We start from the raw sequence: 110,436 nt of genomic DNA on the forward strand, positions 1-110,436 counted from the left end.
AATATTTCCTCAGGCTCGCCATCAAAAGGTTCGCCGTCGATGAGCAGGCCCATCGGCTCGCCTGCCGGGCAGACAAGACGGATACGCTGGTGGACGCCAAGATCGTCGTGCGGCCCATTGCGGAAGTTGCGGTTGAGGAGCGCAATCCCCTGCCCCGCGTAGTCGGTCAGCGATTCCGCGTAATAGCCGCGTGCGGACAGCCCCTCCTCACCCGGGTTGACCGTGATCGCGGCATAGCCGTCCTCGCGTCCGCAATCGGACTCCTCGCACACGACCTTGGGCCCGCTAGTGGAATAGCTGATGGCCTGGCGCGCGGTGGCAACCACTTCGACCAGGTTCGCCGCGCGCAGGGCCTCGCGCACCTCGTTCCATATCGTGCCCGGCCCCGCAAGCACGCCGGTCAGCGCGGTTCCGTGCCGGGTGTCGATAACAGGCGTGCGCACGCGGCGCCCTTCCCTACTCTCAAGGCGCGCAGCGATCTCGGCCGCGCTGGCCGGGCCGTGCAGCGACCTGGCAAGCAGATTCATCGTGCCGCCGGGCAAAACCAGCACCGCACCGCCCCAGCCGAACAGGCCCGTGACGACGGCATGGACCGTGCCATCGCCTCCGAAAGTGGCGACGATCTCGACCCCCTCCGCGTCCAGATCCACAGCCTTGGGCGCGGGATCGTCAGGGAAGTACAAGGTGCGCGCGACATCGAAACCGGCGCTTTCCAGGGCCTGCTTTGCCTCACGCTGGGTCTGCGCATCGTTGCTGCCGCTTGCCGGATTGCACACCAGCCAGAGACGCCGCGCCTTCGCGCTGGCGGGGGCGGGATCATCGGGTTGCGCCACGTCGGCGGGTGTCTGCGATGCCTGTTCCATGCTTGGCGAAAAGCCCCGTGCGCGCACCGGTTCCCGGATACCTTCCCGGAACTACAGGCGCTCGGTGACAATGAGCCAGGCGGCAACGCCGTTGACCAGCGAATAGACAAGGTAGAGCAGCGCCCACCCTTGCGATCCGGCCGAGACCATCAGCAACGCGCCCAGCAGCATCACGAACTCGACAAGGAGACTGGCTCGCCCGCCCAGCGGCTTCAGCAACCAGGGCACCTGGGCCAACATCGGATGCCCGCTTTCGAGGACGGCCTTGTGGGCGGCGAAGTTAATCACGCCCAGACAGAAGACGACGAGAACGGCAATGGTCACATCACGTAGCCTAACGCGGCTTGTGCCCCGATGCCAATCCCCCTCCATGCGAGGCTGCCCCGAAGCCCTGCCCGGCCCCTTGCGAATCACGCGGCGCGAGTCGCCGCCGTGCGCGGGCATCCCCGCATTTGGGTGCGGTCCGGCCGATGCCGTTCGTCGACTACAAACGTCGTTTGTCCGCTGCCTGTGCCTTTTGTCGACCTTGGACGACCCACCATAGATGCTGACGTGAAACAGGGCCGGGTTGGGTGCAGAAGAAACTCATCGAGCCGGCCGACACACACATCGCGGACCTGCTCACCATAGGAGGAAACACGATGTTCAAGAAGACTGCCCTTTTCGCCGCCGCCCTTGTTGGTCCCGCTGCCATGGTCGGCCTCGCCGCTACCGCCACCCCCGCCGCCGCCGCCGCCGCCGCCGCCGCGCAGGAAAACATCCCCACCGCAACCGTCTACTACACCGACCTCGACCTCAGCACGGTCGAAGGCCAGGAGACCCTGGAACGCCGCCTTGTGAAGACGGCCCGCAAGGTCTGCCGGATGGACGAACGCGCGGTCGACTCCTTCCTGCCCAGCTCCTCGTCGCAGGCCTGCTTCCGCGAAGCCACGCAGAAGGTCGAGGGCCAGATCGCAGCCGCCATGCGCGATCAGGAGACGGCCCAGCGCTACGGCGGCTGATCCCCCCATCCCCGAGGTCCCATAAGAAGAAATGACCCGGATACCGACTTGGTGGGCTGCCTCTGGCGGCCCGCCTCTTTTTGTGTTGAAGCAGGAAAAGAGAGATTTCCGAGGGCATTTGCCCTCGGGCTCTCCAAACTGTCGACCTCACCTTCCACGCGCCGCCCTGGCCGAAAAAGGTGAGGTCGCCGGTTTTGGGGTCAAGGGGCGATGGCCCCTTGAATCAATACCTTCTTCCTGAGCTCAGGATCATCGCCCCGCCATCTTTTTCACCTCGGGCAGATACGTACGCCCGATGCGCAGGCTGTCGCCGCTCGTCGTTTCCACCGACCACACCCCCAGGCCCTCGTGCTTGAGGCCGGTCACGTGATCGCGGCGCAGGATGTGGCTGCGGTGGATGCGGATGAAGCGCGCCGGGTCGAGCCGTTCCTGCAGGCTGGTGATGGTCTGGAGCAGAAGATAGCTCTGATCGCCCACGTGGAGGCGCACGTAGTCGCGCTCCGCATCGATGCGCTGCACGTCGTCGGCGGGCACGCGCACCAGTTCGGAGCGGTGCGGTACCCAGAATTCCTCCAGCCAATCACTCTTTGGCTCGGTGCGTTCACCACGCCGGGCAATGACGCGCCCGATCGCGCGTTCCAGCCGCTCGGGCGTCACAGGCTTAAGAACATAGTCCACCGCATCGAGATCGAAGGCCTCGACCGCAAATTCGTCGTGCGCGGTGACAAAGATCACCGCGGGCGCGTTGTCCTGACGCGCCAGCCGCCGCGCAACGGTAAGTCCGTCGGTTTCGGGCATAGTGAGGTCAAGGAGCAGAAGATCGGGATGAAGCGCTTCGCACAGGCGCAGCGCAGCCTCGCCGTCGCTCGCCGTGCCGACAACCGAGACTGAACCCAGCCGCGAGCAGATCACCTGCATGCGCTCCACCGCCAGCGGCTCGTCATCCACGATCAGGGTGCGTAGCGGCGCACTGGTCATGGTGTCGTTGGCCCCGTTCTGCATGGCGTTGCTATCCATCAAATCTCGTCTCCCTCGCCCCGGCGGCCCCCTGTTCGGTCTCCAGCGGCAGGTCGAGGACAGTCGCAAAGCCCCCCTCCTTCTGCGGACCGTAGGCCAGCCTGGCCGTATTCGCGTAGCGCGCGCGCAAGCGATCACGCACATTGTTCAATCCGATGCCGCACCCTTCGGCCTTGTTCAGGGGCGCGCCGGGTCCATCATCACGCACGGTAAGCACGAGACGATCGCCCGCACCATCCTCCCCTTCGCCGCGCCGGGCCGAGATCGTGATCGTGACCGGACGCTGCGTAGCCGCGACCGCGTACTTCACCGAGTTCTCGATCAGCGGTTGCAGGATCATGCCCGGTACCATCGCATCGGCGACGTCCTCGTCAATCGTGAATTGCGTCTGCAAACGATTAGGGAAACGTACCCCCTCGATCGAGAGGTAGAGCTTCTGCATCTCGATCTCGTCCAGCAGGCGCATGTCGTTGGTGGGGTCGCCATTCAAGGTCCGGCGGTAGAAGGTCGAGAGCGTCTGGATCATCGTCTCGGCCGCATCCTGGCGCCCGGTCATGACTAGCGCGGAAAGCGAGTTCAGCGTATTGAACAGGAAGTGCGGATTGACCTGGTAGCGCAGCGAGCGCAGTTCGGCCGCTTCGGCCGCGCGGCGGTATTCGCCCTCGCGCCGTTCGGCCGCCCGCGCTTCTTCCGCCTTGGCGAGCGCAAAGTAGAGCGCGGCCCAGGCGAGAACGAGGAAATAGCGCCCGAAGGTCGTGTCGGCCATTCCCGCCCAGCGCCCGAACAGCGTGTCACGTGCCGCGCCGTTGGTGCGGATGGTGATCCCGCCTTCGGCGCCCGGCATGATTCCCGCCGAAGCAGGGCCGCGACCGGTGTCGTCGAGCAGAGGGCCTGCATCGTCGGTCATGCCCGGCACGATCTCGGGCACTGCGGAACTTGTGACGGGAGGGGCGGACGGCGCAGGCGGCGCCTCCTGCCGGGCTGAATCGCGCGAGGATGACTTGGGCAGATCGACGAGGATGTTGCCCGCCTCATCCTGCATCACGCGGACCTTGCCCGGGTCGATCTGGGTCAGGCCTTCCTTGTCGGCGGCCTTCATCGCCATTTCCAGGTCCGCAAAGACCATCGCGTTGATAAGGCTGAGCAGCAGGGCAAGTGGCAAGGCGCCCACCAGCACGATCACGAGGCGCACCAGGTTCGACTTGCGGTCGAGCATCTGGAGCAGCGGCCAGACCGCCGCCATGACCATCATCGAGAGCAGACAGATCGTCAGCCTGCGCGAGATGATCGGCCAGGCAAAATCGAAGCCCATAAAGGCCCCCCGCACGGTCGCGACGATGAAATAACACGCCCAGAGCGCCGCCAGCGACAGCAGCACCATGCGCGCAGGAACGCGTGGATTTTCAGATACGATGGCCATTGTTCCCCCGCCTTAGCCCCGACGAGGGGGATCAGGCCAGTTCCCCGGTCGGTTCGCAATGGCTTTTTGTCGAGGGGTGCGCCAATCGCACGGCAGTAGTGGGAAATCTATGGGGTCACCAAACTGACAACCTGACCTTCCCCGCGCTGCCATGGCTGAGAAAGGAGAGGCCGCCTATTTTGAGGTCAAGCGGCGATGGCCCCTTGAATATAGTACTTTCATCTTCTGCCCCTCACACCAAAACGGGCGGGTCAGCTTGCGCCGCCCGCCCATCTTCAGGTTCGCGAAGGTGCTCTCGCTCAATCGGCGAGCAGGTGCTCTTTGGCGATCTTTTCCTGCCACACCAGCGGGGCGAGTTGGTGGACGTTCTTGCCTTCGGAATCGACGGCCACGGTCACCGGCATGTCCTCGACGGTGAACTCATAGATCGCTTCCATGCCCAGGTCCTCGAAGCCCACGACTTTGGCTTCCTTGATCGCGCGGGAGACGAGGTAGGCCGCGCCGCCGACTGCCATGAGGTACGAGGATTCGTGCTTGGCGATGGACTCGGTCGCGGCCGGACCGCGCTCGGCCTTGCCGACGCACGCCAGGAGACCCTGCTCGAGCATGGTGTCCATGAACTTGTCCATGCGCGTCGCGGTGGTCGGACCTGCCGGGCCGACGACTTCGTCACGCACCGGATCGACGGGGCCCACGTAGTAGATCACACGGCCCTTGAAATCGACGGGCAGTTCCTCGCCCTTGGCGAGCATGTCCTGGATGCGCTTGTGCGCGGCGTCGCGGCCGGTCAGCATCTTGCCGTTCAGCAGCAGGCGGTCGCCCTGCTTCCAGCTCTTCACATCTTCGGGGGTGAGGGAGTCGAGGTCGACACGGATGGCTTCCTTGCTCGGCTTCCATTCCACCTGTGGCCAGTCGGCAAGGTTGGGCTTTTCGAGGTAGCTCGGACCCGAACCGTCAAGCGTGAAGTGCGCGTGGCGGGTCGCCGCGCAGTTGGGGATCATCGCGACCGGCTTGTTTGCCGCGTGGCAGGGCCAGTCAAGGATCTTGACGTCGAGGATGGTGGCAAGGCCGCCAAGCCCCTGCGCGCCGATGCCCATCGCGTTGACCTTGTCGAAGATCTCGATGCGCAGCGCCTCGATGTCGTTCTGGGGACCACGCGCCTTGAGCTGGCCCATGTCGATCGGGTCCATCAGGCTCTGCTTGGCAAGCTTGACGCAGTGCTCGGCGGTGCCGCCGATGCCGATGCCCAGCATGCCCGGCGGGCACCAGCCAGCGCCCATCTGGGGCAGCATTTCCAGTACCCAGTCGACGATATTGTCGCTGGGGTTCATCATCTTGAACTTGGACTTGGCTTCCGAACCGCCACCCTTGGCGGCCACATCAACCGTGATCTTGTTGCCCGGAACCATCGAGACCGAAAGCACCGAGGGCGTGTTGTCCCTGGTGTTGCGGCGAGTGAAGGCGGGATCGGCCAGCACCGAGGCGCGCAGCTTGTTCTCCTTGTTGCCGTAGGCGCGGCGCACGCCCTCATCGACCACTTCCTGCAAGGAGCGCTCGCTCTCGAGGCGGCAGTTCTGGCCCCACTCGATGAAGACGTTGACGATGCCGGTGTCCTGGCAGATGGGGCGGTGGCCCTCGGCGCACATGCGCGAATTGGTGAGAATCTGCGCGATCGCGTCCTTCGCCGCGGGGCCCTGTTCGGCCTCGTAGGCCTCGCCCAGCGCGCGGATGTAGTCCATCGGGTGGTAGTAGCTGATGTACTGCAGGGCGTCGGCGACACTTTCAATCAGGTCGTCTTCGCGGATAGTCACCATTTCGGCCATGGGATCAAACGCTCCTGTTGCGCGGTCCCGGACTTGGGACCTGTTCTGCTTTTGCGAGTTCCCATAGGCCGCGTGCCCCCCATCGTCAAAGCGTCAAGATGGATCGACCAGTGCCATTCAAAGCACTTGAGCCCGAAGGCCTCCTTGGCCTAGAAGGCGCATTGCAAAAGCCGACTTATCCGCGCGCACCTTCTGCCTGGGACCATCAGGCCCGACAGCCGCGCTTGCTTGAGGGATAGTGAACAGATGACCCTGACCGAGGACCGGTCCGCCACCGCGCCGAACGAGGCCCGACGCGCGATGATCTCCAGCCAGCTGCGCACCAGCGGCGTCAACGAGCCCTGGGTGCTGACCGCGATGGCCAGCGTCGCGCGTGAGGACTTCGTGCCTGCAGACTGGAAGGAAGCCGCCTACATCGACCGCGCCGTGCCGCTGGGCGAAGGCCGTTTCCTCGCCGCCCCGCTGTTCTACGGCGCCGCGCTGACCGAAGCTGACCCGACCCAGGCAAAGAAGATCCTGCTGGTGGGCGATGCCAACAGCTATTACGCCGCGCTGCTGCGCACGCTCGTCGCCGAGTTCGACACGATTACCCCGGCACAGGCTCTCGAGGCCGGCCAGGGCGGCTACGACCTGATCCTGGTCGACGGCGCCGCCGAGGAACTGCCCGAAGCGCTCGTCGCCCGTCTGGAGGACGAGGGCCGCGTGGTCACCGGGGAAATTCTGCGCGGCGTCTCGCGTCTCGCCGTAGGCGTCAAGACAGCCGGCCACCTGGCACTCCTGCCCGTGCACGAGCAGGGCATTCCCGCCGTTCCCGAATTCGCAGCGCCCAAGCGCTGGAGCTTCTGACCGTGTCCCGGCTCGCGCGGCGTGCCGGGATGATGACAGGCGCTGCACTGATCAGCCTCGCCGGGGTGCTTCCGGCGCGGGCTGATACCTTGCGCGAAGCTCTCGTCCAGGCCTACCAGACCAACCCGACGCTGGAAGCGGCCCGTTCCGGTCAGCGCGGCGTGGACGAGAACGTGGCAATCGCCCGTGCCGCGGGCCTTCCCAGCGCCAGCGTCTCGGGCACGTACACCGAGTTCGTGGTGACCAGCCGCACCTCGTTCACCGCGCCCGAACGCCTGCTTACGGGACAAGGCGACGTCTCGATCCCGATCTACTCGGGCGGTTCAGTCAAGAACCGCGTCAAGGCGGCTAAGATCCGCGTCGGCGCGGGCCAGGCAGACCTGCGCGCCAGCGAGAGCCAGCTCTTTGCCAACGTGGTCGCGGCCTACATGGACGTGATCCGGGGCGAAGCGCTTGTCGGGCTCAACCGCAAGAACGTCGCGGTGCTGGAGGTCAACCTGCAGGCCACACGCGACCGTTTCGAGATCGGCGATGTCACCCGCACCGACGTCGCGCAGTCGCAGTCGCGCCTGGCGCTGGCGCAGAGCAACGTGCTGAGCGCCGAGGCGACGCTCGCCGCCGCGCGTGAAACCTACATCCAGCTGGTTGGTAAGGCACCGGAATCTCTGGCCCCGCCGCCGCCTCTGCCGGGCCTGCCCGACGACGCGCGCGAGGCGGTCATGGTTGCTCTCGACAACAACCCCGCGCTGATCTCCGCGCGTGAATCGAGCCGGGCTGCGGAAAAGGATATCGACGTAGCCGGGGCCGGGCGCCTGCCCACCCTCGCGCTGTTCGGGCGGGGCAGCTACAGCAACTATCTCGATACGCTCGGCGGCGTGGGCAGCAGCGCCGTGCCGCAGACCGACCGCCAGGCGCAAATCGGTGCACAGGTCTCTATCCCTCTCTTCCAGGGCGGCCTTCCCGCCGCCCAGCGCCGTCAGGCCCAGGCCCAGGCCTCGGCCGCACTCGAACAGGAAATCGCCGCCGAACGCGATGTGATCGCGCAGGTCCGTTCAGCCTTCACCGCCTACAGGGCCGCGCTCGACCTCATCGAATCCTCGCAGGTCGCGGTCGATGCCAGCGAACTCAGCCTCGAGGGCGTGCGCGCCGAGAACTCGGTAGGCAACCGTACCATCCTCGACATCCTCGATGCCGAGCAGGAATACCTCAACGCGCAAACCGATCTCGTCACTGCGCAGCGCAATTCCTACGTCGCCGGCTTCACCCTGCTTGCCGCGATGGGCCGCGCCGAAGCTCGCGACCTCAACCTCGAAGGCGGCATTCTCTACGACCCCCAGGTCAATTACAAGCGTGTTCACGACAAGATCTTCGACTGGGAAAGCGACCCCGCACCTGTGGCCCGTTCGACGCGTACCGTTGACACGCCGGTCCAGGACGGCGACATTCTGGAAAGATAGATCTACCGCGCGCCCGACTCGAGGGCCTGCTTTTTAAGGGTTTTTACGAGATGGGCCACAACGGCGAACCTTCGGTCGAGGAGATTCTCCAGTCGATCAAGAAGGTGATCGCGCGCGAGACTCTCTCAGGGATCGGCACCAATGCGCAAGCGTGCAGCGCGCAGGCAGCACCGGAACCCGCCCACAGCTACGAGGAATCGGTGCTCGAGCTCGACGAGGCCGAAGCGCTCGCCGACGATGCGCCGCAGCCTGCGCCCACCCGGGACGACACGTCGCTGCTCCAGCCGCAGAGCCGCAAGTCGATGCAGGATTCCCTCGCCGCACTGGCGATGATGTCCGAACCCGGCATGAAACCGCGCATCGTGCGCTCGGGCGAAACCTCGCTCGAGGACCTCACGCGCGAACTGCTGCGCCCCGCGCTCGCCGAGTGGCTCGACCGTAACCTGCCCCCGATGGTCGAGCGCCTCGTTGCCGACGAAATCGCGCGCATCGTCGGCAAGAAGGTCTGATCGGGCCAGTAGCGAAGGGAGAGAGCGCCTTCAGGGGCTGGACCTCAGCCCTGCCACTTCCTACCTGATCGCCCATGGCCAAACCTGATCCCGGGCTGCTCGACGCCAGCCGATACCCCTTTCACCACGACATCGTCCCGCGCTTTGCCGACCTTGATCTCAACCGGCACATCAACAACGTTACCATGGCGGCCTACGTCGAGGACGCGCGCGTGCGTTTCTACGAGGCCTCGGGCTACCGCAAGCACCTCACCGGGCTCAGCACGATGGTGGTCAGCCTCAGTCTCGAATACCTGAACCAGACGCACTATCCTGACCCGGTGACCATCGCCTGCGCGGTAGAGCGCGTCGGGCGAACCTCCATGACCATGATTCACGTCGTCATCCAGAACGAGATACCCGTGGTCTTCTCACGCTGCGTGACGGTAGCGGTCGACGCTTCGGGGCAAACAGTCGCCATTCCCGAACTTCTCAATGAATGGACGCTGCGCCCGTGAGCGCGAACGAGGCCGAACTCCGCATTGCGCGCGCCGCGCTCGCCAAGGCGGGGGGCGAGGATATTTCGCGCCACATATTCCTGTGCGCAGAGCCCCACAAGGCCAAGTGCTGCTCGCCCGAAAAGGGCGCCGCCGCCTGGAAATACCTCAAGAAGCGCCTGAAGCAGCTTGGGCTTGAAGGGCAGGGGGGCATTGCCCGCTCCAAGGCGGATTGCCTGCGCATCTGCACGGCGGGGCCGGTCGCGGTCGTCTGGCCCGAGGGGGTCTGGTACCATTCGTGCACCGAGAACGTCCTGGAAGAAATCATTCAGGAGCACCTCGTCGCCGGCCGCCCGGTCGAGCGCTACCGGCTGCGTCCTCCCGAAGAGTCCTGAAGCTCGCCCTCAAGGCGCGTTGCGCTCATCCTCCAGGGGATCTGTGATCGATTCGTCGTGGCCGGTTCCGCTCGACAGGAACGCCAGCCCCATCAGCGCCGAGGCCAGCAGCATCGTGAATCCCACGCCGAGCGCCGCAGCAATGTAGAAGTGGATCGAGACCGCTCCGTTGGAACGGTAGAGCAGATAGATCGCCGCAGCGACAAAACCGACCGTGACCAGCATCATCCAGCGCATGATGCGCAGGTACCGCGCCCAGGCGTGCGCGGCCTTCTCGGGATCGTCGAGGGGTGAAGGGGGGACCATGAGCCACCTCTGCGCCTTTGGTGAGCCCTCTGCAAGTGGGAGCAGGTCAGAAGGATCAATCCGAGGGCCATCGCCCTCGGGCTCCCCAAACTGTCTGACCCACCTTGCGCACGCCAAGTTGGCTGAGAAAAGTGAGCTCGCCAATTGTGGGGGGCACGAGGTAATAACCCCTTGAATCAATATTTCCTTTTTGCCCCTTATACTTGACTTAGCGGCAATGCTAAGGCGCCCCTTGGGAAAGCTCCGCAAGTAGTCGGCGGCCCAAGCCTGTGGTATTCTCTTTCGGTCCGGTCCAACGAGTCCGGCGCCGTCGCTCACGAACAGGGAGAGCAGGATGACGATTGAAAGGATAATCGAAGGCCGCCACGACATTGTAACCTGCCCCGCCTCGGCCACGGTTCGCGAGGCTGCCGGACTTCTTGCCGAGCGCCGCATCGGCGCAATGCCGGTGATGGACGGCAATGCCATCGCTGGCATCTTTTCCGAACGCGACGTGCTCTACCGCCTGCGCGAATTCGGCGCAGAGCTCCTCGACAAGCCCGTGCGCGAGGTGATGACTGCGCCCGCCGTCACGGTGGCCCCGACCACCTCGGCGATGACCGCGCTGGCGATGATGACCAAGCGCCGCATCCGCCATCTGCCGGTGGTCGAAGGGGGCTGCATGATCGGCTTCGTCTCGATCGGCGACATCGTGAAGTACCGCATCGACAAGGTCGAGGGCGAGGCTGCGGCCCTGCGCGACTACATCCAGATGGCCTGAGCCACTCCATGTGTGGCTCCTGGGGGCAGTGGCCACGACACGATCCGGGAATTGCACAAGATTCCCGGACCTTTTCTGCAACCTCGCGCGGCGAACTTGTCGGCGAGCCCGCACGGGCCTACATTGGGCGCATGGAAAACACCGCAATCGCTCTCAGCCCGTCCGCAGCCGCCCGTGTCGCCACGATCGCGCAGAAGCAGGACAAGCCCGCGATCCTGCGGCTTTCGGTCGAGGGTGGGGGCTGTTCGGGCTTTCAGTACAGGTTCGACCTGGCCGAGGTTCCCGACAGCGACGACTGCGTGGTCGAAACCGACGGGGTGCGTCTGGTAGTCGATCCGGTCAGCCTCGACCTCGTGAACGGCTGCGTGGTCGACTACGTCGAGTCGCTCGGCGGCGCCGCGTTCCGGGTCGAGAACCCGATGGCGGCCGCAGGTTGCGGCTGCGGCTCCAGCTTCAGCATCTGATCCCCAGGCTCCGGTTCAAAAGAGCGTGCGCGCCGTGCGCATGCGCATAGCGGCGGACAAGCGCATCTCGCAGGCCAAAAGGCACGGCGCGGGCCTTGACGTGTGCCCCTCCTCCTGCCGAGAAGGCGGGCCATGAAAATCGCCAGCTTCAACATCAACGGCGTCAAGGCACGCCTGCCCCGCCTGCTCGAATGGCTTGCCGAGACGCGGCCCGCTGTCGCCTGCCTGCAGGAGATCAAGTCGCAGGACGAGGGCTTCCCGATCGCCGAGTTCGAGAAGCTGGGCTACAAGGGCATCTGGCATGGCCAGAAGAGCTTCAATGGCGTTGCCATTCTGGCCGACGGAGAAATGCCGGTCGAGGTCCAGCGCGGTCTGGAGGGCGAGCCCGAGGACGACCACTCACGCTACATCGAAGCGGAGGTCTTTGGCATCCGCGTGGCTGGCATCTACCTGCCCAACGGCAACCCCGTTCCTGGCCCCAAGTTCGACTACAAGTTGCGCTGGATGAAGCGTCTTCGCGAACGCATGGCGCAGATCCGCGCCGAGGAAGTGCCCGCCATCGTCACCGGCGACTTCAACGTCATCCCCTTCGACCGCGACATCTGGTCACCGCCCGCAATGGCAAGCGACGCGCTGATGCAGCCGGAATCGCGCGATGCCTACTTCCGCCTGCTCGGCGATGGCTGGACCGACGCCATCGCAACGCACAACCCGCAAGGCGGCGTGTGGACCTACTGGGACTATCAGGCGGGCGCCTGGCCGCGCGACCACGGCTTTCGCATCGACCACGCGTTGCTTTCGCCCGAACTGGCCGACCGGCTGGTTGCCTGCGGCGTCGACAAGGCGCACCGCGGCCGCGAGAAGGCCAGCGACCATGCTCCTGTCTGGGTGGAGCTGCGCGACATTTAAAAGCGTCTGCGCCGGACACACGAAGGCCGGGGAGCGCCTATGAGCGCTCCCCGGCCTCTCTCAGCCCACTAGAAGGCTTAGCGGTAGAAGATGTGGTTATCGACGCGCGCAAGGCGCGCATGGCGCCAGCGGGGCGAGATACGGGCGGCGTGGAAGAACAGCGCGCCCTTGGCCGGATTGTCCCAGCCATCGGCCGCGGCAATGCGCGCAACCGCAACGGCACGCTTCCAGGCGGCCGAACGCTCGGGGATACGGGGCAGGCGGCCCCGGCGCACAAACGAGAACTGCGAACGCTGCAACACGACCGAGCAGTAGCTGTCGGGGAAACGGTCGGAGTTAGCGCGGTTGATGACCACGCGGCCAACAGCCAGCTGACCTTCCAGCGTTTCTCCGCGCGACTCGAAATAGATCGCACCGGCAAGGCAGCGCATGTTGCGACTGAGCTTGGCGGGCGCATCCTGCATGGCCACGAGCTGGGCCAGAGTCTCGGCGGTGTCATCACCCGAAACGTCGGAGTCGCCGCTCTCGGGGAGCGCCTGGACCACCGGCTCGGCAACGAATGCGACGTTGCTGGAATCGGAAGAGAGAAGGGCAGAGGCGCCCTCAGCCTCCACCACGGGGTTCTGATCGAGTGCCGGGACCGGCTCATGATCGGACGCGGCTGCACCCGAACCCTGGGTGCTTACGACAGCAGTGACAACTGATGCGGCTAGCGCCACCGCGCTCGCCCACTCAAGCTTCGTACCCATTAAGACAAAATCTAATGCGGTGAACGGTCCGACACAGGTTGGAACGAAGGGGCACTATGTGCCGTTACATCTTCGTTCGGACCTGCCGACGATTCCCCGTCTGCGTGCTAGCCGGGTGTGCCGAAATGCCACCAGACCGCGTTCGCCTTTGCGGGGCGCCCTTTAGCTTGCAAGGCTTGCAAGTCAACCCGAAAAGCTACCTGGCTTCGATGAAACGCACCCCATCGGCGATGTCCAGTTCCACGATCCAGAGATCCGGGTCCTGCTGTCCGCGGCGCTCCAAAAATTCGGCAAATTCCCAATGTTTTTCAGTATTTTGCTCACGCGACATAGTCCATTTTCGGGTTCCGTCAAGCTGAGGCATGCGCTCATAAGCCCTTGAATTACGGCCTCTTTCGACAAGCACGACCATGAGCGTTCCGGCGTCACGCTCGCCTTTGCTCAACACCATGCCGAAGCCCCCTTCCGACTCGACTCTGCGGATCAGGGCGGAAACTTCCATGTGGGCTGGGAGACGCGCCTCCATGCGACTCAGTCCTCGCAGGCGGTGTGGTAGCCGGGCAGGCCCGAAAGCGCGATGCGCGAGCGCATGAAGGTGCCGCTGCCCCGGCCAATCTCATCGCCCGCCTCGTCGATCAAGCGCGATTCCGCCACGAACACTCGGCGCCGGCCACTGATATAGGTGCCCTCGGCCACCAGGCGGCCGCCCGTGACCGGCCTGGTCAGGTGCAGGTTGAAGGCAGTCGTCAGCAGGAAGCGGTCCGAGACAAGCGTGTTGGCCGCGTAGAAGGCGGCATCGTCGAGCATCTTGAAATAGATCGTGCCATGCGCCGCGCCCCCTGCGTGGAAGACCTCGGGGCTGACATCGAAATGGATGCGTGCGCGGCCCTCGCCCGGGATCTCGAGACGCGAGGCGAACATCTGATTGATGGCTGCTGAGGAATAGAGGCTTTCCAGCCCGCGCCAGTGAAGATTGGCTCCCGGGGGATTGCCGCTAGCCCCGGCATCGGGGCCACGCTCAGGCGGCATCGCGGTCGAGGACGTTATTGAGAAGAGCGTAGATGGCCTCGGGACCGGTCGCCTCGACCAGCGTGGCGTGCATGCGTTCATCGCGCATCATGCGCGAGATCGCTGCCAGGGCGTGAAGGTGCGTGGCGCCTGCGCCCTGGGGCGAGAGAAGACCGAAGACGAGATCGACCGGGAGACCATCGGCCGATTGGAACTCAGCCGGGGATTCGAGCCGGATGAAGGCCGAAACAGGGCGCTTGAGGCCCTCGACGCGGGCGTGCGGAATCGCGATGCGGCGCCCGAACCCGGTGCTGCCCAGCTGCTCGCGTTCCAGCAGAGCGCCCAGGACATGCGCTCCGTCGAGCTCATAGACCTCGGCAAAGAGCCCCGCAAGATGCTTGAGAATGGCGTCCTTGCCCTCCACGTCGATCGACGTGACCGCAGCCGGAAGCAAAGTGAAAAGACTGGTCATTGCAGATAAGATCGAGGTCGTGTGACCACTCTTCCGTCCCATTTATGCACGATCAGCCCCCGAATGCTCGGGGGCTGCCGAATTTCCGCGAAGAGGAAATTGCGGGCTCGCGCTGTGCGTCAGGCCGGCTCAACCCACCCGATCGAGCCGTCGCCGCGGCGGTAAACCATATTATGACGGCCCGTGCCAGCGTTTTTGAAGAAGAGCGCCGTGGTGTTGCGCAAGTCCAGCATCATCACCGCATCCGACACCGTGGCCTCGGGAATATCGACCCGGGTCTCGGCAATCACGACGGGAGCATCGGTATCGATATCCTCGTCCTGCTCGGTCGCGGATTCCTCGAAGATGGTATAGGCCGCTTCCTCGACAATCGAACCGTCGGCCATGGCCATCGCGTGCGCGGCCTGCTCGGAGCGGTCCGTGAGGCGGCGCTTGTAGCGGCGCAGCTGCTTGTCGATCTTCTCGGCCGCCTGGTCGAGCGCGACATGCGCGTCGTGGGCGATTCCGGTGCCCTTGAGCACGAGATTCTGCATCGCGTGCATCACGATATCGCAGCGGAAGGCCCCGGCCGGAGCGCGCCCGAAGGTTACCTGTGACGATATGGCCCTGTTGAAGTACTTCTCGATGATCGCCGTCAGCCGTTCGTTGGCGTGGATCTGCAGGGCCTCGCCGGTTTCGACTTGATGACCGGAGACACGGATATCCATGGGCGAATACTCCTCTTTTCTATCGTTATCAGGCACCCCAAAGCGGGGTATCGACCGACTTCAGAAACTCTGCATGGGCAGAAAGTTCCTCATCGGTGGCCGCGTGGGGACGCGGCTGTCGGAAGGGACGATCCTTTCGCGTGAGGACCTTGGTTTCCGACACGATCTCAGTTGTTTGTGCGACCAGTTCGAGACCTATCTGGCGGCCGCCCCGCAGCTCCACATAGACCTGCGCCAACAATTCGGCGTCTAGGAGAGCGCCGTGTTTGGTGCGATGACTTCGATCAATTCCATACCGCGAGCACAGCGCATCGAGCGAAAGTTTCGCGCCCGGGTGCTTGGCCTTGGCCAGCACGATGGTGTCGACCATGCGATCAAGGTCAATCGCGGGGTGTCCGGCCATCGCCAGCTCGGCGTTGATGAAGTTGAAGTCGAAGGTCGCGTTGTGGGCGACCATCGGACTATCCTGAACGAAGTCGAGGAACTCCTGCGCGCACTCGGCAAAAAGCGGCTTGTCGGCAAGGAAGGCTTCGGACAGGCCGTGGACCGCTTCGGCCTCGGCGGGCATCGAGCGCTGGGGATTGAAATAGGCGTGGTAGGAATTGCCCGTCTCGACCCGGTTGATCATCTCGACGCAGCCGATTTCGACCATGCGGTCCCCGTTCCTGGGGTCAAAGCCGGTGGTCTCGGTATCGAAGATAATCTCGCGCATCTTATCTCATATCTGCCTCACAGGGCCCGGGCGCAAGGTCTGACCGGCGATTATTCCGCACTGCCGAGCGCCGTGACGAGGGCATGCACCTGCGCACGCGTTTCCTCCAGGCTGGTTCCGGTATCGATCACATGTTCGGCGCGCGCGCATTTCTCCGCGTCAGGCACCTGAAGTTTCAGAATCCTCTCGAACTTTTCTTCGCTCATCCCTGGCCGGGCCAGCACGCGTTCGCGCTGGACATCAGCCGGAGCGGACACGACCGCAACCGCATCCACATCCCGGTATCCGCCCTTTTCGTAAAGGAGCGGTATATCGAAGACCACGAATGGGCACCCTAGATTGGCCGCGACGAAAGCCTCGCGCCGAGTCGCAACAGCGGGATGGACAATGGCCTCGAGTCGCGCGAGCGCCTCGGTATCGCCGAACACCGCCGCGCCCAGCGCTGCGCGGTCAACGCCATCTGGCCCGGTCGTGCGCGGAAAAGCGGACTCGATGGCGTCCAGCAATTCCCCGCCCGGCCCCTGCAGGGCATGGACCTCGGCGTCCGCATCGAAGACTGGCACGCCTTCGTCTCGGAACATGCCCGCCACGGTCGATTTGCCCATGCCGATCGAGCCAGTCAGGCCCAGGAAGCGGGGTCGTGCCATGGCGATGTCCTCTCCTTCTGGCGGCGCCAAGGTTTCAGGCCAGAATCCGCGCGCGCAATTCCTCGTCATCCCCGCGCGGGGGCTTGGCGCCGAAGAAGCGCTCGAAGGCGACATCCGCCTGGCCGATTAGCATCGAGAGCCCGTCGACGGTCGCAAAGCCAGCTTCCTGCGCCGCCTTCAGGAAGTTGGTCTCAAGCGGGCTGGTGACGATATCGTAGACCACCGAGGCGGGCGGTGCATGGCTGAAATCGAAGGTGAGCGGGGGCTGTCCGGTCATGCCCAGCGGACTGGCGTTGACGATGAGATCAAAACAGCCCTGCCGGTCGTCGAACGCAAAGTCGGTAGGATCGGCGAAATGGTCGAGCGCGATGGCGTGGTGCTCACCCTCGGGGTCGAGCTCGTCGAGCATCGCGCGCGCTTTTGTCGGATTGCGTCCAGCCAGCACGATGGTGAAGTGCTCGCGCGCCAGTGCGGCCACGATGGCGCGGGCCGCGCCTCCGGTACCCAGCACGCGCGCCATGCGGAAGAGGTGCGTCTTGTCCAGTGTCGCGCGCAGCGGCTCAAGGAAGCCCGGCGCATCGGTGTTGGTGCCCGTCAGCGTGCCGTCGTCCTCGCGCACGATGGTATTCACGGCGCCAATCGCCTCGGCAATCGGTTCCAGGCGGTCGAGCAGCGGTAGGACGGCCAGCTTGTGCGGCATGGTGACGTTGCAGCCGCGCCAAAGCGGATCGGCCCGCCGACGCGCAAGATAATCCTCCAGATCCTCAAGGCGGACATGGCAATGGTCATAGCGCGCCGAAAGCCCCAGCTTCTCGATCCAGAAGCCGTGAATCACAGGAGACTTGGACTGGGCAATCGGATCGCCGATCACTTCGGCGTAGGGCAGCGCGTCCGCCTGGTTCGTTGTGCTCATGCTCGTGCTCATTGCCCCAGGACTCCCATGCTGCGCAGCGCCGCCTGCACCTTGAGCAGCGGCATGCCCAGGATCGTGAAATAGTCGCCCGCGATCTCCTCGAAGATCTGCACGCCGCGCCCCTCTATTCGAAAGACGCCGACACACCCCGCAACCTCGGGCCACTCGGCCGACAGGTATGCCTCGATAAAGGCATCGGAGAGGGGAGTGACATGAAGACGCGCCTCAGCGGCTTCGGACCAGAGCACCTCGCCCCCGCGGGCGAGCGCGGCCGCGCTGTGAAGGTGCATCACCTTGCCCGAGAAAAAGCGCAGATGGGCAGCCGCCGCCTCACGGTCGGCCGGCTTGTCGAAGCGCATGTCGCCGCACACCACGAGTGAGTCACTCCCCAGCACGAGTTCGCCCGGGTTCGCCTGCGAAACGGCGAGCGCCTTCTCGCGCGCCAGCGCCAGCGCGATCTCCGGGGCAGGGGCCTCACCGAGCGCGGCTTCAAGCGCCCGCTCGTCGATGTCGGCGGGCTGGGCAGTGAAGGCGATGTCGGCCGCCTCAAGCATGGCGCGCCGCGAGGCGCTCTTGGATGCAAGCAGGATCATGGGTGTTTTCGCAAAGAGTGAGTCAGGAATGGCAACGAGCAAATCAGATCGGTTTCGGGCCGACCTGGCCGGTACGACCGGCGGCCTTGCGTTCATTGTGCAGGTTGATGACTGCGGCCGCCGTCTCCTCGATCGAACGGCGGGTAACATCGATCACCGGCCAGGAATTGTCCGCGAACATACGCCGGGCATATTTCACTTCGCTTTCGACCTTCTCGGTCTGGACGTAATCGGTGTCGGGCGACTGGCTGAGCGAGAGAAGACGGTTGCGGCGCACCTGGATCAGGCGTTCGGGCGCGGTCGTCAAGCCCACCACCAGCGGACGTTTCAGGCCGTAGAGCGAAGGGGGAGGGGGGCTCTCCGGAACAATCGGAATGTTGGCCACCTTGAAGCCTCGGTTGGCAAGGTAGATCGAGGTCGGCGTCTTGCTCGTGCGCGAGACGCCCGCGAGAACGATGTCGGCTTCCTCCCAGTCCTCCCAGGCGATGCCGTCATCGTGCGCGATGGTAAACTGAATCGCGTCCACCCGCGCGAAGTAGGCGTCGTCCAGACGGTGCTGGCGGCCGGGACGGCCCTTGGCTTCCTGCCCGAGCAGGGCCTCAAGCGCGTCGGTCACCCCATCGAGAACGGCAATCGCGGGCAGGCCCAGCTTCTGGCAGGTCTCTTCCAGACGGCTGCGCGTGTTCTCGTTGACGAGGGTATAGAAGACGAGCCCGGGGTTTGTGGAAATCTCCCCCATGATCCGGTCAAGGTGTTGCTGTGAACGGACCATCGGCCAGAAGTGGCGAAGGACCTCGGTATCGTCGAACTGCGCGAGCGCCGCCTTGGCGATCATCTCGAGCGTCTCGCCCGTGGAATCGGAAAGAAGATGAAGGTGAAAACGCGCCATGACGGCCAGGCAAGGTCCTTTTCGGGGCCGCTCGGGAGCCGAGGCCCCATGGGACAGCCCTGTGGATAGAGGGCCCATAAACCACGGGATAGCTCCGGTGACAACTGAGAGGGCACTTATCCTCCCCAGTGCCCCGGATTCGCTCCTCCACTTCTGGACAGGCTCCGGGAATCTTCCACACCCTGTGGATAGGGCGGATAATGAATCTTTGACTCATGAGTCAGCAAGAGTCGTTCGGACTCATTCTCCCTGTTCATCCGGGGACAATTCAGGCATTGCGCGCCAATCCCCGATATCCACAGGGCCAACAGACTCCATCAACCTTTTATAAAAATTCTAAATTTTTTTGTTCGGAACGGAAAAGAACGCGATGCCTGGTCTCCTTCTCGACACTTTGCGCGGCTCGAACACCGAGGAACGCCCGATATGGCTGATGCGCCAGGCTGGCCGCTATCTCCCGGAATACCGCGAACTGCGGGCCGAAAAAGGAGGCTTCCTATCGCTTGTCTATGACACCGATGCCGCGGCCGAGATCACGATGCAGCCGATCCGCCGTTTCGGCTTCGATGGCGCGATCCTCTTTTCCGACATTCTCATCGTGCCGTTTGCAATGGGACAGGATCTCACCTTCGTTGCAGGCGAGGGTCCCAGGCTTTCTCCACGCCTTGTGGATAGTGCCCTCACGAGCCTTACGGCCGTCCCTGAGCGCCTGACCCCGATCTACGAGACGGTACGTAAGGTCCGAGCCCAGCTGGAGCCTTCCAAGACGATGCTCGGCTTCGCCGGGTCTCCCTGGACCGTGGCTACGTATATGGTGGCGGGAGAGGGCAGTCGGGACCAGGCAGAGACACGCGCGCTGGCCTATCGCGATCCCGAGGGCTTTCAGGCTATCGTGGAGGGTATAACCGAGGTCACCGTCGACTATCTCTCAGGTCAGATCGAGGCCGGAGCCGAAGCGATCCAGCTTTTTGACTCCTGGTCAGGGACGCTTTCGCCTTCGCAGTTCGAACGCTGGGTCATCGCCCCGAACGCCCGGATGGTGGAGGAACTGCGCGCCCGCCATCCCGAGACTCCCATTATCGGTTTTCCCAAGGGCGCGGGTGAGAAGCTGCCCGCTTACGCCCGCGAAAGCGGCGTTGACGCGGTCGGTTTGGACGAAACGATCGACCCGGTCTGGGCCGCACGCGAACTGCCTGCCGGAATGCCGGTGCAGGGCAATTTCGATCCCCTCCTCGTGCTGGCGGGCGGAGACGACCTGGAATCGGAGGCCAACCGCGTTCTGGATGCTTTCGCAGACCGTCCTCATGTCTTCAATCTCGGACATGGAATTGGTCAGCACACTCCGATCGCGCACGTCGAGCGCCTTTTTTCCACCGTCCGGGCCTGGCGCCGCACCTGACCTTTTCAGGCGCGCGTCAAACCCCTAGATAGCGGCCAACAGGGCATACGCTTTCAAGAGGGACGACTAAGGCTCATGGAGCAGATCTTGCAGACCACCTACCTCTGGCTGAAGGCCGGCCACATCATCTTCGTGATCTTCTGGATGGCCGGACTGTTCATGCTGCCGCGCTATTTCGTCTACCATCAGGAGGCCGAAGCCGGCTCGCCCGAAGAGGCGCGCTGGATCGATCGCGAAGCCAAGCTGCGCAAGATCATCCTGACCCCTTCGCTCATCGCCGTGTGGATCTTCGGGATCGCGCTAGCCACCGCCATGCACTACTGGTCCGCGCCCTGGCTGCACGCCAAGCTGCTCTTCGTGGTGGCGCTCTCGGCCTATCATGGCTGGCTGGTGAGCTACGGCAAGAAGCTGGCGAAGGGGCAGCGCGGGATGAGCGGCAAAGCGCTGCGCATGCTGAACGAGGTCCCCAGCCTTGTAGCGGTCGTCGTAGTGATCCTGGTAGTCGTCAAACCCTTCTGAGACTGCCCACACACCAAAAAAGGCCCGGCGCGAAAGCTCCGGGCCTTTTTTGGTGCCTGTTTTCGATTCACCGCAAGGGGATAGGGACTGGGCCCACACCGGAGCCTCCAGAATCCATGACTTATTGACCGCAGGCCTGCAAAAGCCTATTTGCAGCCCTGTCCCGGCACAGGGCGGCGCCTTAAGCTCGCCTGCCCGGATCCGCTTTCCCCAAGCCCAATGATCCGCCCGGCCGACACTTTTTCTCTTTCCATTCGGAAACCACCAAGATGCACCTGAAAGAACTCAAGAAGAAGACACCGGCCGAACTGGTCGCCATGGCCGAGGAAATGGGCGTGGAAGGCGCGTCCACGATGCGCCGCCAGGATCTCATGTTCGGGATTCTCAAGGAAGTCGCCGAGGACGGCGAAGAGATAATGGGCCTTGGCACCATCGAGGTGCTGACCGATGGCTTCGGCTTCCTGCGCAGCCCCGAGGCAAACTACCTCGCCGGTCCCGATGACATCTATGTCTCGCCCAACCAGGTCCGCAAGTGGGGCCTGCGCACGGGCGACACCGTCGAAGGCGAAATCCGCGCGCCACGTGACGGGGAACGCTACTTCGCGATCACCAAGCTGACCAAGGTCAACTTCGATGATCCCGACGTCGTGCGCCACCGCGTCAACTTCGACAACCTGACCCCGCTCTATCCCGAACAGCGCCTGCAACTTGATACTCTCGACCCCACGGTCAAGGACAAGTCGGCGCGCGTGATCGATCTCATCAGCCCGCAGGGCAAGGGCCAGCGCGCGCTCATCGTCGCGCCGCCGCGCACGGGTAAGACCGTGCTGCTCCAGAACATGGCCAAGGCCATCACCGACAACCACCCCGAGGTGTTTCTGCTCGTCCTCCTAGTCGACGAACGTCCCGAGGAAGTCACCGACATGCAGCGCTCGGTGAATGGCGAAGTGATCTCCTCGACCTTCGACGAGCCGGCCCAGCGGCACGTGCAAGTCGCTGAAATGGTTATCGAAAAGGCCAAGCGCTTGGTAGAGCACAAGCGCGACGTGGTCATCCTTCTGGACTCGATCACGCGTCTGGGCCGCGCCTACAACACCGTGGTTCCGAGCTCCGGCAAGGTGCTCACCGGCGGTGTCGATGCCAACGCCCTGCAGCGTCCCAAGCGCTTCTTCGGTGCTGCGCGCAACATCGAGGAGGGCGGCTCGCTCTCGATCATCGCGACCGCGCTCATCGACACCGGCAGCCGCATGGACGAGGTCATCTTTGAAGAATTCAAGGGCACCGGTAACTCGGAAATCGTGCTGGATCGCAAGGTCGCCGACAAGCGCATCTTCCCGGCGCTCGACGTGGGCAAGTCCGGCACCCGCAAGGAAGAGCTGCTGGTTCCCAAGGACCAGCTCTCCAAGATGTGGCTGCTGCGCCGTATCCTGATGCAGATGGGCACGGTCGATGCGATGGAATTCCTGCTCGACAAGATGAAGGATTCCAAGACCAACGAGGATTTCTTCGCCACGATGAACCAGTAAAACGGGTAACGGGGGCTTTCTTACGTGACTATTATGGATGTCCTGGTCGCGTCCGGCTCGATTGGCGGGCCGGCCGAGATCTGGCAGCATATCGTGGAGGACTTCGCCAACATCACCGAGCCAGCGGCCCTCGCGGCTTTCGGTCAGGTGCTGATGATCGATCTCCTGCTGGCCGGTGACAACGCGATCGTAGTTGGCGCGCTGGCCGCTGGGCTTCCGGCTGCGGATCGCAAGAAGGTCATCCTGATCGGTATCGGCGCGGCCCTTGTCCTGCGTATCGTCTTCGCGCTCGCGGTGACCTGGCTACTCGGTGTGGTTGGGCTGATCTTCGCTGGCGGTCTGCTGCTTCTCTGGGTGGCCTGGAAGTTCTGGCGTGAACTGCGCGAGGATGTCGGCCAGTCGACCGGTTCGCCGGAGATCGAGGGGGACCAGCACTCGGGGCTGAAGTCAGCCAAGAGCTTTGCAGGAGCCGCCTGGGCCGTTGCGGTGGCCGATGTGTCGATGAGCCTTGACAACGTACTCGCCGTGGCGGGCGCCGCGCGCGAGCATCCGGGAATCCTGATCGTTGGCCTGCTGCTCTCGGTTGTGCTGATGGGCGTCGCGGCGAACTTCATCGCCCGCTACATCGAGCGTTATCGCTGGATTGCCTACATCGGGCTTGCGGTCATTCTCTACGTGGCCTGCAAGATGATCTACGAGGGCTGGATCGATCCGCAGTTGGGGATCGTCTCGCTGGTCTAACAAAGAGGCCCGGAAGGCTTGAACCTTCCGGGCCTCTTTGTTTGCGGCAAAGAAGAAGGATTCGAAGAGCCGTCGCCCCTTGCCCCTAAACTGTCTAGCACACCTTCCGCACGCTGCGGCGGCTGACAGAGGTGCGCCAGACAGTATGGGAAGCCCGAGGACGATGGCCCTCGGAATCCCGTCTACTTCGTCTTCTCAAGGAATAAGCACTGTCGAACCGGTCGTTGCCCGGCTCTCGAGCGCCCGGTGCGCATCGGCCGCATCTTCAAGCGCGAACGTCTGGCCGATCTTCACGTCGAGAACACCGCTGGCGATACGGCCGAACAGCTTTGCTGCGCTTGCATCGCGCGCTTCGGGCGTTGCGAGGTAGTGGGCGAGAGTAGGGCGCGTGGCGTAGAGGGACCCGCCTCCGCCGTTCATCAGGTCGAGCATGGCGACGGGCGGAACGGCACCTGAGGCGTTGCCGAAGCTCACCATGAGACCGCGGCTGCGCAGGCAGGCGAGGGATGCCTCCCAGCTTGCCGCACCCACGCCGTCGTAGACCACGTCGCACATCTTGCCGTCTGTGATCTGGTGGACTTGCTTTGCGAGCGTGGCGAAATCGCCATGCAGGGAATGGGCATCGGGTACGAGGACCTGCGCGGCTTTCTCAGCGCTGCCGCAGTGCGCGATGACGGTGACGCCTTTGTCGGTCAGCCAGGGCACGAGCAGCGATCCCACACCGCCCGCCGCGGCATGGACAAGGGCGGTGTCGCCCGCCTTGGCTGGGAAGGTGTCCTCAGCCAGGTAGCAGGCGGTCAGACCCTTGAGGAGGACGGCGGCAGCGACCTTCGGATCGACCGAGGAGGGCACGCGGATGGCCTTGTCGGCGGGCACGATGCGGTGCGTGGCGTAGGCGCCCCCATTGCTTGTCAGGCCCACGCGTTCGCCCAGGTCAAAGCCTTCGATACCGTCCCCCAAGGCGATAATCGTGCCTACGCTTTCCGATCCGAGCACGATTGGCAGCGCATCGGGATAGAGGCCCTTGCGAAAGTAGGTGTCGATGAAATTGAGGCCGACAGCCTCGGTTTCGATCAGCAGCTCGCCTGGACCGGGGGAGGGAACCTCGAATGTTTCACGTGAAACCTTTTCGGGGCCGCCGTGCTCGGTGACGATCATGCGGTATCCGGTAGTCATGGAAATTCCTGTAATCAGGGGTGAATGGAGGCCGCAAGGCTGGAGACTCGGCGGAACGTGTGTGGGGCCGAAACCTTCCAGGCGTGAGCGTAGTGTGTGCTGCCGGGATCGTCGAGAAGCTGGCCGGGGGCGACGAAATTGTAGACCTCGTCGAGTGGCCCGGCTTTGGCGCTGTCAATGCGCTGGTACATGTCATGCTCGTTGAGCTGCCAAGGACTGCGGTACCCCATGGCAACGACGATCTCGCGTAGCGAACGCAGAGTCTCCTTCTGGAAACGGGCGACGCGCTCGGCCTTGTCGTCAACGACGAGGCCGCGCTGGCGCCAGTTGACCTGCGTCGCAACGCCTGTGGGGCATTCGCCTGTATGGCACTTCATCGATTGCACGCAGCCCAGCGCGAACATGAAGGGGCGGGCGGCGTTGCACCAATCGGCGCCCAGGGCAAAGGCTCGGGCCATGCCCGCACCCGAGTGAATCTTGCCAGACGCGGCCAGACGGACGCGATCCTTAAGGTTGGTGCCGACAAGGGCATTGCGCATCAGCATGAGGCCCTCGCGCAGGGGCATTCCAACATTGTCGGTCAACTCCTGCGGGGCCGCTCCCGTCCCGCCTTCGGCGCCGTCAACAACGATGAAGTCAGGCACGATTCCGGTCTCGAGCATGGCCTTGACCAGAGCCATCACTTCGTGGGGTTGGCCTACGCAGAGCTTGAATCCGGTGGGCTTCCCCCCAGACAGGCTGCGCAGCTGCGCGACGAATTCCAGGAGCTGGATAGGCGTCGAGAAGGCGGGATGCGCGGCCGGCGAAATGCAGTCCTCCCCGACGTCCACATGGCGTGCCTCGGCAATCTCGGGAGTGACCTTGGCACCGGGCAGGACACCGCCATGCCCGGGCTTGGCGCCCTGGCTCAGCTTGATTTCGACCATCTTTACCTGCTCGTCATTCGCCTGCTGGGCAAACAGTTCAGGATTGAACGATCCGTCCTTGTTGCGGCAGCCGAAGTAGCCGCTGCCCAATTCCCAGATCAGATCGCCGCCGTGTTTGCGGTGATAGCGGCTGATCGAGCCTTCGCCCGTGTCATGGGCGAAGCCCCCGATGGCCGCGCCCTTGTTAAGGGCTTCGATAGCGTTGGCCGACAGCGAGCCGAAGCTCATTGCCGAAATGTTGAGAAGCGCGCTCGAATAAGGCTTGGCGCATTCATCGCCGCCGACACGCACGTGCCAGCTTTCGGGCGCATCCTCATTGGGCGTGATCGAATGGCCAAGCCATTCGTATTCGTCCGAGTAGACGTCGAGTTCGGTACCCATGGGATGCGTCGATACGGCGCCCTTTGCACGCGCATAGACGAGCGCGCGCTGGTCGATGGTGAAAGGACGCCCCTCACGCTCGCCCTCCACGATGTAGGCGCGCAGGAACGGACGCAGGTCCTCGAAAAGCCACCGCATACGTGCCACGAGGGGGTAATTGCGGCGTAGCGCGTGCCGGTTCTGGAAGAAGTCTAGGAGCGTGACGCCTAGGATTGGAAGGAGTACAACAAGCAACCAGCGCAGCGAGGGGAGGGCCGTGCAGGCTAAGGTCGAGGCCAGGACGGCCAGGGGGACGAGGTAGCGCGGACCCGTCAGAGCCTTCACCCGATGTGCTCCATGATGAAAGCCTCGGTACGGCTATCGGCAAGCTGGGCACCCGCTTCGTCACGGCGCGAACCCATCTCGGCGGCAAATCCATGGTCGAGCCCTTCGTAGTCGTAGAGAGTCACCTTTGGGTGGTCGTCGAGACCATCGTGCATGTCCTTCTGGACTTCGGGCGGATTGAAACCATCGGCGGTCGGGATGTGGAGGAGGAGGGCATTCGATATGGCGTGCTTCTCGTTCAGCATCTCGTCGATCCCCACGCCATAGTAGCCGACCGAGGCGTCGATGTCGGTGCGAGCGGCGGCCTGATAGGCAATCTTGCCCCCCATGCAGAAGCCGATGAGCGCGACCTTGGGCACTCCCGCCTCGTTGCGGATCCAGTGAATTACGGCTTCGATGTCGCGGATGCCGGAGTCGAAATCGTGCCCTCCCATGAGGTCGAGCGCCTTCTTGAATTCAGGCTCCTTGTCGGCGTCGAGTTCAACGCCCGGCTCCTGACGCCAGAAGCTGTCCGGTGCCACGGCCAGATAGCCCTTGGCCGCCCATTGGTCCGCCTTCTGGACGATCCCCGGGTTCACGCCGAAGATTTCCTGCTGGACGATGATGGCGCCGCGCGGCGTACCCTCGGGGCGCGCGACGTAGGCCGGGATGCCCGCGGCTTTATCCAGAGTGGGGATCACGGTGTTGGTGGCCATGGGCAAGTCTCCTCTTCGTGCGGCGCTCTGTGGCGCTAGGCTACGGGCGCCGCGCACCGGCGTCCTCCTTGCAGGTAGGTACGAGCAATGGACTTTGCCATGCGTATGTGTCAGCCTTCATTCGACAAAAAACGAGATCAGGAGAGCCTCATGAAGGTCAATGTCGAGGTCGAATGTTCACCTGAGGAGGCGCGGCGCTTTCTTGGTCTCCCGGATGTGACCCGTGCAAACGAAGTTTACGTCGAGGCCTTGACCAATGCGATGAAAGGGGCTGGCAGTTTCGATCAGCTTCAGGAGCTGACGAAGCAAATGGCGCCGATGGGCCAGATGGGCCTCAAACTCTTCCAGCAATTCCTCGAAAGCGGCATGTCCATGGCCATGAGCGGGGCCGCGCAGGGGATGGGCGAGAAGCCCAAATCGGAGTAAGGGCGCCGCTCAGGTTCCTGTCCGGCGACGCTGTTCGCCTTCCGCTTGAGTGAATACGAGCCCATGTCCGAGACCATTTTTGCCCTTTCGAGCGGTGCACCTCCGGCCGCTCTTGCTGTCATCCGCATCAGTGGCAAGGAGGCCGGGACGGCCGTGAGCGCACTCGCAGGGAAGCTTCCGGAACCTCGCAGGGCCAGCCTTCGTACCTTGCGCGTTTCACGTGAAACAGTGCTCGATCAGGCCTTGGTCCTGTGGTTCCCAGGACCCTCGACGGCGACAGGTGAAGATCTTGCCGAATTGCATTTGCATGGAGGCCGGGCTGTCGTCCGGGCTGTAGAGGCCGCACTTGCGGGTTTGGCCCAGTCGGCAGAAGGCGCGCCTGGCCTGTCCATACGTCCGGCCGAACCCGGCGAGTTCACACGACGTGCCTTTGCCAATGGCCGGATCGATCTGGCAGAGGCCGAGGGCCTTGCTGATCTGCTTTCTTCCGAGACCGAGCTCCAGCGCCGGGCCGCCATTGCGATGGCGGGCGGGGCCTTGTCGCAGCAAGTCTACGCGTGGCGTGATCGGGTCCTGGGCGCTTCAGCCGGTGTGGAGGCGGTACTCGATTTCAGCGACGAAGACGATGTGGCCGTGCTACCCGCATCGTTCCACGCCGACCTGGCAAGTCTCTCTGAGGAGCTTGCGAACTGGCTGTCTCGGCCACGAGCCGAAGCACTGCGGGAAGGCCTGCGCATCGTTCTGGCCGGACCTCCCAACGCGGGCAAGAGCACACTCTTCAATGCGCTCGTGGAGGATGAGGCCGCGATCACGGCGCCGCTCGCGGGGACGACGCGTGACGTCCTGATCCGCGCCGTTGCGCTGGATGGCGTTCCCTTTGCCTTCATTGATACGGCCGGTCTGCGGGACGGTACAGACGATGCGATCGAGGCCATTGGTGTGGATCGTGCGCGTGGCGAACTGGAGCGGGCAGATCTCGTCCTATGGTTGGGACCGGAAGGGGAAGGCCCTGAGCTGGCTTGGGAGATCGACGCCCAGATCGATCGGGAGGGGCATGAACCGAAGGCCCAGGCCAGGCACCACATCTCTGCCATAACGGGGGAGGGGCTTGATGACTTGCGCCGGGATCTCGTTGCGCATGGGCGCTCCTGTCTTCCTCGACCGGGCGAGCTCGCGCTGAATCGACGACAGGGGGAAATGCTTTCGCAGGCCCTGAACGGCATCCGTAGAGCTGGCGTACAGTCCGATCTTCTCATCGTCGCGGAGGAACTGCGGACAGTGCGGGTCGCGTTCGATTCTCTGATCGGACGGGCGACCACCGAGGACATGCTTGATGCGCTTTTTGGGCGATTCTGCATCGGGAAGTAATCGGCGCAGGGTTTCAGGACTCCGTCTCTCCATTGCCTTCCCTTCGTATGTTTCACGTGAAACATACGAAGGGAAGGCAATGGGAGCTTTGACGGGGCGGAGGCGGTGGAGTAAGCGCGTTCTCATGCATTCCTTTGATGTCATCGTGATCGGTGGCGGCCATGCCGGTTGTGAGGCCGCAGCCGTAGCAGCGCGCATGGGCGCGCGCGTGGCGCTCGTCAGTTTCGATCTCAACGCGGTCGGCGCGATGAGTTGTAACCCGGCCATTGGTGGTCTGGGCAAAGGCCATCTCGTGCGCGAGGTTGATGCCTTCGATGGTTTGATTGGCCGCGCTGCCGATGCGGCTGCGATTCACTACCGCATGCTCAATCGTTCGAAGGGCAGTGCGGTGCAAGGGCCGCGTATCCAGGCCGATCGACATCTGTTCAAGGCTGCGATCCATCGCCTTCTCAAGGAACAGGGCGACCTCAGTCTGGTTGCGGGCGAGGCCGCAGAACTGGTCCTTGCGCAGGGAAGGGTGACCGGGATTCGCCTTGCCGACGGGACCCAGCTGAGCGCTCCCGCCACGATCTTGTGTACGGGGACGTTTCTTGGCGGGACTCTGTTCCGGGGCGAGGACCGACTGGTTGGTGGTCGTATCGGTGAAGCCTCGGCCCAGAAGCTGGCGCAGCAGATGCGTAGCGCCAGCCTGCCAATGGCCCGCCTCAAGACAGGCACCCCCCCGCGTCTCGATGGCCGTACCATCGACTGGGGGCGTCTGGAGGAACAGGCCTCCGATGCCGATGCGTGGACGATGTCCGCGCTGGGGCAGCGGACGGTTCCGCAGGTCTTCTGCGCCATCACGCGTACCAACCCGCAGACTCATGATATCATCCGCGCCAACCTGGATCGTTCGCCCTTGTTTTCGGGAGCCATCGGTGCCCAGGGGCCGCGCTATTGCCCATCCATCGAAGACAAGATCCACCGGTTCGCCGATCGCGACGGGCACCAGGTATTTCTCGAACCAGAAGGGCTCTCAACCCACCTGGTCTATCCTAACGGTGTCAGCACCTCGCTGCCGACGGACGTCCAATTGGCCATGATGCGCAGCATGCAAGGGCTTGAGACGGTCGAGATGGTCGTGCCGGGATACGCGGTTGAATACGATCACATCGATCCGCGAGCGTTACGCCCAAGCCTGGAGTTGCGCGAAATACCTGGGCTTTATTGTGCCGGTCAGATCAATGGGACGACGGGCTACGAAGAGGCTGCGGCCCAGGGACTCATGGCCGGCATGCATGCCGCCTCGGCTATCCTTGAGCGTGCGCCGGCACCGCTCGACCGGGCCAACAGCTACATGGCGGTGATGATTGATGATCTCACCCTGCATGGGGTTAGCGAGCCCTATCGTATGCTGACGGCGCGTGCGGAGTACCGGTTGCGTCTGCGTGCGAACAACGCCAGCACACGCCTCACCCCGTTGGCACTTGGCGTTGGGGCCGTCGGCGGGGAGCGGGCTGCCTGGTTTGCACAGCGTGAAGAGGCCCGCGCCGATCTGGAAAAGGGCCTCAATCAGTCTGTCTCGGCCAGTGAGCTTGCGCAGGCAGGAATGTCGGTGCGCATGGACCTAGGGCGTCTGCGCTTGCGCGAATGGTTGCGTTTTGACGGAATCGACCTGGAACGACTCTCGCCTTGGCTTGAAAGGGAAGGGGGGGGATTGCCGCTTGCGGATACCGCCCTGGCCGAGGAAGTTGCCGAGGACGCGGCCTACGCGCCCTATCTCGAACGTCAGGAACGAGAGCTTAAGGATCTGCGGGCGAGTGAGGCGCTGCCACTTGGCGATGATTTTCCCTACAATCAGATTCCCGGTCTTTCCCGGGAAATGGTCGAGCGTCTGACCAAGGCGCGTCCGGCGACACTGGCGGCTGCGGGCCGTATCCCGGGCATTACCCCGGCGGCGCTTGCCGCTGTTCTTGTTCGCGCGCGTCGGGAGGTATCGGCCGCATGATTACCACAGAAGTCGAGGCGCGTGCCTGGCTTGAAGCGCTGCCCGAATTCGATGCGCAGGCGGCGGAGCGGCTTGAGTGCCTCGTGTCCATGCTGGCCGAGGAAAACCAGCGCCAGAACCTGGTCTCAGCCGCGAGCCTGGAGCAGGTGTGGCTGCGGCATATTGTCGACTCGGCTCAGCTGCTGACCCATGTTCCACGTGAAACACGAGGGCCCTGGTTTGATCTCGGCACCGGGGCGGGCTTCCCGGGGCTCGCCATTGCAGCGCTGCGGCCGGACTGTGAAGTGGTCATGGTGGAATCGCGCGCCCGGCGAATCGAGTGGCTGGAACGGGCGCGCGAGGCGATGGGGCTGGATAAGGCGCGCGTGGCCGGACAACGTCTCGAACAGGTCGATTCGCGTGACGCAGCTGTGATTTCGGCCCGAGCCTTTGCGCCCTTGCAGAAGCTTTTGGAGTTATCAGCTCGATTTTCCACAAGTGACACCTTGTGGGTGTTGCCCAAGGGGCGTTCGGCACAGCAAGAATTGGACGACCTTCGCAAATGGCGGCACGTGTTCCACGTGGAACAGTCCCTGACGGACCCGCAGGCAGGCATTATTGTCGGAACGTTGTCCGGCAGGAAGGGAAAGACCACGTGATCCGTATTGCTATCGCCAACCAGAAGGGGGGCGTCGGGAAGACAACCACGGCCATCAACGTTGCGACCGCCCTTGCAGCGACCGGGTGGAAGACCCTGTTGGTTGATCTCGATCCTCAGGGAAATGCGTCCACGGGCATCGGCGTCTATCCTGCCGATCGCGAATTTTCGTCCTACGACGTCCTTGTCGACAAGCGCCCGCTTGCCGAGTGTGTAGTGCCCAGTTCGATTCCCGGTCTCGACCTCCTGGCCGCGACAGTGGACCTCTCGGGGGCAGAAGTGGAACTGGTCAACGCCGATGACCGCGCGCACCGTCTCCGTGCCGCGTTGCGAGATGATTCCGGATACGATGTCTGCCTGATCGATTGTCCACCTTCGCTTGGCCTTCTGACGCTCAACGCGCTGACCGCAGCTGACAAGCTGCTTGTGCCGCTGCAGTGCGAGTTCTTTGCTCTCGAAGGCCTCAGCCAGTTGCTCACGACCGTCGAGCGTGTTCAGCAACGCTTCAACCCCGATCTGGGTATTATCGGTATCGTCCTGACCATGTTCGATCGCCGGAACCGCCTCACGGACCAAGTATCGGACGACGTGCGATCATGCCTTGGCCCTCTGATCTTCGATACAAACATCCCACGCAACGTGCGCCTGTCCGAGGCGCCGAGTCATGGGGTTCCGGCGTTGATCTATGACCACTCCTGTGCGGGCAGTCGGGCCTACATGGCACTGGCCCGTGAACTGATTACGCGGCTCCCCGAAGCGAGGAAGGCAGCATGAGCGACGACACCGCCCCCCGGAATACTCCGGCAATGACACGCCAGAAGTCGCGCGGCCTCGGCCGTGGGCTTGGAGCTCTTCTGGGCGAGAGTCGCCGGGAGGAGCCGGTGGCGACGTCTGGGGCAGGGGAAGCCTCATCTTCGACATCCGGTGGGGCCACCGCGGATACGGTACGGGGATTTGGCCTTCGCTCGCTGACGATTGCCGAGATCAAGCCCGACCCGCTGCAGCCGCGCCGTCACTTCGACGAGGAAGCGCTCGACGAGCTCGCAGCCTCGATCGCGCAGCGCGGCGTGATCCAGCCCATCATCGTGCGCCCCACCGACACAGGGGCGTTCCAGCTGGTGGCGGGCGAGCGTCGTTGGCGTGCCGCGCAGAAAGCCCAACTGCACGAGATACCGGCGCTGATCCGTGATCTTTCCGATCGCGAGGTGATGGCGCTGGCGCTCATCGAGAATCTTCAACGTGAGGATCTCAACCCCATCGAAGAGGCCCGCGCTTACCAGCGCCTGTCCGAATCCGAGGGGATGACCCAGGCCGAAATCGCGCGCCTGGTCGACAAGAGCCGCAGCCATGTGGCCAACTTCCAGCGCCTGCTTTCGCTGCCTGATGATGTTGTCAAGCTCGTCGAGAAGGGCGATCTGTCAATGGGCCATGCGCGCGCGTTGATCGGGTGCGAGGATGCCGAGGACATTGCCGGGCAGGCGGTCTCCGCGCAGATGTCCGTGCGCGATGTCGAAAAGCTCGTGCGCAAGAAGATGCGGGGTGAGGCGGCTCCGGTTCCGCGCCGTGCGGCTCGTCCGGCGCGCGATCCAGCGCAGGATGCGGATATCGTCGCCGTGCAGGATCACCTTGAGGAATTCCTGGGCCTTCCGGTCAAGATTCAGTCCGACGAGGACCCGCGTTCGGGGACCGTGACGATCAAGTATGCGACACTCGATCAGCTTGATCTCGTGTGCCAGCGCCTGACCGGCGGAGCGATCTGAGAAACGTGATTCCGAGGGCCATCGCGCGCCTGCGTCTGTCCCGAAACGGCGCAGGCAATGGCGTCAGGCGATGGCCTTGGCCGCGATCTCGGCAAGGCGTGCGAAACCTTTGGCATCCTCTTCGTCGAAGCGGTCCGGGAGGGGGCTGTCGAGGTCAATGACCGCGATTACCTTGCCATTGACCACGACGGGCACAACAAGCTCGGAGCAGCTGTCGGCGTCGCAGGCGATGTGGCCGGGGAAGGCGTGAACGTCAGGCACGAGTTGGGTCTCGCCGGTTCGCGCAGCCGCGCCGCACACGCCCGAGCTGAGCGGAATGCGGATGCAGGCGGGCTTGCCGATGAAGGGGCCGAGCACGAGCTCATCCTCGACCATGCGGTAGAATCCCGACCAGTTGAGATCAGGTACGAACTGCCAGATCAGCGCGGCCAGGTTTGCCATGTTGGCAACGGCGTCGCGCTCGCCTTCGACCAGGGCCTGGGCGGCGCGGGCGAGTTCCTCGTAGAGTTCGGGCTTGGGGGCGTCGGAAAGGGGGGCAAAATCGTACATGGCCCTCAGGTAGCGCAACTCAAGGTTGCCGCATAGACCGGGGGCATCTATCTCGATGCCCATGCGCTCGATCCTGCTCAAGGCCCTCGCGGCCCTTATCGTTCTCGTCTTGGCGCTTGCCGCCTACTTTGCCTGGACGCAATATTCCAACAGCTCCGACCTGCCGAGCGATGCCACGGCGGGCAAGGACCCGACTCTGGTCGATCCTGACCCGCAGACGGTACCCAGCATGAAGCTGGTCGATCCGGTGGGGTGGGCCGAGGATGAGGCGCCGACGCCGGCCAAGGGCCTTGTCGTCACGCGGTTTGCGCAAGGACTCCAGCATCCGCGCACGATGCTCACGCTTCCCAACGGCGATGTGCTGGTGGCCGAGACCGGCGCGCCCAAGGCCAGCGAGAGTGGCGGTCTGACCGGAATGGTCATGGGCTGGGCGATGGGCAAGGTGGGCGCGGGCGCCCCGTCGGCTGACACCATCAAGCTGCTGCGCGATTCGAACGGTGATGGCAAAGCCGACCAGATCTTTGACGCGCGCAAGGCCGACCTCGTTTCGCCCTCGGGCATGGCCTACCGCGATGGCAAGCTCTACGTCGCCAACCACGACTCGATTCTCGAATTCGCCTTCACCCCGGGCGACACGAAGATCGAGGGCTCCCCGAAGAAGCTCATGGACCTGTGGCCGGGTGGCAATCACTGGATGCGCAACCTGCTCCTGAGCGAGGACGGCAAGGCGCTCTACGTCGCAGTTGGTTCGGCCACCAACATCGCCGACAACGGGATGGAGGAAGAGGCCGGACGCGCGGCAATCTGGGAAATCGACACCGAGACCGGTCGTCGTCGCCAGTTTGCGGCGGGCATGCGCAACCCCAACGGCCTCGACCGGAATCCCGCGACCGGCGAGATGTGGGCGACGGTGCAGGAGCGTGACATGCTCGGGCCCGATCTTGTGCCCGACTACTTCACCAACGTGCCGGTCGGCGCGCAGTATGGGTGGCCCTGGGTCTACTGGAAGAACATCTTCGATGAGCGCGTCCAGTACGACATGCAGACCTACATGATTGAGTACACGCGCAAGCCCGAGTACGCGATGGGCGCACACACCGGCACGCTCGGCATGGTCTTCGACAAAGGCGGTACGAAGCTAGGCAAGGCGTTCCAGAACGGCGCCTTCATCGCTCGCCATGGTTCGTGGAATCGCCGTCCGGCGGTGGGCTATGACGTCGTATTCATTCCCTTTGATGCCAACGGCAACCCCAAGGATGTGAAGCCCCAGCGCGTGCTGACCGGCTTTCTGGAAGAGGATGGCAGCACCACCCACGGCCGTCCGACCTGGGTGGCTTTCGATGGGAGTGGTGCGCTTCTCATAACTGACGATACGGCCGGCATCGTCTGGCGCGTGGTGGCACCGGCTGCGGACGCCTCGCCCGAGATCGTGCCCATTGTCACCGACCATCTGGAGCCCAAGCCGGGCCTCGTCGATCCCAACTCGCCCGAAGCCGCGCAGAAGCGTCTCCAGGCCGGTTTCCGTGGAACCGACCGGATCCTCAACCGCGAGAAGGAATGAGCTTCAGGCGCGGCGGGCAGGGCCTCAGATGATCTTGCCCGCGCGTCCTGCCAGTTCGTTGACGTACTGCCAGGCCACACGGCCTGAACGCGCGCCACGGCGGCGCGACCACTCCAGCGCATCGCCCTGGTCCCACTCCAGGGAGAATTCCTGTGCGTAGCCGCCGATGATGGCGAGATAGGCATCCTGGTCGCAGGCGTGGAAGCCGATGGAGAGACCGAAGCGGTCGGCCAGCGCGAGGCGATCATCGACCACGTCGCGCGGATTAATGGGGTCGTCCTGCTCCTGCATCGAGCGCGAGACAATGGCGCGGCGGTTGGAGGTGACGGCAAGGCGTACGTTGGCCGGGCGTGCCTCGACCCCGCCTTCAAGCCAGGAGCGCAGCAAACGCGGACCTGCGCCATCGTTCTCCTCAAAACCCAGATCGTCGACGAAGACGAGGAAGCGGCGCTCGATCTTCCCCAGCGTCGCAAAGAGGTCGGTCACGCCGGCAAGTGCATCCTGACCGACCTGGACGAGCGCGATGGCATTGTCGTGCTTGGCCTGGCCCTTGCGGATCGCGGCGCGCAAGAGGGCGGACTTGCCCATCCCGCGTGAGCCCCACAGCAGCATGTCGTGCGCGGCGTGACCTGCCGCCAGACGCAGCACGTTGGTGACAATGCTCGCCTTCTGGTCATCGATCCCGCGCAACATGTCGAGCGCGGGAGCCTCCAGCTGTGCCACGCCGCGCGCCGAGGTGCCGTTCCAGACATAAGCGGGGAAGGCCAGCCAGTCGGTCGTGGGTACGGGCGCTGGCGCGATGCGCTCCAGCGCCTCGGCAATGCGGGAGAGAAGGGCGGGCGTGTCCGTTTCGGGCAGCGGTGTGGTCATGGCTTCCTTGCGCTTTTCCTTGGCTTTCGCTGCGCTGCGCTATAGCGGCAGGGTATGAATCCCGCCAGTCATCCCCACCTCCTGACTTCATCCTCGCCCGATCTTGCCGTGGCCGGTGAGATTCTGCGCAAGGGCGGTCTGGTCGCGGTGCCCACCGAGACGGTCTATGGCCTGGCCGCCAGAGCTGACCGTGATGAATCCGTCGCGGCCATCTATGCGGCGAAAGGGCGGCCCAGCTTCAACCCGCTCATCGTCCATGTCGCGGACCTCGCCGCTGCGGAGGCCATCGCGTTCCTCGATACGCGGGCAAGAGCTCTTGCCGAGGGGTTCTGGCCGGGGCCGCTTACCCTTGTGCTCCCCCTACGTGAGGGCGCTCCCGTGGCGGCCGCTGTGACTGCGGGCCTGCCGACGGTGGCGCTGCGCTGTCCGGCGCACCCGGTCATGCGCGCGGTCATTGCCGAAACCGGCCTGCCGCTTGCAGCTCCTTCAGCCAACGCCAGCGGCGGGGTGAGCCCCACCAGCGCGGCACACGTTGTCGCCTCGCTCGGCGGACGCGTCGATGCCGTGATCGACGGCGGTCCCTGTGAGGCAGGTCTGGAATCGACCATCGTGGGCCTTCGCGAAGGGAATCGCTGGCAGATCCTGCGTCCCGGTCCCATCGCCGCCGGCACGCTGGCTCAGGTGCTGGGCTGTGCGGCCGATCCGGTTACCTCACAGGCGATCGAGGCTCCCGGTCAGCTCGCCAGCCACTACGCGCCTGGAAAGCCTGTGCGTCTCGATGTCGACGCGGCCGAGGCTGACGAATTCCATATTGGCTTCGGTCGTGTTGCTGGTGATGCCTCGCTTTCGCCCACAGGCGATCTCAATGAGGCGGCGAGCCGTCTCTACGCGCTCCTGCATCAGGGAGCGGCCGACAGCCGCCTGCGCATCGCCGTTGCGCCCGTGCCTGAAATCGGGATCGGTGCGGCGATCAACGACCGGTTGCGCCGCGCCGCAGCGTAGCTCGTTGAAAAGATTTTTCCGAGAGCCATCGCACTCGGGCTCCCCAAACTGTCGAGCGCACGCATGCCTGCCACGCAGATTCTGCAAGGAGAGCAATGTGTTCATCTGGATGATCGAAGGGCTTTGCCCGCTGTTCTTGCACATGCTCGTACGGGTGTGGAGCTTCTCCATCCTGCCCCAAATCCGCTCTCCGATTCTGGGACTCCGAGGGCGATGACCCTCGGAATGTTTTTCTTACCTCTTCCCAAGCCCCGTCAAAGCCGATCGAACACCGATCCCATGCGTGGGCTGAAAAGCCGCTCGTAGGTCTTCAGGAGGTGGGTGTCGGTCATGGCGGCCACGTGGTCGCAGATGATCCGGATATCCCCTGAGGAGGCTTCGTAGCGAACGAGAGCGGCCTTTGGGAGCAGGCGGGCCGGATCTGCGGCGAGAGCTTCAAACACGGCGACGACCATGGCCTGCCCTTTGAACTCCAGGTGCTGGACTTCGGGGCTGGCGATCACCTCCTTCACTATGAAAGCCTGGAGGGCATCGAGAAAGGCCCGGCGCGGCCCTTCGAGATGGACCCGCCAGCGCAGCAGCGGTTCAGCGAACGCGCTCTCCTCATGGTAGGTCGCGCCCGTCAGGAAGTGGTGAACGAGGCGGCTGATGTAGCGCTTGCGGGTGCCTTCGTCCTCGCCGAAAAGGCCTTCGAGCAAGCGCGCGAAGACGTCGTTCTCGCTTTCGCCAGGGTACTTTTCCTTGAGGGCATCAAGAAAGGGCGCGCTGGCGGTTTCCATGGCCTTTGCGAAACGGTCGCGTGCGACGAGCCCGAGTGCGATGGCGTCTTCCAGATCATGGACGCCGTAGGCGATGTCGTCGGCCAGATCCATGATGGAGCAGTCGAGGCTCCTGTGCAGGGTCTTCGCGTGTTTGTCGGGCCGCGGCTTGATCGTCGTGAAGGCCTCGCGCTCATGGTGGGGGAGGGGGGCCAGAACCCAGTCCACTACGTCCTCTTCACAGTCGAGATAGGCTTTGGGCGGCTTGCAGTGGCGGGAATCGAGAACACGCAGCGTGCTCGGCCCATCCAGCAGCCGCGGCTCGAGGTAGGGATTGGCGGCCTGCGAAAACGCCGTCGGGTACTTGAGCACACCCAGCATCGTGCGGCGGCTGAGATTGGCGCCGGCGTTCGCCGAGAAGCTTTCGAGCCGGGCGAGGATGCGCAGGGTCTGGCCGTTGCCCTCGAAGCCGCCGTGGCGGCGCATACAGTAGTTGAGCGCGACCTCGCCGCCGTGGCCGAAGGGAGGATGGCCGAAGTCGTGGGTGCAGCCAATGGCGTGGATGAGGCTGCGGTCGGGCAGGTGCGCGGTCGCCGGATGATCGGGGAAGCTCTTGGCCATCTGGCGGGCAAGGCCGCCCGCAATCTGCGCCACTTCGAGCGAGTGGGTGAGGCGGGTGCGGTAGAAGTCGCTGTCGCCCAGGTTGAGGATCTGGGTCTTGCCCTGGAGCCGTCGGAACGAGGCGGAATGGACGACGCGTGCATAGTCGATATCGCCGTCCTCGCGCGCGTCCTCGCTCTGCGCGGACCAGGATTCGCGCCTCTCGTACCAGCTCATCTCGTCACCATGGGAGGGGTATTCCACCCGCGTGCCGCAGCGTCAATATGGCCGGTTCTGGGGGGCCTGGAGTATCTGCATCTGCGCGTAATCGTCGCGCGCATCGAGGCAGGCGCTCTGGCTTCCCTCGTCGCACTTGCGCAGGTGCTTTTCGTAGCGGCGCTGGAGGTCGCGCAGCTTTTCCTCGTGCTCGCGCATCGCGCGCCCGCGCTTCTCGTCGGCCTCGGACTGGCTTGTCGTGGCCCAGTCCACCCCTTGGCTCGCCGCGCGTACGGGCAGCGTCGCCACGTCGACCGCGGTCTTGGCGATGCAGCCGCCCAGGACAGGAAGCAGGGCCAGGACCAGCAGGGGAGCAGGGTGCGAGACATTGCACCAAGAGGTCTCATGCCCTCAGGCTCTTCGCAAGTGGCAAAGGGAAAGGGCCGCTTCGCCTTGCGGCGAAGCGGCCCTTCATCCGGTCGGAGACGGCGAAACGCGCCTAGGCGGTCTCGGCCGTGTCGTAGTACTTGGGAGCATGCTCGTTGAGGATCGCGAGGATCTTCTTGAGCGCGGCCGGTTCGTCGGTCTTTTCCATCGCTGCCAGTTCGCGCGCGAGGCGCGAGGAAGCGGCCTCGAAGATTTGACGTTCGGAGTAGCTCTGTTCGGGCTGGTCGTCGGCGCGGAACAGGTCGCGCGTAACTTCCGCGATCGAGACGAGATCGCCCGAATTGATCTTGGCTTCGTACTCCTGGGCGCGGCGCGACCACATGGTGCGCTTTACCTTGGGCTTGCCCTTGAGCGTGTCGAGAGCTTCGCGCAGGGTCTTGTCAGACGACAGCTTGCGCATGCCGATCGATTCCACCTTGTTCACCGGAACGCGGAGCGTCATGCGCTCCTTTTCGAAACGCAGCACATAGAGTTCGAGCTGCATCCCGGCAATTTCCTGCTTCTGCAACTCGATCACACGGCCTACGCCGTGCTTGGGATAAACGACGTAATCTCCAACATCGAAGGCATCGGCCTTGGTTGCCATGTATCGTCCTTTCACCTGCAGGGTGGATGCGAGCAAACAGGCGGTGAGAGTCGGTGTCCCGGTAGGCTGCGACCTGTGGCACGAATGCCTTTCGCCGACCGGTCAGATCACGCTCTTACCGCTTGCTTTCGAACCCTGCCTCGTCATGAAAAATCTCTGCCGGACGAGTGGAAGACTCGGGCAGTTGCCGTATTATATAGCACCGATGTGACAAAATATCCAGTGGCAGCCGCAGGATTCCTGCGCTAGCCTCCCGTTCAGTCTCGATTCGAGACGCATACAGGCAAATTTGCCTGCGTTTCCGGTCGCCTGTGCCCGACTATTTATTTTAGCGCTATTTGCCTTAGGGCTCGTTCAGCCTGGTAATTCCAGTCCAGCGGGCCCCCCAGGCACTGGGCGCGATCAGTCGCCTTCGCCAGGTTCGGGCGAGAAGTGCGTCTCCAGCTTGTTCTGGACGTCCTTCATCTCGTCCGCGTTGTCGGGCGCGTCCTTCTTGGTGGTGAGGTTGGGCCACTCGGCCGAGTACTTGGCGTTGAGCTCGATCCACTGTTCCACACCGCTCTCGGTGTCGGGGATGATCGCTTCAGCCGGGCATTCCGGTTCGCACACGCCGCAGTCGATGCACTCGGAAGGATTGATGACGAGCATGTTCTCGCCCTCGTAGAAGCAGTCGACCGGGCAAACCTCGACGCAATCCGTATACTTGCAGGCAATGCAGGCGTCGGTGACGACGTAGGTCATGACGGCGAAATCCTTTTTGAGAGACTTACGGCTGAAAGTGGAGCCGCTACGGGATGAGTCGGGTTGACGTCAAGCACTCTGTAACACGCCTGGGCTTCGGGAGCGGGTCCACGGCGCTCGGGGAGGGCAAGAATTTCTATCACGCGCACGTTTCTGCCTATTGGCACGGTCAGGATGTCGCCCGGAGCGACTTTCTGATGGGCGCGTTCGATGCGCCGGCCGTTGAGCCGCATGTGCCCGTCGTGTGCGAGGCCCTGCGCCACCGCCCGTGTCTTGGCGAGGCGCAGGAACCAGAGCAGCTTGTCGACGCGCAACGGGATCGGTCCGGGTCAGCCGACGCGCATCGCGCTTAGCGCACCATGTCCGCAAGCGCGGCAAAGGCATTGCCTTCACGCGGACGGGCGGGACGCTTGGAGGGCGCCTGCTGGGGTGCCTGGCGGCGCGGAGGGCGCCAGGTCCAGCGCTGGGTGGGGGCGGGTCCCTGCGCGTCATCGGTCTTGGCCGTTACCGTTTCGGGAATAGTGGTATCGTCCTCGGCCGGAGCCTCGGAGGCCGTGTCGTCCCTGGTGGGCTTGCCGCGCGGTTCGACCGGCTGGAAGCCACCCAGACGCAGCAGGCGCTCGTAGCTCTCGGGCGTCAGGCCCATCGAGATCGCGCGGGCGGGATCGAGCGGGAAGCTGGGACGTGGGCCTCGACCACGGCCGCGATCTTTGCTTTTGGCCTTGCCCTTACCCTTGCTGCGCTTTGCGTCGGCGGTCTGGGGCGCATCCTGGGCCGATGCCTCGGCGCTGGACTTGACCGGACCGTCGGCAGCCGCATTGCCAACGGGGGCCGCAGTGTTGGCCGGGGTCTGTACGTCGGCGGTGTCGGGCTTGTCTTGCGCGGGCGTTACCGCAGTCTCGTTCTCTACAGGAGTCTCGTCTTTTACCGCCCCGGCTTCGGCCGGCGCCTTGGCGGCCTCCTCGCGCTGGGTGTGCGCTTCGCGCAGGAGCTTTTCGGCCATGTCGATACGGATCAGCTGCTTGCCGAGATTGCGGTAGCCGGGCAGGCGTTCGCGCTTGTCGGCGGCCAAGGCCGGAGGCATCGTCTCGTCGGGTGCGCTGCCGCGCGGGGCCTTGCCGGCGAGGCGGGCCAATTCACGCCACAGGCTGATCGGACGCGGACGCAGCATGGCGGGCACGAACAGGTCGAGCGCGCCGACACGCACGCCGAGGCGTGCGAGCATCGTGCGGCGTTCCTTGTCGAGCTTTTCAAGCCCCGACTGCTCACGCGCGAGAATACCCCCGCGCTCGATGAGAAGGATGAGAAGCGCGCGAAGGTCTGGCCCTGCTTCTTCCGAGCGGCTCGCCTCGTCCAACTTGCCCAGCGGGGCAAGTGGTTCGAGCTGCTTTTCAAGCCAGACCTCAAGCGCGGCGACGAGGTCCTTGCGCGCAGGAGCGGGAATCGCATCAAGCAGGCGATCGGGCACGAACACCGGGGCCAGCAGGCTGCGCCCGGCGCCGAGTGCGCCGAGCGGCTCACCGTCCCAGGTGATCGCCGTGCCTGCGAGTGCGAGCGTGGCCGTTCCTTCGTGGATCGCCTTGGTCAGCTCGGCTGCACGGGCTTCGAGAAGGCCGGGCAGGTGCTTTTCGGCGGCCGAAAGCAGGAGCTTGCGGTCGGTCAGACGGGTTTGCGGGTCGATCTGGAAGGCAAAGCCTCGCAGCGAGCCGATATGCTCGCCCTCGACCAGAACTTCTTCGTCTTCGAGCCGTACAGAGAGCAACCCTGTGTCCGGTCCCAGTTTTTTCATGAGCAGCGCAGTCCTGCGATTAATAAAACGTTCGGTAAGCTTGCCGTGCAGGGCATCGGAAAGCCGGGCTTCGACCGCGCGTGCCCGCGCGGCCATTTCATCGCGTGCGAGCACCCAGTCGGGTCGCTGCGCGATATAGGCCCAGGATCGGATTGCGGCAATCCGCCCCTGAAGCGTGTCGATTTCGCCGCCGGTGCGGTCGAGATGGGCGATCTGCTGGGCCACGAAATCCGCGCCCAATTCGCCATGGCGCAGGTCCTGCCAGAGCCGCGCGACGAAGCGCGAATGGGTCTCGGTGCCCTGCTGGCGAAAGTCGGGCAGGCGGCACACGTCCCAGAAACGTTCGACCCGGGAGCGGCCGCGCACCGAATCGACGATCTCCGGGTCCTCGGCGAGACGTTTGAGGACGGCCAGATCAATGGCCTCGGGTGCAAGGCGCAGTTCGGGGCGCTCGGGCGGCGTTTCCAGATCGGCAATCAGCGTGTCGAGGCTGTCGAAGCGCGGCTCCGGTTCGCGCCAGAACAGCTTGGTGAGCGGGGGAAAGCGGTGTTCCTCGATCGCGTAGACTTCTTCGGGCTCGAATTCGATCTCTTCGCCGCCGCGCCCGCCCCGGTGCATGCCCGCCAACGTGCCGAACGTGCCGTCGGTCTGGTGGCGTCCGGCGCGCCCGGCGATCTGCGCCATTTCGGCCGAAGTCAGCCGCCGGTGGCGCTGGCCATCGTACTTGGCGAGTCCGGCAAACGCGACATGCTGAACGTCGAGATTGAGGCCCATGCCCACCGCATCGGTGGCCACGAGGTAGTCGACCTCGCCCGACTGGTAGAGCTCGACCTGTGCGTTGCGGGTCTGCGGGCTGAGTGCGCCCATGACCACCGCCGCACCGCCGCGAAAGCGCCGCAGCATTTCGGCCAGCGCGTAGACCTGCTCGACCGAGAAGGCGACAATGGCGCTGCGGGGGGGCACCCGGCTGAGCTTCTTGGGAGCGACGTGGCTGAGCGTGGAGAAGCGCGGGCGGGTAATGACCTCGACACCCGGGATCAGGGCCTTCACCATCGGTTCGAGCGCCGAGGAGCCGAGGATCATGGTTTCCTCGCGTCCGCGGGCGTGGAGGAGCCGGTCGGTGAAGACGTGGCCGCGTTCGCGGTCTGCGCCCAGCTGCGCCTCGTCGATGGCAACGAAGGCGGTCTGGCGGTCGGTCACCGGCATCGCTTCGACAGTGCACAGCAGATAACGGGCGTGCTTCGGCTCGATCCTCTCTTCGCCGGTGATGAGGGCGACATTCGACTCGCCCTTGATCTTGCACACCCGGTCATAGACCTCGCGCGCCAGCAGGCGCAGCGGAAAGCCGATCATGCCGCTGGAATGCGCGCACAGCCGTTCGATCGCCAGGTGGGTCTTGCCGGTGTTGGTCGGTCCCAGGACCGCCTTCACCCCGTCTGAGGTGTCTTTGCGCACCATCGCAGGTGGGGGGGTAAGCATTATGCGGTCAAGTGTGGCACTGCCGCTTACCGCTCGCAAGAGGCGTCTCGCCCCCAATGCCGGTTATAATCCACAATGTAAGGCTGGAATTAACCTTGGGCAGGCACGACGCTTCGCGGATTTCGACGTAAAGCGCAGGCCAGGCGCCACATGGGGTGGTGCCTTTCAGGTAGATAGAGACGCAAGGCAACAAGGGACGGTGCGGGTGTTCAAGGGCCATGGCAGGGGATCGCAGAACGAAGCGCAGGATACGCGCACGCCTGCCAGTCTGTCGCATGACCAGATGATCGGTGAGGAGAGGGGCGGGGGCAGAAGTGTGCGCGGCGGCCTGCGCGCAGGCATTGAGGCCTGGTGCCAGCGGGTCGATCTTGCCCCGGATCTGGCCAGCGACATCGGCAGCCGCCGCTGGTTTCGTGGCCTTGCGACACTGGTGGGGCTCGGCGCGGTCGCCTTTGCCTTCTGGCCCGATTTTTCCGCGGTGGAAGCTGCGACGTTCACGCCGCTCGAAGAGCGCGTGCGCGACGAATTTCGTAGCCAGACCATGGCCCCCCTTGCGCTGGGCGCGGACAGCGGACGGCACATGGGCGCCAGTCCGCTGGTGCGCCCGCTGGCCAGTGTGCCCGAGCGTCCGCGCATCGAACTCGTCTCTACGCTGGGGCAGGGCGACAGTCTCTCGCGTATGCTTGGCCGGGCCGGTGTCGGCGCGCTCGACGTGGCCGAAGTCGAGAATCTGATCAAAGGCACTCTGCCAGCTTCCGAAATCGAATCCGGAACGCAGTTCGACATCACGCTGGGCCAGCGACCTGGGCCGCGCTCCCCGCGCGTTCTGGAGTCGCTCAGTTTCCGGGCGCGCTTCGATCTCGATCTTTCGGTCGAGCGCGGAGAGGGGGATACGCAAGGGCCGCTGCGGCTCATGCGCCATCCCATCCACGTCGATGCGACACCCTTGCGTATTCGCGGCAAGGTTGGTTCCAGCCTTTACCGCTCGGCGCGTGCCGCCGGCGCCCCTGTGGCCGCAATCCAGGCGTATCTGCGGGCCATCGACAAGTACATCAGCCTCGACAGCGATATCGGCTCGGAGGACGAGTTCGACATGATCCTCGCCTACAAGCGCTCGGCCAAAGGCGACCGCAAGCTGGGTGACCTGCTCTATGCGGGGATCGCGCATGAGGGGAAGATGCGCCTCCAGCTGTTGCACTGGGGTGAAGACGGCCAGATGCTGGCCGCCGACACGGCGGGCAAGGCGCGCGAGGTGCCCATCGGCGCGCCAGTCGCCGGGCGGGTCACCTCGAACTACGGCATGCGGCGCCACCCGATCCTGGGCTACAAGCGCATGCACGCCGGGATCGACTACGGCGCGCGGCATGGCACACCGATCCACGCGGTGGCCGCGGGCCGGGTCATCTTTTCCGGGCGGCACGGGGGGCACGGCAACTATGTGCGGCTGGAGCATTCGGGCGGTCTTGCCACGGGCTATGGCCACATGAGCCGGATCGCGGTGAAGCGTGGTGAGCGCGTGAAGGCGGGCGAGGTGATCGGCTATGTCGGCTCAACGGGTCTCTCGACCGGGCCCCACCTCCACCTCGAAGCCTACCGCGGTGGGCGTACGATTAACCCGGCGGGGCTCAAGATCCTTGCCAGTCCGCAGCTCGACAGGCGCGAACGCGCGGCCTTCGAGACGCGCCTCCAGAACCTGCTCAGGCTCGAACCGGGCGCGGCGCTTGCAGACATCGCTCCGCCCTCTGATGCCGAGGCGGAGACAACGCGCGAAATTGATCGGCTGGCGCCGCAGCAGGTCGGATAACGACCACAAGAAACAAGAATTTGATTCAGGGGGGCATCGCCCCTTGACCGCATAACGTGCGACCTCACCGTTCTTGGCCATTGCAGCGCGCGCAAGGTGAGCAGACAGTTTGGGAAGCCCGAGGGCGATGGCCCTCGGATTGTCTTTCTTGCCTTGCATTTGACTGGAAGCCCGTCCCGGTGAGGGCAATTGAATTGCCTTGGGAATTACGGCATCTCCTGCGCCCATGACCTATCCGCACACTCGTCTGCGCCGCGCGCGGGCCACGGCCTGGAGCCGGGCGCTCCATCGCGAGACCATTCTTACGCCCGCCGATCTCATCTGGCCGGTCTTCGTCACCGACGGCAAGGGTGTGGAGGAGCCGATTGCCTCGCTTCCCGGCGTGTCGCGCTGGTCGGTTGACCTGCTAGTCGAGCGGGCGAAGGAAGCGGTGGAACTGGGCATTCCGTGCCTTGCCCTCTTCCCCAACACCCAGCCCGAGCGCCGCAGCGCCAAGGGCGAGGAAGCGCTCAATCCCGACAACCTCATGTGCCGTGCGATCCGCGCGATCCGCGAGGCCTGCGGGGACTCGATCGGCCTTCTCACCGATGTCGCCCTCGATCCTTATACCGATCACGGTCAAGACGGCCTGATCGACGCCGAGGGCTATGTCCTCAACGACGATACGGTCGAGGCGCTGGTCGGCCAGGCGCTCAACCAGGCGCGTGCGGGCGCCGATATCATCGCCCCCTCGGACATGATGGACGGGCGCATCGAAGCAATCCGCGCCGCGCTCGAGGCCGAGGGGCACATCAATGTCCAGATCATGTCCTATGCGGCCAAGTACGCCTCGGCGTTCTACGGTCCGTTCCGCGATGCGGTCGGCTCGCGCGGGCTTCTGAAAGGCGACAAGAAAACCTACCAGATGGACCCGGCCAACACCGAGGAAGCGCTGCGCGAGGTCGAACTGGATCTGGCCGAAGGGGCTGACAGCGTGATGGTGAAGCCGGGCCTGCCCTATCTCGATATCGTGCGCCGCGTGAAGGAGGCCTTCGAGGTTCCCGTCTTCGCCTACCAGGTCTCGGGCGAGTACGCGATGATCGAGGCGGCGGTGGCAGCAGGTGCCGGGGACCGCGATGCGCTGGTGCTCGAGACGCTGCTAGCCTTCAAGCGCGCAGGCTGCTCGGGGATACTGAGCTATCATGCGGTGCACGCCGCGCGCCTGCTCAACGGCTGATCGCGGGCATATGGGGGACCTGCCGATCGGGACCGAGCGGCTGGTCCTGCCGGGCTGGGCTGGCGGCTCGCGGCCGATTGCTGGGGGCAGGGCTATGCCAGCGAACCCGCGCGCGCGCGCCGTGACTGGGCCTTTGCCAACCTTGGCGATGACGCGCTCTGCGCGATCACCAGCCTGGGCAACGTGCGCAGCCGCGCGGTGATGGAGCGTCTGGGTATGACGTATCAGCCCGATCTTGATTTCGCTCATCCCGATGTGCCGCATTACAGCCCGCTGTGCCCGCATGTGACCTATCGCCTTGCGGGGGAGGACCATTCGGCGCGGCCGGGCGTTGCCCCGGCATGAGTTCCACGCCGCACCGCACCCATAGTGACCGAATCCTCTTCCTCGTCACGATCCTTGTGGGAAGTTTCCTGTTGTTCCTGGTCCAGCCGATGGTGGCGCGCATGGCGCTGCCCTTGCTGGGAGGGGCACCCAATGTCTGGAACAGCGCCATGCTGGTCTACCAGGCACTGCTCCTGGGCGGGTATGCCTATGCGCATTGGCTGGGGCGTTTCGCGCTGCGCACACAGGGGTGGATTCACGGCGGCTTGCTGGTGCTGGCCGGACTGACTCTGCCCATCGGTCTTGTCGATCTTCCCCCGGTGCCCGAAGGCCACGAAGTGCTCTGGGTGCCGGTCCTCCTGGGGCTCAGTGTGGGGCCGGTGTTCTTTGCCGTTTCCGCGCAGGCGCCCCTGATCCAGCGCTGGTTTTCGGCCGATCCCGAGGCCGGGCAGCCCTGGGCCCTCTACGCCGCCTCGAATCTGGGAAGCTTCGGCGGCCTCCTTGCATATCCCTTGCTGGCTGAACCCCTTTTTTCGCTTCAGGCGCAGAGCCTTGGCTGGGCGCTGGGCTATGGTTTGCTCGTCCTGTGCGTGCTGGCCTGCGTCTATGTACGGCGCGCGCGCTCCGGGGGGGGTGAACGGGGTTTTGGTGAGGACGCGGCGAAGGCATCAGCCCCCTCTGCGCGGCGCATTGCCGTCTGGCTGGCGCTGGCCGCGGTGCCCTCCGGGCTCATGCTCTCGACAACGACGCATCTGACCACCGACATCTTCGCTGCGCCGCTGCTCTGGGTGATCCCGCTTGGCCTCTACCTGCTGAGCTTCACCGTCGCCTTTGCGGACCGGCGGGGGCCCGCGCGCCTGATAACGCGCTTCGCGCCAGTCATTCTCGTGGTGGCAGGCGGCTATGCCATGGTTGCGAATGGTCTTGGCGGGCTGGGGGCGGTGGCGCTTTCGTGCCTGCTCCTGTTCTGTGTCGCCGTGGCGCTTCATACACGGCTCTACGATCTGCGACCGGAACTTGAGCGATTGACTCAGTTCTACCTCGTCCAATCGGCGGGAGGGGCGCTGGGCGGTTTGTTCACGGCGCTGGTCGCCCCCATGATCTTTGATTGGAGCTGGGAGCATCCCCTGCTGGTGCTTGCCGCAGCTTTGCTTATGCCCTTGCGCCCGCTTCTCGGCTGGCGCGAGCGGGGCGATATCGAGCCGGGCATGGCGATTCTGGCGCAAAATGTCCTTCTGGCGCTGGCCGTATTCCTCGCCTGGCAGTTGAAGGACATGGTGATCGATCCCTCGGCCGTCATCTGGAGGGGGCTCCTGACCGTGTTCCTCGTGGGTATCGGCGTTCTGCTAATGGCCTCGCGCGCAGCCTTCACCGCGCTTGTGCTGATCGCGATGATCGGACAGGGCGGGTCCTGGACGGTCCTCTCGTCCTGGCGCGGGGAACGCACCCGCAGCTATTTCGGTATCTATACCCTGCGCGACTATCCTGAGCAGCGAATGCGGACCCTGGCCCATGGGACGACGCTTCACGGAAAGCAGTCGCTCGATCCCGCCCGGGCCCACGAGGCGCTGACCTACTATGGGCCGGGTTCGGGTGTCGGGCTCGGGCTGAGGGCATTGCCTCGGCTTTACGGACCGGGGGCCGATGTCGGGGTGGTCGGCCTGGGCACCGGCTCGCTTGCGTGCCTTGCGCGTCCGGGGCAGGACTGGACCTTTTACGAGATCGACCCGGTGATACAGCGCTATTCGACCGATGGGACCTTCACGTTTCTGAGGGACTGCACGCCCGGCGCGCAGGTAGTGATCGGCGATGCCCGCCTGGAGCTGGAGGACCTGGCGCAAGGGCGCTTCGACGCTCTGGTGATTGATGCGTTTTCGTCGGATTCGATCCCGCTCCACCTCCTCACCCGCGAGGCGCTGGCAGTCTACACCCGCGCGCTGTCGGAGGATGGCTTGCTGCTGGTCCATATCTCCAACCGCTACATCGACCTCGACCCGGTGCTCGCCGCGTTGGCGAAGGATGCAGGGCTGGCGGCGAAATCGCGGTTGGATCTCCCGCAGGACCGCGAACGCTACACCCCCTCGCGCTGGATCGCGCTCTCGCGCAGCGAACAGATCCTCGATGACCTTGCTGCGCAGCGCCCCGACATGGCCTGGACCGCACTGCCCGAGGCGCAAGGTCCGCCATGGACGGATGACCACGCCTCGATCCTGCCCTATATCCGTTGGTCCCAGCTGACAGGAACGCCATGACCCAGACTTCCCGCTCCGTCCTATCGCCCGATGTCACAATCGCCGCGATTCACGGCAAGGCACCCCGGATTCACAAGAGCGCCTTCATCGCGCCCGGCTGCCGCATCCTCGGCGATGTCGAGATCGGCCCCGAGGCTTCGATCTGGTACAACTGCGTGATCCGCGGGGATGTGAACCGGATCGTGATCGGCGCGCGCACCAACGTTCAGGATGGCACCGTCATCCACTGCGACAGCCCCAAGCCACAACGGCCCGAGGGCCACGCGACGATCATCGGGGCGGACTGCCTGATCGGCCACATGGCCATGCTCCACGGCTGTACGCTGAAGGATCGCGCTTTCGTAGGCCTTGGCGCGGTGGTCATGGACGGCAGCGTGATCGAGAGTGACGGTATGCTGGCGGGCGGCGCGATGCTGACCGGGAAGCGCATCGGGGCAGGGCAACTGTGGATGGGCCGTCCGGCCAAGTTCGCCCGCGATCTCGACGAGGCGACCAAGGCGGCCAACCAGGCCGGGGTGCGCGGCTATGTGCAGAACGCGAAGGATCATGCGGCCGCGCTGCGCGGCGTCTGACCCGCCATGGCGCGACCCAAGCTCGATCTGCCCGAGGCGGACGATGTCGAAGCCCTGCTCGATGCCGAGGGCCGTCTTGCCGTGCGCGTGACGCCCGGTGCCAAGGGGGAGGGACTGACCATCGAATCCGGGCGGCTTCTCGCCAAGGTCCGCGCCAAGCCCGAAGGCGGCAAGGCGAACGAGGCCGTGCGCGCGCTCCTGGCAAGCGCGCTACGGGTGGCGCCCTCGCGGCTGGAATTGGTGCGCGGCGCAAGTTCGCGCGAAAAGCAGTTCCGCCTCGAGCGCTAGATCGGGACTCGTGGCCTTACGACGTGACGGGGTTCTGCGGCGGGCGCACGGCCATGGCGGCACACAGGTCCGCCAGAATCTCGCCCATGGCATCGGCGACGCGCTTGGGTTCGGGCGCGACGTCGGCAATCGCGCGCTGCATCGCGCCCGCCCACTGGTCCGCGGCCGAAGCGGTGATGCGGAACGGCTTGTGAATGCTCATCATGCAACGGTCCGGGTGCGCTTCGAACCAGTCGCGCGGGCCGCCTGCCCATCCGGCGAGGAATTGGGGCAGGGACTCGCGCATGGGCGAGAGATCGGCGGCATGCATCGCGCGTAGTTCGGCGTAGGCCGGGTCCTCGTCCATGAGATCGTAGAAGCGCTGGGCGATGGCCTCGAACACCGGCATGCCGCCCAGCATGTAGAAGGGCGTGCGCGGGGTCTCGGGCGCGGAAGGTTCGGCAGTCGGAGCAGGGGCAGACACGGAGCGACATCCTTTGCAGACAGCGTGCGGGATGGTGTGAGAATACACGTGTGGGGCCAAGCCGAACTTGATGTTGGTCAATTGGAAAAGGCGAAAGAAGAAGAGGCAGGTCCAAGGGGCATTGCGCTCGGGCTGCCCATACCGTCTGCCTCACCTCCAGCGAGCGACCATGGCTGAGAGGAAGTGAGTTCACCGATGCCGGGGGCAAGGGGCGATGGCCCCTTGAAAGGCACTTTCTTCTTCAGTCCCGGATCAAGGCTCTCAAAGATGCGATCCGGTCTGCCTCGTGCGCGGGCTTATCCGAGCGGATTCGGTGGATGCGCGGAAAGCGCATGGCAAGGCCAGACTTGTGGCGCGCGCTGGCGTGAACCGAATCGAAGGCAATCTCGAAGACCAGCGACTTGTCGGTCTCGCGCACGGGGCCGAAGCGGTTGACCGTGTGCTGGCGCACGTGGCGGTCGAGCTCCTTCAGTTCGGCGTCGGTGAAGCCGAAGTAGGCTTTGCCGACGGGCAGCAGTTGACCCTCGCCGTCGGGATCGCCATCCCAGCAGCCGAAGGTGAAGTCGGAATAGAACGAGGAGCGTTTGCCCGATCCCCGCTGGGCGTACATCAGCACGCAGTCGATCAGCAGGGGATCGCGCTTCCACTTGTACCACAGGCCGACCTTGCGGCCTGCGACGTACGGGCTGTCGCGGCGTTTGAGCATGACGCCTTCGATCGCAGCGTCGCGGGCGCTTTCGCGCAGGGCAGCCAATTCGGCAAAGCCGGGCACGTCGATCAGCCGTGAGAGGTCGAAGCGTTCCGGGTCGAGCCGGAGCAGCAGTTTTTCCAGGGCTTCGCGGCGTCGCGCCCAGGGTAGGGGCCGCAGGTCTTCACCCTCGACCTGGAGGACATCGTAGAGCCGCACGAAGGCAGGGGCCTCCCGCAGCATCTTCTTCGAGACGGTCTTGCGGCCGAGCCGCTGTTGCAGCGCGTTGAAGCTGGCCGCGCCGCCTTCCTTGCCGCCCTGCGCCTCCCCGCGCACGAGCAGTTCGCCATCCAGGACACAGGGCACGTCGAGCGCGGCCGGGATTTCCGGGAAGCTTGCCGAAATATCGTCGCCCGAACGGGAGTAGAGCCGGCTCTCTCCCGTGCCGCTCTCGCCTGGGGCATGGACCGCCTGTACGCGGATACCGTCCCATTTCCATTCGGCCACGTAGGCGTCGAGGTCGAGGTCGTCAGCCTCGAAGGCATGGGCCAGCATGAAGGGGCGAAAGAGGGGCAGGTTCTCGGTGTCCGGCGGGGCTGCGCCGTGGGCCGCCCAGTCGAACAGGGCGGTGTAGGGGGGCGACTGCCCGTGCCAGTGCTCTTCGACGTCCTCGATCGCCACATCGAAGGCTTGCGCAAAGGCGGTCTTGGCAAGGCGGGCCGAGATGCCAATGCGCATGGCTCCGGTCGCGAGCTTGAGGAGTGCGTAGCGTCCCTCGGCATCGAGCCGGTCAAGCAGTGCGGGAAGTTCGGTTGCGACCGTGGAGCGCGTCATCGCGGCCAGTGCCTCGACAGCTTGCGCTACGCTTGGAGGCGGGCCGGGAAAGTGCTCCGGTTCGGGCCAGAGCAGGCTGGCCGTTTCGGCGCTGTCGCCTACGTAATCGCGGCTGAGAGTCCACAGTTCGGGATCGACCCGCTCGCGCATCAGCGCGCGGATCGTGCTGCCTTTCACGGCCACAAAGTCGAGGCCGTCGGACAAGGCGGCCAGCGCATAGCCCCGGTCGGGATCGGGCGTGTCGCGCAGGTAGCGCGCGAAGGCGGCGATCTTGGCGTTGCGGCTGCGGGTATAGACCAAAGTGTCGAGGAGCGCGGCAAAGGCTTCCATATCAGCCGTCGCCCCCTTCGTCCTCGTAGCCGACCAGTGCCAGGGCACGCGCCTTCTTCTGGTGCAGTTCGCACCAGCGCAGCATGGCTTCCTCGCGGCCGTGGGTGATCCATGTTTCACGTGGAGCAACTTCGGTAACGGTGCGGGTGAGCTCGTCCCAGTCGGCATGGTCGGAGATGATGAGGGGCAGCTCCACCCCACGCTGGCGGGCGCGCTGGCGCACGCGCATCCAGCCCGAAGCCATGGCGGTCAGCGGATCGGGGAGGCGACGGCTCCAGCGGTCGTTGAGAGCGGACGGTGGGGCCAGCACGACATGGCCCGCCATCGCGCCCTTCGAGGGCGCCTCGCTGACGAGGGACAAGGGCCCCAGATCGACGCCGAAATCCTCGTAGAGACGGCACATCTTCTCCAGCGCGCCGTGAAGCCAGATGGTTTGGGTATGGCCCGCCGCGCGCAATTCGGCGATCACCCGCTGCGCCTTGCCCAGCGCGTAGGCGCCGACCAGCACGCAGCGCTCGGGCTCTGCGGCAAGGGCATCGGTCAGCTTGGCAATCTCGTGCTGTGTGGGGGGATGGCGGAAGACCGGAAGGCCGAAGGTCGCCTCGGTGATGAAGACATCGCACGGGGTGATTTCAAAGGGCGGGCAGGTCGGATCGGCGCGCCGCTTGAAATCGCCGGTGACGAGAATCCGCTCGCCCGCGTGTTCCAGCAGAATCTGTGCCGAGCCAAGGACGTGTCCGGCCGGAATCCAGGTCGCCTTCACCCCGCCGGGAAGCGTGATCGTCTCGTGGTAGGCTACTGGCACCGCGCCATCCGAAGTTGCGTAGCGCAACTTCATGATCGCGAGAGTCTCGGGCGTGGCGTAGGTCTGCCCATGGCCGCCGCGGGCATGGTCGGCGTGGCCGTGAGTCACAAGGGCGCGGTCGACCGCGCGGGCCGGGTCGATCCAGCAGTCCGCCGGTACGACATGAATTCCCCAGGGTTCGGGGCGTATCCAGGAAAACGCGCGTGCCACCCGATCACAATGGAAGGAGCGCGCGCTTGTTCCCTTCAGGTCGGGATTGTCGGACATGGGAGAAAAGGAAGAGCGTATTCAAGGGGCCATCGACCCTTGACCCCGGAATCGGCGACCTCACCTTTCTCGGCCAAGTTGGCGTGAGAGAGGTGCCAAAGACAGTTTTGGGAGCGCGAGGGCGATGGCCCTCGGAAAACTCCTGCTGCTTCATTCTCAATCCACCGAACGCGCAACCCGGAAGCCGACGAAGGCCGAACGTGTGTCATTGGTCATCACGCGGCTGGCCGAGCGCATCGAGCCTGGGTGCGGGCTGTGCGAACCGCCACGGATCGGGTGGAGTTCGCAGGCTGAACCGTTAATGGCGCCATCGGTCCAGGCGCTGCCATCGCTGGGGGCGCCTTCGTAGGTGTCGTGCCAGCAGTCCTCGACCAACTGGTAGAGATTTCCGATCATGTCATAGAGGCCCCAGGCATTGGGCGCGAAGGTCGCAACAGGCGAGGGACCGTAGTAATCGTCATGGCACTGGGCCGTGATCCAGTCGCTGTCGCGTTGCTGCACGGTGATGTCTGCGCCGTTGGCGTAAGCGCACTGCAGGGTGATGTCATCGCCCCAGTAGCGCGAGGTGGTGGTGCCGGCGCGCGTGGCGTATTCGAATTCGGCTTCGGTCGGCAGACGGAATTGGGTACCGGTTTCCTGTGAGAGCCAGGAGACGTAGGCACTGGCATCGTCGTAGTTGACGCAGGTGACCGGGTGCTGGTCGGACTGAGGAAATCCGATCGACTGCCAGTCGGCGTCCTCGCGCATGCCGTACTTGGTGCCGAGGTAGGCGTAGCAGCCCTTGGCGGTGTAGCCGGTCGCCGCGACGAAGCGGGCGAACTGGCCGCGTGTGACCATGGTAGTGGCGATCTCGAAGGCGGGCACGTGGACTTCGTGCTGGGGCTTTTCGCGCGGCGCGAAATCATCGTCCACAGCAAGGCCGGTGTGGTGGGTGAGAGTCTGTTCGGCGTCGGTCTCAGCCTTGGTGGAACCCATCAGGAACGTCCCGGCGGGAATCGCCACCATGTCGCTGGAGCCGGATTTTCCGGCCACGGCCGGCTGGGACAGCCCCGCCCCCGCAAGTGCGGTGCCAGCGATCAGGATCTTGGAAATATGCATGGTTCCCCCGTTGGTCGTGTGGGGGCAGGCTATGGGCATTGGGCGAAGCACGGCCCGAACGGGTGCGAGTGACCGCATTGCGGATAGGTCTCCACACGCACAAGAGCCCGACCTCGCGGGAGGCCGGGCTCTTCGTATTGTGTTGGGGACCGGGCGAGCCGGGCCGGATCAGTCGTCCGAGCTGGCCTCGGGCTTGGGATCGGCCGAGGACTCCGGACCGGTCGTCTTGGGCGCGGCCTTCTTCGCGGCAGGCTTGCGCTTGCCCGTCTTGGAGACCTTGGGCGCGGACGGGGTCAGCTCGAAGTTCAGGCTGTTCGTGTCCTTCACCGTCACGTGGACCTCGCCGCCGTGGGCGAGCTTGCCGAAGAGCAGTTCCTCGGCCAGCGGCTGCTTGACCTTCTCCTGGATCACGCGGCCCATGGGACGTGCGCCATAGAGGCGGTCATAACCCTTGTCGCCCAGCCAAGCGCGGGCGTCCGCGTCGAACTGGATGTGGACGTTCTGGTCCGCCAGCTGGAGTTCGAGTTGGAGGATGAACTTGTCGACGACGCGGCTGATGGTGTCCTTGGCAAGGTAGGCGAAGGGCACGATGGCATCGAGACGGTTGCGGAATTCAGGGGTGAAGAGGTTCTTGACCGCTTCTTCGCCCGCGTCCGCCTTCGAGATATCGCCAAAGCCGATGCCGTTGCGCGCCATGTCCGAGGCGCCCGCGTTGGTGGTCATGATGAGGACCACGTTGCGGAAGTCGACGGTCTTGCCGTGGTGGTCGGTCAGCTTACCGTTGTCCATCACCTGCAGGAGGATGTTGAACAGGTCCGGGTGCGCCTTCTCGATTTCGTCGAGGAGGAGCACGCAATGCGGCTGCTGGTCGATGGCATCGGTAAGCAGGCCACCCTGGTCGAAGCCGACATAGCCCGGAGGCGCACCGATCAGGCGCGAGACCGAGTGGCGCTCCATGTACTCGGACATGTCGAAGCGCTGCATCGGAATACCCATGATCGAGGCTAGCTGCTTGGCAACTTCGGTCTTGCCGACGCCGGTGGGGCCCGAGAACAGGAACGAGCCGATCGGCTTGTCCGGATCGCGCAGGCCCGCCCGGCTGAGCTTCATCGCGGTGGAGAGGACGTCGATGGCCTTGTCTTGGCCGAAGACGACGCGCTTCAGGTCGCGTTCGAGATTCTCAAGCGCCTTCTTGTCGTCCTTCGACACCGACTTGGGCGGGATGCGCGCCATCGTTGCGATCACCTGCTCGATTTCGCGCGCGCCGATCGTCTTCTTTCGGCGGCTGGGCGGCACAAGCATCTGCATCGCGCCGACCTCGTCGATCACGTCGATGGCCTTGTCGGGCAGCTTGCGATCATTGATGTAGCGCGCCGAGAGTTCGACCGCGGTCTTGATTGCATCGGGAGTGTACTTGACCTTGTGGTGGTCTTCGAAGGCCGAGCGCAGACCCTTGAGGATCTTGATCGTGTCTTCCACCGTGGGCTCGTTCACGTCGATCTTCTGGAACCGGCGCAGCAGGGCACGGTCCTTCTCGAAGTGATTGCGGAATTCCTTGTAGGTGGTCGAGCCGATGCAGCGGATCGTGCCGCCCGACAGCGCGGGCTTCAACAGGTTGCTGGCATCCATCGCGCCGCCGCTGGTCGCGCCGGCACCGATCACGGTGTGGATCTCGTCGATGAAGAGGATCGCGTGGGGCATCTTCTCCAGCTCGGAAACGACCTGCTTCAGGCGTTCCTCGAAGTCGCCGCGGTAGCGCGTGCCCGCCAGCAGCGAGCCCATGTCGAGCGAGTAGATCACCGCTTCAGAGAGGACCTCGGGCACTTCGTCCTCGACGATCTTGCGCGCCAGACCTTCGGCGATGGCGGTCTTGCCCACGCCCGGATCGCCCACGTAAAGCGGGTTGTTCTTGGAGCGGCGGCACAGGATCTGGATCGTGCGGTCCACTTCGGGGCCGCGGCCGATCAGCGGGTCGACCTTGCCGTTCAGCGCCTTGTCGTTGAGGTTGACGCAGAACTGGTCGAGCGCTGAGTCCTTCTTGTTCGCGGACTTGGTCTCGGCCTTTTCCTCGGGCTGGGGCGCGGCCTCCTCGGTGCCCTTGGTGCTGCGGTCTTCGATGCGCTTGCCACCCTTGCCGATGCCGTGGCTGATGTAGCTCACCGCGTCGAGGCGACTCATGTCCTGCTGCTGCAGGAAGTAAACTGCATAGCTGTCACGCTCGGAGAACAGGGCGACCAACACGTTGGCACCGGTCACGGTGTCCTTGCCCGACGACTGGACGTGGAGAATCGCGCGCTGGATCACGCGCTGGAAGCCGGCCGTGGGCGAGGGGTCACCCTTGTCCTCGGTCTTGAGCGACTGGTATTCCTGGTCGAGGTACTGGCGTACCACATCGCCCAGGTCGCCGAGGTCCACGCCGCAAGCCTGCATGACCTGCGCCGCGTCGGTGTCGTCGATCAGCGCGAGCAGCAGGTGCTCGAGCGTCGCGTATTCGTGGCTGCGCTCCGACGCATGGGACAGGGCCGAATGCAGGGTCTTTTCAAGGCTTTGGGCGAAACTGGGCATTTAGGACTCTTTCCAGTTGGAGGATAGCTCCTCTTGCGGGTGAAGGGTGATGGATCGTCGTTGCAAATTCAATATAGGCAGTCTCAGGACGCTTACGAGGTCGCGTTGCGCAACCGATCTTGATCGTGAAGCGGCATTCATGATTGCGGCCTGAATGGATCGGGCGGTGTGCCGAAACCGTCGTCCGCCGTCACCGGGGGCGTTGCGGAGGCAGGGGATTTTCCAAAGAGCGCTTCGGCGGCGATACGATGCGAGGTCGCCTGTGCACGGTGCGCGTTGATGCGCGAAATCTCGTTTTCCAAGAGCGCTTTGCGGGCGTCGAGTTCATCAAGCGAGTAGCTGTCCAGAATCTCTTGGGAGAGGAGACTGGCCGCGCCGAACTTCTGTTCGGACGCCGGGGGGCGAGGTCGCTCGTCGTCGTCCATTGCGAGCAGCATCGGACCATGACGGGCCCGTGTCAATGCCTTCGAAAACTGTTCCCAAGGTCTATGGGAATGTGGCAACACGCAGCCCATGATTTCCCTTTTGCCCAAGACTATGACCGCAGTGGGCTTCGAATCGCCCGGCGGTCCGGAAGTTCTCGAGAGTATGACCGTGCCCGTTCCCGAGGCGGGACCCGGCGAGGTCCTCATCGAAGTCGCCTTCGCCGGGGTCAACCGGCCCGACGTGGTCCAGCGCCAGGGCAACTATCCCGCACCGCCGGGCGCTTCGCCGCTTCCCGGCCTTGAGGTTTCGGGCCGGATCGCGGCGCTCGGCGAAGGCGTGACCGACTGGGCCCCCGGCGATGCGGTCTGCGCGCTAGTGGGCGGGGGAGGCTATGCCACCTATTGTCTGGCCCGCGCCGACCATTGCCTGCCGGTGCCTGAAGGTCTGGCGATGGAAGAAGCCGCCGCGCTTCCTGAAACGCTCTTCACCGTGTGGCACAACGTCTTTGAACGCGGCCATGCCCGCGAGGGAGAGACGCTTCTCGTCCATGGCGGAACAAGCGGCATCGGCTCGATGGCGACGCGCCTGGGACGCCTGTTCGGCCTGACCGTGATCGTCACCTGCGGCACGCCCGAGAAGTGCGAGCGGGCGCGCGAAATCGGGGCGCACCATGCCATCGACTACAAGGCCAGCGACTTCGTCGAGGAGGTGAAGGCGATCACACAGGGGCGCGGCGTCGATGTCGTTCTTGACATGGTCGCGGGCGATTACGTGCCACGCAACCTCAAATGCCTCGCGATGGACGGGCGCCACGTCACCATTGCCATCCAGGGCGGGGCCAAGGCGCAGATCAACATGGGAATCGTGATGATGCGGCGCTACACTCTGACCGGCTCGACGCTGCGTGCACGCTCGGACGCGTTCAAGGCGCTGCTGACCCAGGAACTGCGCGCCCAGGTCTGGCCGCTGGTGGATTCGGGCGAACTGCGGCCCGTCATGGATCGCCGTTTCGCACTGGCTGAAGCCGCAGCCGCGCACCGCCACATGGAAGAGGGTGGACACGTCGGAAAGATCGTCTTGGAGATCTGAGGACCATCGGCCGGGATTTGCGGTCCAAGGACCCGAAGCGGGAAAGGATGTGCCATGCGCGAAGAACTGGTTCTCCACGAGGATCCCCGTAGCGGCAATTGCTACAAGATCCGGCTGACGGCCGCGCTGCGGGGCCTGCCGCTGCGGCGGATTGATTACGACATCCTGCGCGGAGAGACTCGAACGCCCGCTTTTCTGAGCAAGATCAATGCCCATGGGCGCATTCCCGTCCTGCAGGTGGGCACTCGCTTCCTGCCCGAGAGCAACGCGGCCTGCTGGTATCTGGCCGATGGGGCTGAAGGTGCGGAAGGGGGCGGGCTGATCCCCGAGGATCGTTTCGCGCGCGCGGAAATGCTGCGCTGGATGTTCTTCGAGCAGTACAGCCACGAGCCCAACATTGCGACGCTGCGCTTCTGGCTGCTCTACGTGGGGGAAGCCAACCTGGCGCCCCAGCAGCGTGAGCAGATCCTGATGAAGCGCGCGGGCGGCGAGGAGGCCCTGCGCCAGATGAACGAGCATCTGGCCGCGCGTGACTGGTTCGTGGGCGAGGCGGCCTCGCTCGCCGACATCGTCTTGTTCGCCTATACCCATGTTGCCGAGGCGGGCGGTTTTCGTCTTTCCGATTACCCGGCGATCTGCGCCTGGCTGCACCGTGTCGCAGGGCTGCCGGGTTTCGTTGCCATGGATGGGCCCTGATCCTAGATGCCTGCGCGCTGCCTGGCTTGGCGTGCGTAATGTGCAATCGGGTTTGAATACGGGGCTTTCCGTCCCTATCACGTGGGCGTGAAAACTGACCCCCCGATACACAATGGGCGTGCGTTCGCGGACCGGACGCAGGCTGGGCAGGCTGCCGATCCGGGCCTTGCCGAAACCCTGCGTCAGCGCGCGGGGCCCGGCACGCGCACCTTCGCGATTGCAAGCCGGGTGCTGACGGGAGCGTGGAACGACGGGTTCATCCACGCTGGAAACCTCGCCTACATGACACTGCTGGCGCTCTTTCCCTTCTTCATCTGCCTGGCCGCGATCTTTTCGGTGCTGGGCGAGGCCGGGCGGCTTGATGCTTCGATCGACACAGTGCTCCTGGCCATGCCGCCGCGTGTGTCCGAGGTTCTCGCGCCCGTCGCGCGCGACGTGGTGGCCGCCCGTCATGGCTGGCTCCTGTGGGTGGGGGGGCTCTTCGGCCTGTGGACCGCGACCAGCCTCATCGAGACGATCCGCGACATCCTCTACCGTGCCTATGGCAGCCCCAAGAGTAGGGCCTACTGGCACTATCGCCTCTATTCGACGGGACTTATCTTCGGCTCGGTGCTGCTTTTGCTCGTCTCGCTCTCCTCACAGGTGCTCATCAGCGCCATGCAGGAGATCGTCGCGATCCTGTTCCCCCGGCTCGACGGGGTGCTTGACCGCATTCTCGTGACCCGCAGTGTCAGCGCACTGACCCTTTTTGGCTCTATTTACGGGCTTATTTACCTTCTGACGCCGGGTCGCTATCAGGCGCGCGAATATCCCAAGTGGCCGGGTGCCGCGCTTGTCACCGGATGGTGGCTGCTCGTGGCCTGGGCGCTCCCGCGCGTTCTGCGCAATTTTTTCGTCTACGATCTCACCTATGGAAGCCTCGCCGGGGTGATGATCGCACTTTTCTTTTTCTGGCTGGTCGGCTTAGGGATGGTCGTCGGGGCGGAATTGAATGCAGCACTTGCGGAATCGCCCGAAGATCGAGACAGGGGCGATTCAGGCGCGCGCACCGATGGTGTACGCGACAACGAAACACGGGAAGACAACGAATGACCGGTCTGATGCAGGGTAAACGCGGCCTGATCATGGGCCTCGCCAATGACAAGTCGCTGGCCTGGGGTATTGCCAGGAAGCTGCACGAACAGGGCGCCGAGCTCGCCTTTTCCTACCAGGGCGATGCCCTGCTCAAGCGTGTGAAACCGCTCGCCGAAAGTCTGGGCAGCGACTTCCTGATCGATTGCGACGTGTCGAGCATGGATGCGCTCGACAGTGCCTTTGCCACGCTCGCCGAGCGCTGGGAGACCATCGACTTCGTGGTGCACGCCATCGGCTTCTCGGACAAGAGCGAGCTGCGTGGCCACTATTACGATACCAGCCTCGATAACTTCCTGATGACGATGAATATCTCGGCTTACAGCCTGGTCGCCGTCACCAAGCGCGCGATGCCGATGATGTCGGAAGGCGGCTCGATCCTGACGCTGACCTACTACGGCGCGGAAAAGGTCGTCCCGCACTACAACGTCATGGGTGTGGCCAAGGCCGCGCTCGAAACCTCGGTGCAGTATCTCGCCAACGATCTTGGCCCCAAGGGCATCCGCGTCAACGCGATCTCGGCCGGGCCGGTCAAGACGCTGGCTGCCAGCGGCATTGGCGACTTCCGCTACATTCTCAAGTGGAACGAGCTGAACTCGCCGCTGCGTCGCAACACAACGATCGATGACGTGGGCGGCGCGGGCCTGTATCTGCTTTCGGACCTGTCCTCGGGCGTGACTGGCGAAGTCCATCATGTTGACTCGGGCTACCACCTGGTCGGCATGAAGCAGGAAGACGCTCCCGATATCGCGCTCAGCTGAGGCCGGAATCGCGACACGAAAAAGGGGCCGGAACGGTGACGTTCCGGCCCCTTTTTCGTGGGTTGAGAAGTCGAAGAGATGATTCAGCGGGCCATCGCCCCTTGACCCCGGAATCGGCGGCCTTTCGGCTCTTAGCCAACGTGGCCGCCGGAAGGTGAGGCAGATCGTTTGGGGAGCCCGAGGGCGATGGCCCTCGGAAACGTTCCTTCTTCCTCAGGGCTGCGGCGTCTCGCCGTCTTCAGCCTCTTCCTGCGCGCGCTGGCGGGCGAAGTAGGCTTCTTCGGCTTCCTCGACGCGTTCCTGCTGGGCTTCGGCATCGGAATCGATGGTCGAGAGGCGCTTGGCGCGCTCTTCCGCGATCAGTTCCGAGAAGCGCACGTCGCTGCCGTTGTCGCGTTCCGAGGCGGCGCGGTTGATGAGCTGCTGGGTGCAGCCTTCCTGGCCGGCCGGGCCCACCGGCGAGCAACTCAGCGTGCCGAAGGCGCCGACCGTCTCGTAGGCCTCGACGCGGTTGGTCCAGGCCTGCGAGGTGGGGTTGTCGACGCCGCGCAGTGGGGCGGGGATACGATAACGCTCTTCCTCGGGCTTGCGCGCGCAGACGGTGATCTCGGCGTCGGAGGACTGCGGGCAGGGGTCTTCGCCATAGACGATGACCTGGTTCACGCGGTCGCCGCCTTCGTCCTGCGCGGCGGCGGGGGCGGCGCCGAGGGAGAGCCCCGCGCTCAGGGTGGCAAGCGCTGCAGCGGCGGTCAGAAGGCGGGTCATCGTCTCGAACTCCAGTTTGCGGCGGATGCGCTCCGCCATTCTCGTTCTATACCCGGCAGGGACGGGAAGCGACACCCTGGCGGGCGGCGCGGCTTCCATTCCTCTCCTACCCGGAAATGCAGGCGCGTTCAGATTCGTTCCGAGAGCTTGATTGCCGCGCGGCAACCCATGCGGATGGCGTTGAACAGGAGCGGATAGGCCGGTGCCTTTTCCGCGCCTGAGGCCAGCGCCGTATCGCGGTGCTCGCGCTCCTCGTCCCGGAACTGGCGGATCGCTGCGCCCAGCTCCGGGTCATCCTCGCCCAGTTCGTCGAGCTGCTCGGTATAGTGCTTGTCGATCTCGGTCTCGATCGCGGCGGTGCAGGCCATGGCCGCTTCCGGACCGATCAGCGCGGTGCCAGCGCCGAGCGCAAAGCCCGCGATCTTCCAGATCGGCTGCAGCAGCGTCGGGCGCACGCCGCGCTCGGCGATGAACGCATCGAAGCGCTCGCGGTGCACCTCCTCCTGCTCGGCCATGTGCACGACCTCCTGCGAGAGTGACGTGCGGTTGCCCATCACAGCCATCTGGCCAGCATAAATACGCACCGCGCCGTACTCGCCAGCCTGGTCCACGCGGATCATACGGTCGCTCAGCGCTTCGCGGGCCAGCGCCCGGCGGGAGGGGGAAGTCATGTCGTTCAGGCCTTTCTGCCAAAGCCGATCAGGAAAAGGATGGCGAGCGCCGAGGCGGTCGCGATCAGGAAGTTCCAGCCCGCCATCGAGGTGCCGAGGAAGCTGAACTGCACGATGTCGCAGCGGATCACGGGGGCGGCCATGATCGCATCGAGCGGGTTGCCACCGTCTGCCGCCGTCGTCGCGCAGGACGTCACGCCGTCCCACCAGCCCAATTCGACCCCTGCGTGGAACGCGCCGATCAGGCCGGAAGTGAGGATCGCAAGCGCGGCCACCGCGACAAGCGGGCGGACCGGAGCGCGCGCGAAGGCGAGAGCCGCGAGGGCCAGCGCGAAGAAGTGCGGGTACCGCTGCCACCAGCACATCTCGCACGGGTAAAGCCCGAATACGTACTGGCTGATGTAGGCGCCGCCTAGGAGCCCGGCGGGCACGAGGAAGGCAAGGGCGCGCGCAGCGCGCACCGGGGCAGGGACGGGGACGCTCATGGCGCGAAGGTCTCAGTTCTTCTTGGGCTTGGAGGCGGCGGGCTTGGCCGCGGCGCCCGGTGCGGGAGTCTTGGCAGGAACCGGCTTGGCGGCGACGGCGGCCAGAGCGGCGGGTTTGCCTGCGGTGCGCTGGAGCGTCGAGATCGCATAGTGCAGCTGGAAGTCCTCGATGCCCTGCTCTTCCAGCTCCTCAGGCGTGGCCGAGAAGCGCGGATCGGTGGTCTTGTCGCTCTCCAGATCCTTGTCCTCGAGTCCGGCCTCGTTGATGAGATGGCCGCGAAGGTCGGACTCGCGCACCGCGCGCTCGGCGCGGCGGCGCGCGTCGGGGTCGGAGAGCTGGGGTACCTCGATGTCGGGTTCGATCCCGCCTTCCTGCACCGAGTGGCCCGACGGCGTGTAGTAGCGCGCCGTCGTCAGTTTGATCGCGCTCTCGCGGTCGAGCGGCAGGAAGGACTGTACCGAGCCTTTGCCGAAGGTGCGTTCGCCCATGACAACCGCGCGGTGCTGGTCCTGCAGGGCCCCTGCGACGATTTCGGAGGCCGACGCGGAGCCCGCATCGACGAGGACGGCGATGGGCAGGCCCTTCACGGCATCGCCCTTGAACATCGATTCGGCGCGGTAGTACTGGTTTTCGCTCGCCCGGCGGCCGCGCTGCGAGACGATCACGCCCTTTTCAAGGAAGATGTCGGATAGCGCGATGGCCTCGTCGAGCGATCCGCCCGGATTGGAGCGCAGGTCGAGGACGAGGCCGACCATCGGCCCGGTGCCGGTGGTGGCGGCCTGCTTCTTGAGATCGGCGATGCCCTTGGCAACGTCGTTGCCGACATCGCGCGAGAATTCGTTGACCGAGATGTAGCCCACGTTCTCCTTGAGCTCCCAGGTCACCGGCTCCAGTTCGATCACGCCGCGCGTCACGGTCACGTCGAAGGGCTCGTCGCGGCCAGGGCGGTAGACCGTGAGCGTGATCGAGCTCCCCGCAGGACCGCGCATCTTGGAGACCGCCTCGTCGAGGTCGCGCTCGTAGTAGAGCACGCCGTCCAGGTGGGTGATGTAGTCGCCCGCCTTCAGGCCCGCCTTGTCAGCGGGGCTGCCCTTGAAGGGCGAGATGATCTTGACCGCCCCGTCCTCTTCCACGACCGAGAGGCCAAGGCCGGAATAGTTGCCATCGATCATGGTCTCGAGGCGTTGCAGCGAGGGCCCGTCGAGGTAGTTGGAGTGCGGGTCGAGGCTTGCCAGCATGCCGTCGATCGCGCCCTTCAGCAGCTTGTCGTCATCGACCTGATCGACGTAATTGTCCTTGATCAGCGCGTAGATGTGAAACAGCTTGTCGAACTCGGGGTTCACCTGGCTGTCGAGCGCGGCAAGGCCGGATGTCGCGACGGGCACGGCGGCAACGGCCGAAACCAGCAGGGCGGCGCGCATCAGGGGTGCGAACTTCATCGGGCGTCTGCCTCTTCTTCGTGGCGGGGCCATAGCCACCACCGGTTTGTGGATGCACCCTACCGGGGGCGCTCCTCTCACGCAATTGCGCGTCCCTCCCATATAAACGCGTTTGCAGGCATTTGGAGGGGCAAGGCCCCGGGGAACCAAAGCTGTGCGCTTCGCATTGAATGAGGGACAACCCGGCGTTCATGGCAGGGACAGGATGAACACATCCTTGCGCATGGCCAGTGGCAGGGAACGAGGACAATGGCCCTTCAGAAGTACACGATGGTCTTTCCCGACGCAGCGGGAGGTCCCGGGCGACGCAAGGCCTTCAAGGCGGTGAGCGTTTCGGATGCGTTTCTGCAGACTCGCAACGCCTCGCTCGAGCACGAGGTCGAGCTGTGGAAGGGGCACTCGCGTATCTGTCGTCTGGTGCCCGGGGGATGACCGGACAGGCGGCGGTGGCGCTCAGAGTTCGCGGATGAAGCGGAGCGGGTTCACCGGCTCCCCGTCGCGTCGCAATTCGACCATAACTTCAGAATCGCGCTGGGCTGCGATGCCCATCGGTGCGCCGGCAACGAGCGTGTCGCCCACGTCCACGTCGAGTCGGGCAAGGCCTGTCACCAGCGAAATCCAGTCGCCGTCATGCTCCAGGATGACGATGCGCCCGTGTCCGCGGTAGGGCCCGGCAAAGGCCACGCGTCCGGCGGCGGGGGCCACGATCTGCGCGTTGGGCCGTGTCGCAAGCGTGATGCCGCGCGCGCGAATTTCGCCTGGCGCATCTTCTCCAAACCCGGTGACGAGGCGGCCCATGACCGGCAGGCTCCAGCTCGACAGACCTTCGGGCGGCGGCACGAACTGCGAGGCGTCGATGACGCGCGGTGCGTTGGGATCGGCGGGGCGCATGAGCGGACCGGGCAGGGCTGCCAGTTCGTCGCGCAGCCGTCCGCGCGAATCCATCGCCGCGACCAGATCGCCGAGGTCATTCGCGCGTTCGGCAAGCGCCAGGGCGCGTCGGCTTTCGCGCGCGGCGTTGCCTCCGACTTCATGGCTTGCAAGGCGCTGGCGGGTTTCGAGAGTGGCCAGTTCCTTGCGCTTGGCCAGCATGTCCTTGTGGGCCTTGCGCAAGTTCGCTTCGGCGGCCTGGGCCTGCCGTTCAAGCTTGCGGCCCTCCTCGATCTCGCGCCGCAGCGCCGCGGTGCGTGTCTCGACTTCGGGCAGCATTGTGTCGAACAGGGCGCGCATGTAGACGGCATCGCGCACCGATCCCGGGCGCAGCAGCGCCAGCAGGGTGGGGCGGCGCGAAAGGCGCTGGAGTGCGCCGGTCAGCCGGGCGAGCGGGCCCTGCCGCGTGGCAAGGCGCTCACGCAGTTCCAGGCGCTGGGCGGTCACCAGCGCGACCTTGCCTTCCTGCAGCGCGATCTCGGCCTCGTTCTCCTGTATGCGAGCGGCGAGTGCTGCTGCCTCGCGGGCAGTCTTCTCGACCGCTTCGGAGGCGGCGCGGGCTCGCTTTTCCAACGCTTCTGCGCGCTTGCGCACCTCGGCCCCCTCGCGCTCGGCGGCGCGGATTTCCTCCCGGGTCTTCGCGGCATTGAGCCGCGGCGCGGCGTCGGAGAGGGGATCCGGCTGCGACAGCGCATGGCCAGCCAGCAGGCCTGCGGCGGCGATGCCGGAGATCAGGAACAGGCGCAGCGTGCGGGTCATTCCCGGTTTCCTAGGCCAGAGCGGGGCAGTGCGGAAGGGGGAGACGTGGCGCAAGGGCTGACATTCTCAGGAAAATACCTATCTGCGCGCGCAGAAGCGGATAGAAGTGATGACCAGACATGTTTGCCATTGGGTGCCTCATGCCCGCCGTCCTGTTCGTGGCCGGCGCCATCCTTGGAGCGATTCTCGGAGGGAACAGCGGGTCGATGTGGGGGGCAGGTATCGGATTTCTGGCGGGCTGTCTGATGCCCGTGGCGATGTTTCTGACGGCGAAGAGCCATGGGAACCGGAGAGGCAAATAGACCTAGGGGCGATGAGTCACGAGATCGTGGGATCGTGCCTGGATCATGGGGCCTGAAATTTCAGGATAGAATCTGACAGGCGGAAAAATGAATCCGAAGGCCATCGCCCTCGGGTTCCCCAAACTGCCTGACTCACCTTCCGTGCGCCACCTGAGCTGAGAATGGTGAGGTTGCCCCCTATGGGGCAAAGGGGGGATGGCCCCTTGAATCAACTCCTTGTCTTCCCTGCCTCAGCCCGAACGGTGATAGGGATGCCCGGACAGGATCGCGGTCGCGCGGAAGAGCTGTTCGGCCAGCATCGCGCGGGCCAGGAGGTGGGGCCAGGTCATCTTGCCAAAGCACAGCAGGTGGTCGGCTTTGGCGCGCGCTTCGTCGCCGTGGCCATCAGCGGCGCCGATCAGGAAGCGGCATTCGCGCACCCCGTCGTCGCGCCAGCGGCCAAGGAGGGCGGCGAAGTCTTCGGACGACATCGCCTTGCCGCGCTCATCAAGGAGAACCTCGCGCACCGGCGTCTGCACTGGTGCGGGGATCTTGCCCCCGACATCGGGCAGTTCGGTGTGCTTGAAGGGCCAGGTCAGGCGCTTGGCGTAGCGTTCGAGCAGTTCAGCCTCGGGTGACCGGGCGATCTTCCCGCGCGCAATGATGTGAAGGAGCATGGCGCACGTTCTAGAGCGCCGGTGCGCATGTGAACAGCCCTGCCCCCATGTGGGGAGTATCTGCCCGCAGTAGGCGTGCAAGCACACGGCACCGGAGGCGTGAAGGGCAGGTTTGCGCACGGGCGTGCGTCCACGCACCCTGCGGCAATCCCTTTGCGGTTGTCCGGCCCTGTCAGCGGGCCGGGTGATCGTTTTGAGCGTGAGGTCAGGCGGCCTCAGGCCGCGCCGGACGGTCCGTCAAAGCCCCACATGCGCTCCAGATTGTAGAAGGTACGCACTTCGGGACGGAACAGGTGGACAATCACGCCGCCAGCATCGACCAGCACCCAGTCGGCGGCCGGCAGGCCTTCGATACGGGGGTTGCCGAAGCCGTTTGCTTTCAGTTTTTCGCCGAGTTTCTGCGCCATGGCGGCGACCTGGCGGGTCGAACGGCCAGACGCGATGACCATGAAGTCGGCGATGCTCGACTTGCCTTCAAGGTCGATCGTCACGAGATCCTGCGCCTGATCGTCGTCAAGCGACTGCAGGACTACGGCCAGCAGCGGATCGTCGTTGTCCGTTGCGGCCGGGGGCGTTTCGCCGGTCGGCACCGGCTGTACATGTGCCTGTGGCATCTAGGGGTTTACTGCTCCTTTCAGGGGACCATGCAGGGCCGGCGCAGACACCCCGAAAGGGTGGCCAGGCTGGAAGCACGATCGGTTTTGCGGGTTTGGCCGGAAGATACGCGGGAAAGGCAGGGCGCCTTACTCACGCAGCATCTCCCCCAATGGGGCGGTGCGTGACGGCATCGCGCGAAAGCCTGTGGCCGGATCGGCCGTTCAGGGACTTCCGGGCCCAGTCCGGATCGGCCTTGCGGATATCCGTGGCCGACCGCGTATCGGGGTCGAATCGCAATGTCACCAGCGCGGGTGCGCTCCATCTCACCGGACGTCTGAGACTGGCAACGGGCGTCCGGTAGCGCCTGAACCAGGCCATCGCGGGGCTCGCGAAAGCAGGTCTATCATACCCCGGACGCGCGATAACCGCAATCGGCATGGTGCGCGCGATGCCGCGCCAGTCTTTCCACTTATGGAATTGCGCGAGGTTGTCCGCCCCCATGAGCCACACGAAGCGCCGCTTGGGGTAGCGTCGTACGAGCGCGCGCACGGTGTCGGCGGTGAACCGGGTGCCCAGTTCGCGCTCGATCGCGGTCGGGCGAATCCGTGCCCTGCGGCTCTGCGCACGGGCCGAGGCGTAGCGCGCGGCGAGCGGCGCCATGCCCCTTGCGGACTTGAGCGGATTGCCGGGTGAGACCAACCACCAGACCTCATCGAGGTCCAATGCCTCGCGCGCAAAGAGGCTGATGCACCGGTGCCCTCCATGCGCCGGATTGAAACTGCCGCCCAGAAGGCCGGTGACGGGGCCCTGTCTCGTCATCGCCATATCCGAATCACGAATGAGGTGCCTCGCCGGCCTTGGCGCCCTGACGGTAACCGCCCTGACGCTCGATCATCCAGCCAGGATAGAGGGGGTTGCGCGGCATCGCTGTATCGAGCGTGGTGATCTCGTCCGCAGTGAGTTCGAGATCGCTTGCACCCAGGTTGTCGGCAAGCTGCTCGGGCCGCTTGGCGCCCACGATCACGCTGGTGACGGCGGGCTTGGCGAGCAGCCAGGCGAGCGCGATCTGCGGCACGCTGCAGCCCTTGTCGGCGGCCATGGCCTGCATGGTATCGATCACGTCGAAGGCGCGCTCCTTGTCGACGGGCGGGAAGTCGAAGCTGGCGCGGCGCCCGCTTTCCGCCTCGCCCGAGCGGGTGTATTTGCCCGAGAGGAAGCCACCGGCAAGCGGGCTCCAGACCATCAGGCCCAGGCCCTCGCTTTCCAGCATCGGGGCAATCTCGTGCTCGAGATCACGACCGGCGATCGAGTAGTAGGCCTGGAGCGAGGCAAAGCGGTGCAGGCTGAGACGCTCGGATAGGCCCAGCGCCTTGGCGATCTGCCAAGCTGCCCAGTTCGACACACCGATGTAGCGCGCCCGGCCCGAGCGCACGATGTCGTCGAGCGCGCGCAGCGTCTCGTCGACCGGCGTCAGCGGGTCCCACCCGTGAATCTGGTAGAGGTCGACATGGTCGAGCCCCATGCGCGCCAGGCTCGCATCGATCTGGTCCATGAGGTGGTAGCGCGAGGCGCCGCGCTGGTTGACGCCCTCGCCCATCGGACCCAGTGCCTTGGTCGCGATCACCACCTCGCTGCGCGTGATGCCCAGGTCCCTCAGCGCCTTGCCGGTCACTTCCTCGGAGCGCCCCTCGGAGTAGACGTTGGCGGTGTCGATGAAGTTGATGCCCGCATCGAGGGCCTGGCGCACGAGGTCGTTTACCGCATCCTGCTGCAGCCCACCCATGACCGACCACATGCCCTGGCTCTCGCCAAAGGTCATCGTGCCCAGGCACAGTTCCGAAACGAGGAGGCCAGTGCGGCCGAGGCGGTTGTACTTCATGGGAGCGTGCTCCTTGAACTCGGGTCAGGGGAAGAAGGAATATAGGGACGATTCAGGGGGCATCACCCCTTGGCCCCCCCAAATTGGCGATCCCGCCTTTCTCGGCCACGGCAGCGGGAGAAGATGAGGTCGCGATTAGGGAGAGCCCGAGGGCAATGGTCCTCGGGGTCCCTGCTTCCAGATAGGAAAGCGGCCGCGAAGCTGCAAAGCTCGCGGCCGCTCGTGCAGTCCGTTTCAGCGCCGCAGGGCGCCCGGATCAGGGACGCGCCTGTCCGGTTCCGCGCACCTGCCATTTGTAGGTGGTGAGGCCTTCTAAGGCGACCGGGCCGCGCGCGTGGAGGCGGCCCGTGGCAATGCCGATCTCGGCGCCCAGGCCAAACTCGCCGCCATCGGCGAACTGGCTCGAGGCGTTGACCATGACGATGGCGCTGTCGACCTCGGCGAGGAAGCGTTCGGCGGCTTCGTCATCCTTCGTGATGATGACGTCGGTGTGGCCCGAGGAGTGCGCCGCGATGTGGTCGAGCGCGGCGTCGAGGCCGTCCACTACGGCGACCGAGGCGATGGCGTCTAGGTATTCGGTGTCCCAGTCAGCCTCGTCGGCCGCGAGGATGCGCGAGTCGAGCGAACGGGCGCGGGCATCGCCGCGCAGTTCACAGCCCGCCTCGATCAGCGCCGAGACGACTTCGGCCGAGCCGGGGAACTGCGCGTCGAGCAGCAGAGTCTCCATCGCGCCGCAGATGCCCGTGCGGCGCATCTTGGCATTGACGGCGACCTCCTTGGCGACCTTGGGGTCCGCGGCAGAATGGATATAGGTGTGGTTGATCCCGTCGAGGTGGGCGAGCACGGGCACGCGGGCATCCGATTGGACGCGCGAAACAAGGCTCTTGCCCCCGCGCGGGACAATCATGTCGATGAGGCCGGCCGCCGTCAGCATGGCGCCCACGACGGCGCGGTCCTGGGTCGGCACGAGCTGGATCGCGGCAGCGGGAATGCCCGCCTCTTCCAGGCCCTTGGCGAAGGCAGCGCGGATTGCGCGGTTGGAATGTACCGCCTCGCTGCCGCCGCGCAGAAGTGCGGCGTTGCCCGAGCGCAGGCACAGCGCGGCCGCGTCTGCGGTTACGTTGGGGCGGCTTTCGTAAATGATGCCGATGAGGCCGATCGGGATGCGCACGCGGCTCATCTTGAGGCCGTTGGGGCGGCTCGTTTCTTCGATCACCGAGCCCGCCGGATCGGGCAGCGAGGCGACCTGGTCGACCGCATCGGCGATCCCGGCGAGACGCTCGGCGTCGAGGCGCAGGCGGTCGAGCATGGCGCCCGAGAGGCCTTTTTCCTCGCCAGCAGCAATGTCCTTTGCGTTGGCTTCGAGAATTGCGGCTTCATCCGCGCGCAGCGCCTTCGCGGCGGCGCGCAGCGCCTCGGCCTTCTGCGCATCGCTCATGCGGGCGAGCACGCGCTGGGCGGCGCGGCCGTCGGCGGCAATGCGGGCGACGAGGGCTTCGGGGGTTTCGACAGCGTTGCTGTCGGCGGAAAGAGTTTCAACTGTCATAGGGTGCGGCCTACCATCTGTATTGCAGTGTGTCACGGTCGCGCCCGGCAAGAAGGGGGCCTGGCTGGCCCGCCTACGCCGGTTTTTCTGCGTTCACCTAGTGTTTGTACGAAGTGTACATTCATGAACGTGCAATCTTGAGCGCATTACTCAAATAAGGACTGGGAGCGGAAATGGTTCCTTCGGCTCATCGCTTTCGATGAACGGTTCACCCTGAAATGCGCATGGTGCGCGGCGGCTCGATTCGCCTTGTTAACCCTCCCCTGCTAGCCGGTCTGCCGGGGACTGGTCATAAGCCACAGCGTGGGGTCGTTTTGAAGCTTACATCTGTCAGGGCGCTATGGTCGCGCCTGCGGGCAGGCTTCCCGGATCGCGAATTTATCATGCGTTCTCAGGGGCATGTCCATTTTATCCGGATTTCGTCGCGGACCCAGATGGTTGCCGCGGGCTCCGCTGGTGCGCTTGCCACCGTGTGGCTCGGGTCGATGGGCGCCGTCGCGATCGAGCGCATGAGCGCGTCGTCGCAAGAGGCCGAACTGCTCAGCCGCGAGGCCAGGGTCGCGCGGGCTGAGGACCGCGTCGAGAACTACCGCGAAGGCATCGACGAGGTCGCATCCGACCTCGCCCGCCGCCAGAAGTTCATCGAACAGATGGTCGAGGCCCACATCGGTGACCTCCCGCGCGACACGAAGGCCGGGGAAACCGTTTCCAACAGCAATGCGGAAGCAAAGCTCACGATCGAGAAGGTCAGCGCGGCGGTTCCCGAGGCGAGCGAACTGGCCCGGCTGGAAGCGCGCCAGATCACCTTCGTCGAGAATCTCACCCGCTACGCTGACCGACGCGCCGAAAGCGCGAGCGCGGCGATCAGCAAGCTGGGTCTCAATCCCAAGACAATGGTGGCGAATGCCCCTGCAAGCCGTGCCTCGGCGCGCGGTGGTCCGCTGATCAAGCTTGCGACCCGCGCTGACGGTTCGGTTGATCCGCGTTTCCAGCGCCTGGGCGTCAGCCTTGCGCGCATGGATGCGCTGGAGAACGGCCTTGCTTCGATCCCCCAGGTGAAGCCAGCTTCAGTGGCCTACGTGTCGTCAAGCTACGGCTACCGCTCGGATCCGTTCACCGGCGGCGGCGCGTTCCACGCCGGGCTCGACTTTCCCGGTCCGATGGGCTCGCCGATCTACGCGGCGGCCAAGGGCAAGGTCACCTTCGTCGGGCGTCGCCATGGCTATGGCAACTGCATCGAGGTGCGTCACGGCAATGGCCTGATGACCCGCTATGCGCACCTTTCGCGCTTCAAGTCCAAGGTCGGCGACAAGGTGGAAGCCGGTTCAACCATCGCCCTGATGGGCAGCACCGGCCGCTCCACCGGTTCGCACCTCCATTTCGAAGTGCGCCTCAATGGCAAGCCGGTCAATCCACGTCCTTTTCTCGAGGCCTCCGCCCATGTTCAAAAGCAGTAAGGCCGATCCCATGTCCAAGCCCGCTGCCGCCCCGCGTTCGAGCGGTTCTTCGACCTTTTCCGTGCTAGGCAGCGACACGCTCATCACGGGCGACATCGAGGCCAGCGCCGATCTGCACATCGATGGGCGGGTGACCGGCGATATTACTTGCGCCGCGCTGGTGCAGGGCGTCGACAGCGAAATCACGGGCGCGATCAAGGCGGACAGCGTGCGCGGCACCGTGGCCGCGCGCGAGATCGTCATCCTGGTTTTGGGCAAGATCGAGGGCGATGTGGCCTACGACACGCTCACGGTCGAACAGGGCGCGCGCATTGAGGGACGTCTGGCGCCCAACGGCGGCGGCATGCCGCCGGCGATTGGTGTCGCAGTTGAGGATGTAAAGGACGCCGTTCCGGCTTGAGGTGATTTCCCGGGGTGATCGCCCTCGGGCTCCCCAAACTGCCTGGCTCACCTTCCGTGCGCGCCCTTGGCTGACAAAGGCGAGGTCGCCCATTTCGGGGGGCAAGGGGCGATGGCCCCTTGAATCAAAACCTTCTTTCTTCGTGCTACCAACGAAAAAGGCCCGCACTTTCGTACGGGCCTTTTTCGTATGCGCATCTGCGGAGGGGGCGGGCTTACTCGCCGCGTTCCTCGGCTTCGGCGGCGCGCTTGGCCTGGAGCCAGGCGGCGGCTTCGGCTTCCTGCGCGGCCTCGTTGGCGGCCTTGGCGGCCGCGTCACGTTCGGCGCGCAGTTCCTCGATGAGGGCCTGGCGGTCATCGACGAGGCGTTCGTCGGTCGCGCCTTCGTTTTCTATACCGGCCTTCTTGGCGGCCTTGAAGACCATCGCGTCCAGCTCGCGCTGCGAGCACAGGCCCAGCGTGACCGGGTCCTTGGGCGTGATGTTGGCGATGTTCCAGTGCGAACGGTCGCGGATCGCGGCGATGGTGTTGCGGGTCGTGCCAATCAGTTTGCCGACCTGCGCGTCCGAGACCTCGGGGTGGTTGCGCAGAATCCAGGCAATGCCGTCGGGCTTGTCCTGGCGCTTGGACACTGGCGTATAGCGCGGGCCCTTGGTGCGGCTCACGGTCACCGGTGCGCGGTGCATGCGCAGTCGGTATTCCGGATTCGCCTGACCCTTCTCGATCTCTTCCATCGTCAGCTCGCCCGCGCGCACGGGGTCGCGGCCGGTGTACTTGGCCGAGGCCAGATCGTCGGCCATTGCCTGGACTTCAAGCATGTGCAGACCGCAGAAATCCGCAATCTGTTCAAACGAGAGCGCCGTGTTGTCGACCAGCCAGGAGGCGGTCGCGTGCGGCATCAGCGGAGTGGGCTGGCTCATGTCTCTATCTCCGGCGGAAACAATAAGGGCCGCCCCTTCGCGGAGCGGCCGTACCGGCCCGACTTAGGTGAGTTTTGTGCGTTGGGCAAGGACTAGCGCCCGATTTGCGCGGAAAATTGGTGCTGGAGTGTCCGGATCGGAGCGTCAGGTGCCCGTCTCTCACGCCTGGGAGACGGGCAGGGGGGCGAGCAGGGGATTGCCCGCCCGCCATCAGCTGCCGCCCATTCAGCCACCCATGCGTTCACGCACGTTGCGGCTGTCCTTCCAGCCCTCGAGACGGCGGGCGAGGTCCTCATCGCCCTCGGGCAGGGTGATTTCGAGGCGGATGAGCTCGTCGCCGCGCGTGCCGTCCTTGCGGGTCATGCCCTTGCCTTTGAGGCGCAGGGTCTTGCCCGAAGTGGACCCGGCCGGCACCGTAAGCATGACCGCACCAGACGCGGTGGGCGCGCGCACCTTGGCGCCATTCAGCGCCTCATCAAGAGTGATCGGCAGGTCGAGGCGCAGGTCATCGCCGTCGCGCTCGAAGTAGGGGTGGTGCCCGATGGAGATGGTGATGATCGCATCGCCCGCGCCACCGGGACCCGGCTCACCCTTGCCCGAAAGGCGCATCTGGGTGCCGTCCTCGACCCCCTTGGGCAGTTTGAGGTCGATGGTCTTGCCGTCGGACAGGGTGATGCGCTGGTTGGCGAGTTCGGCCGCGTCGGTCAGCGAGACCGAGAGGCGGTAGTTGACGTTGGCGCCGCGCGGGGCCGAGCGCGAACGTCCGCCGGCAAAGCCGCCGCCCATGCCTCCAGGGCCGCCGCGCTGGCCGCCTCCACCGAAGATGCCGCCGAACAGATCTTCAAGGTCGATCCCGTCGTTTCCGCCGAAACCACCGAAACCGGCTGCGCCGCCGCCCATGCCGGACCGATGACCGCCGCCAGCGCCGAAACCACCGGCCCCGAACGGCATGGTAGGGTTTCCCTCCGCGTCGATCTCGCCGCGGTCGAACTGGGCGCGCTTTTCCTTGTCGGAAAGAAGGTCGTAGGCGCGGGTCACGTCCGAGAAGCGTTCGGCCGCCTTCGGGTTGTCCTTGTTCCGGTCGGGATGGAGCTCCTTGGCGAGCTTGCGGTAGGCGGACTTGATGTCCTTCTCGCTAGCGCCACGTGCGATGCCGAGAGTGGTGTAAGGATCTGTTGCCATAATGCCACTTAGCTAGGTTGTAGAGCGCGTTCCCACAAGTTCTTCGCGATGCTCGGGAGGTGGTTTTTCGTTCGCTGTGGCCGCAATACCCGCCCCGGACCTTCCCAGGCGCGGCGGGTCGGGCTATTCGGCGGCGCGAAGCGGCCAGGTGCCGCCGGTCAAGGTCTCTCCCCCGCACAGGTGGCACCTTGCTGGCGACGCGGAGCCTAGGGCCACAGCAACAGGACGAGATACGATGGAATCCGAACAGACCCGCGAAGTCATCCCCGATGGCGATCCCTTTGCCCTGTTCAGCGCCTGGTACGACGAAGCGCGTGGGACCGAGCCCAACGATTCCAACGCGATGGCCTTGGCAACGGCAACGCCTGAAGGTGTACCCTCGGTGCGCATGGTGCTCCTGAAGGGCCATGGCCCCGACGGTTTCGTGTTCTATACCAATGGCCACAGCCGCAAGGGCGGCGAGATCGCGGCCAACCCGCACGTCGCCTTGCTGTTTCACTGGAAGAGCCTGCGCCGCCAGATCCGCATTGAAGGGACCTTGAGTCCGGTGACGCCAGCCGAGGCCGACGCATACTTCCACTCGCGCCACCGAGATTCGCAGCTCGGCGCGGTCGCTTCCGACCAGTCTGCCCCGCTCGACAGCCGCGAGACCTTCCTTGCCCGCTATGAAAATGTGCGTGCGCGCTTCGAGGCCGGCGAGGTCGAACGCCCCGCGCACTGGGGCGGTTACCGCGTGGTGCCAGTCGCCATGGAGTTCTGGCAGGACCGTCCCTACCGTCTCCACGAACGCCGCCGCTTCGAGCGGGTGGGCGAGGGGCCCTGGTCGAGCACGCTGCTCTACCCGTGATTTTTCTGGTTTCGATGGGACTTGATTCATGAGCGATGGACGCAGCCAGGTCCGCGCAATGCTGACCCGCAGTGCGGCTTTCGCCAGTATCGCGGCGGCGCTGTTTCTGCTCGTGCTCAAGATATGGGCGGCGATCACCACCGATTCGACCGCGATGCTGGGCAGCCTTGCCGACACCACGCTCGATCTCGTCGCCAGCCTGGCAACGCTGCTGGGCGTGTGGATCGCGGCGCAGCCGGCCGATGACAAGCACCGCTTCGGGCACGGCAAGGCCGAGGCGATCACCGCGCTGTTCCAGATCGTGCTCATCGTCATCTCGGCGCTGGGCATTGCCGCGCGCGCGGTGGAGCGGCTGCTCGTGGGCAACGAAGTGCAGGCGGCCGAGCAGGGAATCGGCGTCTCGATCGCGGCGATCGCGGTCACGCTCGCGCTGCTGGCCTGGCAGCGCCACGTCATCCGTCGCACCGGCAGCCTCGCGATCACCACCGACAGCGTACACTACCAGTCGGACCTGTTTCTCAACCTCGCGGTGATCGTGGCGCTGGTCCTCGATACCTATGTGGGCATTGCGGGTGCGGACGCGTTCTTCGGCTTCGGTATTGCGGCCTGGCTCGCCTACGGAGCCTGGGGCGCTTCGGACGAGGTGCTCGACCAGCTCATGGACCACGAGTGGCCGGAGGAGAAAAAGCAGCGCTTCCTGCAGCTTCTGGCGACGTTTCCCGACATCAGCGGGGTCCACGACCTGCGTACGCGGACTTCGGGCGACAAGGACTTCGTGCAGTTCCATATCTGGGTCGACCCGCAGATGACGGTACGCGAGGCGCACCGGGTAATGGACGGTATCGAGCATCGCCTTGAGGCCGACTTCCCCGGTGTGGAAATCCTGATCCACACCGATCCTGATGGCCTGGTCGACGAAAAGGGCGAAGCCGGCCGGGACGTACTGCCGCCGATCCGTGTCGGGTTGGAACAGGACGTGAGGCTCTAGAAATTGATATTTTTCCAAGGGGGCATCGTCCCTTGACCCCAAAATCGTCTACCTGACGTTGCGCAGCCGACGTAGCGCACCGGAAGGTGAGATCGACTGTATGGGCAGCCTGAGGGCGATGACCCTCGGAATTGTCTTTTCTGTTCTTTGACCTGTCACTTCCCGCCCGGAAACAACGCCAGAAGAGCCCCGATGCGCTCGTGCACGGCGCGTTCCTGGTTGGGAGCGCTGCGGCCCAGGCGTACCACGGTCAGGAGCTGTTCGGGTGAGCTCACGACGTACTGTCCGTATTCGCCCAGGCATGCGAAGAGATCGGCCGGTGCGGTGGCGGGCCAAAGCCGTGCGGTTTCGCCAGGAGGTGCGGTGTTGAGCCAGATCCCGGCGCCGTAGGCCGGGTTGCGCGGGCTGGGCTCGCGCATGAACGATATCCAGCGGCGTGGCAGGATCTGGGCGCCGGCGACGGACCCTCGGTGGCGCAGGAATTCGGCGAGCTTGGCCCAGTCGCGCGCATTGGCGTGAATCATGCCTGATCCGATCAGCGTGCCCGCCCGGTCGAACCCGGCCTGAGTTGATTCCATGCCGATGGGAGTCAGGACGCGGCTTTGCAGGTAGCTCATGACTGCGGCGCGGCGCGCTTCGGGTGATCCGTCGGGGGCGAGGACCCGCGCGGCAAGATCGGCGAGGATGATCGCGTTTGCCCCCGAATCCGCGAAAGTCTGGCCCGCAGGCGATTCCAGCGGCTGTGCCTCGACGTAGGCGGCCATGTCGTCCCGCCCGTCGAGGTAGAGGAGCCGCATGGCATCGGACTGTTCCGTGATGCCGCCTTCGTGCCCCGGGAGGCCTTTGGCAAAGCGCAGGCCCGAGCGCATCTGAAGAAGCTGGCGCAGCGTCACTTCACCGCGCGGATCGCCCGGGCGGCGCCATTCGGGGACAGGCGCCGATTCGTTGAGGCGCAGGCGCCCGTCGCTGACCAGCTGGCCGATCATCAGGCTGGTAAGGCACTGGCCCGCGCTCCAGCCCGGCAGGCGAGTCTTGCCGGAGATACCGGGGCCATAGCGCTCGGCGATGACCGACCCGCGTTTCATGATGATGAGCGCGTGCGTCGGGCCGACCGCATCGGTGTTGAACAATCCGTCGATCGCGCGGCCGAGTTCGGCGTGGGGGGCCCCGCCGTCATCGGTGATGGCGGCTTCGGCCTCGGTGCTGGGCGGGGGCGGGGCCTCGCTGGCGGGTTCTCCACAGGCCCACAGGCTTGGCAGGGCCAGTAGCGGGAGGATAAGGCGGATCGGATGCACCGGCATGACGCGCGGTGTAGTGTGCGAGAAGATCGGGAATGGCAACACCGCCCAAATCGGCAGCCGGGGACAAGCTGCGGCAGGCCTGGCAGAAGCGGCAGGCATCGCATGTGCGTGCGCCGGACGGGCAGGCTGCTGCCGGGGCTGCGAGTCCGCGTCACGCCGCGCGCCAGCCTTCGCGCTGGCTTCGCAATCTGGTGCTGCTTGCGCTGCTAGTGGGAGCAGGGCTCCTGGCCTGGCAGTGGGCGGACCTGCAAGAGCGGACGCGCATCGGGGGCGCTTATGCCGCGCGGCTCGGCTGCGTGTGCCGCCATGTCTCGCAGCGCGATCTCAAAAGCTGCGAGGCCGACCTTGCGGTGGCCCCGCTCGGCGGCATCGCGGGGCGGGTCTGGCTGAGTGAGGATACGGAAACGCGCAGCGTCAGTGCCGGGTTGCCACTGCTCGGCTACCAAAGTGCGCACTACGACAGCCTTCATGGCTGCCGTCTTGAGCCCTGGGACGAGTGATCAGACGCTTCGCTCAGAGCGGGGTGGCGGGCGTGGTATCCTCGATCCAGCCCCCGCCGACCACGCGTTCGCCCGCATAGATCACCGCAGCCTGGCCCGGCGCGACGCCGTATTCGGGATTGGCGAAGCGCAAGGTCGTTTCCGCGCCTTCGCCGAGCGGGCCTTCAAGCGTGACAGGCACGGGTTTGGCCAGCGAACGGACCTTGGCGGTGAGCGGCGTGCCCTCAGGGAGGAGACCGATCCGGTTGGTCTCGATGATCCGCGCTGCGGCGACCGCCAGCAGATGGCGCGGGCCGACAAGGACCCGGCGCGAGGACGCATCGATCCCCACCACGTAAAGCGGTTCGGGCTGGCCCCCGATCTCGAGCCCGCGGCGCTGGCCCACAGTGTAATGGATCACACCCTGGTGCGCGCCCAGGACCGCGCCGGTCTCGACATGGACGATGTCGCCGGGCGCGGCCCCCTCGGGACGCACCGAGCGCACGATCTTGGCGTAGTCTCCGTCAGGCACGAAGCAGATGTCCTGGCTGTCGGGCTTGTCCGCGACGCGCAGGCCCGCCGCTTCGGCGAGGCGCCGTGTCTCGGTCTTGGGCAGGCCGCCAAGGGGAAAGCGCAGGAAGTCGAGCTGGGCCTCGGTCGTGCCGTAGAGAAAGTAGCTCTGGTCGCGCGCCGGGTCGGCCGCGCGGTGCAGTTCGGAGCCCGCCGGGCCTTCCACGCGGCGTACGTAGTGGCCGGTCGCGAGGCAATCGGCGCCCAGGTCCCGCGCCATCTGCAGGAGGTCGGTGAACTTGGGGCCCATGTTGCAGCGGATGCAGGGGATGGGCGTGCGTCCGGCGAGGTAGTCGTCGGCGAAACGGTCGACCACCTCTTCGCGAAAGGCGCTCTCGTGGTCGAAGACGTAGTGGGCGATGCCAAGGCGATCGGCGACCGCGCGTGCGTCGCGGATGTCGTCGCCTGCGCAGCATGCGCCCTTGCGGCCCGTGGCGGCGCCGTAGTCGTAGAGTTGCAGGGTAATGCCGATGGTCTCGGCGCCTGTGGCCGCGGCAAGCGCGGCGACGACCGAGGAATCGACGCCGCCCGACATGGCGACAACGATGCGGCGCGCCGAGAGCGGCGCGGGCAACTGGAACAGGTCGGCCGGATCGAGGCCGTTGAAGAGGTTTGCGTCAGGGGACATGGAGAGCGCTCATACAGCGCCTCGTCGCGAATTCCTACCCGATCGGCGCGAAGGTGCGGCCATTGGGATCGGCCTGGGCCTGTTATTAATCTTCCATTGACCATGTGCGCTCTATCCTGCCGCGATAAGCTGGCTCAATTGGTTGCGGTCCTGCCGGGACGCTTGCGAGTGCCGGAGGGCTCCTGACCGGCCATGTGCATCGGGCCGGAGGTGTTGGAGGCAGGATTTACGATGCAACCGAATAAAATAGAGCACTTTTTCTGCTTAATGAAAGGCCTCGAACGGACCGTGGAAAATCCTTAATGAGAGTCCCTAATGCCCATTAACCGTACTGCTTCAAGCAATGGCAAGTCCGAATGGACAAAGAGAGGCTCACCACCGGCTCCAGCAAAACCGGTGGGCGAGGGCTAAGATGATCGAGAACCAGAAAATCAGACCCGCGCAGGTAATCGGGCCGCTGGGTGAACCGCTCACTCTGGAGTCGCTTCCCCCCGCCAATACCACGCGCTGGGTCGTGCGCCGCAAGGCCGAGGTCGTGGCCGCCGTCAATGGCGGTCTGCTGACCATCGACGAAGTGTGTGAACGTTACCAGCTGACGCTCGAGGAATTCGCCTCCTGGCAGCGTGCCGTGGATCGTTCGGGAATGCAGGGGCTGCGCGTCACGCGCATCCAGCACTACCGCGATCTTTACGAGCGCCAGCAAAAGTACTGATCACCCCCCGATCAGTTCCGCGGGACCGACAAACGGCGGCGAACCTTTTGGGTTTGCCGCCGTTTTTCTATGCCTCTTGGTTCCATGCCGTTGAACGAGGCGACAAGTCGTTGGTCGATCCGGGGCGTATCTGGAGCGAGACCGCGTTGCCACCTTTAGAGCGCGCACGTATACCTCAGGATCAGGGATTAACGGCCATGATCCGGGCCGTGTGGGGCGATGCGTGACCTTGCACGGGAAACTGGGGGACCTGATGAGGGTGCCGGGACGATGCGGCCAGTGCGGTGACGGAATGAATTACACGAGCAAGTTGGACAAGGATCGCGCCGAAGTCGTGAGCAAGGGGGACCTTGGCGCAGAGGCGGGCGCGGACGGGACTTTCGAGGCGCAGACGCCGGCGCAGGGGCCGGAAAAAGGCTCCTCGCGGCTGATCTGGCTTGGCGTTGCCGGGGCCTTCGTGCTCATCGTGGGAATCTGGTTCTACCTCCACAGCGGCGCGGACACTGGCCCGGTCGAGCCGGCGCAGGTGCCCGTCGTGACCGTCGTCAAGCCAGGCCGCTCGACCGTTGTGGGCACGATCACCGCCACCGGATCGCTCGCCGCGCGCCGCGCCATGCCGATCGGCTCGGTGGGTGAGGGCGGCGAGGTCCGCCGTGTCCTCGTCGAACCGGGCGACTGGGTGAAGGCCGGCCAGGTGCTTGCTGTTGTCGACAGTTCGGTGCAGGTCCAGCAACAGGCCAGCCAGGCCGCGCAGATCAAGGCCGCCCAGGCCGACGCGCGCCTCGCCCAGTCGAACCTCGACCGCGCACTCCAGCTGGTCGATCGCGGTTTCATCTCCAAGGCCGACGTCGATCGCCTCACCGCCACGCGCGATGCCGCGCTGGCCCAGGTCGAACTGGCCCGCGCTTCGCTGCGCCAGCTTCAGGCCCAGGCCGCGCGCCTCAACATCGTCGCGCCCGCCGCCGGGCTCGTGCTCGAACGCAATGTCGAGCCGGGGCAGGTCGTAGGCGGCGGCTCGAGCGTGCTGTTCCGCCTTGCCAAGGGCGGCGAGATGGAACTGCTCGCCAATCTCAGCGAGGACGACCTGGCGCGCGTGCGCGTCGGCGCGCAGGCCGAGGTCACTCCGGTTGGCTCGGAGCGCTCCTTTACCGGGCAGGTCTGGCAGGTCTCACCCGTGATCGATCCCACTTCGCGCCAGGGCACGGCGCGCATCGCGCTGGCCTATGACCGTGCGCTGCGTCCGGGCGGCTTTGCCAGCGCCACGCTGACCAGCGGCACCGTGGTGGCGCCGATGCTTCCGGAATCGGCGATTCAAAGCGATGCCGAGGGCTCCTTCGTCTATGTCGTGGGCAAGGATAACAAGGTGGCGCGGCGCGGGGTCGAAACAGGGCTTGTCACCGCCGATGGCATCGTCATCTCGAAGGGCCTTGCCGGCACCGAAACGGTCGTCCTGCGCGCCGGTGGCTTCCTCAATCCCGAGGACACCGTCGAGCCGCGCATGGCCAAGGCCGCGGACTGACGCGTCGGGCAGGGACAGACATGAACTTTCGCAACATCTCGGCCTGGTCGATCCGCAACCCGATCATTCCGATCGTTTTCTTCATCGGTCTGATGATCGCGGGCATGGTCTCGTTCGGGCGCATGAACGTGAACAACATGCCCGACGTGGATTTCCCGGGGGTGGTCGTGCGCATCAGCCAGCCCGGGGCCGCCCCGACCGAGATCGAGACCCAGATCACCCAGATCGTCGAGGGCGCCGCGCGCTCGATCAGCGGGGTCGAGGAGATTGAATCCAACGCCTCGGAAGGCAGCTCGGTCACCTTTGTGCGCTTTGCCATCGGCACCGATGCGGACGTTGCGACCAATCAGGTGAAGAACGCGGTCGACCAGGTGCGCGGCGACCTGCCCGATGGCATTCTCGAACCGCAGATATCCAAGGTCGAGGCGGGCGGCGGCGGGACCCTTGCGGTCTTCGCGGTCAGCGCCGATGACATGACCATCGAGCAGCTGAGCTGGTTCATCGACGATACTGTTTCCAAGAATCTGCTTTCAGTGCAGGGGCTTGCCTCGGTCAGCCGCAACGGCGGCGTGGACCGCGAGATCCGCGTCGTCGTCGATCCCGACAAGATGATCGCCTTTGGCGTGACTGCGCGCGACATCAACACCGTGTTGCGCCAAGTGAATACCGATGCGGCGGGCGGCGAGGCGGAAATTGCCGGTTCGCGCCAGTCGGTGCGCGTGCTGGGGAATGCCGAGAGTGCCTACGACCTTTCGCAGACGCGCATCAACCTGGGCAATGGCCGCCAGGTCAAGCTCTCCGATGTCGCCAAGGTCTACGACGGCTATTCCGAGCGCTACCGCATGGCCAAGCTGCGCGGGCGCGAGGTCGTCACCTTCAGCTTCGACCGCGCCATCGGCGCCTCAGACGTTGCGGTCTACGACGGTGCGATGGAAAAGCTCGACGCGATCCGCAAGGCCAACCCGTCGGTCCACTTCACCCGCCTGTTCTCGCAGGTGGACTACACCCGCGAACAGTACACCAGTTCGATGGAAATGCTGGTGGAAGGCGCGGTGCTGGCCATCGTCATCGTCTACCTGTTCCTGCGCGACTGGCGCGCGACTTTCATCGCCGCCATCGCCATTCCGCTTTCCGCGATCCCGACCTTCTGGTTCATGGATCTCATGGGCTTCACGCTCAACTTCCTCTCGCTGCTCGCGCTGAGCCTGGTGGCCGGTGTCCTTGTCGATGATGCTATCGTCGAGATCGAGAACATCGTGCGACACATGCGCATGGGCAAGAGCGCCTACCAGGCTTCGATCGACGCGGCCGACGAGATCGGCCTTGCGGTTGTTGCCACCACGTTCTCGATCGTGGCGGTGTTCTTCCCCGTCGGCATGATGCCGGGTATTTCGGGCCAGTTCTTCAAGGCCTTCGGTCTTACCATCGTCGTGGCCGTGCTGATCAGCCTTGCGGTTGCGCGCATGATCACGCCGATGGTCGCGGCCTATTTCCTGAAATCGCATGGCCATGCCGAGCATGGCGGCGGGCGGATCATGGACATTTACGTGAAGATCCTCGCCTGGACGCTCGACAGCCGCGAGGCGCTGCGTCGCAAGGCCGCTCTGGTGCGCCCGAAGCATGGCCGCTGGTATGCGCTCCCGGCCGTCGCGCTGCTCTTCGTGCTCCTCCTTGCGGGCATCGCGGGGGCTGTTTTCGCGTTTCAGGCGCTGGCTGCAGGCGTGGCTACGCTGGGGCTTGGCAACAGCGCGCAGGTTGTCCTGCCCTCGCTGATCGCCCCGCTGGCCGTACCGCTCGTGATCTTCGGGCTTGGCAAGGTATTCCGACTGGTCTGGGGGCTCATGGGCACCTTTGGCCAGTGGTACCGCTACTGGCACGACCGCGTGGCCGCGCGCACGCGCGATCACCGCTTCTACGCCTTCCTCGCCGGTGTCTACGCGCTGGTCGTCACCTTCGCGTTGCTGCTGGGCCTGCCCCAGGAGTTCATGCCGGCTAACAACTCCGATACGAGCCGGGTCAATATCGAGATGGTGCCCGGCACCACGCTTGAGCAGACCGAGGCGGTGGCCGACGAGGTGACGCACATCATCGAGGCACAGTCCGAGGTGGAGCTGGTCATGGCCGCTTCTCGCGAGGGTGAAGCGACGCTCTACATCACGCTCAAGCCTGCCGATAAGCGCGATGCGACCAGCATCGAGTTCGAGCGCCGCCTGGCGCCCGAGCTGCAGCGCATTGCCGATGCGCGCGTCAGCTTTGCCACTCAGTCGGGCGGCTTCGGGTCGGGCCGCGATATCTCTGTCATGCTTTCGGGCAGCGATTCCGAACAGCTCAACGAGACCGCACAGATCCTGGTCGACCAGATGCGCGAGATCCCGGGCGTGGTTGCGCCGCGTATCGCGGCCGACCTCCAGCGCCCTGAACTCGTCATCGTGCCCCGGCTTGATCTTGCTGCGCAGCTTGGCGTGACCACCACGGCGCTTAGCCAGACGATCCGTATCGCGACCCTGGGTGAGATCGACCAGAACGCGGCCAAGTTCTCGCTCTCGGACCGGCAGGTGCCGATCCGCGTGGTGCTCGACCGGGATTCGCGCCGCGATTTCTCGACCATCGAGAACCTGCCGGTGACGACGAACTCAGGGGGCAGTGTTCCCTTGAAGCGCGTGGCCGAAATTCGCTTTGGCGCAGGCCCTACGCAGATCGCCCGCTACAATCAGGCACGCCGTGTCTTCGTCGGCGCCGACCTTGGGCCCGGGCAGATCAAGGGCACGGTGATGGAGGCGATCCAGCAGCTGCCGATCATGCAGAATCTGCCGATGGGTGTCTCCAATGCGCCGGTGGGCGAGGACCAGTGGCAGGCCGAGATGATCAGCAACTTCATCATCGCGGTGATTAGCGGTATCTTCCTCGTCTTCGCCGTGCTGGTGCTGCTCTACAAGCGCTTCGTGTCCCCGCTGGTGAACATGGCCTCGCTGCTCCTGGCGCCGCTCGGCGGCCTGCTGGCCATCGCGATCCGGGGCGAGCCGATCTCGATGCCGGTATTCATCGGCATTCTCATGCTGCTGGGCATCGTCGCCAAGAACTCGATCCTCCTGATCGACTTCGCGATCGAGGAAATGCATCGCGGCGTCGAGAAGGTGACCGCGATCATCGATGCAGGGCACAAGCGCGCGCAGCCCATCGTAATGACCACCGTTGCGATGACGGCGGGTATGGTTCCGACCGCGCTGTCGATCTCGGGCGACGGGGCTTTCCGCGCGCCAATGGGCCTTGTGGTGATCGGCGGGCTCCTCCTCTCCACCTTGCTCACTCTGGTAATTGTGCCCGCAGCCTTTAGCCTTGCCGATGGTTTCGAGAAGCGGATCGGGCCCAAGCTGCGCACGACGCTGCTGACGTTCGAGCCGCACCATGCCGAGGAGGCGCACGCCCGTTCGCAAGGGGGGACCGCGCTTCCCGCCGAATAAGGGAAAGGCGCGTAGTTTTGGCGCAGGACAGCACATTCACGGAGATCGGCAAGGGGATTGGCGCCGGGATTGGCAAGGCCGACAGGGCGCGCCGCATGCGCCTCTTCGCGACCGGTCTGCTCCTGACCATGGCTGCGCTGTTCCTGATGCTTCACCGCCTGCACGGACTCTTTCCGGCCTGGGACGCGCCGCTGGGTTACGCCATCGCCTTTACCGAGGCGGCGATGGTGGGCGGGCTCGCCGACTGGTTCGCGGTCACCGCGCTCTTTCGCCGCCCGCTCGGCCTGCCGATCCCGCACACCGCGATCATTCCGGAGAACAAGGACCGGATCGCGGATTCGATGGCGCGCTTCTTACGCGAGAACTTCCTGACCCCGCAGGTCGTCGCGCGGCGCCTGCAGGGCTTCAACTTTGCCGCCAGTCTGGGTGGTTTTCTCGGCGACCCAGTGCGGGGCGAAAATCCCAGGATTCGTGCAGGCGCGGCCAATCTCCTTGCCGATGTGCTGGAATCGCTCGACCCGGAACAGATGGGGGGCATGGTCAAGACCGGCCTCAAGTCGCAGCTTGCACGAATCGATGCCGCGCCGCTCCTTGCACAGATGCTCGAGAACGCGATTGCCGACCAGCGCCACCTGCCCGTCCTTGAGGCGATGCTGCGCAAGGTAGGTGAGGTGATCGAGGCCAACGAGCCGATGATTCGCGAGATGATCCACGCGCGCGCCAATACGATCATGCGCTGGACCGGCCTCGACGAGCGTCTTGCCAATGGTGTCCTTGACGGCACCTACCGCCTTCTTGCCGAGATCATCGTTCAACCCGACCATCCCTTGCGTGGCAAGGTCGACGAGGCGTTGACGGCCCTCGTTCGCGACTTGCGCAGCGATCCCGAAATGCAGGCGCGCGTCGCCCGTATCAAGGCTGAGCTGCTGGCCAATCCGGCGCTGGGGGCCTGGCTCGAGGCGATGTGGGAGCGGGGCCGGACCGCGCTGCTCGAAGCCATGCGCAATCCCGAGGCCGCCCTCTCCGGCTCGCTTGGCGCGACGTTCGGGCAGGGCCTTGGCCAGCTTGGCGCGGCGCTCGGCGGGGACGCGCGCCTCCAGGTCATGGTCAACCGTTTTGCCCGCCGCACGCTGGTGGGCGTGAGCGCGCGCTACGGTAGCGAGATCGTGCGCCTCGTCTCCGAGACCGTGAAGCGCTGGGACGCGCAGACGGTCTCGGCCCGAATTGAGGGGGCGGTTGGCCGCGACCTCCAGTTCATCCGCATCAATGGGACGCTGGTGGGGGGCCTCTTCGGTCTTGCCATCCATACCGTGGAGCGCTTCCTGTGAGACGCGAGCCCTGGCCCGAGGGGCTGACGGCGCCCCTGCTCACCACCGCGCGCTTTGAACTGTGGCAGCCGCGGGTAGGGGATCTGGCAGCGCACATGGCGCTGCTCGCCGATCCGGAGGTGACGCGCTACCTGGCGTCCACGCCGCCCGACCCTGAAAAGCACATGGAGCGCCTGATCCGCCACGCCGAAGGCTGGCTCCAGCACGGCTATGGGCTGTTTGCGGTGCGTCCGCATGGATCGGACGCGATGATCGCGAGCTGCGGCCTGTTCCACTCGGTCCGGGGGTTCGGCAAGGGGTTCAACAATGTCACCGAGGCGGGCTGGATCGTGGCGCGTGACTGGTGGGGCAAGGGCGTTGCGCGCGAGGTCATGGATGCGAGCATCGCTTGGTTCGAGGCCCGCCATGGCCCCCGCCGTATGGCCTGCATGATCGAGGATGGAAACCGTGCGTCCGAGCGCCTTGCCACAGCGCTCGGCTTCGTCGTCTACGACCGCAAGGCGCCCGATGCCGACGATCCGGTGGCGCTCAACCTCTACGAGCGGCAGCCTTCGGTTCTCTCCAGGACCCGCTAGTTCAGCAGAAAGGTGGTGGTGAGGGCCCAATAGCTTGTCACGGGGGTACCGTCGGCAAGGCGGGCGGGTTCGAACGTGAGCTTGTCCACCCGTTCGCATACCAGTTCATCGAACCGCGGGTCGTTCTGCGAGAGCGGCACGCGGCATCCCTTCACATTGCCGCGCGGGTCGAGCGTGACGACGACGTTGACGCGGGCCTGTGCCCCTTTGCGGGCAAGATTGCGGGGGAATTTCAGACCCATCTGTCGGCGTAGCTCGCCATCTCCGACGGGGTGGGCTTCGGAGGCGACCAGGTCTTGCACATCGGGATCTACGCCCCATTTGCGCAAAAGATCCCGCGTACAGGTGCGCAAGGCCGCCAGGGGCTTCTCGAGAGCGCCGATGTTAAATGTCAGCGTGCGTGGGCCGAGGTCGACATGGACGCGCTCGATTTCGCCCGCAATAGGGCGCACGAAATGGCGAGCAGGCTCTTCGCCCTTGGCGAGGGCCGAACGGCGCTGGTCGGCATCCATGCGATCGAATTCGTCGTGATCAAGGGCGATCTGGGTGCTGAACAGCACCGAATCGTACGTATCGTCCACCTTCGCAGCCATCGCCCCGGTCTCGTAGAAGGGAAACGGCGCGAAGGAGACACGGATGTCCCGTTGGGGCAGGTTGAGCTTGGCTGGACCGCCGGTGAGCTGGATCTGATAGGTGTAGTCCGGCGTGAAGTTCATGAAGCGCAGCAGCACGCCCTCGTCGCCTTCGCCGTACATCCGCTGCAGGACGCAGGCGTTGTCGGCCCAGTCGACGTTCCAGGGGGAGGAAGCGTCCAGAACGAAGGTGTCCAGCTTGGCCTGAGCGGCCGACGCGGTCAGCATCCCATATACCGCCGCGATGGCCCAACCCGTTCTGCGCATTTCGATATCTCCCTAGCCAGTTGACCAAGGTTGGCATGAGGCCGGGCAGTGGGCAAGGCTGGTGCAGGACCGCAATGTCGTGTGCCTCGACGAAAAAGCCCCCGCCGGACCGAAGCCTGGCGGGGGCTTTTCAAACCTTCGGGCCGAAGCCTCAGAGCTTGCCGGTAAGTTCCGGCACGGCGTCGTAGAGGTCGGCGACAAGACCGATGTCCGCGACCTGGAAGATCGGGGCGTCTTCGTCCTTGTTGATGGCGATGATGGTCTTGGAGTCCTTCATGCCAGCAAGGTGCTGGATCGCGCCCGAGATGCCGACCGCGATGTAGACTTCGGGAGCCACGATCTTGCCGGTCTGGCCGACCTGGTAGTCGTTGGGGACATAGCCCGCATCGACCGCGGCGCGGCTGGCGCCGACGGCCGCGCCGAGCTTGTCGGCGAGCGGCAGGATGGTCGCCTCGAAGGTGTCCGCGTCCTTGAGCGCACGACCGCCCGAGACGATGACCTTGGCGCTGGTGAGTTCGGGACGTTCGCTGGTCGCGATTTCCTGGCCCACGAAGCTGGAGAGACCCGCATCGCCCTTGCCCGAGACAGCCTCGACGCTGGCCGAACCACCCTCGGCAGCGGCCTTGTCGAAGGCGGTGCCGCGCACCGTGATGACGAGCTTGGCGTCGGTGCTTTCGACAGTGGCGATCGCGTTGCCAGCATAGATCGGACGGGTGAAGGTCTTCTCGCCCTCGACCGAGAGGATGTCTGAGACCTGCATGACGTCGAGCAGGGCGGCGACGCGCGGCGCGATGTTCTTGCCGGTGGTCGTGGCGGGCGCGAGGAAGGCGTCGTGATCGCCCATCAGCTCTGCAATAAGCGGGGCGACGTTCTCGGCGAGGCCATGCTCGTAGGCCGCGTTCTCGGCAAGGTGCACCTTGGCGACGCCCGCGATCTTGGCGGCCTCGTCGGCGACGGCGGCGCATCCTGCGCCCGCGACGATGAGGTGAACCTCACCCAGCTTGGCGGCGGCAGTGATGGTGGAGAGCGTCGCGTCCTTGACGGCGGCGTTGTCGTGTTCGACCCAAACAAGCGTCTTCATCACGCGACTCCCATTTCCTTGAGCTTGGCGACAAGCGCATCGACGTTCTCGACCTTGATGCCGGCGCTGCGCACCGGCGGCTCGGCGACCTTGAGCGTCTTGAGGCGCGGCGCGATGTCGACGCCGTAGTCGGCGGGCGTCTTAGCATCGAGCGGCTTCTTCTTGGCCTTCATGATGTTGGGCAGCGAAGCGTAGCGCGGCTCGTTCAGGCGAAGGTCGGTGGTGACGATGGCGGGCATTGCCAGCTTGACGGTCTCGAGACCGCCGTCGACTTCGCGGGTGACGGCCACGCTATCGCCCTCGACCACGACCTTGGAGGCGAAGGTACCCTGCGGACGGCCCAGGAGAGCTGCGAGCATCTGGCCGGTCTGGTTGGAGTCGTCGTCGATCGCCTGCTTGCCCAGGATCACGAGGCCGGGGTTCTCTTCCTCGACCACGGCTTTGAGGATCTTGGCGACCGCCAGCGGCTCGACTTCTTCGTCGGTTGCGACATGAATCGCGCGGTCCGCGCCCATCGCCATGCCCGTGCGCAGGGTTTCGGCGGCCTTGGCCGGACCGATCGAGACCACAATGACCTCTTCGGCGTTGCCCGCTTCCTTGATCTGCAGCGCTTCCTCGACGGCGATCTCGTCGAAGGGGTTCATGCTCATCTTCACGTTGGCAAGGTCCACGCCGGACCCGTCCGCCTTTACCCGCGGCTTCACGTTGTAGTCGATCACCCGCTTCACGGGCACGAGGATTTTCATGAGAATATGTCCTCTCAAACTCTGCTGCAGGCCTGTTTAGCCATGCGATTAAATTGCGCGGTGGTTGCCATCGCGCCCCACGCTCAAGACGTCAACCCCCGCAATTGTTCCATCGCCCCAAGAGGGGCTTTAGTCATGCCGGAGCAATTGGCCCGGGGAGTGCATGAGGGTGGCTGTTCCCGGTGTACAGAGCTGAGCCGGGCCCTGTTCAAAGGGCAAAAAGAAAGCGGCGGGAGCTCGAAGCCCCCGCCGCTTTGCGTGTCGTTTCGATGCCTGTGGGGCCGATCAGGCCGCCTTGACTTCGGCGACGATCTTCTTGGCCGCATCGCCCAGGTCGTTGGCCGGAACGATCGGCAGACCCGAATTGGCGAGGATGTCCTTGCCCTGCTGCACGTTGGTGCCTTCGAGGCGAACTACGAGCGGCACGCCTAGGTTCACTTCCTTGGCCGCCGCCACGATGCCCTCGGCAATGACGTCGCACTTCATGATGCCGCCGAAGATGTTCACGAGGATGCCCTTCACGTTGGGATCGCCGAGAATGATCTTGAACGCCGCGGTCACCTTTTCGGTGGTGGCGCCGCCGCCCACGTCGAGGAAGTTGGCGGGGAACGAGCCGTTGAGCTTGATGATGTCCATGGTCGCCATGGCAAGCCCTGCGCCGTTCACCATGCAGCCGATGTCACCATCGAGCTTGATGTAGGCAAGGTCGTACTTGCTGGCTTCGATCTCGGCCGGATCTTCTTCGGTCTCGTCGCGCAGTTCGCGCACGTCGGGGTGACGGTAGAGCGCGTTCGAATCGAAGCTCATCTTGGTATCGAGGACGAGCAGCTGGCCGTCTTCGCTTTCCACCAGCGGGTTGATCTCGAGCATGTCGCAGTCGAGGTCCATGAAGGCCTCGTAGATCTGCTTGGCGATCTTCTGCGCCTGCTTGTTGAGATCGCCGGTCAGCTTGAGGCCGAAAGCGACGGCGCGGCCGTGGTGGGGCTGGAAGCCTTCGGCCGGGTCGATCGTGATCGTGGTGATCTTTTCCGGAGTCGAGTGAGCGACTTCCTCGATGTCCATGCCGCCTTCGGTCGAGGCGATCATCGCAACGCGACCGGTGGCACGGTCGACGAGCATCGAGAAGTAATATTCCTTGGCGATGTCGACGCCGTCGGTCACGTAAAGGCGGTTGACCTGCTTGCCCGCATCACCCGTCTGGATGGTGACAAGGGTGTTGCCGAGCATTTCCTTTGCGAATTCCTCAACCTCGTCGATCGACTTGGCGAGGCGCACGCCGCCCTTGGCGTCGGGGCCGAGTTCCTTGAACTTGCCCTTGCCACGGCCACCGGCGTGAATCTGCGCCTTGACGACGTAGAGCGGTCCGGGAAGCTGCTTGGCGGCGGCAACGGCTTCTTCGACGGTCAGGGCGGGGATGCCGGCGGGGATGCCCACGCCGTACTTCGCAAGCAGTTCCTTGGCCTGATATTCGTGAATGTTCATCGGTCAGTCGCTTTCTGCTGGAGTTTCCTCGAAGGAGGGCGCGAATGGTGATTTTTGCAACGCCGCCTAAGCATATCCCTGCGCGCTTGAAAAGGCCTCTAAGGCTCCGCATGACCTGGGAAATGGACATCCGGGCGACTTTGTCGGCAAATCGCGGGGGAGTTTTTGCATAATGCGATGCAATATCAATAGATCGGTACCGGAGGGCTTCCTACGATGATCGACCGCGCACGTCTCGAGGCGATCGTGCGCGAGGCCGGGCGCATTGCGCTCGCCGCCTGGCCAGGCGACGGACACCTGCTTGCGCACTGGGAGAAGGACCCGGGCAGTCCGGTCAGCGCCGCCGACCTCGCCGTCGATGCCTACCTCAAACGCGAGCTGCGCGCGCTGCTGCCTGCTGCGGGATGGCTGAGCGAGGAGACACTCGACAGCGGCGCGCGCTGCGCACAGGACTTGGTCTGGCTGGTCGATCCCATTGACGGCACGCGCGACTTCATTGGCGGGCGTGATGGCTGGGCGGTTTCCGTGGCGCTGGTCAACCGCCACCGTCCACTCTTTGGCTATCTCTATGCACCCGCGCGCCGGCGCGCGGAAGGGGGCGAGTTCTGGACAGGCGAGCTGGGGCGGGGCGCCACGCGCAACGGCATCCCTCTCACAGCGAGCGCGCGTCCAGCGCTGGCGGGCGCGCGGGTACCGGCACGCAAGCTTGCACCCGAGGACGCGGATCTTTTGCGCATAGAGCAGCCCAACTCGATCGCGCTGCGCATGGCAATGGTCGCGGCCGACGAAGCGGACCTGCTGGCAACGTTGCGCTGGGGATTTGAGTGGGACATTGCCGCCGCTGGGCTAATTGCCCGTGAGGCGGGCGCGGCGGTGACCGATGCCTTCGGCAAGCCTCTCAATTATAACAAGCACGATCCGCGCGCGTTCGGCGTCCTGTGCTGTTCAAGCGCGATGCACAGCGAGGCGGTGGCCCGCCTCGCCGACCGGGCCGCGCACTACTCGGCGTAAGCCTGAGGGGCGTGGCTTTCGTTCGAGGCTCGCCACAGTTCGCGCATCTGGCGAAGACCCGCATCTTCCTGAGGTCTGATGACGTTCGGGGCCATCTGGGGAAAGACGCTCTCCAGTTCGCTGGGCGCAGGAGCCTTGGTGGCATGGCTGGCCGCGACCGAGAGCAGAGTCGACTTCAGTTCCTCGATGCCGCATGGCCAGGGCAGGTAGGCGCCTGCACCCTTCAACAACGCAGCGGAGCGACGCAGCGGGCTGGCCTCTGCCGAGAAGGCCACGAAGGGCAGGTCTTTCTGGTGCATTTTCAGCAGGCGGCACAATGAATCGATGGTTCCCCCAGAGTCCTCGACCAGCAGGACGGCGTCCTTCGGCCAGAACTGCGTGAGCTCTGAATAATGCTCCAGAGGAATTACATAACTGGCGAGATTGGTGAGTTCATGCGAAATCTTCGCGCGTCGATGAACATCACTATCTATCAATACAAACTGTGATCTTTCCACTCTAGCCTCCATTTCGAAACCAACTCACCTCTATAAAACACATAAAATCAGTAATAAGTTGAGTTCGTATTTCACGTAATGGATAAGCAATTATGATCCGGATATACGCATAACTACTAGGTGTATTTGGTATGCAAGAGTGAAATTTGAGATTAAGCGTCCAAGTGATCGAAAGATAATCGGAATAATGAGACTGAGGGTGTGCTGGTTGCAACTGGAAACTGATTCACAGGCCCCAGAAAACGGCCAATGTTGCGCATTTTGCAATATCGTTCGCCGTTTCGTCATTTGCCCGCATCCGCACTTACACTTAAATCGAAAAGGCCTTTCAGGCATCCTCTCCCAAATGAACTAAAACGGCCGGTCCGCAATGGGCCGGCCTTTTTTTTGCCTTTCGCGGGCGGGCAAGAGGAAGCGTGCGCCAGAAGGTGCGCACGCTTCGCAGGTTGAGGCGATCAGTTCGCTGACTGGGCTTCCTCGGTCGTGACCGGGGTGATCTTGATTTCCACGCGGCGGTTGAGAGCACGGCCCTCGGCGGTGGTGTTGTCGGCTACGGGATAGTCCTCACCCATTCCCTGGGTCTGCAGGCGGGCCGAAGAGACGCCGCGGCCGATCAGGTAGCGCGCAACGGAATCGGCACGGCGCTTGGAGAGGTCGAGGTTGTAGCTGGCTGCGCCGGTCGAATCGGTGTGGCCGTAGACGTCGACGAGGCTGTTGGGATACTCGACCATCGACTGGGCGACCTTGTCGAGCGAGGTCTGGAACGAGGGGCTGATCGCGGTCGAATCGACAGCGAAGGTCACGTCGGGAAGGTTGACGAGAATGCCGTCGCCTTCTTGCGTCACGTCGATGCCCGAACCGGCGGTGTCTTCCTTCAGTTCCTTGATCTGCTTGTCCATCTGGTAGCCGACCACGCCGCCCGCGACGCCGCCGATGCCAGCGCCCACGATACGCGCGGTGCGCCCGCCAATGACGCTGCCCAGAAGATAGCCCAGACCCGCACCGCCTGCACCGCCGATGGCCGTGCGCGAAACCTTGCGCTCGCCCGTGTTGGGGTCGGTAACGCAGGCCGAAAGGCCCACCAGCGAAAGGGCCGCTGCTGCACTGACGATCAAACGCGATTTTTTCATAACGATGCCTTTCCTAGATCCGCATGCCTGCAGGAGGTCTGTGCTGTCGTGCACATTAATCTGTCCTGTCCACCTTGCCCATAACGAACAATGGGTCAGGGTGTTCCGCTGGTCCGGCCAGAGACGCTTTTGCCAAGGGGGCGCCTGCAACCGCTTCGCGATTCGCCGGTTCTCTGCTAGCGCTGCTGCATTGTGACACCATTTCCCTGGACCGACCTTCTCATCATCGTTGGGCTGATCCTGCTCAATGGTCTTTTTTCCATGTCCGAGCTCGCGATCGTCTCGGCCCGGGTGCCGCGCCTGCAGGTCAGAGCCGACAAGGGCAACACGGCGGCCATGACCGCGATTGCCTTGGCGCAGGACCCGGGCAAATTCCTCTCCACCGTCCAGATCGGCATTACCCTTATAGGCATCGTGGCCGGTGCCTATTCCGGCGCCAGCCTGGGCGGCCCGGTGGGCGAGCGTCTGGCCATGCTCGGTGTGCCTGCGGCCTATGCCGACGAGGCGGGCTTTGCGCTCGTGATCGCAGTGACAACCTACGCGAGCCTGGTAGCGGGCGAACTCGTCCCCAAGCAGCTGGCTCTGCGCGCGGCCGAACCGGTTGCCCTCGTGATGGCGTTGCCGATGGCGTGGATGGCGCGGATCATGGCGCCTTTCGTCTGGCTGCTCGACCGCTCTTCAGGACTGATCCTGCGCCTTCTGGCGATTCGCGGCGGCGCGCAGGAGCGGCTGACCTCCGAGGAGCTGCAGATGATCTTCGCCGAGGCCACGCGCTCGGGCGTGATCGAAGAGGAGGAGCGTGCGATGATGGCGGGCGTCATGCGCCTTGCCGATCGTCCGGTGCGCGAGCTGATGACGCCGCGCAACCAGCTCGACTGGATCGTCCTCGACGCGAGCGAGGAGGAACTGCGTGCCCGGATCGAGGAAACGCCGCATTCGCTGCTGCCCGTGGCGCAGGAAGAGTCGCGCGATACGATCGTCGGCGTCCTCAATGTGCGCGACGTTCTTGCCGCGCTGGTGGCGGGCCAGCGCGTCGACATCGCGACGATGATGAAGCGGGCGGAAGTCATCCCCGACCAGCTCGACGCCATGGACGCGCTGCGCAAGCTCCAGAGCGCGCCCGTGGCGATGGCTTTCGTGCACGACGAATACGGGCACCTCGAAGGCATCGTGACGCCCGCCGACGTGCTCGAGGCGCTGGTCGGCAACTTTGCCAGTCATCAGGACGTGGGCGATGCACCGCTGGTGATCGACCGCGAGGACGGCTCGATGCTCGTTTCGGGCGCGATGTCCGCCGATGCCCTTGCCGACCGCCTGGCCCTGCATCTTCCCGATGACCGGGAATTCGCGACCGCGGCGGGCTATGTCCTGGCTGTCCTCAAGAAAGTGCCGGGCGAGGGGGAGCACTTCACCGAGCAGGGCTGGCGCTTCGAGGTGGTCGACATGGATGGGCTCAAGATCGACAAGATCCTCGTTGCCCGCACGCCTGATGACGCGGAAGGGGACGGCGTCGTCGGCGAGAGCTGAGCGAACCGTTTGACGAGCGTTCCGCGCGTCCGATCACCCGCGGCTTCTCTTCAAATAGCAAAACGATTGCAGATCTAGACCGCCTTGACCGGGCGGTGGACCAGACCGGCTGCGCCACCGGATAAGTAGCACATGAATATCCGACTTGATGGCAAGGTTGCGGTGGTCACGGGCGCCGGTTCGTAGCTGGGCAAGGCCATTGCTCTTGCACTGGCCGACGCAGGCGCAGCCATCGTCGTCGCCGATCTCAACGCCGATACGGCGGAAGGCGTCGCCAACGCGATTACCCGCCAGGGCGGCACGGCCAAGGTTTCCATAGGGGGCTTCTCCAAGTCCGAGGTCGTCGAGGCCACGCTGGCAAACACCCAGGAACTGGGCGGGCTTGACCCGCTTTTCAACAGCGCGGGGATCGCCGGGCCGACCGACCAGATCGGTGAGTATGATGTCGATGCCTGGCGCAAGGTCGTCGACATCAACCTCAACGGGACTTTCTACGGTCTGCACTACGGCATGCTGGCCATGATCGCGAACGGCAACGGGGCGATCGTCAACATGGCCTCGGCGCAAGGCAGGGTCGGTTCGATTAACGGCGTGGGCTACACGGCGACCAAGCACGTGGTCGTGGGCAAGGGCGTTCGCGTGAACGCCGTGGTGCCGGGGAACATCGATACACCGCGGCTGACGGGTCTCGACGAGGAGATGAGCGCAGGGCTCGTCGCGTTGCATCCGATAGGCCGTCTCGGCAAGGCCGAGGAAGTTGCCTCGCTGGTCCTGTTCCTGCTCGCTGATCGGGCGAGCTTCACCGCCTGTTGATGGCCTTCCTGCAGGTCATTGCTACATGAAAAAGGGCCAGGAGAGCATTGCTCTTCCGGCCCTTTTGGTAACTCTGGAAGCCTGGTTCAGCCGCCGACGGCGACCTGGGCTTCACGGCCGTCGCCTTCGGGGGCGGACAGGATCGAGCGGGTCACCTGGCCCTTGGCGACCGTGTAGGTGTCGGGATCGCCCACGGTCGAGCGGATGCCCGGCTCGGCCTTGCCGGCCATGGCGAGCGTGGCCGTTTCTACGTCGCTGCGGGCTTGCGGGCCGCCGAACAGCGCATCGAGGGTCTGCTCCTGAAGCGCGCCGTCAGAGGGGCGCGGTTCACCCTGCTTTGGCGGCTGCAGCGAGAAATCGGGCGGCACGACCAGCGGCGTCTGACGCTGGACGGCGAACTCGTCCGGGCGCGCGCGGTTGAACAGGCCGCTGCTGCCACAAGCCGAGAGCAGGAATGCACCGCTCGTGACAAGGATCAGGGCGCCGGTCTTCTTAACGAACATCAAATCAACTCTCCGGAGCGGGGCTGGCTGTGGTTTCGGGCTTGTCGCGCGAAAGGAGCGTGCGAGCAAGGATAATCAGGACGCCCAGGGTAATCGCGGCGTCGGCGATGTTGAAGACCAGGAACGGCCTCCATTCGCCGAAATGCAGGTCGGCGAAGTCGACCACGTAGCCGAAGCTGAAGCGGTCGCGGATGTTGCCGAGCGCGCCGCCCAGGACCAGGCCGAGGGCACCGATCTCGGGCAGCTTGCGCTCGCGCAGGAGCCACACGAAGACGAACAGCGCAATCGCCGCGGTCATCGCCACCAGCGCCCAGCGCCCTTCGGGCGAGCCCGCGGTGAAGAGGCCGAGCGAAACGCCGAAGTTCTGCGTGAAGCGCAGCGCGAAGAACGGCAGGATTTCCTGCACCTCGCCCACCCGGTCGATGCCGAGCGGGCCCGTGACCCAGGACTTCACGCCCTGGTCCACAAGGAACACAAGGGCTGCGGCCAGAAGGCCGAGCAGGCGCTTGCGCATGAGGGTCACGCGGCGGTCTCCGGCGTGCCCACCACGTCTTCGCAGCGTTCGCACAGCTCGCCGTCGTCCGAAACTTCGGGAAGCAGGCGCCAGCAACGGCCGCACTTGTGGTGGGAGGTTTTGGTGACGGTCACCTCCTCGCCTTGCCCGCGCGAAACTGTCGCGGTGATGAACAGCGCGGCAAGGTCAGCGTCCGAGAAGCCCGCGGGCACAGCGCTGGCGGGCACGGTGACTTCGGCCTCGAGGCTGGAGCGGACGGTCTTCTCGCGGCGCAGCGGCTCGATGGCTTCTGTGACCTTTTCGCGCAGGGCGCGCAGCGCCGCCCAGGTGTCTTTGTCGGCCTTGGGGGCGGGGACTTGCGGCCATTCCAGAAGGTGAACGCTGCCGCCCTCGGGATAGCGCGAGGTCCACACTTCCTCGGCCGTGAACACGGTGACAGGGGCCGCGTAGCGCACCAGCGCGTGGAACAGCGTGTCGAGCGCGGTGCGGTAGGCGCGGCGTTCCAGGCTGGCCGGATCGTCGCAGTAGAGACGGTCCTTGCGGATGTCGAAGAAGAAGGCCGAGAGGTCTTCGTTGCAGAAGTCGAGGAGGCGCCGCACGTAGCTGTTGAAGTCGTAGTCGGCGACGGCCTGCTTCAGGTCCGCGTCGAGATCGGCCAGCAATGCGAGCATGTAGCGTTCGAGTTCGGGCATGTCGGCCAAGTCCACGCGCTCATCCTCGGCGAAATCGCTGAGGGCGCCGAGCATGTAGCGGAAGGTGTTACGCAGGCGGCGGTATTGGTCGCCCACACCCTTCAGGATCTCGTCGCCGATGCGGTGGTCCTCGGTGTAGTCGACCGAGAGCGCCCAGAGGCGGATGATGTCCGCGCCGCTGGTCTCCATGACCTTGATCGGGCTGATCGTGTTGCCCAGCGACTTCGACATCTTGAAGCCCTTGGCGTCCATCGTGAAGCCATGGGTGAGCACGGCCTTGTAGGGCGCATGGCCGCGCGTGGCGCAAGCTTCCAGAAGCGAGGACTGGAACCAGCCACGGTGCTGGTCGGAGCCTTCGAGGTAGAGGTCGGCGTGCGGACCTTCGTAGCCTTCGGGGCGCAACAGTTCGGGCCACTTGCCCGATTCCAGGACAAAAGCGTGAGTCGAACCGGAATCGAACCAGACATCGAGAATGTCGACGACGCGTTCGTAATCCTCGGCCTTGTAGGCCTCTCCCAAGTATTCCTGCGCGCGTTCATCCGACCAGGCATCTACGCCGCTTTCGCGGATGGCCGCGACGATGCGCGCGTTGACGGCCTCGTCGACGAGGTATTCGCCGGTCTTGCGGTCGACGAAGAGCGTGATCGGCACGCCCCAGGCGCGCTGGCGCGAGAGCACCCAGTCGGGACGGCCCTGGACCATCGCGCCAATGCGGTTGCGGCCCTTGGCGGGCACGAAGCGCGTGTGGGCTAGGGCCATCTCGGCGGTTTCGCGCAGGGTCATGCCATCGGGCATGCCCGAGGTGGCAGACGGCGTGTCCATCGGCACGAACCACTGCGGGGTGCAGCGGTAGATGACCTTGGCCTTCGAGCGCCACGAGTGCGGGTAGGAGTGGCTGTAGTCGGCCGAGGCCGAAAGCAGCGCACCGGCTTCCCTGAGGTCCGAACAGATCGGGCCGTCGGGCGCGGTGAACTTGGGGTTGATGACTGAGGCCGAGCGTTCGTCGGTGCGCGGCAGCCACAGCCAGTCTTCGCGGTAGCGGCCATCGGCCTCGACCACGAACTTGGGGTTGAGGCCGTTGGCCTTGCACAGGTCGAAGTCGTCCTCGCCGTGGTCGGGGGCGAGGTGGACAAGGCCAGTGCCTGAATCGGTGGTGACGAAATCGCCCGCCAGCATCGGACGCAGTTCGGCGTAGAAGCCGCCAAGGTGATGCATCGGGTGGCGCACCTTGGTGCCTTCGAGGCCCGCGCCCTTCATGAAGAAGTGCAGGTCGTGTGTTTCATGGCCCAGGCGCTTGACGAAGGCGTCGACCAGCGGCTCGGCAATGAGGTAGCGCCGGCCATCGGCCTCGATCAGGTGGTAATCGATGTGGGAGCCGTAGGCGAGCGCCTGGTTGACGGGGATCGTCCAGGGCGTGGTTGTCCAGATCACCGCGTAGGCGCCGATGAGGTCGGGGTCCTGCGATTCGACAATCTCGAAAGCGACATCGATCTGGGTCGAGACGATGTCCTCGTACTCGACCTCGGCCTCGGCCAGCGCGGTCTTTTCGACCGGCGACCACATGACCGGCTTGGCACCGCGGTAGAGCATGTTGCTCTGGGCAAACTTCAGGAGTTCGGTGACGATGGTGGCCTCGGCGTCGAAGTCCATCGTCAGGTAGGGCTGGTCCCAGTTGCCGCCCACGCCCAGGCGTTTCAACTGCTCACGCTGGGTATCGACCCACTGCCGCGCGTAGGCGCGGCATTCGGCGCGGAATTCCTCGGCGGGAACCTCGTCCTTGTTCTTCTTCTTCTTGCGGTACGCCTCTTCCACCTTCCACTCGATCGGAAGGCCGTGGCAGTCCCAGCCCGGCACGTAAGGCGCATCTTTGCCCAGCAGCGTCTGCGTGCGCACGACCATGTCCTTGAGGATGTGGTTGAGCGCATGACCGATGTGCATGTCGCCATTGGCGTAGGGCGGGCCGTCGTGGAGGATGAACTTCTCGCGGCCCGCGCGCGCGGCGCGAACCTGATCGTAAATCCGCTCGTTTTCCCAACGCGCAAGAATACCGGGCTCCTTCTGGGCGAGGCCGGCCTTCATGGGGAAATCGGTCTTCGGCAGGAAGACGGTGTCTTTGTAGTCGCGTTGTTCAGTCATGACCGGCCGCCACTAGAGCAATTGCGCGGTTCTTGGAAGGGAGGAAGAGTCCATGACTGGACTCTCTTTTGCCGATCAGGTCAGGGGAGCGAGAAGTTCGCGTGCCCGGACGCAGTCGCGCCCGATCTGAGTCATCATTTCCTCGATCGAGGCGAACTTTGCCTCGGGGCGGATGAAGTGGTGGAATTCCACCTCGATGACGAGGTCGTACATGTCCTCCGACACGTCGAAGAAATGAGGCTCGAGCAGCTCGACAGGCGGCTGGATCGTGGGGCGGATGCCCAGGTTGGCGGCGCCCGCAATCCGGCGTCCGTCCGGGAAATGGCCGATCACCGCATAGATGCCGTAGTGCGGGCGCAGGTAGCTCGCCATGTCGATGTTGGCGGTGGGAAAGCCCATCTGCCGTCCAAACTTGTTGCCGTGTTGGACGGGGCCGCGTACCGCGAAGGGGCGAGTGAGAAGGCGCGCGGCGGCCTCGCAGTCGCCCGCGATAAGCGCCTCGCGCACGCGACTCGACGAGATAGGTCCATACTGGTCGTGAACCGCAGGCACAGTCCGGTTGGTGACGCCGAATCGCGCTCCGATTTCGCGCAGCACATCCGGATTGCCCCCACGGCCCTTGCCGAAGGTGAAATCCTCGCCAGTGACGACGCCGGCAACGCTGAGCTGGCGGTGGAGGACTTCCTCGATCCATTCGGCGGCGGTCATGCTCGCCATCAACCGGTCGAAGTGGAGCACCAGCATGGCATCGGCCCCGGCCGCGCCGAACAGGTCCTCGCGCTGGTCCAGGGTGGTCAGCCGGAAGGGGGGCGCATCGGGCTGGAACAGGCGCACCGGGTGCGGATCGAAGGTCGCCACGATGACGGGGCGGCCCTCGGCGCGCGCCCAGCGGATCGCTTCGCCGACGACGGCCTGGTGGCCCTGGTGGAAACCATCGAAGTTGCCCAGCGCGACAATGGCGCCATGGAGCGAATCGGGGACGGGTACGCGGTTGTCGAGGCGAATCATGTCTGGCGGCTATAGGTTGCGCTGGAGGGTCACGAAAGCGTGAGGTGGAAAATTGCCGTTTGCCGGATGTTCCTCGCGCGCGGTTTCGCGCCAGGTGTCGTCCAGGATCGGGAAATGCGTGTCGCCGACGTAGTCTTCGTGAATCTCGGTCAGCTCGATGCGGTGGGCGTGCTCAAGGAACAGCGCGTAGATCTCGGCCCCGCCGATGATCGCGACTTCGCACTCACCGGCCTGTTCCAGCGCGGCGTGTACGGTGTGGACCACTTCGGCGCCCTCGGCCTGCCAGTCGGCATCGCGGGTGAGCACGATGTGGCGGCGTCCGGGGAGGGGCGAGGGGAAGCTCTCGAAGGTCTTGCGCCCCATGATCATGGGCTTGCCCATGGTCAGCGCCTTGAAGCGCTTGAGGTCGGCAGGAAGGCGCCAGGGCAGCTGTCCGTCGAGGCCGATCACGCCGTTCGCCGCGCGGGCGGTGATGAGGAAGATATCCTGCACCGCGTGGCTCAGTCGAAGGTCAGGCGAGTGACGTGGCCCATCTTGCGGCCCGGGCGCACATCGCCCTTGCCGTAGAGGTGCAGGTGGTTGGCCGGGTCCTTGAGGATTTCGGCCCAGTCGTTCGCGGCCTCGCCGATGAGATTGCGCATTTCCACAGCGTCCGCGGCCAGTTCGGTGCTGCCCAGCGGCAGGCCACAGATCGCGCGGATGTGGTTTTCGAACTGGCAGGTGACCGCGCCCTCGATGGTCCAATGACCGGAGTTGTGCACGCGCGGGGCCATCTCGTTGAAGACGGGGCCCGCCTCGGTCGCAAAGAATTCCAGCGTCAGGACACCGACATAGTCGAGCGCGTCGGCGACCTTGGCGGCAAGCTCGCGCGCGGCCGGAACCTGCGCGGTGATCGCGGCGGGCGCGGGTACGGTGCTGAGCGCGAGGATGCCGTCCTCGTGGCGGTTGTGCGCGGAATCGAAATAGCGGATTTCCCCGTCCTGCCCACGGCACAGGATTACCGAGAACTCGGCCGAGAAGTGGACGAAGCCCTCGTAGATCAGCGGCTGGTCGGGCAGGTCGAGGCCCTCGGCGTCTTCGGGCGACATGATCCGCCACTGGCCCTTGCCGTCATAGCCGTCGCGACGGGTCTTGAGGATGCCGGGCGTGCCGATCTTGGCGATGGCGGCGCGCAGGTCCTCGGGCGAATCGACGGGCGCGAAGGGGGCAGGGGCGCCGCCCAGTTCGGTGACGAAGGTCTTCTCGTTCAGGCGATCCTGCGCGGTTTCCAGCGCGCGAGGGTGCGGGAAGACCGGCACCTCGCCCAGCGCGGCGAGCGGGGCGACCGGCACGTTCTCGAACTCGTAAGTCACCACCGCGCAGTCCGCCGCGAAGGCCGACAGGCCCGCCGCATAGTCGAACGCGGCCTGGGTGTGCGCGGCGCTGACCTCGGCGGCGACCGAGTGGTCCTCGGGCGCGTAGATATGGCAGCGGTAGCCAAGCCGCGCGGCGGCCATCGCGAGCATCCGGCCAAGCTGGCCGCCACCAAGGATTCCGATGGTTTCGCCGGGAGCAATCATGCGCTGTCGTATCTGCCTGTTTGTTGGGTCGCTTGGGTCAGTCGGACGTCGGGCGCTCGGCGACGCTCTGCGTCTGCTTTGCGCGGAAGGCCTTGAGCCGCTCGGCGAGGCCCTCGTCCGAGGTCGAGAGGATCGAGGCGGCGAGGAGCCCGGCATTGGCCGCGCCCGCCTCGCCGATGGCTAGCGTGCCGACCGGGATCCCTGCGGGCATCTGCACGATCGAGAGCAGGCTGTCCTGGCCCGAGAGCGCCCGGCTCTGGACTGGAACGCCCAGCACCGGCAGGTGCGTCATCGAGGCGACCATGCCCGGCAGGTGGGCGGCACCGCCTGCACCTGCGATCACGACCTTGAAGCCGTCCTCTTCCGCGCTCTTGGCGAAGTCGACAAGGCGGTCCGGCGTGCGGTGGGCCGAGACGATGCGGGCATCGTAGGCGACCTCGAGCGTATCCAGCATGTCGGCGGCGCGCTGCATCGTCGGCCAGTCCGACTGGCTGCCCATGATGATGGCGACGCGGGGGCTCTCGCTCATCTTAGCGCTCCGAGAGGTAGTAGCGGTCGAGAACCGCAAGGTCGGTGTCGAGATCGTAGACGATCGGCTGGCCGGTCGGGATCTCGAGGCCGGTGATCTCTTCGTCGGAGATGCCCGAGAGGTGCTTGACCAGCGCGCGCAGCGAGTTGCCGTGCGCCGAGACGATCACGCAGGCGTCCGCGCTCGTCTTGAGGTGCGGCACGATGCTGCTCTTGTAGTAGGGCAGGACGCGCGCGATGGTGTCCTTGAGGCTCTCGGTCTGGGGCACGTCGATCCCGGCGTAGCGCGGGTCGGAAGCCAGATCGAATTCGCTGCCGCGTTCGAGCACCGGCGGGGGCGTGTCGAAGCTGCGGCGCCAGATCTTGACCTGGTCCTCGCCGTGCTTCTCAGCGGTCTCGGCCTTGTTGAGGCCGGTGAGGCCGCCGTAGTGACGCTCGTTCAGGCGCCAGTCCTTGGTTTCCGGAACCCACAGGATGCCCGCGGCTTCCAGCGCATAGTGCAGCGTCTTGATCGCGCGCGTCTGGAGCGAGGTGAACGCCACTGTGGGCAGCATGCCCTTGTCCTTGAGCAGACGCCCGGCCGCGCGCGCTTCCTCTTCCCCCTTCTCGGTAAGATCGACATCCCACCAGCCGGTGAAGCGGTTTTCAAGATTCCACTGGCTCTGGCCGTGGCGGACAAGGATCAGACGGGGCAAGGCAGGTATCCTTTGCTGGTATCGTCGCCCCGGTGGCATCCGGCTGATGCACCGTGCGGGCAAGGCTACGGGTCTTGGCGCAAGCCCCTAGCTTTCCGGGGGCGGTTTGGGAAGCCTGCGTGATTCGTCTCCGGCGCGCGGTGAGAGCGAGTCGCTTGCCGATTCGCTGTCGGATCCGGCCGATTCGGACGCGGTGGTGGCGCGGGCCTGCGCCTTGCGGCGTCGCAGGTTCTCACGCAGCTTGGCCGCGAGACGTTCCTCGCGGGTCAGGTTCTTCCCCCCGGAAACCGCAGACTTGTCGGGCTTGGCAGAGGATTTGTCGGGACCGCTCATGGCCTGTGCAATGGCCCTGCTCACGAGAAAGTGCAAGCAGCGCTTGACAATCCATTCCGGCACGACCAATAGCGCCCCCCTGTCCTCGGGACGCTTCACTTCCCCCGCGAAGAGAAGTCGATTTTCCAGGACGGCGCTTTGAAATTTTCAGCGCCCGGTTCGGCGCTGCTGTAGCTCAGTGGTAGAGCGCACCCTTGGTAAGGGTGAGGTCGGGAGTTCAATCCTCCCCAGCAGCACCATTCCTCCTTTTTCCAGAGATATCCATATGTCGCATTGCAGCATCTGCGATGCGTCTTTTTCCTGCCTGTTCCCGTGGGTTGCTGTCATGCGAGCGTGTCGCACCTGTCATGGAACTGACAGAATAACAGCATTTGCCTGTCATATTGCGCACCTAGGGGGCCCTTCAAACACGTTTGATCAGGGTACACAGGGGCTCTCTTCCTTATGAAAAATTCCGTCCGCATTCTTGCAGGGCTGCTCGCCACCGCCGCCTTTCCGGTCATGGCTCACGCTGGCGAGGTCGCCGGTCACGTCGCGGATGCCACGGGCACCCGCGCGCTGCAGTCGGCAAGCGTGCGCATCGTCGAGCTCAACCGCATCGTCGAGACGAGCCGCGATGGCAGCTACATCTTCGGCGACGTTCCCGCCGGGGACTACACCCTTGAGGTGACCTACGTCGGCGCGATCGTCGAGACCAAGTCCGTCTCGGTCCCCACCACCGGCCGTGTCGAGGGCAACTTCGCGCTTGCCGGCATCGGCGGCGAGGCGATCCTGGTTGTCGGTCAGACCGCGAACCTGGCAAGTTCGCTCTCGCGTCAGAAGGCGGCGGACGGTGTCTCCTCGGTGCTGACGCGCGATGCCATCGGCCAGTTCCCCGACCAGAATGTCGCGGAATCGCTGCGCCGCCTGCCGGGTGTCAACATCCTCAACGACCAGGGCGAAGGCCGCTACGTTTCGGTTCGTGGCCTGGCTCCCGATCTCAACGCGACCTCGCTCAACGGCGTGCGCGTGCCCGCGCCCGAATCCGATTCGCGCGGCGTCGCGCTCGACGTGGTCTCCTCCGACCTTATCGAATCGGTCACCATCAAGAAGTCGCTGACCCCCGACATGGACGCCGACACCATCGGCGCCTCGATCGAGATCAAGACCACCAGCGCCTTCGATCTCAAGAAGCCGACCTTCACCGTCACCGCCGAGGGCAGCTACAACGACTACGCCGACACGGTGACCCCGAAGGGCGCGTTCAGCTTCTCGGCGCCGGTCGGTGACAGCTTTGGCGTCTCGGGCGGCATCAGCTACTACGAGCGCAAGTTCGAGACCGACAACGTCGAGTCCGATTTCTGGGACGAGGCCGACGGCGAGGCCTTCAGCCCGACGGTGGAATACCGCGATTACGACGTGAAGCGTAAGCGCCTCAACGCCAACCTTAACTTCGACTGGCGCGCGTCGGACACCACCACCGCTTACATCAAGGGCGTGTGGAGCCAGTTCGACGACCACGAATACCGCAACCGCACCACCTTCGACTTCGGCGAGGATCCGAGCGCCTTTGGTGCGAACGGCCCCAGCTTCAGCGACGAAGACGGCGAGATCACCGTCGAGCGCGACCTCAAGGACCGTTTCGAACGCCAGCGCATCCGCACCGTCGCGCTGGGCAGCGACACCGACACCGGCACCTGGAAGTTCAACTGGGTTGCCAGCTGGTCGAAGTCCACCGAACTGGAGAACAACTCGGTCGACCCGATCCGCTTCAAGCGCGATTTCGAGGGCGATGGCCTGACCATCGACTGGGATTACTCGGACCGCCGCGTGCCGACCTACACCGCCTCGAGCGGCGCGGCGCTGCTCAACGATCCGGACTCCTACGAGTTCGACAAGATCGACCACACCACTCTCTCGGACAGCCAGGACGAGGAATGGGCGATCAAGGCCGACCTTGCGCGCACCTTCGCGATGGGCACCGGCGACCTGACCTTGCAGGCGGGCGGCAAGGCGCGCTGGCGCACGAAGTCCTATGACTTCAATGTCACCACCTACAAGGACGGCGACATTCCCTACACGATGGAAGGCTGGACGGGCGAGCAGACCTACCGCCTCGCCGACATCGACCTCGGGCCGGTCAGCTACAAGGGCGCGGGCAAGGACTTCCTCGCGCAGTACGGCGACACGCTGGAAATCGACACTTACGGCTCGGCCTACGATTCGGCGGTCAGCGATTACCGCGTGAAGGAAGACATCTACGCCGGTTACGCGCTTGCCCGTTGGGACTCGAGCGACCTGCGCGTGGTGGGCGGCGTGCGCATGGAGCACACGAAGAACACGCTTGAAGGCAGCACCGTCACGGACGATGAGGACAACTTCGAGCTGCCGCCTGTCGAAGCCCTGCGTTACAAGCGCAGCTACACCGACTGGCTGCCCAGCCTGACCGTGCGCTACTCGCCGCAAGACAACATCGTGGCGCGCATCGCCGGCTCGAAGAGCCTCGTGCGGCCCAAGTTCTCCGAGTTGGCCCCGCGCAACATCGTCAACGAGGACAACGAGGCCGAGTTCGGCAACCCCGATCTGCAGCCCTTCATGTCGTGGAACTTCGATGCGGGCGTGGAGTACTACTTCTCCTCGAACGGCGCGCTGACCTTCAACGGCTTCTACAAGTCGATCGACAACTACACCTACACGCAGACCTTCGACGACTACACCTATGAGGGCCGCACCTACGACGAGTTCCGCACCGCGCTCAACGGCGAGACCGCCGAGATCGTGGGCTTCGAGGCCAGCTACAGCCAGGCGTTCTCGATGCTGCCCGCGCCCTTCGACGGCCTGCTGACCCAGGTGAACTACACCTACACCCACTCGAAGGGCGAGCTGGCCGATGGGCGTTCAATCTCGCTGCCGAGCACTTCGAAGAACACCTTCAACGCGGTGCTGGGCTACCAGAAGGGCCCGCTCAACCTGCGCTTCTCGGGCACCTACCGCGATCGCTACCTCGACGAGGTGGGCGACGACGTGACCGAAGACCGCTACGTCGACAACCACTTCCAGCTCGACTTCTCGGGCAAGGTGCGTGTCACCGAGAACGTGCGCCTCACGCTCGACGTCATCAACATCAACAACGCCAAGTACTTCGCCTACCAGAACCTCGCTGGCTCGCAGCGTCTGCTGCAGTTCGAAAAGTATGGTCCCACGGTGAAGTTCGGTGCACGGGTGAACTTCTGATGAAAATACCTTTCACGACTCTCCGAATGATCGTGAAGCAGGGGTCGGGCGCATTGCTCCCGGCCCTTCTGCTTGGCGCCTGCGCGACCACCTCCGAGGAACCGGCCGTGCGGCTACCCGCCGTCGAGGTGCCTGCGAGTGGTGAGACGAAGCCGGTGGGCACCGTCAACGACGATGCCGCCGATGATCCGGCCATCTGGCGCAACCGGGCCGATCCTTCGGCGAGCCTGGTGCTGGGCACGGACAAGAAGGCGGGTCTTTACGTCTATGGCTTGGACGGCGAGGTGCGCGATTTTGCCGCTGCGGGCCGTCTCAACAACGTGGACCTGCGCGAAGTGACTCTGGCCAGCGGGCAGACGGCGGTGCTGGTCGCGGCAAGTGACCGGGGCGATGAAGCCGAGCCGCGCATCGCGCTGTTCTGGCTCGACACGGCCACGGGCAAGCTTCGCGACCTGGGTACGCAGAGCTTCCTTGCATCGGGGCACCGCGCGATGGAGGCCTATGGCTTTTGCATGGGCGCGCCGTTGGGCGAGGGGGAACTGGCCCGCGCTTACGTCGTGATGAAGGACGGGACCGTGGCCGAGAGCGCGCTCACCGAGGCGAATGGCGCCATCCGGGCGGCCTTCACGCGCGAAATCAAGGTCGGGACGCAGGCCGAGGGCTGCGTGATCGACGATGCCACCCAGACGCTCTACCTCGCCGAGGAGGACGTCGGGATCTGGCAGGTCGACCTAGGGGCTGCCATGCTCGTGCCCGAAGCGCTGGCCAAGGTCGGGGCGCAGGACGGTCTTGTCGACGATGTCGAGGGCCTCGCGCTGGCGCGCAGCGAGGATGGCAGGGCCTGGCTTCTGGCCTCCAGCCAGGGCGACAGCGCCTATGCGGTCTTCACGCTGCCGGGCGGCGCCAACGCTGGACGCTTCCGCATCAATGGCGGCGATCTTGGCGGTACCAGCGAGACCGACGGGATCGAAGTCGCCCTGGGTGATTTCGGACCCCAGTATCCGGGCGGCGTGTTCATGGCGCAGGACGGCGACAACGCGCCCCATGCCCAGAACTTCAAGCTGGTGGCGTGGGACGCCATTCGTGCGGCCCTGAAGCTCGACTGACGGCGCGCGGCGGGTGGGCTGCAAACAGCCTGTCCGCCGACGCGTTCCTGAAGTAAGGATGGCGGGATGAAACACGGGTGGGCACCGCATCGCGCCAAGCGATTCGCACTGGTGGCAGGCGCCGCCAGCCTTGCTGTGTTCGCCTCGTTTCCCGCGCAGGCCGACGTGCTCGAAATCGGGCAGTCGGGCGCACAGTGGGTGGCAGGTGGCCCGCAGCCGAACGCCGAACCGGAACTGGCCCTGGACGAGGACGCGCTCGCCATCGACCAGGCTTCGCTCACACAGGCGCTCGATGCGGCCGGGCCTGAACGCTGGCGCGCGCATGTCGCGCAGCTGGCCGCCAAGTACGACATCAGCCCGGCGCTTCTGGAAGCCGTGATCTGGCAGGAAAGCCGCTGGAACGAGGGCGCCCGCTCGCACGCGGGTGCGCGAGGGCTTGCCCAACTCATGCCCGGGACCGCGCAGCAGATGGGCGTGGATGCCGACAACCCGCAGGCGAACCTGGAGGGCGGTGCGCGCTACCTGCGCGAACAGCTCGACACCTTCGGCGGCGATATTGAGAAGGCGCTTGCGGCCTACAACGCAGGGCCCCGACGAGTGGCGCAGGCGGGCGGCATCCCCCGCATTCGCGAAACGCAGGCCTACGTTGCCGCGATCATGGGGCGCCTCGCCGATCCGGTCCGCAAGTAATCGTCTGGCGCGAAGGGGCCCGGCAAGGATGGTCGGCAGGGCAGGGTACTGCTACGGGCGCGGCCTTGAACCCTGATGAATTCTTGCGGAAAGGCCGCCGATGATTACCCCCACCGACACCTTCAAGGACAACCTTGCCCAGCTTCCCTCAATCGAGGGTGTGGAACGCATCGACTTCGTCGACGGGACCGGCGCGGTGCTCGACACGATCCCCAACGCGCCGGGCAAGAAGGGCTCGCTGGCGCTCTACCAGTACCTCCAGCAGGAATTCGGCACGCTTGATGCCAAGGCCGCCGACCATGGTCTCGCCATCTTTGCCGAGATGGTCGAGGACGCGCGGGCCAATCCGGGCGCGCACCCTAACATCGATCGCCTCGTGGCCATCGTCAACGGCGCCGCGCCGCTTGGTATCGAGGTGATTCCGGCTTCGGAGTGAGGCGAAGAAAGGACGTTCCTTTTCAGGGGGCATCGCCCCTTGACCCTGAAATTGGCAACCTCGCCTTTCTCAGCCAGCTTGGCGCGCGAAAGGTGAGGCAGCCAGTGGGGGCGCCCGAGGGCGATGGCCCTCGGATTTCTCTTTCTGCTAGCTCAAAAAAGGGGCGCTGTTCGTGTGAACAGCGCCCCTTTTTTGCAGCAATATCCGGGTCAATCAGCCCAGGATGCGCTTGGCCATCGCGCGCACGTCCTCGCCCATGTCCTCGCGGTCTAGGGCTATCGAGAGCGTGGCTTCGACGAAGCCCAGCTTCGAGCCGCAGTCGAAGCGTTGGCCCTCGAAGGTGACGGCGTGGAAGGGCTGGGTGTCGATCAGCTTGGCCATCGAGTCGGTCAGCTGGATCTCGCCGCCCGCACCCTTGTCCTGGCTGGCGAGC

Annotated in this window: 112 protein-coding genes, 1 tRNA gene and 1 pseudogene (2 of these 114 running past the window's edge); 51 read left to right on the plus strand and 63 right to left on the minus strand. The window is 64.9% G+C overall.

Features of this window, described 5'->3' with window-relative positions:
• Positions 1-863, minus strand: partial view of a diacylglycerol kinase family protein gene (locus FMM79_RS07860; RefSeq protein WP_148626960.1) — the 5' portion only. 49 nt of this gene lie to the left of the window's left edge; only the first 863 of its 912 coding nucleotides appear in the window; the start codon lies at positions 861-863; its stop codon lies off the left edge, out of view.
• A gap of 51 nt (positions 864-914) precedes the next feature.
• Positions 915-1,187, minus strand: a complete 273-nt coding sequence (locus FMM79_RS07865) for a hypothetical protein (protein ID WP_226638158.1) — start codon at positions 1,185-1,187, stop codon at positions 915-917.
• 248 nt (positions 1,188-1,435) lie between these two features.
• Here FMM79_RS07865 and FMM79_RS07870 point away from each other — a divergent pair, with 248 nt between their 5' ends.
• Positions 1,436-1,864 carry a UrcA family protein gene (locus FMM79_RS07870; RefSeq protein WP_148626962.1) on the plus strand — a complete coding sequence of 143 codons (429 nt, stop codon included), beginning with the start codon at positions 1,436-1,438 and terminating at the stop codon, positions 1,862-1,864.
• A gap of 249 nt (positions 1,865-2,113) precedes the next feature.
• Here the strand turns inward: FMM79_RS07870 and FMM79_RS07875 are convergent, their stop codons facing one another.
• From FMM79_RS07875 to FMM79_RS07885, 3 genes are all read right to left on the minus strand, one after another.
• Complete coding sequence (locus tag FMM79_RS07875; RefSeq protein WP_240339051.1) at positions 2,114-2,881, minus strand: LytTR family DNA-binding domain-containing protein; 768 nt, start codon at positions 2,879-2,881, stop codon at positions 2,114-2,116.
• Positions 2,874-4,301: a sensor histidine kinase gene (locus FMM79_RS07880; protein ID WP_148626963.1), complete on the minus strand. Its 1,428-nt coding sequence runs from the start codon at positions 4,299-4,301 to the stop codon at positions 2,874-2,876. Before FMM79_RS07880 ends, FMM79_RS07875 begins: the two co-directional genes overlap by 8 nt.
• Before the next feature lie 299 nt (positions 4,302-4,600).
• Positions 4,601-6,124, minus strand: coding sequence for a fumarate hydratase (locus FMM79_RS07885; RefSeq protein ID WP_148626964.1), 1,524 nt, complete (start codon positions 6,122-6,124; stop codon positions 4,601-4,603).
• Positions 6,125-6,370: 246 nt separating this feature from the next.
• On the opposite strand from FMM79_RS07885, the gene FMM79_RS07890 reads away from it, so the two are divergent.
• The 5 genes from FMM79_RS07890 to FMM79_RS07910 all read left to right on the plus strand — a co-directional run bounded on the left by FMM79_RS07890 (position 6,371) and on the right by FMM79_RS07910 (position 9,807).
• Positions 6,371-6,970 carry a protein-L-isoaspartate O-methyltransferase gene (locus tag FMM79_RS07890; RefSeq protein ID WP_148626965.1) on the plus strand — a complete coding sequence of 200 codons (600 nt, stop codon included), beginning with the start codon at positions 6,371-6,373 and terminating at the stop codon, positions 6,968-6,970.
• 2 nt (positions 6,971-6,972) lie between these two features.
• Positions 6,973-8,427 carry a TolC family outer membrane protein gene (locus tag FMM79_RS07895; protein ID WP_240339052.1) on the plus strand — a complete coding sequence of 485 codons (1,455 nt, stop codon included), beginning with the start codon at positions 6,973-6,975 and terminating at the stop codon, positions 8,425-8,427.
• 50 nt (positions 8,428-8,477) lie between these two features.
• Entirely contained in the window at positions 8,478-8,936 is a 459-nt protein-coding gene (locus FMM79_RS07900; protein ID WP_148626966.1) for a DUF2497 domain-containing protein, read from the plus strand.
• Positions 8,937-9,010: 74 nt separating this feature from the next.
• Positions 9,011-9,433: a thioesterase family protein gene (locus FMM79_RS07905; RefSeq protein WP_148626967.1), complete on the plus strand. Its 423-nt coding sequence runs from the start codon at positions 9,011-9,013 to the stop codon at positions 9,431-9,433.
• Positions 9,430-9,807 (plus strand): ferredoxin, encoded by a 378-nt coding sequence (locus FMM79_RS07910; protein ID WP_148626968.1) that lies wholly within the window; start codon positions 9,430-9,432, stop codon positions 9,805-9,807. Before FMM79_RS07905 ends, FMM79_RS07910 begins: the two co-directional genes overlap by 4 nt.
• A gap of 9 nt (positions 9,808-9,816) precedes the next feature.
• Here FMM79_RS07910 and FMM79_RS07915 read toward each other — a convergent pair whose 3' ends face one another.
• Positions 9,817-10,113 carry a hypothetical protein gene (locus FMM79_RS07915; RefSeq protein ID WP_148626969.1) on the minus strand — a complete coding sequence of 99 codons (297 nt, stop codon included), beginning with the start codon at positions 10,111-10,113 and terminating at the stop codon, positions 9,817-9,819.
• Between the two features lie 334 nt (positions 10,114-10,447).
• On the opposite strand from FMM79_RS07915, the gene FMM79_RS07920 reads away from it, so the two are divergent.
• The 3 genes from FMM79_RS07920 (at position 10,448) to xth (ending at position 12,246) form a co-directional block, all read left to right on the plus strand.
• The gene (locus tag FMM79_RS07920; protein WP_148626970.1) at positions 10,448-10,873 is read left to right on the plus strand and encodes a CBS domain-containing protein; all 426 of its coding nucleotides are present in this window, start codon (positions 10,448-10,450) and stop codon (positions 10,871-10,873) included.
• Positions 10,874-11,004: 131 nt separating this feature from the next.
• Positions 11,005-11,337 carry an iron-sulfur cluster insertion protein ErpA gene (gene erpA / locus FMM79_RS07925; protein WP_148626971.1) on the plus strand — a complete coding sequence of 111 codons (333 nt, stop codon included), beginning with the start codon at positions 11,005-11,007 and terminating at the stop codon, positions 11,335-11,337.
• Between the two features lie 132 nt (positions 11,338-11,469).
• Positions 11,470-12,246, plus strand: coding sequence for an exodeoxyribonuclease III (xth, locus tag FMM79_RS07930; RefSeq protein WP_148626972.1), 777 nt, complete (start codon positions 11,470-11,472; stop codon positions 12,244-12,246).
• Between the two features lie 77 nt (positions 12,247-12,323).
• Here the strand turns inward: xth and FMM79_RS07935 are convergent, their stop codons facing one another.
• The 10 genes from FMM79_RS07935 to FMM79_RS07980 all read right to left on the minus strand — a co-directional run bounded on the left by FMM79_RS07935 (position 12,324) and on the right by FMM79_RS07980 (position 18,936).
• Positions 12,324-12,995 carry a cell wall hydrolase gene (locus FMM79_RS07935; RefSeq protein WP_148626973.1) on the minus strand — a complete coding sequence of 224 codons (672 nt, stop codon included), beginning with the start codon at positions 12,993-12,995 and terminating at the stop codon, positions 12,324-12,326.
• Positions 12,996-13,191: 196 nt separating this feature from the next.
• Positions 13,192-13,521: a DUF1491 family protein gene (locus FMM79_RS07940; protein WP_148626974.1), complete on the minus strand. Its 330-nt coding sequence runs from the start codon at positions 13,519-13,521 to the stop codon at positions 13,192-13,194.
• 5 nt (positions 13,522-13,526) lie between these two features.
• Positions 13,527-14,024 (minus strand): PaaI family thioesterase, encoded by a 498-nt coding sequence (locus tag FMM79_RS07945; protein WP_148626975.1) that lies wholly within the window; start codon positions 14,022-14,024, stop codon positions 13,527-13,529.
• On the minus strand, positions 14,014-14,475 hold the full coding sequence (locus FMM79_RS07950; protein WP_148626976.1) for a PTS sugar transporter subunit IIA: 462 nt from the start codon (positions 14,473-14,475) through the stop codon (positions 14,014-14,016). The genes FMM79_RS07945 and FMM79_RS07950 overlap by 11 nt, the downstream gene beginning before the upstream one ends.
• A gap of 119 nt (positions 14,476-14,594) precedes the next feature.
• Complete coding sequence (gene hpf, locus FMM79_RS07955) at positions 14,595-15,182, minus strand: ribosome hibernation-promoting factor, HPF/YfiA family (RefSeq protein ID WP_148626977.1); 588 nt, start codon at positions 15,180-15,182, stop codon at positions 14,595-14,597.
• 28 nt (positions 15,183-15,210) lie between these two features.
• Positions 15,211-15,894 (minus strand): DNA polymerase III subunit epsilon, encoded by a 684-nt coding sequence (gene dnaQ, locus FMM79_RS07960; protein WP_148626978.1) that lies wholly within the window; start codon positions 15,892-15,894, stop codon positions 15,211-15,213.
• 50 nt (positions 15,895-15,944) lie between these two features.
• Positions 15,945-16,541 (minus strand): dephospho-CoA kinase, encoded by a 597-nt coding sequence (coaE, locus tag FMM79_RS07965; protein WP_148626979.1) that lies wholly within the window; start codon positions 16,539-16,541, stop codon positions 15,945-15,947.
• Between the two features lie 34 nt (positions 16,542-16,575).
• Positions 16,576-17,454 (minus strand): shikimate dehydrogenase, encoded by an 879-nt coding sequence (gene aroE / locus FMM79_RS07970; RefSeq protein ID WP_148626980.1) that lies wholly within the window; start codon positions 17,452-17,454, stop codon positions 16,576-16,578.
• A gap of 8 nt (positions 17,455-17,462) precedes the next feature.
• Positions 17,463-18,047, minus strand: a complete 585-nt coding sequence (locus FMM79_RS07975; protein ID WP_148626981.1) for a nucleoside triphosphate pyrophosphatase — start codon at positions 18,045-18,047, stop codon at positions 17,463-17,465.
• Between the two features lie 43 nt (positions 18,048-18,090).
• Entirely contained in the window at positions 18,091-18,936 is an 846-nt protein-coding gene (locus FMM79_RS07980; RefSeq protein ID WP_148626982.1) for a pyruvate, water dikinase regulatory protein, read from the minus strand.
• 370 nt (positions 18,937-19,306) lie between these two features.
• Between FMM79_RS07980 and hemE the strand changes: the two genes are divergently transcribed.
• The 4 genes from hemE to FMM79_RS08000 all read left to right on the plus strand — a co-directional run bounded on the left by hemE (position 19,307) and on the right by FMM79_RS08000 (position 23,121).
• Positions 19,307-20,335, plus strand: a complete 1,029-nt coding sequence (gene hemE, locus FMM79_RS07985) for a uroporphyrinogen decarboxylase (RefSeq protein WP_148626983.1) — start codon at positions 19,307-19,309, stop codon at positions 20,333-20,335.
• Positions 20,336-20,410: 75 nt separating this feature from the next.
• Positions 20,411-20,854, plus strand: coding sequence for a CopD family protein (locus FMM79_RS07990; protein WP_148626984.1), 444 nt, complete (start codon positions 20,411-20,413; stop codon positions 20,852-20,854).
• 269 nt (positions 20,855-21,123) lie between these two features.
• On the plus strand, positions 21,124-22,380 hold the full coding sequence (gene rho, locus FMM79_RS07995) for a transcription termination factor Rho (RefSeq protein ID WP_148626985.1): 1,257 nt from the start codon (positions 21,124-21,126) through the stop codon (positions 22,378-22,380).
• 33 nt (positions 22,381-22,413) lie between these two features.
• Positions 22,414-23,121, plus strand: a complete 708-nt coding sequence (locus FMM79_RS08000) for a YjbE family putative metal transport protein (RefSeq protein ID WP_205466571.1) — start codon at positions 22,414-22,416, stop codon at positions 23,119-23,121.
• Positions 23,122-23,316: 195 nt separating this feature from the next.
• Here the strand turns inward: FMM79_RS08000 and FMM79_RS08005 are convergent, their stop codons facing one another.
• The 3 genes from FMM79_RS08005 to FMM79_RS08015 all read right to left on the minus strand — a co-directional run bounded on the left by FMM79_RS08005 (position 23,317) and on the right by FMM79_RS08015 (position 26,623).
• Positions 23,317-24,297 carry a quinone oxidoreductase gene (locus FMM79_RS08005; RefSeq protein WP_205466553.1) on the minus strand — a complete coding sequence of 327 codons (981 nt, stop codon included), beginning with the start codon at positions 24,295-24,297 and terminating at the stop codon, positions 23,317-23,319.
• A 14-nt stretch (positions 24,298-24,311) separates the two neighbouring features.
• The gene (locus FMM79_RS08010; RefSeq protein WP_371710887.1) at positions 24,312-25,742 is read right to left on the minus strand and encodes an FMN-binding glutamate synthase family protein; all 1,431 of its coding nucleotides are present in this window, start codon (positions 25,740-25,742) and stop codon (positions 24,312-24,314) included.
• A 182-nt stretch (positions 25,743-25,924) separates the two neighbouring features.
• A complete protein-coding gene (locus tag FMM79_RS08015; RefSeq protein ID WP_148626987.1) occupies positions 25,925-26,623 on the minus strand; it encodes a dienelactone hydrolase family protein in 699 nt (232 codons plus the stop codon).
• A 150-nt stretch (positions 26,624-26,773) separates the two neighbouring features.
• Between FMM79_RS08015 and FMM79_RS08020 the strand changes: the two genes are divergently transcribed.
• From FMM79_RS08020 to FMM79_RS08045, 6 genes are all read left to right on the plus strand, one after another.
• Positions 26,774-27,049, plus strand: coding sequence for a DUF6489 family protein (locus FMM79_RS08020; protein WP_148626988.1), 276 nt, complete (start codon positions 26,774-26,776; stop codon positions 27,047-27,049).
• A gap of 63 nt (positions 27,050-27,112) precedes the next feature.
• Positions 27,113-28,417 (plus strand): tRNA uridine-5-carboxymethylaminomethyl(34) synthesis GTPase MnmE, encoded by a 1,305-nt coding sequence (gene mnmE, locus FMM79_RS08025; protein WP_148626989.1) that lies wholly within the window; start codon positions 27,113-27,115, stop codon positions 28,415-28,417.
• A 124-nt stretch (positions 28,418-28,541) separates the two neighbouring features.
• A complete protein-coding gene (gene mnmG, locus FMM79_RS08030; protein ID WP_148626990.1) occupies positions 28,542-30,404 on the plus strand; it encodes a tRNA uridine-5-carboxymethylaminomethyl(34) synthesis enzyme MnmG in 1,863 nt (620 codons plus the stop codon).
• Entirely contained in the window at positions 30,401-31,042 is a 642-nt protein-coding gene (gene rsmG, locus FMM79_RS08035) for a 16S rRNA (guanine(527)-N(7))-methyltransferase RsmG (RefSeq protein WP_148626991.1), read from the plus strand. Before mnmG ends, rsmG begins: the two co-directional genes overlap by 4 nt.
• The gene (locus FMM79_RS08040) at positions 31,039-31,815 is read left to right on the plus strand and encodes a ParA family protein (protein ID WP_039389922.1); all 777 of its coding nucleotides are present in this window, start codon (positions 31,039-31,041) and stop codon (positions 31,813-31,815) included. The genes rsmG and FMM79_RS08040 overlap by 4 nt, the downstream gene beginning before the upstream one ends.
• Positions 31,812-32,801, plus strand: a complete 990-nt coding sequence (locus FMM79_RS08045; protein WP_148626992.1) for a ParB/RepB/Spo0J family partition protein — start codon at positions 31,812-31,814, stop codon at positions 32,799-32,801. The genes FMM79_RS08040 and FMM79_RS08045 overlap by 4 nt, the downstream gene beginning before the upstream one ends.
• Positions 32,802-32,864: 63 nt before the next feature.
• Here FMM79_RS08045 and FMM79_RS08050 read toward each other — a convergent pair whose 3' ends face one another.
• Positions 32,865-33,350 (minus strand): GAF domain-containing protein, encoded by a 486-nt coding sequence (locus tag FMM79_RS08050; RefSeq protein WP_148627129.1) that lies wholly within the window; start codon positions 33,348-33,350, stop codon positions 32,865-32,867.
• Between the two features lie 55 nt (positions 33,351-33,405).
• Between FMM79_RS08050 and FMM79_RS08055 the strand changes: the two genes are divergently transcribed.
• Complete coding sequence (locus FMM79_RS08055) at positions 33,406-34,911, plus strand: sorbosone dehydrogenase family protein (RefSeq protein ID WP_240339053.1); 1,506 nt, start codon at positions 33,406-33,408, stop codon at positions 34,909-34,911.
• A 24-nt stretch (positions 34,912-34,935) separates the two neighbouring features.
• Here the strand turns inward: FMM79_RS08055 and FMM79_RS08060 are convergent, their stop codons facing one another.
• Entirely contained in the window at positions 34,936-35,781 is an 846-nt protein-coding gene (locus tag FMM79_RS08060; protein WP_205466557.1) for a DUF815 domain-containing protein, read from the minus strand.
• 54 nt (positions 35,782-35,835) lie between these two features.
• Between FMM79_RS08060 and FMM79_RS08065 the strand changes: the two genes are divergently transcribed.
• Positions 35,836-36,783, plus strand: coding sequence for an L-threonylcarbamoyladenylate synthase (locus tag FMM79_RS08065; protein WP_148626994.1), 948 nt, complete (start codon positions 35,836-35,838; stop codon positions 36,781-36,783).
• A 254-nt stretch (positions 36,784-37,037) separates the two neighbouring features.
• Here the strand turns inward: FMM79_RS08065 and FMM79_RS08070 are convergent, their stop codons facing one another.
• The 6 genes from FMM79_RS08070 to FMM79_RS08095 form a co-directional block, all read right to left on the minus strand.
• On the minus strand, positions 37,038-38,378 hold the full coding sequence (locus tag FMM79_RS08070; RefSeq protein ID WP_148627131.1) for an anti-phage deoxyguanosine triphosphatase: 1,341 nt from the start codon (positions 38,376-38,378) through the stop codon (positions 37,038-37,040).
• Positions 38,379-38,420: 42 nt separating this feature from the next.
• A complete protein-coding gene (locus tag FMM79_RS08075) occupies positions 38,421-38,666 on the minus strand; it encodes a hypothetical protein (protein WP_371710883.1) in 246 nt (81 codons plus the stop codon).
• Between the two features lie 190 nt (positions 38,667-38,856).
• A complete protein-coding gene (locus FMM79_RS08080) occupies positions 38,857-39,390 on the minus strand; it encodes a CarD family transcriptional regulator (protein ID WP_039389939.1) in 534 nt (177 codons plus the stop codon).
• A gap of 402 nt (positions 39,391-39,792) precedes the next feature.
• Positions 39,793-40,131, minus strand: a complete 339-nt coding sequence (gene fdxA / locus FMM79_RS08085) for a ferredoxin FdxA (protein ID WP_039389942.1) — start codon at positions 40,129-40,131, stop codon at positions 39,793-39,795.
• A complete protein-coding gene (locus FMM79_RS08090; protein ID WP_148626996.1) occupies positions 40,128-40,445 on the minus strand; it encodes an RNA-binding S4 domain-containing protein in 318 nt (105 codons plus the stop codon). The genes fdxA and FMM79_RS08090 overlap by 4 nt, the downstream gene beginning before the upstream one ends.
• 35 nt (positions 40,446-40,480) lie before the next feature.
• Positions 40,481-43,399, minus strand: a complete 2,919-nt coding sequence (locus FMM79_RS08095; RefSeq protein WP_240339054.1) for a helicase-related protein — start codon at positions 43,397-43,399, stop codon at positions 40,481-40,483.
• Between the two features lie 199 nt (positions 43,400-43,598).
• Here FMM79_RS08095 and FMM79_RS08100 point away from each other — a divergent pair, with 199 nt between their 5' ends.
• From FMM79_RS08100 to FMM79_RS08125, 7 genes and pseudogenes are all read left to right on the plus strand, one after another.
• Complete coding sequence (locus FMM79_RS08100) at positions 43,599-45,203, plus strand: M23 family metallopeptidase (RefSeq protein WP_240339055.1); 1,605 nt, start codon at positions 43,599-43,601, stop codon at positions 45,201-45,203.
• Positions 45,204-45,429: 226 nt separating this feature from the next.
• A complete protein-coding gene (hemB, locus tag FMM79_RS08105; RefSeq protein WP_148626997.1) occupies positions 45,430-46,419 on the plus strand; it encodes a porphobilinogen synthase in 990 nt (329 codons plus the stop codon).
• Positions 46,420-46,455: 36 nt separating this feature from the next.
• Positions 46,456-46,629 (plus strand): annotated as a pseudogene (locus FMM79_RS22225) (GNAT family N-acetyltransferase); the annotation flags it as partial.
• A 6-nt stretch (positions 46,630-46,635) separates the two neighbouring features.
• Complete coding sequence (locus FMM79_RS22070; protein ID WP_256376787.1) at positions 46,636-46,764, plus strand: hypothetical protein; 129 nt, start codon at positions 46,636-46,638, stop codon at positions 46,762-46,764.
• The gene (locus tag FMM79_RS08115; RefSeq protein ID WP_148626999.1) at positions 46,761-48,995 is read left to right on the plus strand and encodes a fused MFS/spermidine synthase; all 2,235 of its coding nucleotides are present in this window, start codon (positions 46,761-46,763) and stop codon (positions 48,993-48,995) included. The genes FMM79_RS22070 and FMM79_RS08115 overlap by 4 nt, the downstream gene beginning before the upstream one ends.
• Positions 48,992-49,567: a gamma carbonic anhydrase family protein gene (locus FMM79_RS08120; RefSeq protein ID WP_148627000.1), complete on the plus strand. Its 576-nt coding sequence runs from the start codon at positions 48,992-48,994 to the stop codon at positions 49,565-49,567. Before FMM79_RS08115 ends, FMM79_RS08120 begins: the two co-directional genes overlap by 4 nt.
• Positions 49,568-49,573: 6 nt before the next feature.
• The gene (locus FMM79_RS08125) at positions 49,574-49,855 is read left to right on the plus strand and encodes a DUF167 domain-containing protein (RefSeq protein WP_148627001.1); all 282 of its coding nucleotides are present in this window, start codon (positions 49,574-49,576) and stop codon (positions 49,853-49,855) included.
• 16 nt (positions 49,856-49,871) lie between these two features.
• Here the strand turns inward: FMM79_RS08125 and FMM79_RS08130 are convergent, their stop codons facing one another.
• From FMM79_RS08130 to FMM79_RS22230, 6 genes are all read right to left on the minus strand, one after another.
• Positions 49,872-50,255, minus strand: coding sequence for a group II truncated hemoglobin (locus FMM79_RS08130; RefSeq protein WP_148627133.1), 384 nt, complete (start codon positions 50,253-50,255; stop codon positions 49,872-49,874).
• A gap of 304 nt (positions 50,256-50,559) precedes the next feature.
• Entirely contained in the window at positions 50,560-52,170 is a 1,611-nt protein-coding gene (locus FMM79_RS08135) for a cisplatin damage response ATP-dependent DNA ligase (protein ID WP_148627002.1), read from the minus strand.
• Between the two features lies 1 nt (position 52,171).
• A complete protein-coding gene (locus FMM79_RS08140; RefSeq protein ID WP_148627003.1) occupies positions 52,172-53,242 on the minus strand; it encodes a ligase-associated DNA damage response exonuclease in 1,071 nt (356 codons plus the stop codon).
• A gap of 156 nt (positions 53,243-53,398) precedes the next feature.
• Positions 53,399-54,340: a formylglycine-generating enzyme family protein gene (locus FMM79_RS08145; RefSeq protein ID WP_162528464.1), complete on the minus strand. Its 942-nt coding sequence runs from the start codon at positions 54,338-54,340 to the stop codon at positions 53,399-53,401.
• A 168-nt stretch (positions 54,341-54,508) separates the two neighbouring features.
• A complete protein-coding gene (gene clpA, locus FMM79_RS08150; RefSeq protein ID WP_148627005.1) occupies positions 54,509-56,905 on the minus strand; it encodes an ATP-dependent Clp protease ATP-binding subunit ClpA in 2,397 nt (798 codons plus the stop codon).
• A 137-nt stretch (positions 56,906-57,042) separates the two neighbouring features.
• Complete coding sequence (locus FMM79_RS22230; RefSeq protein WP_371710884.1) at positions 57,043-57,366, minus strand: DUF1192 domain-containing protein; 324 nt, start codon at positions 57,364-57,366, stop codon at positions 57,043-57,045.
• A gap of 52 nt (positions 57,367-57,418) precedes the next feature.
• Here FMM79_RS22230 and FMM79_RS08160 point away from each other — a divergent pair, with 52 nt between their 5' ends.
• From FMM79_RS08160 to fabI, 4 genes are all read left to right on the plus strand, one after another.
• Positions 57,419-58,420, plus strand: a complete 1,002-nt coding sequence (locus FMM79_RS08160) for an NAD(P)H-quinone oxidoreductase (RefSeq protein ID WP_148627007.1) — start codon at positions 57,419-57,421, stop codon at positions 58,418-58,420.
• 54 nt (positions 58,421-58,474) lie between these two features.
• On the plus strand, positions 58,475-59,116 hold the full coding sequence (locus FMM79_RS08165) for a glutathione S-transferase family protein (protein WP_148627008.1): 642 nt from the start codon (positions 58,475-58,477) through the stop codon (positions 59,114-59,116).
• 87 nt (positions 59,117-59,203) lie between these two features.
• A complete protein-coding gene (locus tag FMM79_RS08170; RefSeq protein ID WP_371710885.1) occupies positions 59,204-60,208 on the plus strand; it encodes a YihY/virulence factor BrkB family protein in 1,005 nt (334 codons plus the stop codon).
• On the plus strand, positions 60,205-61,008 hold the full coding sequence (gene fabI, locus FMM79_RS08175) for an enoyl-ACP reductase FabI (RefSeq protein WP_148627009.1): 804 nt from the start codon (positions 60,205-60,207) through the stop codon (positions 61,006-61,008). The genes FMM79_RS08170 and fabI overlap by 4 nt, the downstream gene beginning before the upstream one ends.
• A gap of 213 nt (positions 61,009-61,221) precedes the next feature.
• Here fabI and FMM79_RS08180 read toward each other — a convergent pair whose 3' ends face one another.
• The 4 genes from FMM79_RS08180 to FMM79_RS08195 all read right to left on the minus strand — a co-directional run bounded on the left by FMM79_RS08180 (position 61,222) and on the right by FMM79_RS08195 (position 64,369).
• On the minus strand, positions 61,222-61,773 hold the full coding sequence (locus FMM79_RS08180; protein WP_148627135.1) for a hypothetical protein: 552 nt from the start codon (positions 61,771-61,773) through the stop codon (positions 61,222-61,224).
• Between the two features lie 128 nt (positions 61,774-61,901).
• Positions 61,902-62,444 (minus strand): demethoxyubiquinone hydroxylase family protein, encoded by a 543-nt coding sequence (locus tag FMM79_RS08185; protein WP_148627010.1) that lies wholly within the window; start codon positions 62,442-62,444, stop codon positions 61,902-61,904.
• Positions 62,445-62,449: 5 nt separating this feature from the next.
• Positions 62,450-62,929, minus strand: a complete 480-nt coding sequence (locus tag FMM79_RS08190) for a disulfide bond formation protein B (protein ID WP_148627011.1) — start codon at positions 62,927-62,929, stop codon at positions 62,450-62,452.
• Positions 62,930-62,941: 12 nt separating this feature from the next.
• The gene (locus FMM79_RS08195; RefSeq protein ID WP_148627012.1) at positions 62,942-64,369 is read right to left on the minus strand and encodes a S41 family peptidase; all 1,428 of its coding nucleotides are present in this window, start codon (positions 64,367-64,369) and stop codon (positions 62,942-62,944) included.
• 249 nt (positions 64,370-64,618) lie between these two features.
• Between FMM79_RS08195 and FMM79_RS08200 the strand changes: the two genes are divergently transcribed.
• Positions 64,619-64,801: a hypothetical protein gene (locus FMM79_RS08200; RefSeq protein ID WP_148627013.1), complete on the plus strand. Its 183-nt coding sequence runs from the start codon at positions 64,619-64,621 to the stop codon at positions 64,799-64,801.
• Positions 64,802-64,822: 21 nt separating this feature from the next.
• Here the strand turns inward: FMM79_RS08200 and FMM79_RS08205 are convergent, their stop codons facing one another.
• From FMM79_RS08205 to FMM79_RS08235, 6 genes are all read right to left on the minus strand, one after another.
• On the minus strand, positions 64,823-66,058 hold the full coding sequence (locus FMM79_RS08205; protein WP_148627014.1) for a murein hydrolase activator EnvC: 1,236 nt from the start codon (positions 66,056-66,058) through the stop codon (positions 64,823-64,825).
• Between the two features lie 532 nt (positions 66,059-66,590).
• Positions 66,591-67,016, minus strand: coding sequence for a 23S rRNA (pseudouridine(1915)-N(3))-methyltransferase RlmH (locus FMM79_RS08215; RefSeq protein ID WP_148627016.1), 426 nt, complete (start codon positions 67,014-67,016; stop codon positions 66,591-66,593).
• A 215-nt stretch (positions 67,017-67,231) separates the two neighbouring features.
• Positions 67,232-67,630, minus strand: a complete 399-nt coding sequence (rsfS, locus tag FMM79_RS08220) for a ribosome silencing factor (RefSeq protein ID WP_148627017.1) — start codon at positions 67,628-67,630, stop codon at positions 67,232-67,234.
• A 133-nt stretch (positions 67,631-67,763) separates the two neighbouring features.
• The gene (locus tag FMM79_RS08225; RefSeq protein ID WP_148627018.1) at positions 67,764-68,432 is read right to left on the minus strand and encodes a nicotinate-nucleotide adenylyltransferase; all 669 of its coding nucleotides are present in this window, start codon (positions 68,430-68,432) and stop codon (positions 67,764-67,766) included.
• Positions 68,433-68,445: 13 nt separating this feature from the next.
• A complete protein-coding gene (locus FMM79_RS08230; protein ID WP_148627019.1) occupies positions 68,446-69,492 on the minus strand; it encodes an aldo/keto reductase in 1,047 nt (348 codons plus the stop codon).
• A 256-nt stretch (positions 69,493-69,748) separates the two neighbouring features.
• A complete protein-coding gene (locus FMM79_RS08235) occupies positions 69,749-71,038 on the minus strand; it encodes a glutamate-5-semialdehyde dehydrogenase (RefSeq protein WP_148627020.1) in 1,290 nt (429 codons plus the stop codon).
• Between the two features lie 383 nt (positions 71,039-71,421).
• Between FMM79_RS08235 and FMM79_RS08240 the strand changes: the two genes are divergently transcribed.
• On the plus strand, positions 71,422-72,495 hold the full coding sequence (locus FMM79_RS08240; RefSeq protein ID WP_148627021.1) for a M23 family metallopeptidase: 1,074 nt from the start codon (positions 71,422-71,424) through the stop codon (positions 72,493-72,495).
• A gap of 10 nt (positions 72,496-72,505) precedes the next feature.
• The gene (locus tag FMM79_RS08245) at positions 72,506-72,895 is read left to right on the plus strand and encodes a polymer-forming cytoskeletal protein (RefSeq protein WP_148627022.1); all 390 of its coding nucleotides are present in this window, start codon (positions 72,506-72,508) and stop codon (positions 72,893-72,895) included.
• A 214-nt stretch (positions 72,896-73,109) separates the two neighbouring features.
• Here FMM79_RS08245 and FMM79_RS08250 read toward each other — a convergent pair whose 3' ends face one another.
• Positions 73,110-73,814: a DUF1013 domain-containing protein gene (locus FMM79_RS08250; RefSeq protein ID WP_039389995.1), complete on the minus strand. Its 705-nt coding sequence runs from the start codon at positions 73,812-73,814 to the stop codon at positions 73,110-73,112.
• A gap of 225 nt (positions 73,815-74,039) precedes the next feature.
• Entirely contained in the window at positions 74,040-74,996 is a 957-nt protein-coding gene (locus FMM79_RS08255) for a DnaJ C-terminal domain-containing protein (RefSeq protein ID WP_148627023.1), read from the minus strand.
• A 235-nt stretch (positions 74,997-75,231) separates the two neighbouring features.
• Between FMM79_RS08255 and pdxH the strand changes: the two genes are divergently transcribed.
• Positions 75,232-75,843, plus strand: coding sequence for a pyridoxamine 5'-phosphate oxidase (gene pdxH / locus FMM79_RS08260; RefSeq protein ID WP_148627024.1), 612 nt, complete (start codon positions 75,232-75,234; stop codon positions 75,841-75,843).
• A 28-nt stretch (positions 75,844-75,871) separates the two neighbouring features.
• A complete protein-coding gene (locus FMM79_RS08265; RefSeq protein WP_148627025.1) occupies positions 75,872-76,831 on the plus strand; it encodes a cation diffusion facilitator family transporter in 960 nt (319 codons plus the stop codon).
• Between the two features lie 155 nt (positions 76,832-76,986).
• Here FMM79_RS08265 and FMM79_RS08270 read toward each other — a convergent pair whose 3' ends face one another.
• Positions 76,987-78,132: a serine hydrolase gene (locus tag FMM79_RS08270; protein WP_148627026.1), complete on the minus strand. Its 1,146-nt coding sequence runs from the start codon at positions 78,130-78,132 to the stop codon at positions 76,987-76,989.
• A gap of 32 nt (positions 78,133-78,164) precedes the next feature.
• On the opposite strand from FMM79_RS08270, the gene FMM79_RS08275 reads away from it, so the two are divergent.
• The gene (locus tag FMM79_RS08275) at positions 78,165-78,632 is read left to right on the plus strand and encodes a hypothetical protein (RefSeq protein ID WP_240339056.1); all 468 of its coding nucleotides are present in this window, start codon (positions 78,165-78,167) and stop codon (positions 78,630-78,632) included.
• A 13-nt stretch (positions 78,633-78,645) separates the two neighbouring features.
• Here FMM79_RS08275 and mnmA read toward each other — a convergent pair whose 3' ends face one another.
• Complete coding sequence (gene mnmA / locus FMM79_RS08280) at positions 78,646-79,809, minus strand: tRNA 2-thiouridine(34) synthase MnmA (protein WP_148627027.1); 1,164 nt, start codon at positions 79,807-79,809, stop codon at positions 78,646-78,648.
• A gap of 412 nt (positions 79,810-80,221) precedes the next feature.
• Between mnmA and FMM79_RS08285 the strand changes: the two genes are divergently transcribed.
• The 5 genes from FMM79_RS08285 (at position 80,222) to FMM79_RS08305 (ending at position 87,404) form a co-directional block, all read left to right on the plus strand.
• A complete protein-coding gene (locus FMM79_RS08285; RefSeq protein WP_039390007.1) occupies positions 80,222-80,521 on the plus strand; it encodes a DUF1153 domain-containing protein in 300 nt (99 codons plus the stop codon).
• Positions 80,522-80,813: 292 nt separating this feature from the next.
• On the plus strand, positions 80,814-82,040 hold the full coding sequence (locus FMM79_RS08290; protein ID WP_148627028.1) for an efflux RND transporter periplasmic adaptor subunit: 1,227 nt from the start codon (positions 80,814-80,816) through the stop codon (positions 82,038-82,040).
• 20 nt (positions 82,041-82,060) lie between these two features.
• Positions 82,061-85,501: an efflux RND transporter permease subunit gene (locus FMM79_RS08295; RefSeq protein ID WP_148627029.1), complete on the plus strand. Its 3,441-nt coding sequence runs from the start codon at positions 82,061-82,063 to the stop codon at positions 85,499-85,501.
• Positions 85,502-85,596: 95 nt separating this feature from the next.
• The gene (locus tag FMM79_RS08300; protein ID WP_148627137.1) at positions 85,597-86,829 is read left to right on the plus strand and encodes a DUF445 domain-containing protein; all 1,233 of its coding nucleotides are present in this window, start codon (positions 85,597-85,599) and stop codon (positions 86,827-86,829) included.
• Entirely contained in the window at positions 86,826-87,404 is a 579-nt protein-coding gene (locus FMM79_RS08305) for a GNAT family N-acetyltransferase (RefSeq protein WP_240339057.1), read from the plus strand. Before FMM79_RS08300 ends, FMM79_RS08305 begins: the two co-directional genes overlap by 4 nt.
• Here the strand turns inward: FMM79_RS08305 and FMM79_RS08310 are convergent.
• The 4 genes from FMM79_RS08310 to sucC form a co-directional block, all read right to left on the minus strand.
• Entirely contained in the window at positions 87,401-88,303 is a 903-nt protein-coding gene (locus FMM79_RS08310; RefSeq protein ID WP_148627030.1) for a TonB family protein, read from the minus strand. The genes FMM79_RS08305 and FMM79_RS08310 overlap by 4 nt on opposite strands.
• A 151-nt stretch (positions 88,304-88,454) precedes the next feature.
• Positions 88,455-89,384, minus strand: a complete 930-nt coding sequence (locus tag FMM79_RS08315) for an electron transfer flavoprotein subunit alpha/FixB family protein (RefSeq protein ID WP_148627031.1) — start codon at positions 89,382-89,384, stop codon at positions 88,455-88,457.
• Entirely contained in the window at positions 89,384-90,130 is a 747-nt protein-coding gene (locus FMM79_RS08320; protein ID WP_039390014.1) for an electron transfer flavoprotein subunit beta/FixA family protein, read from the minus strand. Before FMM79_RS08320 ends, FMM79_RS08315 begins: the two co-directional genes overlap by 1 nt.
• Before the next feature lie 285 nt (positions 90,131-90,415).
• Positions 90,416-91,612: an ADP-forming succinate--CoA ligase subunit beta gene (gene sucC / locus FMM79_RS08325; RefSeq protein ID WP_148627032.1), complete on the minus strand. Its 1,197-nt coding sequence runs from the start codon at positions 91,610-91,612 to the stop codon at positions 90,416-90,418.
• Positions 91,613-91,828: 216 nt separating this feature from the next.
• On the opposite strand from sucC, the gene FMM79_RS08330 reads away from it, so the two are divergent.
• Entirely contained in the window at positions 91,829-92,623 is a 795-nt protein-coding gene (locus tag FMM79_RS08330) for a 3'(2'),5'-bisphosphate nucleotidase CysQ (protein WP_148627033.1), read from the plus strand.
• Here the strand turns inward: FMM79_RS08330 and FMM79_RS08335 are convergent.
• Entirely contained in the window at positions 92,611-93,099 is a 489-nt protein-coding gene (locus FMM79_RS08335; protein ID WP_148627034.1) for a hypothetical protein, read from the minus strand. The two genes, FMM79_RS08330 and FMM79_RS08335, sit on opposite strands and share 13 nt — an antisense overlap.
• 476 nt (positions 93,100-93,575) lie before the next feature.
• Positions 93,576-94,250 (minus strand): OmpA family protein, encoded by a 675-nt coding sequence (locus FMM79_RS08340; protein WP_148627035.1) that lies wholly within the window; start codon positions 94,248-94,250, stop codon positions 93,576-93,578.
• A gap of 192 nt (positions 94,251-94,442) precedes the next feature.
• Between FMM79_RS08340 and FMM79_RS08345 the strand changes: the two genes are divergently transcribed.
• Both FMM79_RS08345 and FMM79_RS08350 read left to right on the plus strand, forming a co-directional pair.
• The gene (locus FMM79_RS08345) at positions 94,443-95,777 is read left to right on the plus strand and encodes a hemolysin family protein (protein ID WP_148627036.1); all 1,335 of its coding nucleotides are present in this window, start codon (positions 94,443-94,445) and stop codon (positions 95,775-95,777) included.
• Positions 95,778-96,008: 231 nt separating this feature from the next.
• Positions 96,009-96,590, plus strand: coding sequence for an SDR family NAD(P)-dependent oxidoreductase (locus FMM79_RS08350; protein ID WP_240339073.1), 582 nt, complete (start codon positions 96,009-96,011; stop codon positions 96,588-96,590).
• An 86-nt stretch (positions 96,591-96,676) separates the two neighbouring features.
• Here the strand turns inward: FMM79_RS08350 and FMM79_RS08355 are convergent, their stop codons facing one another.
• The 9 genes from FMM79_RS08355 to FMM79_RS08395 form a co-directional block, all read right to left on the minus strand.
• The gene (locus FMM79_RS08355) at positions 96,677-97,093 is read right to left on the minus strand and encodes a DUF3035 domain-containing protein (protein ID WP_039392019.1); all 417 of its coding nucleotides are present in this window, start codon (positions 97,091-97,093) and stop codon (positions 96,677-96,679) included.
• Between the two features lie 4 nt (positions 97,094-97,097).
• Positions 97,098-97,607, minus strand: a complete 510-nt coding sequence (gene lspA, locus FMM79_RS08360) for a signal peptidase II (protein WP_148627139.1) — start codon at positions 97,605-97,607, stop codon at positions 97,098-97,100.
• Between the two features lie 5 nt (positions 97,608-97,612).
• Positions 97,613-100,435 (minus strand): isoleucine--tRNA ligase, encoded by a 2,823-nt coding sequence (ileS, locus tag FMM79_RS08365; RefSeq protein ID WP_148627037.1) that lies wholly within the window; start codon positions 100,433-100,435, stop codon positions 97,613-97,615.
• A 75-nt stretch (positions 100,436-100,510) separates the two neighbouring features.
• Positions 100,511-101,443, minus strand: a complete 933-nt coding sequence (locus tag FMM79_RS08370; RefSeq protein ID WP_205466560.1) for a bifunctional riboflavin kinase/FAD synthetase — start codon at positions 101,441-101,443, stop codon at positions 100,511-100,513.
• Positions 101,444-101,452: 9 nt separating this feature from the next.
• Positions 101,453-101,935 (minus strand): dihydrofolate reductase, encoded by a 483-nt coding sequence (locus FMM79_RS08375; RefSeq protein ID WP_148627038.1) that lies wholly within the window; start codon positions 101,933-101,935, stop codon positions 101,453-101,455.
• An 8-nt stretch (positions 101,936-101,943) separates the two neighbouring features.
• Positions 101,944-103,002 (minus strand): 5-(carboxyamino)imidazole ribonucleotide synthase, encoded by a 1,059-nt coding sequence (locus tag FMM79_RS08380; RefSeq protein WP_148627039.1) that lies wholly within the window; start codon positions 103,000-103,002, stop codon positions 101,944-101,946.
• 37 nt (positions 103,003-103,039) lie between these two features.
• A complete protein-coding gene (gene purE, locus FMM79_RS08385; RefSeq protein ID WP_148627040.1) occupies positions 103,040-103,531 on the minus strand; it encodes a 5-(carboxyamino)imidazole ribonucleotide mutase in 492 nt (163 codons plus the stop codon).
• A 1-nt stretch (position 103,532) separates the two neighbouring features.
• Complete coding sequence (gene gpmA, locus FMM79_RS08390; RefSeq protein ID WP_148627041.1) at positions 103,533-104,225, minus strand: 2,3-diphosphoglycerate-dependent phosphoglycerate mutase; 693 nt, start codon at positions 104,223-104,225, stop codon at positions 103,533-103,535.
• A gap of 87 nt (positions 104,226-104,312) precedes the next feature.
• Positions 104,313-104,558: a hypothetical protein gene (locus FMM79_RS08395; RefSeq protein WP_205466563.1), complete on the minus strand. Its 246-nt coding sequence runs from the start codon at positions 104,556-104,558 to the stop codon at positions 104,313-104,315.
• 164 nt (positions 104,559-104,722) lie between these two features.
• On the opposite strand from FMM79_RS08395, the gene FMM79_RS08400 reads away from it, so the two are divergent.
• From FMM79_RS08400 to FMM79_RS08420, 5 genes are all read left to right on the plus strand, one after another.
• A tRNA-Thr gene (locus tag FMM79_RS08400) sits at positions 104,723-104,797 on the plus strand.
• 205 nt (positions 104,798-105,002) lie between these two features.
• On the plus strand, positions 105,003-107,771 hold the full coding sequence (locus tag FMM79_RS08405; RefSeq protein WP_148627042.1) for a TonB-dependent receptor: 2,769 nt from the start codon (positions 105,003-105,005) through the stop codon (positions 107,769-107,771).
• Between the two features lie 26 nt (positions 107,772-107,797).
• A complete protein-coding gene (locus tag FMM79_RS08410; protein WP_240339058.1) occupies positions 107,798-108,877 on the plus strand; it encodes a phytase in 1,080 nt (359 codons plus the stop codon).
• 66 nt (positions 108,878-108,943) lie between these two features.
• Positions 108,944-109,567 (plus strand): lytic transglycosylase domain-containing protein, encoded by a 624-nt coding sequence (locus FMM79_RS08415; RefSeq protein ID WP_148627044.1) that lies wholly within the window; start codon positions 108,944-108,946, stop codon positions 109,565-109,567.
• 100 nt (positions 109,568-109,667) lie between these two features.
• A complete protein-coding gene (locus FMM79_RS08420) occupies positions 109,668-110,003 on the plus strand; it encodes a DUF2322 family protein (protein ID WP_148627045.1) in 336 nt (111 codons plus the stop codon).
• Positions 110,004-110,216: 213 nt separating this feature from the next.
• Here the strand turns inward: FMM79_RS08420 and FMM79_RS08425 are convergent, their stop codons facing one another.
• Positions 110,217-110,436 carry the 3' portion of a UTP--glucose-1-phosphate uridylyltransferase gene (locus FMM79_RS08425; RefSeq protein WP_148627046.1) on the minus strand. The gene runs 662 nt beyond the window's last position, so the window shows 220 of its 882 coding nt (coding positions 663-882); its start codon lies beyond the right edge, outside the window — the gene reads right to left on this strand; it ends in the stop codon at positions 110,217-110,219.

The sequence above is a fragment of the Novosphingobium sp. BW1 genome (genome assembly GCF_008107685.1).
In the GTDB taxonomy this organism is placed as follows: Bacteria; Pseudomonadota; Alphaproteobacteria; order Sphingomonadales; family Sphingomonadaceae; genus Novosphingobium.

Bases quoted from the DNA above. Each gene is read 5' to 3' on its own strand.
- FMM79_RS07875 (WP_240339051.1), bottom strand. From the start codon at position 2,881: ATGGATAGCAACGCCATGCAGAACGGGGCCAACGACACCATGACCAGT.
- FMM79_RS07880 (WP_148626963.1), bottom strand. From the start codon at position 4,301: ATGGCCATCGTATCTGAAAATCCACGCGTTCCTGCGCGCATGGTGCTG.
- FMM79_RS07885 (WP_148626964.1), bottom strand. From the start codon at position 6,124: ATGGCCGAAATGGTGACTATCCGCGAAGACGACCTGATTGAAAGTGTC.
- FMM79_RS07890 (WP_148626965.1), top strand. From the start codon at position 6,371: ATGACCCTGACCGAGGACCGGTCCGCCACCGCGCCGAACGAGGCCCGA.
- FMM79_RS07900 (WP_148626966.1), top strand. From the start codon at position 8,478: ATGGGCCACAACGGCGAACCTTCGGTCGAGGAGATTCTCCAGTCGATC.
- FMM79_RS07905 (WP_148626967.1), top strand. From the start codon at position 9,011: ATGGCCAAACCTGATCCCGGGCTGCTCGACGCCAGCCGATACCCCTTT.
- FMM79_RS07915 (WP_148626969.1), bottom strand. From the start codon at position 10,113: ATGGTCCCCCCTTCACCCCTCGACGATCCCGAGAAGGCCGCGCACGCC.
- FMM79_RS07920 (WP_148626970.1), top strand. From the start codon at position 10,448: ATGACGATTGAAAGGATAATCGAAGGCCGCCACGACATTGTAACCTGC.
- erpA (WP_148626971.1), top strand. From the start codon at position 11,005: ATGGAAAACACCGCAATCGCTCTCAGCCCGTCCGCAGCCGCCCGTGTC.
- xth (WP_148626972.1), top strand. From the start codon at position 11,470: ATGAAAATCGCCAGCTTCAACATCAACGGCGTCAAGGCACGCCTGCCC.
- FMM79_RS07935 (WP_148626973.1), bottom strand. From the start codon at position 12,995: ATGGGTACGAAGCTTGAGTGGGCGAGCGCGGTGGCGCTAGCCGCATCA.
- FMM79_RS07940 (WP_148626974.1), bottom strand. From the start codon at position 13,521: ATGGAGGCGCGTCTCCCAGCCCACATGGAAGTTTCCGCCCTGATCCGC.
- FMM79_RS07945 (WP_148626975.1), bottom strand. From the start codon at position 14,024: ATGCCGCCTGAGCGTGGCCCCGATGCCGGGGCTAGCGGCAATCCCCCG.
- FMM79_RS07950 (WP_148626976.1), bottom strand. From the start codon at position 14,475: ATGACCAGTCTTTTCACTTTGCTTCCGGCTGCGGTCACGTCGATCGAC.
- hpf (WP_148626977.1), bottom strand. From the start codon at position 15,182: ATGGATATCCGTGTCTCCGGTCATCAAGTCGAAACCGGCGAGGCCCTG.
- dnaQ (WP_148626978.1), bottom strand. From the start codon at position 15,894: ATGCGCGAGATTATCTTCGATACCGAGACCACCGGCTTTGACCCCAGG.
- coaE (WP_148626979.1), bottom strand. From the start codon at position 16,541: ATGGCACGACCCCGCTTCCTGGGCCTGACTGGCTCGATCGGCATGGGC.
- aroE (WP_148626980.1), bottom strand. From the start codon at position 17,454: ATGAGCACAACGAACCAGGCGGACGCGCTGCCCTACGCCGAAGTGATC.
- FMM79_RS07975 (WP_148626981.1), bottom strand. From the start codon at position 18,047: ATGATCCTGCTTGCATCCAAGAGCGCCTCGCGGCGCGCCATGCTTGAG.
- FMM79_RS07980 (WP_148626982.1), bottom strand. From the start codon at position 18,936: ATGGCGCGTTTTCACCTTCATCTTCTTTCCGATTCCACGGGCGAGACG.
- hemE (WP_148626983.1), top strand. From the start codon at position 19,307: ATGCCTGGTCTCCTTCTCGACACTTTGCGCGGCTCGAACACCGAGGAA.
- FMM79_RS07990 (WP_148626984.1), top strand. From the start codon at position 20,411: ATGGAGCAGATCTTGCAGACCACCTACCTCTGGCTGAAGGCCGGCCAC.
- rho (WP_148626985.1), top strand. From the start codon at position 21,124: ATGCACCTGAAAGAACTCAAGAAGAAGACACCGGCCGAACTGGTCGCC.
- FMM79_RS08000 (WP_205466571.1), top strand. From the start codon at position 22,414: ATGGATGTCCTGGTCGCGTCCGGCTCGATTGGCGGGCCGGCCGAGATC.
- FMM79_RS08005 (WP_205466553.1), bottom strand. From the start codon at position 24,297: ATGACTACCGGATACCGCATGATCGTCACCGAGCACGGCGGCCCCGAA.
- FMM79_RS08010 (WP_371710887.1), bottom strand. From the start codon at position 25,742: ATGCGGTGGCTTTTCGAGGACCTGCGTCCGTTCCTGCGCGCCTACATC.
- FMM79_RS08015 (WP_148626987.1), bottom strand. From the start codon at position 26,623: ATGGCCACCAACACCGTGATCCCCACTCTGGATAAAGCCGCGGGCATC.
- FMM79_RS08020 (WP_148626988.1), top strand. From the start codon at position 26,774: ATGAAGGTCAATGTCGAGGTCGAATGTTCACCTGAGGAGGCGCGGCGC.
- mnmE (WP_148626989.1), top strand. From the start codon at position 27,113: ATGTCCGAGACCATTTTTGCCCTTTCGAGCGGTGCACCTCCGGCCGCT.
- mnmG (WP_148626990.1), top strand. From the start codon at position 28,542: ATGCATTCCTTTGATGTCATCGTGATCGGTGGCGGCCATGCCGGTTGT.
- rsmG (WP_148626991.1), top strand. From the start codon at position 30,401: ATGATTACCACAGAAGTCGAGGCGCGTGCCTGGCTTGAAGCGCTGCCC.
- FMM79_RS08045 (WP_148626992.1), top strand. From the start codon at position 31,812: ATGAGCGACGACACCGCCCCCCGGAATACTCCGGCAATGACACGCCAG.
- FMM79_RS08050 (WP_148627129.1), bottom strand. From the start codon at position 33,350: ATGTACGATTTTGCCCCCCTTTCCGACGCCCCCAAGCCCGAACTCTAC.
- FMM79_RS08055 (WP_240339053.1), top strand. From the start codon at position 33,406: ATGCCCATGCGCTCGATCCTGCTCAAGGCCCTCGCGGCCCTTATCGTT.
- FMM79_RS08060 (WP_205466557.1), bottom strand. From the start codon at position 35,781: ATGACCACACCGCTGCCCGAAACGGACACGCCCGCCCTTCTCTCCCGC.
- FMM79_RS08065 (WP_148626994.1), top strand. From the start codon at position 35,836: ATGAATCCCGCCAGTCATCCCCACCTCCTGACTTCATCCTCGCCCGAT.
- FMM79_RS08070 (WP_148627131.1), bottom strand. From the start codon at position 38,378: ATGAGCTGGTACGAGAGGCGCGAATCCTGGTCCGCGCAGAGCGAGGAC.
- FMM79_RS08080 (WP_039389939.1), bottom strand. From the start codon at position 39,390: ATGGCAACCAAGGCCGATGCCTTCGATGTTGGAGATTACGTCGTTTAT.
- fdxA (WP_039389942.1), bottom strand. From the start codon at position 40,131: ATGACCTACGTCGTCACCGACGCCTGCATTGCCTGCAAGTATACGGAT.
- FMM79_RS08095 (WP_240339054.1), bottom strand. From the start codon at position 43,399: ATGCTTACCCCCCCACCTGCGATGGTGCGCAAAGACACCTCAGACGGG.
- hemB (WP_148626997.1), top strand. From the start codon at position 45,430: ATGACCTATCCGCACACTCGTCTGCGCCGCGCGCGGGCCACGGCCTGG.
- FMM79_RS22070 (WP_256376787.1), top strand. From the start codon at position 46,636: ATGACGTATCAGCCCGATCTTGATTTCGCTCATCCCGATGTGCCGCAT.
- FMM79_RS08115 (WP_148626999.1), top strand. From the start codon at position 46,761: ATGAGTTCCACGCCGCACCGCACCCATAGTGACCGAATCCTCTTCCTC.
- FMM79_RS08120 (WP_148627000.1), top strand. From the start codon at position 48,992: ATGACCCAGACTTCCCGCTCCGTCCTATCGCCCGATGTCACAATCGCC.
- FMM79_RS08125 (WP_148627001.1), top strand. From the start codon at position 49,574: ATGGCGCGACCCAAGCTCGATCTGCCCGAGGCGGACGATGTCGAAGCC.
- FMM79_RS08130 (WP_148627133.1), bottom strand. From the start codon at position 50,255: ATGCTGGGCGGCATGCCGGTGTTCGAGGCCATCGCCCAGCGCTTCTAC.
- FMM79_RS08135 (WP_148627002.1), bottom strand. From the start codon at position 52,170: ATGGAAGCCTTTGCCGCGCTCCTCGACACTTTGGTCTATACCCGCAGC.
- FMM79_RS08140 (WP_148627003.1), bottom strand. From the start codon at position 53,242: ATGTCCGACAATCCCGACCTGAAGGGAACAAGCGCGCGCTCCTTCCAT.
- FMM79_RS08145 (WP_162528464.1), bottom strand. From the start codon at position 54,340: ATGCATATTTCCAAGATCCTGATCGCTGGCACCGCACTTGCGGGGGCG.
- clpA (WP_148627005.1), bottom strand. From the start codon at position 56,905: ATGCCCAGTTTCGCCCAAAGCCTTGAAAAGACCCTGCATTCGGCCCTG.
- FMM79_RS08160 (WP_148627007.1), top strand. From the start codon at position 57,419: ATGATTTCCCTTTTGCCCAAGACTATGACCGCAGTGGGCTTCGAATCG.
- FMM79_RS08165 (WP_148627008.1), top strand. From the start codon at position 58,475: ATGCGCGAAGAACTGGTTCTCCACGAGGATCCCCGTAGCGGCAATTGC.
- fabI (WP_148627009.1), top strand. From the start codon at position 60,205: ATGACCGGTCTGATGCAGGGTAAACGCGGCCTGATCATGGGCCTCGCC.
- FMM79_RS08180 (WP_148627135.1), bottom strand. From the start codon at position 61,773: ATGACCCGCCTTCTGACCGCCGCTGCAGCGCTTGCCACCCTGAGCGCG.
- FMM79_RS08185 (WP_148627010.1), bottom strand. From the start codon at position 62,444: ATGACTTCCCCCTCCCGCCGGGCGCTGGCCCGCGAAGCGCTGAGCGAC.
- FMM79_RS08190 (WP_148627011.1), bottom strand. From the start codon at position 62,929: ATGAGCGTCCCCGTCCCTGCCCCGGTGCGCGCTGCGCGCGCCCTTGCC.
- FMM79_RS08195 (WP_148627012.1), bottom strand. From the start codon at position 64,369: ATGAAGTTCGCACCCCTGATGCGCGCCGCCCTGCTGGTTTCGGCCGTT.
- FMM79_RS08200 (WP_148627013.1), top strand. From the start codon at position 64,619: ATGGCCCTTCAGAAGTACACGATGGTCTTTCCCGACGCAGCGGGAGGT.
- FMM79_RS08205 (WP_148627014.1), bottom strand. From the start codon at position 66,058: ATGACCCGCACGCTGCGCCTGTTCCTGATCTCCGGCATCGCCGCCGCA.
- FMM79_RS08215 (WP_148627016.1), bottom strand. From the start codon at position 67,016: ATGCTCCTTCACATCATTGCGCGCGGGAAGATCGCCCGGTCACCCGAG.
- rsfS (WP_148627017.1), bottom strand. From the start codon at position 67,630: ATGCCACAGGCACATGTACAGCCGGTGCCGACCGGCGAAACGCCCCCG.
- FMM79_RS08225 (WP_148627018.1), bottom strand. From the start codon at position 68,432: ATGACGAGACAGGGCCCCGTCACCGGCCTTCTGGGCGGCAGTTTCAAT.
- FMM79_RS08230 (WP_148627019.1), bottom strand. From the start codon at position 69,492: ATGAAGTACAACCGCCTCGGCCGCACTGGCCTCCTCGTTTCGGAACTG.
- FMM79_RS08235 (WP_148627020.1), bottom strand. From the start codon at position 71,038: ATGACAGTTGAAACTCTTTCCGCCGACAGCAACGCTGTCGAAACCCCC.
- FMM79_RS08240 (WP_148627021.1), top strand. From the start codon at position 71,422: ATGCGTTCTCAGGGGCATGTCCATTTTATCCGGATTTCGTCGCGGACC.
- FMM79_RS08245 (WP_148627022.1), top strand. From the start codon at position 72,506: ATGTCCAAGCCCGCTGCCGCCCCGCGTTCGAGCGGTTCTTCGACCTTT.
- FMM79_RS08250 (WP_039389995.1), bottom strand. From the start codon at position 73,814: ATGAGCCAGCCCACTCCGCTGATGCCGCACGCGACCGCCTCCTGGCTG.
- FMM79_RS08255 (WP_148627023.1), bottom strand. From the start codon at position 74,996: ATGGCAACAGATCCTTACACCACTCTCGGCATCGCACGTGGCGCTAGC.
- pdxH (WP_148627024.1), top strand. From the start codon at position 75,232: ATGGAATCCGAACAGACCCGCGAAGTCATCCCCGATGGCGATCCCTTT.
- FMM79_RS08265 (WP_148627025.1), top strand. From the start codon at position 75,872: ATGAGCGATGGACGCAGCCAGGTCCGCGCAATGCTGACCCGCAGTGCG.
- FMM79_RS08270 (WP_148627026.1), bottom strand. From the start codon at position 78,132: ATGCCGGTGCATCCGATCCGCCTTATCCTCCCGCTACTGGCCCTGCCA.
- FMM79_RS08275 (WP_240339056.1), top strand. From the start codon at position 78,165: ATGGCAACACCGCCCAAATCGGCAGCCGGGGACAAGCTGCGGCAGGCC.
- mnmA (WP_148627027.1), bottom strand. From the start codon at position 79,809: ATGTCCCCTGACGCAAACCTCTTCAACGGCCTCGATCCGGCCGACCTG.
- FMM79_RS08285 (WP_039390007.1), top strand. From the start codon at position 80,222: ATGATCGAGAACCAGAAAATCAGACCCGCGCAGGTAATCGGGCCGCTG.
- FMM79_RS08290 (WP_148627028.1), top strand. From the start codon at position 80,814: ATGAATTACACGAGCAAGTTGGACAAGGATCGCGCCGAAGTCGTGAGC.
- FMM79_RS08295 (WP_148627029.1), top strand. From the start codon at position 82,061: ATGAACTTTCGCAACATCTCGGCCTGGTCGATCCGCAACCCGATCATT.
- FMM79_RS08300 (WP_148627137.1), top strand. From the start codon at position 85,597: ATGCGCCTCTTCGCGACCGGTCTGCTCCTGACCATGGCTGCGCTGTTC.
- FMM79_RS08310 (WP_148627030.1), bottom strand. From the start codon at position 88,303: ATGCGCAGAACGGGTTGGGCCATCGCGGCGGTATATGGGATGCTGACC.
- FMM79_RS08315 (WP_148627031.1), bottom strand. From the start codon at position 89,384: ATGAAGACGCTTGTTTGGGTCGAACACGACAACGCCGCCGTCAAGGAC.
- FMM79_RS08320 (WP_039390014.1), bottom strand. From the start codon at position 90,130: ATGAAAATCCTCGTGCCCGTGAAGCGGGTGATCGACTACAACGTGAAG.
- sucC (WP_148627032.1), bottom strand. From the start codon at position 91,612: ATGAACATTCACGAATATCAGGCCAAGGAACTGCTTGCGAAGTACGGC.
- FMM79_RS08330 (WP_148627033.1), top strand. From the start codon at position 91,829: ATGATCGACCGCGCACGTCTCGAGGCGATCGTGCGCGAGGCCGGGCGC.
- FMM79_RS08340 (WP_148627035.1), bottom strand. From the start codon at position 94,250: ATGAAAAAATCGCGTTTGATCGTCAGTGCAGCAGCGGCCCTTTCGCTG.
- FMM79_RS08355 (WP_039392019.1), bottom strand. From the start codon at position 97,093: ATGTTCGTTAAGAAGACCGGCGCCCTGATCCTTGTCACGAGCGGTGCA.
- lspA (WP_148627139.1), bottom strand. From the start codon at position 97,607: ATGCGCAAGCGCCTGCTCGGCCTTCTGGCCGCAGCCCTTGTGTTCCTT.
- ileS (WP_148627037.1), bottom strand. From the start codon at position 100,435: ATGACTGAACAACGCGACTACAAAGACACCGTCTTCCTGCCGAAGACC.
- FMM79_RS08370 (WP_205466560.1), bottom strand. From the start codon at position 101,443: ATGATTCGCCTCGACAACCGCGTACCCGTCCCCGATTCGCTCCATGGC.
- FMM79_RS08380 (WP_148627039.1), bottom strand. From the start codon at position 103,002: ATGATTGCTCCCGGCGAAACCATCGGAATCCTTGGTGGCGGCCAGCTT.
- purE (WP_148627040.1), bottom strand. From the start codon at position 103,531: ATGAGCGAGAGCCCCCGCGTCGCCATCATCATGGGCAGCCAGTCGGAC.
- FMM79_RS08395 (WP_205466563.1), bottom strand. From the start codon at position 104,558: ATGAGCGGTCCCGACAAATCCTCTGCCAAGCCCGACAAGTCTGCGGTT.
- FMM79_RS08405 (WP_148627042.1), top strand. From the start codon at position 105,003: ATGAAAAATTCCGTCCGCATTCTTGCAGGGCTGCTCGCCACCGCCGCC.
- FMM79_RS08410 (WP_240339058.1), top strand. From the start codon at position 107,798: ATGATCGTGAAGCAGGGGTCGGGCGCATTGCTCCCGGCCCTTCTGCTT.
- FMM79_RS08415 (WP_148627044.1), top strand. From the start codon at position 108,944: ATGAAACACGGGTGGGCACCGCATCGCGCCAAGCGATTCGCACTGGTG.
- FMM79_RS08420 (WP_148627045.1), top strand. From the start codon at position 109,668: ATGATTACCCCCACCGACACCTTCAAGGACAACCTTGCCCAGCTTCCC.